The following is a 115,343-nucleotide window of genomic DNA, read 5'->3' on the forward strand; positions in this document are numbered from 1 at the left end:
TAATTGCGCTTTGCAACAGGCTGCTCATCCAAAGCCATTTGCGCTTTTTTCTCATCAAAACGAGTTTTAAAACGCGTTACTTGAGTGCTGGCAGTCTTTACAAGCGTATCACCAGATTTGATAGCGAAACGTAAGCCTTTAAGCGGTAAGCCAAGTGCTTTTTTTGCAATCATATAATATCCCTAACGGTATTAATTTAAGTCCCCATAGTACCTGAAAAAACAGATAAAGTGAACACTTATACACTATAAAAATATTGCTAAATAACAATAACTTGTATGAATTATAGACGGTATTGTCCAAAAATAAGAATGACTTATCAGGCATGAAGGAGAAGTGTAACTAACACGCAAGATATGTATTGGCTGTATAGATTATTAAAAACCACCGATGAAGGTTTAGAAATAATAAACAGATCGTTTAAGGCAGCAATAGATGACTAGGAAAGTCAGTGATAATAACATCGGTATCCCATTTTATGAGCTGCTCGATAGTATTGATGTCATTGACTGTCCAAGCGCTTACGGGCAGACCATAGCGATGGCTGTGCTTAATGATGGCGTGGGTCAAGAGCGGGTAGTAAACCCCCAGTTGAATACAGCCAAGTTGTAACGCGGTATTGGTCGCTCTTGCTAAGGCCTCTGGGGTGCGAATAAGGAGCCCCCGCGGCACATGAGACAATAACTTATGACGTTGCAACCGATTATGCAGCTCCATATCAAAGCTCGTTAGCACAATAGGTAAGTTTGCAAAGGTAGTGTTGATGAGCTCTCGCGCCAGTGCTTCAACCAATACTGCATAGTTGGTTCGGTTATGAGTTTTAATCTCAAGCTCAATCACACTAAACCCGCTAAGCACCGGTGCAATATTGGCCAAAGTCATGATGGGCTGACCAAACTGCAATCGGCATTGAATCTCTGTTAGACCCAATTGATCCACACGTGACTGTTGGCCACACATTCGCTCCAAATCATCATCATGAAACACAATTAAGTGACCATCAGCGTTCAGTTGTATATCAAACTCAACCCCTGCCAGGCCCTTTGTTTTCAGATTTTGAGAGTACTCAAAACCTGAAAACGTGTTTTCTAAACTTTCACCACGTGCGCCTCGATGGCCCAACAGACGCGTATTTTTAAAATTTACCATATCAAATGACTACTGATGGATCTTACGAGTCATCATATATCGTCATAGTAGCAGCGTCTAACAAAATCTTTGATATGACCAATACTGGTTGCATCTATTATCTGTAGCGAAAAACAACGTTGGCATTTGTTATGTTTTTGCAACAAAACACAGGTTTTACACACAATGAGGGGCGCTATTTGTATGTCCATGGGCTACACTAATGACCATTTCAACCAAACACCGTATAATGATGTGGTTTTCAACGCGACAACGTGATTGGTCTACATGATTGGTCTATAAAATCACGCTGTCGTTTGAGTGTTAAACACTGTCCATCAGTGGCGGTAAGAACCAGTAAATTGGGAGTAAAGTAACTATGAGCGTAGCAAATGTAAGTTTGAGCAAGTGGCATAAAGTAGCTGGAATTGGGTTGGTATGTAGTTTGGCGCTTGCCGGTTGTGATCGCTCAGAGGTGGAAGAGACTGACGATGCAGCAGAGATGACGGAACAAGAGCCAACGGCTACCAATGCTGCAGTTGCTCCTGCAGTCAGTTGTGATGACCCAATGGTACAAGATCGCCTCAAAACTGCGCTCAGAAATACGCTCAACCAACAGGCGCAAGCGTTGGCTACCAACTACGCAAATGATGCTGAGATCAGTTTAGCAAGCGGTGTTGTCAGTGATAAGACCAATGGTATCGTCATCGATGTGCAGAACGCAGCTATCTTGCAACAAGCCAACGATAATGGCATGACAACCTGTCAAGCAAGTGTCAGCATGACGCTGCCAAGCGAAGATTTGTACCAAGCCAGTCAGATACAAGCAGCCAATAATCAGCCAAGCCTACAGTCACGCTTAGCGCAAGATAATATTCGTATCAATAATAATATGCTCGTCGATGATGCCTTTACTTATGTTGTCGGTACACAAGGCGGGCAAGTCCGCACTCGTATTGCTGGACAGCCGGCGTTACTGACGGTCGTTGCAGATGTAATGGCAGGGTCTGTATTAAAAACCGCTATGGATGAACAACGTGCCCAGCGCGCCGCTGAACGTCCTGCACCTGCACAGAACACGCAGCCAGCGCCCGCTCGTCAGCAGCCAAGAACAGTAACACCCGTTGAGCCGATTCGCCCGACTCAGCCTGCCACGCCGCCGACCATCAACAAACCTGCTAGCAGCCAAAACAACTCAGCAGAGAATAATCAGCCTGCCGCTCCTACTGAGACGAGCAAACCAGTAACGCCAACGACGCCAAAAGTAGTGCCTAAAGATGAAACTATCGACATGGTCATTATTGAAGACGAGAGCGCTACGTATTAATCAGTCTGCTTTATGCTTAATTTTATCAGTAGCTTACAACAGGTAGTTAATAACTATCGTTGAGTAAAAAACCCCGCAACATTATTGTTGTGGGGTTTTTTGTGAGTATTCAAATACTAACCTGAGGGTCGGTCTAATCTATTAGTGATGGCTAATGATTTTTAGTGGTTTTCATTAATTTTCAGAAAAATGCTGCAACACTTTACTGTCCCACAGTACTTCAGAGACTTGTTCTGGGTCTGTACAGAAACGCGCCGCGACAAATAGCCAATCCGATAGGCGATTGATAAGGCTGATGGCAGTGTTGCGTATAGCAGACGGGCGCTGCTCTTTTAATAATACCGCTTGGCGCTCAGCTCGGCGACAGACACTACGTGCGACATGCAATTGGCTCACCAGTACAGAACCTGTCGGCAAAATAAAATCTTTTAGCGGTGGCAATGTGCTATTCATCGCATCGATTTTTTGCTCGAGCCATTCGATATGCATGGCATTGACCCCTTCGTACTCTGGCATAGCAAGCTCACCGCCGATATTGAACAACAAGTGCTGGATAATGACTAGGGACTGAGAGAAGTCCTCGCTAATAGACTGGTCTTTACTTTGTTGTAACTGTGCGCGTACCAGACCGATGTGTGAGTTGAGCTCATCGATATCACCCATAACGTTGAACAGATTGTCAGCTTTGCTGAGCCGACTGCCATCAGCCATACCAGTGCTGCCGTCATCTCCAGTACGTGTATATATTTTGCTTAAGCGATTGCCCATCTTTATATCCTTAGTGGTTTTTATCATTGAAGGGTGGTAGTTGCATGCTCATTGTAGTATTTTACGCCTGTTTTCGCTAAGATAATGGGTTACGTTTTATATTTCGGTATTAACCGTAGTTAATTTTTGACAATTATAATCATACTATCGCTATGGCTGGACTCGTTCGCTGTAGCTGATATCTTTAATTTTTCTATTTTATTTATGCTAAAAGGTTCTCTTACTATGACCACACCACTTACAGATGCGATGTCTCAGCTGTCCATTTATGACTCACTGACTGGCGGCAAACGCCAGTTTGAACCGCTCAAAGCAGGGCAGGTGGGCATGTATGTGTGTGGCATGACTGTCTATGACTATTGTCATATCGGACATGCTCGTGTGATGGTCGGGTTTGATATGGCGGTGCGTTGGTTGGCACAATTGGGTTATGACGTGAACTATGTGCGCAACATTACCGATATCGATGACAAGATCATCGCGCGCGCGGCTGAGAATGGTGAAGAGATTGGCGTATTAACGCAGCGTTTTATTACGGCAATGCATGAAGATGCGACGGCGCTCGGTTGCGAGATGCCAGATGCTGAGCCACGCGCAACTGATCATATCTATGACATGCAGCAAATGATTGAGACGCTCGTCACTAGCGACTATGCGTATGCAGGTGATAATGGCGATGTCTATTATGCGGTTGATAGTTTTGCAGACTATGGCAAACTATCGAAGCGTAATCTCGACGATATGCAGGCAGGATCGCGAGTAGATGTCGAAAACGATAAGCGCAACCCGTTTGATTTTGTACTGTGGAAAGCTGCCAAGCCTGACGAGCCGCAGTGGGCTTCACCTTGGGGACAGGGGCGCCCAGGGTGGCATATTGAATGCTCAGCGATGTCGACTAAATGCTTAGGTAATACTTTTGATATTCATGGTGGCGGTCATGATTTGCAATTCCCGCATCATGAAAACGAGATCGCGCAGTCTGAGGCAGCAACTGGCTGCGAATACGCACGCAATTGGATGCATGTTGGTTTTATCAATGTCGATGGCGAGAAGATGTCTAAATCATTAGGCAACTTTTTTACCATTCGTGATGTGATGGCAAAGTACCTACCAGAGACGGTAAGGTTCTTTTTGTTGTCTAGTCATTACCGTAGCCAAGTCAATTTCTCTGATAGTGCTTTGGATGAAGCACATAATAGCCTAAGTAGGCTATACAACGCATTAAAATTAGCTGAACAACGAAAAGAGCAGACAATCGTAGTAGATGCAGACTTGGTTGTTAGCGCATACGGTAGTGACGCAGGTCAGCATTTTATCAAAGCAATGAATGATGACTTCAATAGCTCGACGGCAATCAGCGTCTTGTTTGGTCTCGCCCGCGATATCAACAAAGCTATCAAAGCGGAAGACATAGACACAGCATGGCAGTTAGCACAGCAACTAAAAACCCTAGCGCAGGTGTTGAATATCCTGCAACAGCCAGTGCAGCAGTTTTTGCAAGCGGTGATTGGTGATCAGGCAGAAGGTGGTCTGAGTGATGCGGTTATTGATGGGCTAATCATCGAACGCGCAGAGGCCAAAGCGGCCAAAAATTTTGCACGTGCTGATGAGATTCGTGAGCAGTTAAAAGACGCTGGCATTGAGCTTGAAGACAGTCGCGCTGGTACGACGTGGCGCCGTGCCTAAATTGAGTAGTTACCATTTATAATTTAAATAGTGAACATATAGTTGTAAATTAAGTCAGCGCTATGCTGGCTTTTTTTTGTACACTACATTAGGTTAAAGCATATCAAATGCAACTTTTATACCCACTTCCATTTTAGACTACTGGCTTTGAAATATGACTACTCTAAAAAATACTACCGTTGATGCTCATGTTGCTGCACCGGCTGTAAGCCATCGGAGTGGACATATAGAGCATCACAATATAGAGCATCCTAGTGTTCGCCATCATGCACTAAAAACCATGTTAGGCTTTTTTATTATAGCCATCAGTGCCCTTCATACACCTGTCAATGCAGCAGATACTAATGCTGAAACAAGCGGCAGTGAACAGAACCATTCGCAAGAAATTAGTAAGCCGGACAATCTAGCGGAATATGCTGTCCAACAGGTAAACACGGTCAAAAGTACTAGCGTCAATCTCTCCGATATCAGCGAAGAGATATTTGACCCGACAGAGCGTAGCGCGGTAGAGCAAGCGGGAACACTACAAGGCGATACTGGACTGACGGGCGAATATAATGCAAATTATTATCTGCTCAGCACCATCAATGAAGGACTACCACCTCTAAACAAGCCGCCCAATCTGGCGACACCACTCGCAACCTTGGAGTTTTTCCAGTCGGCAGTAATGAAGCAGCAGTATGACTTGGCAGCTTACGCACTCAATATGAACTTGATTGATGAGCAAGATCAGCGCAGCCGTGCGCTTGATCTGACCAAGCAACTGGATTATCTGCTCACTCAAAAAGAGCTATATGTGTTCGATGATATGCCAGATCGCCCCGATGGTTTGATTGAGCCGCCGCTTGGCAATGGTAGCAGTGTCATGGGTATTCCTAGACGCTCGATCCAACTTGGCTATATTGAATATCGAGAGCGCCAAGTGCCCATTCATTTGGAGCGGGTACGAGTAGAGGATCAAGCGCCAACATGGGTGTTCTCTGCGCAAACCGTTGGCAATATCGAAAATCTGTATGAACAGTATCATCCGGCAGAGTTTGAGCGGTATCTACCGATTTGGTTAAAACTAAAGTTTTTTGGGATTGCGCTATGGGAGTTTTTATCGTTAGTGCTCTTTTTCTTATTGACCATGGGTTTAGGGTGGCTACTGAGTAAAGGTACAGAAAAGCTCATCAATCGATATGTCGATGAGGAGAAATATAACAAGTACACCAATAGTGCTAATGGTGTGACTGACTTGGTCAGTAAGCTGACGGTACCATTGACATTTACCATCAGTTTTTCACTCGTTTTTACCTTAGTATCTGGTGGATTTCCTTATCTAGATGCCGTCGCATCCTCCATCCGTCCTCTAATTTGGACTGGACTGGTACTGAGTGCCATGTGGCTTGGTATACGTGTTATCAATTTTTTTGCCAATCGCTATCAAGACCTACAGATCGAAAACTTGGCAGAGGAACACTTTGACAAAGTTCGTCGTCGTCGCACTTATGTATCGATATTTCGGCGCGTCTTTATATTTGTCATGGTATTAGGCAGTATTTGGATAGGTCTGAGTGAGTTTGCCAATATGGAAGGGCTTGGTAAGACATTACTGACCTCGGCTGGTATAGCAGGCGTGGTGCTTGGTATCGCTGCACAGCCCATACTGGGCAATATCATCGCTGGGGTACAGGTGGCGGTGACGCAGCCTGTACGTATTGGCGATAGTGTAATAATGGAAGGTAATTTTAGTACCGTTGAAGACTTGCGTTACACTTATGCAGTACTCAAAACCTGGGATGAACGTCGATTGATCGTGCCAATGCGTGAGCTAATCACCGAAAAAGTAGAGAATTGGTCTCATACCGAAGTGCATCAGACTTGTCCGGTATTCTTATACATCGATTATGGCGCAGATATTGATGCCATTCGTCAGCACTTTATATCAGTGACCAAAGAAAATGAGCTCTGGGATGGAGATACTGAGCCTGAAATATTTGTCGTTGATGTGACAGAGAATACCGTTCAGCTGCGCGGTGCAGTTGCAGGAGTAGGTCCCATAGAGGCGTGGACCCTTGCTTGTGAAATACGTGAGCAAATGCTTGGTTACTTATATGAGCAGCAAAACGCGTACCTACCGACAGAGCGTTTTACCTTAAAGACAGGCGAGTAACTTTAGAGTAAACTCATTAGAGGTATAAGGTGCTTATTGATAGACAAACGCTGCATAGTTTGTCTATCAATGTACAAAGACTCATTTATACAAAATAATCTGACAAATAGACTATGTCAGAGAGGCGCTTATTTGTTATAATGTGGCGTTATTTTTATAGGATAACTGAGTGGTTAGCAATAAGTCGACACTGCGCAGGCAGCTGCAACGACTGATATGTTAAGCCATGAATTCCTACCCATCAAAATAACCACCACTAGGGGTCTGTATGTTGCGAATTGTCGATGAAGCCTTAACCTTTGATGACGTTTTACTATTGCCAGCCTATTCGGAAGTTCTGCCAAAGACTGCTGATCTTTCTACTCGTTTGACCAAAAACATCACGCTTAACCTTCCGCTTATCTCTGCGGCGATGGATACTGTGACTGAGTCTGAAATGGCCATTACGATGGCACAGCTTGGTGGCATGGGTATCTTGCACAAAAGCATGGATATTGAAAAACAAGCCACCCAAGTACGCCGTGTTAAAAAATTTGAAGCGGGTACTGTTGTTGATCCTATCACTGTACATCCAGAGATGACAATTGGTGAGCTACTGCGTTTGACCCAAGATAACAATATCTCAGGTGTTCCTGTCGTCGAAAAAGGCACAGATAATGTTGTGGGTATCGTCACTCACAGAGACTGGCGCTTTGAAACCAACCTCTCACTACCAGTTAGTCAGATCATGACGCCAAAAGAGCAGCTGGTAACGGTGCAAGAAGGCGAGAGTAACGAAAATATTAAAAGATTGCTCCATGAACACCGCATCGAAAAAGTTATCGTGATTGATGATAACTTCCGTTTGCGTGGTTTGATTACGGTCAATGATTTTGCCAAAGCTGAAAACAACCCAAATGCTTGCAAGGATGACCAAGGTCGTCTGCGTGTTGGTGCCGCGGTTGGTACTGGTGCAGACACACAAGCACGTGTTGAAGCATTGATCGCTGCTGATGTCGACGTGATCGTTGTTGATACAGCGCATGGCCACTCAAAAGGCGTGATCGACAAAGTATCATGGATCAAGAAAAACTATCCGCACGTTCAAGTTATCGGTGGCAATATTGCAACTGGTGAAGCAGCAATAGCCCTACGTGATGCAGGCGCTGATGCCGTAAAAGTTGGTATCGGTCCTGGTTCTATTTGTACTACTCGTATCATTGCGGGTATTGGTGTACCGCAGATCTCTGCTATTGACAACGTCGCTAGTGCATTGAAAGACAGCATTCCACTGATTGCTGACGGTGGTATCCGCTATTCAGGTGATATGGCAAAAGCCATCGCTGCTGGTGCATCATGCATCATGGTTGGGTCGCTTATGGCAGGTACAGAAGAAGCACCAGGTGAAGTTGAGCTGTTCCAAGGTCGCTATTACAAAGCTTACCGCGGTATGGGTAGCTTGGGCGCGATGTCAGGCTCAAATGGTTCGTCAGACCGTTATTTCCAAGATGCCAAAGATGGCGTAGAAAAACTGGTACCAGAAGGTATCGAAGGCCGCGTCCCTTATAAAGGTCCAGTTGCCGGTATTGTCAATCAATTGGTGGGTGGTTTGCGTTCATCTATGGGTTATACAGGCTCAGCGACTATCGAAGATATGCGTACCAATCCGCAGTTCATCAAAGTGACTTCAGCAGGCATGAAAGAGTCACATGTTCATGATGTGCAGATTACTAAAGAAGCACCGAACTACCGAGTAAGCTAAACGGTACTTTGAAGTCCTGTACGGTCTCAAAGTCAGCCCAGTTTAAGGGCTACAGTGGTCTTGAGATACAAACAGCCAACAATGCTTTGTTATTGTTGGCTGTTTTTTTTGTAAAATACAAAACAGATTATTACAATAATGATTTTGCCTACATATGTGTTAGGCCTTTTATTTCGGACTTGAGGAAGAGACATAATGAGTTATTTTGGTACTGATGGTATCCGTGGAAAATTTGGCGAGTTGCCTATTACACCTGACTTTATCTTAAAACTGGGTTATGTCACGGGACTGGTTCTCATAGAAAATAATGAAAACCCTGCGCGCAAACCAAGTGTGGTCATTGGAAAAGATACTCGTCTCTCAGGTTATGTTATTGAAGGCGCATTGCAGGCAGGGTTCAATGCGGCTGGTGTTGACGTTCATATGCTCGGTCCACTACCGACGCCTGCTATTGCACATTTAACGCGCAGCTTCAACGCTTACGCTGGTGTTGTTATTTCAGCTTCACATAATCCTTATTATGACAACGGCATCAAGTTCTTTTCTGGCAACGGCAAAAAAATCAGTGATGAGATGCAAGCGTCTATCAATGATAAGCTGACAGCCATTATGGGTAGCACTGATAGCAATGATGTCACTATGCCTATCGTCGATCCTTCACAGCTGGGCAAAAATAATCGAATCAATGATGCAAAAGGTCGATACATCGAGTTTTGTAAAGGCAGCTTTCCCTATCAGTATGATCTTAGTCATTTAACCATCGTGGTTGATTGTGCCAATGGGGCAGGTTATAGCGTAGCACCTAGAGTAATGCGTGAGCTGGGCGCCACTGTTATCGCTATCAATAATACACCTGATGGTATCAATATCAATGCTGATTGTGGCTCTACACATCCTGAAGGTCTACAAAAAGCAGTACTCGAGCATGAAGCAGATGTCGGTATTGCATTAGATGGTGATGGTGACCGTATCGTAATGGTCGATGAGATGGGTAATTTAATCGATGGTGATGGTATTTTGTACGTGCTTGCGACCCAAGCGACAAACAAAGCCAAAGGTGTCGTTGGTACGCTTATGAGCAACATGGGCTTAGAGTTGGCACTAAAAGCGGTAGATATTGAGTTCACTCGTGCAAAAGTAGGCGATCGCTACGTGATGCAGGACTTAGAAGCCAATGGCTGGATATTGGGCGGTGAGCCATCCGGTCATATTTTATGTCTAGATAAGAGTAGAACAGGGGACGCCATCATTGCAGGCCTACAAGTATTGGCGGTGATGCAGGCAAGAGGACGTGCTCTGAGTGAGCTTGTGGAAGGTTTTGAGGTACTGCCACAAAAGCTAGTCAATGTGCGACTGTCTCAGATGCAAGACCCATTTCAGCATGAAGAACTGGTTGCTGCTTTTGATAAGGCTCAAGCAACCTTAGAAGGCCGTGGCCGTCTGCTCATTCGCCAATCAGGTACTGAACCTATGATTCGAGTCATGGTCGAGTCAGATGACGAAATAGAATGTGACGTAATGGCAAATGATTTGGCTGATCAGATCAAGTCAGTATTGGGTTAAAATCAATACTGAGCTAACAATCACTAAAATAATGACATCATAATTCTATAATAGGGAATGATCATGAGTATGGATTTTACCGACCAACGCCTTTCATACGAGAAAGGCGAGCTTGATCAACAGTCAGTACCAGCATCACCATTTGAGCTTTTCAAGGGGTGGATGGATGAGGCGCTTGCACAGAAGGTCCAAGAGCCTTATGCAATGAGCCTAGCGACATGCGGCGCAGATAATAAGCCTAGCGTACGTATCGTTTTATTGCGCGAGATTACCGATACCGGCATTGTCTTTTATACCAATTACGAAAGCGCTAAGGGACAGGATATTGCAGAGAATCCCAATGCAGAGGTGCTGTTTTTTTGGCATGAGCTCGAGCGTCAGATTCGTATCAGTGGTCCTATTGCTAAGATTGATGCTGATAAGTCTGCGAGCTACTTTCAAAAACGCCCGCACGATAGCCAAGTAGGTGCGTGGGTCAGTCAGCCGCAAAGTGGTGAAGTTGCAAATCGTGAGGTCATGGAGCAAACGTTTGAACAACTTCAAGCGGCACATCCAACCAATACTGCGGTACCGACGCCAGCGTTTTGGGGTGGGTATGAGATTACGGTTGAGAATATTGAGTTTTGGCAAGGTCGCGCCAATCGTATGCATGATCGAATTATGTATGCGAAAGAGAGCAGTCATGATGGACATGAGGTAAGCTGGACTACCAAGCGTTTACTACCATAGTTGCTAGGGTTTCACGCTATAGACTATACAAAAATAAAAAAGCCACTCTAGACCCAGTTTCTTTGGTATCTAGAGTGGCTTTTTTACATGAATTATTTAGCTTATTCGGTATTATATTTTATTTAACTTTCTATTTAGCATCGGCATCAGTATCGACATCAACGGAGACTGACATACCAGGACGCAAACGCGTAAGCTCAGGCTGATTTTGGTCTAAGTCTATCCGTACTGGGATACGCTGAGCCACTTTTATATAGTTGCCTGTTGCAGGATTGGCCGCACCTGCACTAAACTCACTGCCAGTCGCTGGTGAGATGTTACTTATGTGCCCCGTAAATTTGGCACCGCCAAGCGCATCGACATGAATGGTTGCAGGTTTACCGACTGCCATACTGGCAATCTGAGTTTCTTTGAAATTTGCAATAATCCAAATGCCTTTCGGTACGATATACATGAGCTGAGTACCTGCGCTAACGTACTGACCTTCTTTAACACTGACCTGGCTAAGCTGACCCGCTTCAGGTGCTGTAATAATAGTATTGTCTAGATTGATTCTTGCTTGCTTGACGCCTGCTTCCGCATTTTTGATGTTCGCATCCAATGAAGGTCGACTGCCACTGGTTTTTGCCCGGCTTTCTTGCGCAGATTGTAGGTTTGCTTCTGCTTGTTGCAAACTTGCCTGTGCTTGAGCGAGTTGTGCTTTGATATGAGCCACTTCTGCTTTTGATACAGCGCCAATAGCATCTAAACCTTGGTAGCGATTGACGTCTTCGCGAGCACTCTCTACATTGATTTTGGCACTGTATACATCCGCTCTGCGTGCTTCGATCTGTGCTTGACTCGATTGTGTATCTTGATCATTAGTAGCGCGGTTAGTGACAGCGACTTCAGTGTTGGCTTGGGCTTGTTCGAGCTGCTGCTGAAACGTTCGGTCATCTATTTTTATCAGTAAATCACCTGCCTTCACATTAGCAAAATCTTCCACTGCCACTTGAGTGACATAACCAGAAACTTGCGGGCTGATAATGGTTGTCTGACCTTTGACAAAAGCATTATTGGTCTGTTGCGTGGTAGGTGTAAATGGGGGGAGCTTCCACGCATACAATATCAATGCCACACCTATGACAATCAGCACGATCAAAAACGCTAAATTCAGATAGGGTTTTTTCTTAGGTGACCATCCAGTGGTGTCTGTAATGGGCTCTTTGGTTGGCATGGGTGTCTGAATGCTATCTGCTGGGTTTTCTGTAGCGTCTGCTGTCGTATTATTGCTATTTGGTATATCAGAATTTGCTGTTGTTTGTGTTGCATCTGTGGTCGTCTGTGCTTGAGTAGAAGACGATGCTATATGTGTATCTGTTGCTGGAGCACCAGTAGACGCCTGAGAGATTTGGTTAAGCTCATCTGGTTTTTTTTGGCTCATGACGTACTCCTAAGTTTTCAATAAAAATACCAAACAGGTTTAAAGGTGATTGTTGGGATAATAGACCCAGTTATTTGGTTTCACGCATTTTTGCAATGACAGCGAGCTCTGTAGCCAGCGGGTTGCGTTTGTGGTAACGGTTATAAATATAATTGAGCAGTAAAATAATCGTAACAGCTGTGGCAAGGACGGCCATCAAAAAGAACAGATCGCTATACGCTGCCACTGCTGCTTGGCGCTGAATATCTTGCAGCACTTGGCTTACTGCACCAGCATTTGCTTGGGCAGCGTCAGTGGTCTGACTTGATAGCATATTACGAGTACTCGCTATTTGAGCGCTAAAAGCAGGATCACCCAAATTAAGTGAGCTGACCATATCTGCATAGTGTGATTGTGTACGAACAGTCGTAAACGCTTGAATAGCTGCTGCACCTGCCAAGCCGCCAATCGTTTGGGAAATACCAAAAATAACGGAAAAACTAATAATATAGGCAGGACCACTGGCAATCGCACGCAAAAACCCTTCAAAAACCAAAGGCCCCATAAAATATACGGCGGCAAAGGCAATTAAAAACTGGCTAAGATAAAACATGTAAGGTGCTGAATTAATAGACACTCCAACATCCATCCAAGAACCCAACGCTATCAATGCTACTGCAAAAATGACAGGCCTGCGTAAATCCATTGGATTGGTGCTAAAAACACTAATGACCAAAGCCAATACACTGGCGGCCAATATGACGATATAAAAGGTAATCAGCTGATCACCGCCGTAGCCTAGCGTGGCAAGTAATCCTGCGGCGCCGACAGTCTGTTCAGAAAGCAAGATTCGCATCACAGCACCTGTCACCATAAAGGCGATAATATTACGACTACGCATCCAGCGGACTTGTAACATTGGGTTTTTGCGATGAGTCTCAATCCATAATGCAATGCTAATCCCAACGATAGCAATAATAAGCGGATAAATGAGCCAAGGCGTCGTCCACCATAATATTCGACCCTGTACCAGTACAACAGCCAACGCGGCCAAACCACTGGCAAAAAAAGCAAAGCTTAAAAAATCAAGTTTCTCAAATACTTTTTCGATATTACCTGGTGGTAGTTCCAAAAGATTAATCAGTCCAAAGCAAATCAATGCCAAACCAAGTTGGAATAAGAATAAGTTTTCAAGCTGACCATCGATGGCAAGGTAGGGCGAGATGATACGTGATAGAGGAATACCAAACTGCACCAAGCCAAATCCTAGTATCAAGCCACTAGTCCGTTTGACGGTTGGCATGCCTTGTAGGCAATAGAATAATCCCAATATGGTCATGCCACTGGCCACCATGCCGCTAAGTCCTCTTGCGACAATCTCTAGATAATAGGGCTCGATTCTAATACTAGGCGTATCTAGCAAGTGGCTACTAATCAGCCATTGCAGACTTGTGGCAGCCAGTAGGAAGAATAAAGTGATCTTACTAAAAAGTGACATGCCAAATTGCTGACGGATCTTGTACAGCAGGACAGTAATACAAGCGTTGGTCATGTTGTAACTCACAGATATCCAGCCTCCTTCAATAGGCGCTAATCCCATCTCGCCCTGTATTTGAGAGAGGTTTGCAACAAGTAGACCATTTTGGAAGCTGGCTGTGAGACCAATAAATATTCCAATCAGTAGATAAAATACTTTGCGGCGGGTAGGGTGATCAGGATTGGCTGGAGAGCCTACCATGAGTGGTTTTTCATGGGGCTTAAACTGGTATTCGTTAGTCATGGGCGGACCACAATCTGTATAAAGAAATGAAGCAACATAGGACAAATTCCAGACGGGGAGTCAGGACAGTGTCATTGGTGTTTTAAACGTCAAAGGTCAGTCGATTGACTGAGGGAGTATGAGGGGTAACTCAATAATCGCTAAAAAGATTTTATCACGAGTTCGGCGGAGCTTCTGTCATGTGCACGTAAATTATAAGCCACGTGGCAACGTGGTGTCGGTTGTGTACGCCTAACTCTCAATCTCTTACATACCAAAGCGAGTTTTACTTCCTTTATCACTGCACTGTCGTTATTCTTATACTGTCGCTACCACTACAAGCACAAAATAGAGTTCGCACAAAAAACAGCTCTATAAAGAGCTGCTTATGTACATCATACGATTGATATGCAGTAATTAAAACAAAAGTCTAGATAGACTCGTCATACTTTGCTTCTAACTGCATAGCGCGCTGATAGCTATCCAGACTGGCAAGCGCTTCAGCGTATTGTTTGATATGAGGATAAGCGTCAAGCTTTTGACGCTTGGCCAAAATAATCAAATCAAATGACAGCATAAAGTCAGCACCGCTGAGCTTATCACCGACGATAAAGGATTTGCCTTCAACCGATGTGTCCAAATATTTGAACAATCTTGTCTTTTCTGTCTCGATATAACCATTCAAAAACTCATTGTCATCGATGCCTGCTTTTTTGGTAAATAGCTCTAGCATCAATGGCAACATGAGTGAGCTCTCAGCAAAGTCGATCCACTGTAAATAGTAGCCATAATCAGAGCTACCAGTTTCAGGGCGTAGACGCTCTGGTGCAAACCTCTCAATCAGTAACTCAGTGATAGCGCCTGACTCAGCATAAACCTGTCCATCGATCTCGATAACCGGAGATTTACCAAGTGGATGCACAGCTTTTAGAGAGTCTGGTGCCAAATGAGTTTTGGCATCACGTTGGTGACTAACAACTTCGTAAGGCACGCCTAACTCTTCTAGGAGCCAAAGCGTACGCAACGAGCGTGATTGATTGAGATGGTGTAAGCGAATCATAATATCGACCTTAGTACATGATGTGATTTATTAGTTTCTGGGTCTTAACCTTTTAGCTTGGCCACAAGACGCGTAGCTGCTTCTTCTGATGAGGCTGGGTTTTGACCAGTGATTAATAGACCATCTTCGACGACAAACGATTCCCAATCCGCTGCTTTTTCGTAGTTGCCACCATTAGCTTTGAGTGCATCTTCTACCAAGAATGGCACAACGTCTGTTAGGCCAACGGCATCTTCTTCTGAATTAGTGAAACCAGTGACTGTTTTGCCTTTTACTAAGTACTCACCATCAACTTTTACGTTCTTGAGTGCTGCAGGAGAATGACAAACAAACGCGACAGGCTTATCTTGCTTGACAAAAGTCTCAATCAGATTGATAGAGTTCTTATCTACTGCCAAGTCCCATAGTGGGCCATGACCACCAGGATAAAAGACTGAATCAAAGTCTTCCGCTTTCATATCAGCAAGTTTTTTGGTATTGGCCAAATGCTCTTGAGCGTCTTTGTCGTCTTTGAAACGCTTAGTATCTTTGGTCTGCGTGTCTTCAGTATCACTACTAGGATCTAGTGGTGGCTGACCACCAGCAGGAGAGGCTAGGGTTACGTTGACGCCAGCATCTAAAAATGCATAGTAAGGGGCTGCAAATTCTTCTAACCAAAACCCTGTTTTTTTACCAGTATCGCCTAGACGGTCATGAGAAGTTAGTACCATTAAAATGTTCATAGTTTTCCTTATTTATTGTTTATTGTGAGTGAACAGTTGAGTCGCAGTCATTAAATGACTGTTAGTATTATTCCTGCTTCAAACGTAATTTTCAGTAGTGATCTTAGCTAGTTATGTTGTTAAGTAGTTATTAACAGCTACTGACAACTGTCAGTAGCTACTTAACGTCAGCTACTTTGACAACTGTTTTGCCAAAGTTGGCACCGTTTAACATATCGACGAAAGCATTGGGTGCATCGTCTAGACCATCAGCGATATATTCTTTGGTTTTGACATCGCCTGATTCTACCCATTTGCTCATGGTTTCTAAGAACTCTGGGAAGTGATCACCATACTCTTCAAAGATAATAAAGCCTCTGACCGTTAAACGCTGGCTTAAGATAAGACCCATCAGCATGCCTAAGCGGTCTTTACCATCAGGTAATTCGGTTGCGTTGTACTGTGATACAAGGCCACATACAGGGATACGCGCATGATCGTTTAACAGCGGTAGAACAGCATCTAACACTTGACCGCCGACGCTTTCGTAGTAGATGTCAATACCATCTGGGCATGCAGCTTTTAATTGCTCAGCAAAGTCGTCAGCTCTATGGTCGATACAGACATCGAAGCCAAGTTCGTTAACCGCAAAGTCGCATTTTTCTTTGCCGCCTGCCACACCGATAGTACGTAGACCATATTGATTACCAACTTGACCAACCGTTGCACCGACAGGGCCAGTAGCCGCTGCGACAACTAAGGTTTCGCCTTTTTGTGGTTTACCAATATCAGTCAGACCCATGTAACCCGTGAATCCAGGCATACCTAACACGCCCAAACCATAAGATGGGTTTGACATGTTTTTGTCCAGTTTAAGGACACCTTCGCCATCACTGACGCTATAGTCTTGCCAGCCTGAGTTTGATACCACCAAATCACCGACAGCAAATCCATCGACATTGGACTCGACGACCTGAGCGACCGTGCCGCCCATAATGACATCGCCGACTGCTAAAGGATCAGCGTAGCTTTTTGCATCACTCATGCGTCCACGCATATACGGATCTAATGATAGGTATACCGTGCGTAGTAGCATCTCATTTTCGTTTGGCGTTGGAATATCGCTGGTTGCCATATCAAAGTTATCAGCGGTTGGTTCACCATTAGGGCGGCTGGCAAGTTTGATTTGACGGTTTACTTCTTGATTTTGTTGTTTGTCGAAGCTCATGATAGGACTCCTTTATAGTTATTCATTGTGATTATAATAGTGGTGTTAAATGTAGTAGCTATTTAGCATGGAATAGCTACTACTATAGATAGCATAACGATATGTATTTTTTATTAATATGATAATGTTTCTGACTACGAGGCTTTGCTAGTTACAGCACGCTCCAAGATACGACGTGACACATCTAAGTCATTTTTGCCATGTTCACCAAGCTTAACCATGTTATGGGCTTCGAGCTGTTTGATGATTGGGTCAATTGCTGACTCAGTCAAATCAACATCTTCTAGGCTAACTGGCAAGCCAAGCTCGCGGAAGAAGTTTTCAGTATAGACAATAGCGGTCTCGATGATGGTGTCATCATCCTGATCGGTATCAGTGATGTTCCATACATTGCGTGCATACTGAAGCAGTTTTTCTTTTTTGCTTTCTTTTAGCTCACGCATTACTGATGGCAAGACGATGGTTAGCGTACGTGCATGATCGATAGCATGCAATGACGTCAGTTCATGACCAACCATATGCGTTGTCCAGTCTTGAGGTACGCCTGTACCGATTAGACCGTTCAGTGCCATAGTCGCTGTCCACATAATGTTTTTACGTGTTTCTAAGTTGTCTGAATCTTGCTTAACCACTAGACCTTCATCGATAAGGATCTTTAGTAAGCTTTCAGCAAAGGCATCTTGAACTTTTGCATTTACTGGATAAGTCAAATACTGTTCCATCACATGGACAAATGCATCAGCAACACCATTCATAACCTGACGCTCAGGTAGGGTAAGTGTTTTGATTGGATCTAAGATTGAGAATTTAGGAAAGGCAAGTGGGTTACCAAATGGTAGTTTTGCTTGACGCTCGCTATAGTTGATCACGCCGCCCGAGTTCATCTCAGAGCCCGTTGCTGGGATCGTCAATACTGCGCCTAAGTCCACAGCTGAGTCGATGTTTTTGCAATACCCAGTCAGCGCATCCCAAGCTTGGTCGCGTGAGACAGTACCGTCTTCCTCAGTGAGTGAGGAGACGAGTGCAACGAATTTGCTACCATCGATGACTGAACCACCGCCAACTGCTAATAGGAAGTCAATGTTGTGTTCATTGACCATATCAGCAGCTTTCAAGAGCGTTGTGAACTCTGGGTTAGCTTCGATACCACCGAATTCAAAAACAGTGCGGTTACCACTTACTGCCAAGGCGTCTTTTACTTCATCTAATGTACCAGTACGCTGCGCTGAACCGCCACCGTAAGTAATCAGAACGCGGGCATCAGTAGGTACTAGGTCTGATAACTGTTCGATTTGACCTTCGCCGAAGACGATACGTACTGGATTGTAATATTGAAAGTTGTTCATAAAATTCCTAATGTTAATGAAATGGTTCTGTTAAATGTTTGATATCAAACAATGAGTGGCGAGCAATGCTTATACGCATATACTCTGAATATTTATGCGCATTATACACCAATTAGACCAGTCGTCTAGGAATGTTTACAAAACTGTCGTATAAAATGTTTTGGTCTAAGACAGTAAGAGGGACAAAAGCGCTAGGGATAAATGGTTATATATAAGAGGGTAGGTAGCGGCGTATGGACAGTATTAAGGTTAAACGCTTATCCGGCATGCTGTTTATATTAAATGCAAATTAATTAAAGACGACTTATCTGAAAACTTACAACAAATAAAAGCTATCCGAAGATAGCTTATTAAAAAGGTGTATGAAAAATATATTAGCTTAAGAACCTATTGGCCTAAATATCTATCGACCCATCTGAGTCGTCGTCATTTGCCATATTTCAGCCAAAGGCGTATTCGTTTGGCTGATTTTGGCCATCAAGCTTGCTCCAAGCCAGGCAAAATACCAGCGCTTGGCCATACTCTCAGCTGAGATATTATCTAGACGAGGTACTGAGCCATCTATCCATCCAGCCTTGATCTGCTCAGTAAGCCAAAGGGTAGTTTGCTGATAGCCCGTGTCGAGTGCTTTGCGCATCGTCTCTGACATATCAGCGACTTCTGCACTTAGCTTGACCACCAAGCATCTCTCGTGGTCGCAGCCATTCTGCTGTGTGTCGTACCAATTTTGAAAGTAGTCATACAGTTTTTGCTGAGCGGTAACGTTCTGAGCATCGATAATATCTAAGCGCGCTTTGTATAGGCTAAAATAGTGACCAATAATAGCTTCACCAAACGCTTCTTTAGAAGCGAAATAATGATAGAAAGATCCTTTAGGAACACCTGCTGTGTCCAAAATTTGCTTTAAGCCAACAGCTGTAAAGCCTTTCTTAGCTACCAATTGGTAGCCAGTAGTCAGTAAGTGCGCCTTGGTATCTGGTGTTGTAGTCGTGTCTGTAACAGTAGACATAGATAGGATAGTCTCCCTTGATAGTGGTACAAATAGAGTAGTCAGGCTTCATTGAGCGTCATATTGTCGGCATATTCTAATAATATTTAGCTGTAGTGGTTACGTTTCATCAACAATATTTACTGACAAAGTTGTCTCGTTTTATTAAGAGCTATGGTAGCATTAGACCAGTCGTCTAGCAAGGTGGCTTTTATTCTTACCAGTCACAAAACAGATAGCCCATTGCTAATACACTATTTTAGATATTGAAGATAAATGTGTCACATAACAAAGTAAAATAAGGATTATTATGTCAACGAACGATACCAGTGCCTACAATGACTTTCATTTGCAATTCATCGCAGGTGAATGGCAAAAAGGCAAAGATGATAGCATTAATACCAATACAAATCCCTATAACGGCGATACGCTCGTAGAGATTCAGCAAGCGACCAAAGATCAGCTGAACGAAGCGTATGATGCTGCAACCCAAGTTCAAGAAGCGTGGGCCGCGCAGACGCCAGCAGAGCGTTCTGCTGTGTTGTATAAAGTGGTCAACATATTAGATCAGCGCCAAGAAGAAATCGTTGATTGGTTGATCAAAGAGTCAGGTAGTACTCGTATCAAAGCGATGGTTGAGTTCGGTGCGACACGCGCGATCACGCTTGAGGCAGCGACTTTCCCTAATCGTGTCCATGGCGAAATTCGTCCATCGAACACGCCTGGTAAAGAAAACTTCATTTACCGCGAGCCTATCGGTATCGTGGCAGTTATTAGCCCATGGAATTTTCCACTACATTTAACCCAGCGCTCGATTGCGCCAGCCTTGGCGTTGGGTAACGCTGTCGTATTAAAGCCTGCTAGTGACACGCCAGTGACAGGTGGTCTACTGCTTGCAAAAGTGTTTGAAGAAGCAGGTCTGCCAAAAGGTCTGTTAAACGTTGTGGTGGGTTCAGGTAGCGAGATAGGGGATGCCATCGTTGAGCACAAAGCGCCAAGCCTAGTGTCATTCACAGGGTCGACATCAGTAGGTAAACATATCGGTGAGCTGGCCAATGGCGGTGAGTACATCAAGCAAGTCGCGCTTGAACTGGGTGGTAACAGCCCGTTTGTTGTATTAAAAGATGCGGATATCGAGCAAGCTGTTAAAGCGGCTGCTTTTGGTAAATTCTTGCACCAAGGTCAAATCTGTATTGCGATTAATAGAGTGATTGTAGAAGACGAGATATATGATGACTTTGTAGAGCGGTTCTTGGCTCATGTTAAAACATTAAATGTAGGCGATCCAAACAAGCCAGACACTGCTGTCGGTCCAATCATCAATGAAAAACAACTCAAATCACTTAAGGATAAAATCGCTCAAGCACAAGAAGAAGGCGCTAAAATGGCATTGAGTGGCGAGATTGAAGGTCAAGTCGTACCGCCGCATGTCTTTACCGAAGTCACGCGAGAGATGGACTTGTCATGCAATGAAGTGTTTGGACCATTAGTAGGTATCATCCGTGCCAAGGATGAAGAAGATGCGTTGTCGATCGCCAACGACTCTATGTATGGGTTGTCTAGTGCGGTATTCACAGCCGATATGCAAAAGGGTCTGCGCTTCGCTCGCGGTATTCGAGCGGGTATGACTCATATCAACGATATCTCAGTCAATGATGAAAGCAATACACCATTCGGGGGTGAGAAAAACTCAGGTATCGGTCGCTTTAACGGCGAGTGGGTGCTTGAAGAGTTCACTAGAACGCATTGGATCTCAATGCAAAATGAACCACGTCAGTATCCATTCTAGTAGCCTTATACTAAAACGACTGGTAACAAAAAAGACCGCTTTGATAGCGGTCTTTTTTTATGGCTTTCAGCAATCAACTGAGAACAATACATGTGAGAGCCAGCTCGGGTATACCACGATTTTTAAAATGAGGATATGCCTTAGTCATTTATCTAGCATGAAAGCCCAATAATCCCTCAATCTCTTCGATAGTCATACGTCTCACCAGTGCTTGCTCTTCTACTGACAAACGATTGGTATGCTCCTTTATCATGGTATGAATACTCCGTGATATCTCAGAGGTTGTGGAGTAATACATTTGAGGCTGATCTTTCGTCAGTTTCATCAAAAACCGATTGATAAGTTTGCGTTTTTCGTCTGATTTATTCTCTTCAGCTGTATTTTCTTTAGTCATTATATTCTCCTAGAGGTAAGTTATTTAAGCAGCCAAGCTCTTGAGAGTCAATGGTTATAGTGATATTTAGGGTATGACATCTTGTCTAATCAACATCTGATATATGCTAAGTAGAGTTACTATCTTGCCTCACTGTTTGATGCTGATAAAAGATAGTGGATTTGTACCATTACTTCAAAAAATATGTCGCCTATTTGTTTCTACGTTTGCTTGCTTTCATATCCACTTGCTTCTCTGGTTTGACCATGTCTATAGCGTGCTCACTTGCCTTTTCTATACTCAAGTTACATTGAACTGCCTATGCAAGCTACTCTAAAATCTTAAACATCATAATTAAAATACATAGCACGAGGTTTAGGTATGTCACATCAGTCATCTGATAAAAATGTCACATTGGTCTTATTTCATAATGATTTGCGAGTAGCGGACAATGCGACATTGTCGACAGCAGCTAACCTATCTAGCAATGGAAAATTACTGCTTGTCTATGCATCGTCATTGGCGGAGGGGCTGAATGATATCAACAGTGACCCCGTTTATCATTATGACACTATGGGTAGTGCTCGCGAGCAGTTCTTGCAGGAAAGCTTGGCTGACTTAAATACATCACTGATGCAGCTTGGTAATAGACTGCTGTATCTAAAAAAAGACGCTGCATTGACAGATACGCTTACGCAGTTGCACGAGCTGATCGAGGTGCAACAAGTGACGGATATCTGTGTCAGTAAAACCTCTGATTATTATCAGAACCAGGTATATGCTTTACTACAGGATAAACACCCGCAAATACGTTGGCATACTGAAACAACGGCCACGTTATTTGATGCGTTACCGCTGGAGCATTTACCCAAGAGCTTCACCCAATTTCGTAAGAAAATTGAAAGCGATCATGATTTATTGCATGCAGAAGAAGACGCGACTATTTGTCCAATGCCAGAGTCACTGGCGCCAATACCTGAGAGTATGGCTGACAAAGATGAATATTTTTGTGACGCGCATCAATGCGACTTGCAAGAGGTCGATAGTTTTAGAGGCGGGGAGTCAAACGGTCTCAAACATTTGGAGCGTTATTTTGATTCTGAGGCACCAAGTACGTATAAGACCACGCGAAATGCGCTTGATAACTGGACACAGTCTACCAAACTCTCTGCGTGGCTTGCCAATGGTTCACTGTCTGTAAATACGGTATTAAATCGTCTGCGCCGTTATGAGCGTGACATTATTGCTAATGGCTCTACCTATTGGATATGGTTTGAGCTGCTGTGGCGCGAGTATTTCTATTGGTATGCAATGACGCATCAGCAAAAGCTATTTTGGTTCACAGGTATCGGTCAGCACATGCCATCAACTCAGCTAGATGAAGAACGTCTATCACAATGGACGCGGGGTCAAACGCCATATCCGATCGTTAATGCGTGCATGAATCAGTTGAACACAACGGGATATATGTCGAACCGCGGACGGCAACTGGTCGCAAGCTGTTTTGTCCATGAGCTGGGTCTTGACTGGCGTTACGGGGCAGCTTACTTTGAGCAACACCTCATTGATTATGATGTTGGCAGCAATTGGGGCAACTGGCAGTATTTGGCAGGTGTGGGTGCTGATCCAAGAGGATCTCGACAGTTCAACCTTAAAAAGCAAACCCAGCTATACGATCCAGAGGGTGCGTTTATTCGCCACTGGCAAGGCAATATTAAAAAGAGCGATGAATAATTGCTAAACATTGCGGATGTGCAGGCTACAGCTTTGAATAGACTAACCATACCATCAAAATAGGTTTAGACCATGAAAAAACCAAGTCCTTATCTCACTTTTGCAGGCGCTATACCCTTTATCGCCTGCGCGCTTTTACTGGCTATAGATAGTGATACGATACCTGTATTGGGAAAGACGACTGAGGTACTGAGTATATATGGCTTGGTGATTGCTTCGTTTATGGCAGGCGCGCATTGGGGTAATCATCTGAGTTTGGCTGATAATGATGGATGGGCTGTTAAATTGCCTTTTCTAAGCAATATGATAGCGCTTGTCTTATGGTTCGGGTTTTTAATACTATCTACGGTCAGCTTTATTTGGTTATTAGCAGCTAGTTTTGCCAGTATGTGGGTGATTGATTATGGTCTCAATCAAGCGCGTATCATTACTCAGAATTATTTTAAAGTGAGAACCTATGTCACAGGAATAGTAATAGTGTCTCTAATTGTAGCCGCTCTGCAGCTATAAGTTATGCAATATAGTACTAAAATATTCACTCTACGATTAAGTATATGGTTGTTCTAGCTTATGGTTGATTTAGCATATAGTTGTTCTAACATATGACTATCACTAGATATAATGGTTAGGTGCAACCAGTATTATTGAGCAAGATATTCAAAGGAGGCTACCAATATGGTAGCCTCCTTTGTATTGATAAAATCTATGTACACAGACTACGTTCGTCGATACACAAGTCTAGGCTGTTTCTAACTTGGGTCGAGCCTTTTTGATGGCTTTGACCAATGCTCTTTCAAATCCACCTTCTTTAAATTGTACAAGGTAGGAATGTGCCGCACAGAAATTACGAACGTCGCGCCATTCATGTGCCAGCGCTTCTGCCCAGTCACAATAATGCTTGCCAGCATTTGGCTCATTTTTCAGAGCTTTTTTGGTGGTGGGGTGTAGTATAAGCTCAGGTAAGACAGCCTCTAGTAGCTTCATTGGTGGACTCATAAATGTATCGTCAACATGCAAGCTTTGGCTAGCAGGGTGATAGGCCAGTAGCGATCCTGCATGAATCATCTCGTTTGACGATATATAAGCGATACTTTCTGACATTGAAAACTTGAGCTCTGGATAGCGTTCGGCGACCGCGTCACTTTCTACCAAATCATCCGCCCAACTCACTTCTGGCACTTTTTTGCGGTGACGGCTGCTGCCATAGAATGTTGCTTGCGGAAAGTCTTTTGCCATTTGGGCGCAATGCACCGTATGGAACGGGTGGACATTGAGAACGGCTTCGACATCTTGTCCATTGTTGGTCAGTGCCATGACTTCGTCTCGAACGTCACCTGTTAAGGCGTAGCTGTCTAAAAATATAAAGCGTCCTGAAGACAGTTTAACAAGTGAGCAATGGGTACCAATGTTCACCACACCGCCAATACGGAATGACCCGCGTATGTTCCAAAATCCTGCCCCTAAATCATGAATCTGTTCTGACATTTATAATTCTCCTTATTTAATATGTTGACTCAAAAAATCACAATGATTTTCAATTTTTGTTCTTTAGGTTTTACCGTAATCGTTTATAGACATAGCAGATTATAAAAATTCTAACTTCTAAAAATTATGCTTTTAGATATTGTACCTTTCAAACATAGACGTCTTTAGCATCATTGATTCTCAAGCTCATTGCGAGTGTTATCAATGACTGACAAGAGCGCTGCTTCAAATTGACCTTCCTCAAATACCATCAGTCCTGAGTGTGCACCGCAAAAATGACGAACATTACGCCACTCGTGTGCCAGACCTACTGCCCAATCGCAATAGTGCTTGCCCGCGTTTTGTTCCGTTTTGAGTGCTTTTTTGGTGGTTGGGTGCAAGCCAAGATTGGGCTGTACTGCATTGAATAGCTTTGACGGTGGTATCTCAAAAGTATCATCGACATAGATGCTCTGGCTAGCAGGATGATATACCAGCAATGAGCTTGCATGAACGTTTTCATCAGGCGCAATATAGTGAATACCTTTAGGTATGGAAAATTGAAGCTCAGGATAACGCTCAGCGACCGCGTCACTTTCTACCAAGTCATCAGCCCAGCTAACCTCAGGGACTTGTTGCGGATGTCTGCTACTGCCATAAAATGTCGCTTGCGGAAAATCTTGTGCCATTTGGGCACAGTGTACCGTATGAAATGGATGGACGTTGAGGACGGCTTCGACATCTCTACCTTCATTGGTCAGTGCCATGACTTGTTGACGTACATCGCCCGTTAACGTGTAACTATCTAAAAAAATAAATCGTCCTGATGGTCGCTTTATTAGAGCACATTGGACGCCAATATCGATAATGCCATTTTTTATAAATGATCCTCGAATACTCCAAAACCCTGCACCTAAATCATAAATTTCATCAGTCATCGATATGCTCCTTTACTGTTCATTTGTTCAATCATTTTACTTATTTATATATAACACTATGCGATTATTAATGGTTTGGTAAATAATGTCTGTACAAGAAAAGATATAAGCAATGTAGATGTGTAAAAATGAAATAGAGTTGTTATCCAAATGTCATCTCAGCAAACGAAAACTGCCCATCAGTCTACAATCAGCGATTATAGCTGTTGTCTGATAGCTAAAAGTTACTGTAGTTATTGAGCTTGTTGCAAAAACTACCGCTCACTTTAAATCAGAAAATAGTGTTTTGTCTGATAAAGGCAAGCGTCTCCATAATAATCTGAACCTGATTTTTTTAATCTAAGTCAAGAGTACTATCAATCGCCAATAACACATTTAAACCTGAGTATATTAATTGATGTGCTAACATGCCTTTCTTATCATTATGATAGCTATTTATCCCCTACGGCTTCATGTCTACGCTATAGCTATAAAAAGTCGATGTCATAAATTCGCGTTATATTTTCCTACCATTTAAGCTAATGACACGCTCGATCTACTGTCATAGCATAACCAATATAGTCAGCTCTCTTGTGAATAATTCTACAGATAAAACCCAAAGCACTACCACAAAACCATCGCCTTCATCCAGTCATTCAGTATCGTGGGTCTTGAAGCTTACGATTGGTCTGATAGGTATGTTCGCCTTTTTACAGATATATTCTATCCAAGCGGTACTCCCCGTCATGATGGTAGACTTTGCTGCGACTGAAGTACAAGCTGGCATGATCGTTGGCGCCACGGTCATGGCAATTGCCATCATGTCACCGTTTTTGGGTATGCTCTCAGATGCTGTCGGTCGCAAATCATTTGTGGTTGGTGCGTTGCTATTCTTAGCCATACCGACATTCTTGATCGCCCAAAGCTCCAGCATCGGCTGGGTAGGTTTATGGCGTTTTATGCAGGGGCTGTCCGTACCAGGTATTACAGTGGTGACGATTGCCTATATTGGTGAGGAGTTCGAGGGACGCGCAGTAACCGAGCTGATGTCGTTTTATGTCTCAGGGTCAGTGTTCGGCGGTTTTATGGGCCGGTTTTTGCTAGGGCATTTGCATGAGTTGATCGGTTGGCGTCATGGTTACTATGTCATGACAGCGATAACGCTACTGGGTGCGGTATGGGTCGGTAAGATGCTGCCGTCGTCTCGTCATTTTGTACCCAATCCCAATTTTCGCTCAGCGATACAAACACTAGGGGAGCACGTCACCAATCGCTACGTGGTCACCTCTTGTTTACTGGGTGCTTGCGTTTTATTTTCACTGGTCGGTTGTTTTACTTTTATTAATTTACATCTGACAGATGAGCCATATCAGCTGACGACTGGTGCACTTGCGAATATTTTTGCGGTGTACTTACTTGGGGTCATTATTACACCGTTGTCTACGTCACTATTACGTCGATTCGGTTCAGCGCGTACCGTACGAGTGGCGATTGTTATCTCGATGGTCGGGGTGTTGTTAACGTTGGTGACACCATTGTGGGGCGTGGTTATAGGACTTGCCATTATGTCATCTGGCGTGTTTATTACCCAGTCAGCGACCATCAGCTATATCGCTGTCAATGTTAAAAAAGGACGGTCACTGGCATCGGGTTTATATTATCTGGGTTACTACTCAGGTGGCACGCTTGGCGCGTGGTTGTGCGGTATGGCTTATGCACGCGGGCAGTGGTCTATGACCGTAGGGTTATTAGTCATCGTACAAATATTGGCATTGATAATAGCCAGCGTTGGGATGGTCAAAACCACGGTGCAGTCAAAGTAGCTGACTGATCTCTACATTATGTATTTGACCATTATGCTACTTAATGTAAGCCCGCTTTACATGGCGCTGCTTTTTTCTTACTATCTATAACGATGTTATTAACCTAATAAGGTTGTCGTTCATTATAAAAACTCACTAAGAAATGAGAATGATTGGGCAAAACATTCCACATGAGTATTTTTACGAATTATCATTACTGTGTATAGTCAAAGAAATCTAAAACAGGTACAAGGCAGCCGACTGCAGATTGTACAAATAGTACGTCTAGGGAGGATAACGTCGTAGCTGTTTAGCAGTTCTCTGACTATATAACCTATAAATACAACAAACAAGGAAGTCAGATCTATGTCAAATATTTATCACAGCGCGCCATCTGCCTATGATTATCCATTATTGGTCAAGCAGCTACTAAACCGTGCAAAAACAGTATCGCAAGACCAAGAAATTATTTACGCGGACAAGAAGCGCCTCACATATAAAGATCTGTTTGAACGTATCAATCGATTGGCTAATGTATTGGCAAACTTAAATCTCGATGCAGGTGATGTGGTTGCGGTTATGGATTGGGACAGTCATCGCTATCTTGAGTCTTATTTTGCGGTACCGATGTCAGAGTACATCCTACAAACGGTCAATATTCGTCTCTCTCCAGAAAAAGTTCTATATACCATCAACCATGCCAAGCCCAAAGTACTAATGCTCAACTCTGAGTTTGCGCCACTGGTCAAAGACTATCAATTTGAAAACTCTAGTATCGAGCACATCATTTGGCTTGATGATAATGGAGTAACGGCTGAAGGTGTCTTTGGTGACAACCAAAGCCGTGTGACAGGCGAGTATGAAGCCCTACTAGACGCTGCTAACAGCGAGTTTGATTTCCCAGATTTTGATGAAAATACTATCGCGACGACTTTTTATACTTCTGGTACGACAGGGGACCCAAAAGGGGTTTTCTTTAGTCATCGCCAATTGGTATTGCATAGCCTAGCAGAGGCCGCCACTCTAGGTATGCTACCCAACAAACAAGGTGTCAGCTACGGTGATGTCTATATGCCGATGACACCGATGTTCCACGTCCATGCATGGGGTTTCCCATTTACAGCGACGATGGTCGGTCTAAAGCAAGTCTATCCAGGGCGTTATGCGCCTGATACATTGATGGACTTAATCATCAACGAAAAAGTCAGCATCACTCACTGCGTCCCTACCATCCTGCAAATGGTACTCAAAGAAGCCCAAGATCGTGATGTTAGCTTCAATGGTCTAAAAATGATCATTGGTGGTTCAAGGTTGACTGAAGGGTTGGCAAAAACAGCAATGGCACAAGGTATCGAAGTCTATACAGGCTACGGCATGTCAGAAACCGCGCCACTTATCAGTTTGACTGAGTTTAGCCTTGATGAGCCTGAGATGAGTGAAGAAGAAGATATTGCTCGTCGCTGTATGACAGGTAAGCCTGTGCTTATGGTCGATGCTCAGGTCTGGGGTGAAGGCAATAAATCAGTTGGCAAAGGACAAGACAACACAGGTGAGCTGGTACTACGAGCGCCTTGGTTGACCCAAAGCTATCTTAAGAACGATGATGCTGGTAAAGAGTTGTGGGAAAGCGGCTATATGCACACTCAAGACATTGCCTACATACGTCCTGATGGTTATATCAAAATTACAGATCGCCTAAAAGATGTGATCAAGTCTGGCGGTGAATGGATATCATCGCTTGAGATTGAGACGATTCTATCACTGCACCCTTCAGTAGCTGACGTATCGGTGATAGGGGTGCGTGACGAGCAGTGGGGCGAGCGTCCATTAGCATTGGTTGTCCTAAAGCCTACTGCCCAAGATACGAGCGCTGATGATATCAAAGCCATCGCAGAGAAAGCAGTAGAGCGCGGTATCATTCCTAAATATGGCGTACCAAGTCAGTTTAAGTTTGTAGATGAGCTGCCAAAAACCTCAGTAGGTAAACATGACAAAAAGGTCATGCGTGAGATATATGCCAACCAAACTCAAATATAATCATATCTACCAGTTGCACATTCAACATTTGTATTTATCAAAATGTAGTGCATGTTACACGCTTAATAGTTGACCTTTGCAATAGGCTCTGCTACATTTTAAACCGATACGTAATGTATCGGTTTTTTAATTCTGGCAAGGATGACCAGTACTTATTCAGACATTGTCTACTATAATCGTAACCGTGTAAGCCTCGTAGATTCGGACGTGCAGATAGCGCTTCCAATGCGATGACGACTTGCTAGCGTTTCGATGATAAAATAACATTGCCTCATTTCTCGTTTATGCTAAGGACAGCTATTATGAGTGACCACGCCCAACACCCAGTCTCTACTCACACAGCAGACATGCCTACATTTGCTGATATCTATCACGACTCTATTATCGAACGAGAGGATTTCTGGGCGCAGCAAGCAAAGCGCATCTACTGGCACAAAGAGCCTGAGCAAATTCTCGATGACAGTAATCTACCGTTTGCAAAATGGTTTGTCGGCGGTGAGACCAATCTTTGTTATAACTGCGTAGATCGTCATCTGGCGGATCGTGCCGAGCAAGACGCGTTTGTCTGGGTATCATCAGAAATCAATCAAGAGTTGATAGAAACCTTTCCAGCAGTCGTTGATTCGTTTAAAGATCTGGGCAACAACGTCGAGTTTTATACAGACTATACCAAGCGCCGTCTGACGTATAACGACCTATATAAAGAAGTTAATTATTTTGCTGATGTCCTACAGCGCCATGGTATTGGTAAGGGTGATCGCGTCATCATTTATATGCCGATGATTCTAGAAGCGGCATATGCCATGCTGGCTTGTGCTCGTATTGGCGCAATACATTCAGTCGTTTTCGGTGGGTTTGCAGCCCATAACTTGGCTATCCGCATGGATGATGCTGAAGCAAAAATGGTCATTACGGTAGATGCAGGTCTGCGTGATGGCAAGGTTATTAATTATAAGAACCTTGTCAATCAGGGCGTCGAGCAAGCAACAACCAAGCCTGAGCATGTATTGGTGGTCAACCGCGGTATTTTACCGTTTGAGCCGAGAAATGTTGACGTCGATTATGCGACCGAACGACGTCACAGCTGCGAGGCGCATGCAGTTGTGGAGCCCGTCTGGCTTGAGTCAAATACGCCGTCTTATCTGCTCTATACCTCTGGTACGACAGGTACTCCCAAAGGCGTGCAGCGTGATACTGGCGGTCATGCGGTCGCACTGACTACTTCGATGGATTATGTCTATGATGGTAAGGCAGGTGAGACGTTTTGGGCAATATCGGATATTGGCTGGGCAGTTGGGCACTCTTATACGATTTATGCGCCACTGCTAGCAGGCATGACGAGTGTCATGTACGAGGGCCTACCACACTCACCGAATCCTGGTATTTGGTGGCGTATCGTTGAGGCCAACAAGGTCAATATTTTGTTTACAGCGCCCACGGGCGTGCGTATGCTTAAAAAACAAGACGAGAGCTGGATGACCCGCTATGATGTCTCTAGTGTCAAATCGTTCTTTTTAGCAGGTGAACCACTTGATGAGTCAACGGCCGGCTGGCTGACCCAGCATTTAGGCGTGCCAATCTTAGATCACTATTGGCAGACAGAGTCTGGTTGGCCCATCTTGAGTCACACACCAAAATTTGATCATAAACCGCATAAGCAAGGATCACCTGGCTATCCTATGTATGGTTACGAAGCGCAGGTGATCAATGAAGAGACTGGTGACCCCTGCAAAGCGGGAGAAAAAGGCTTGCTTGCAATCAAAGCGCCACTGCCGCCTGGTTGTCTGACTACGGTGTGGCGTAATGACGATCGCTTTATCAGTAGCTACTTTGGTTTGTTTGATGGGCAGCAGTATTCTACGTCAGACTATGCCGTGACAGATGAAGACGGTTACTTTTATATATTGGGGCGTACTGATGATGTGATCAACGTCGCAGGTCATCGGATAGGGACGCAAGAGATCGAAGAAGCCATCAGTATGCATCCAGATATGGCAGAGTGTGCTGTAGTAGGCATTCAAGATGAGTTAAAAGGAGAGCTGCCCATCGCATTCTGTGTGCTAAAAGATCAGACGCAAGTCGAAACGACCGAAAACCGCTTCCGTATTGAGCAGCAAGTCATCGGTGCGGTGGTCAAATCTTTGGGCGGTATTGCAAGGCCAGCGGCTATTTATTTCCCGCAAGCACTGCCAAAGACTCGCTCGGGAAAAATCCTGCGCCGATCTATTCGCGCATTGGCTGAAGATAAGCCTACAGGAGATATGTCGACCCTCGATAACCCAGCCGCTATCGATGCGATTAAGCAATCAATGAAAGACTATTAATCATCAAAGATGAACAAATAGCCTGCTGCTTTTCAAAATTAGACTAGGGCGTGTCCCTATTTTAAAAATGGTGATAAAAATGAGATAAATCGAAGGCAAATAAGGAAAATAGTGCATACAATATCGAGATATTGACCAGCTATTTGACGCCGTTTGTCAAAGGTTTAGCTATTTTTGGCACATTTAGTAATAAACGTTAGAATTAGGGACACGACCCAACCATTTAAAAGCTCATGAACCCTCATGGGCTTTTTTGTTTCTGCTGTTTTCTGATAGCAATCTGTTTACTCATCGCATTTTGATAAAACAAACTTAATGAAAATGTTGATAAAGCGCTTGACCCTAAAAATGATTTATTGCTATAGTCAATAACGATACAAAATAAATCATTTTAAAATTTAGAATTTTAATGATGTTTTATAGATAAACGCTCATCGCGTTTCATTCACCAGTGAATACTCAGGTGCCGTCACACGGTAGTCTCGCAAAAAAGATAAGGATATCTTATGCACCACGTTCAACAGCTCATCAACGGTCAGTTCACACAGTCAAATACCGATGAATGGATTGATATTACCGATCCTGCGACCCAAGAAGTCATCGCAAAAGTCCCGCAAACCACCAATGATGAGATCAATCAAGCCGTTGCAGCCGCCCAAACCGCGTTTGAGACATGGCGCAAAACACCAATCACCACACGCGCTCGTATTTTCTTGACCTATCAAGCACTCATTCGTGAGCATATGGATGAGCTAGCAGAAATATTGACCGCAGAGCAGGGTAAGACGATTGCTGATGCACGCGGCGATGTGTTCCGAGGCTTAGAAGTGGTCGAACATGCCGCTGGTATTGCCAATTTGCAAATCGGCGACTTTGTAGAAAACGTCGCATCAGGTGTTGATACTTATAGCATCTGGCAGCCGCTCGGCGTTTGCGCTGGTATCACGCCGTTTAACTTTCCTGCGATGATTCCGTTATGGATGTTCCCAATGGCGATTGCCACGGGTAATACGTTCATCCTCAAACCGTCTGAGCAAGATCCGATGGTGACTATGCGTTTGGTTGAGCTAGCAATTGAAGCAGGCGTACCAGAAGGTGTGCTGAACGTGGTACATGGCGGCAAAGCAACCGTCGACGCCATCTGTGACCACCCAGATATCAAAGCTGTCTCTTTCGTGGGATCTACTAGCGTTGGTAAACACGTCTATGAGCGTGCCAGCCAATCAGGTAAGCGTGCACAGTGTATGATGGGTGCAAAAAACCATGGCGTTATCCTGCCTGATGCTAATAAAGAGCAAACGCTCAATCAGCTAGCAGGCGCGGCATTTGGTGCCGCTGGTCAGCGCTGTATGGCACTCTCAGTTGTCGTGTTAGTAGGCGCTGCTGGAGAATGGATCAATGATATTAAAGCCAAGGCAGAAAACTTAATCGTTTCAGCTGGCAAAAATGACAAAGACCTAGGACCACTGATTTCGCCTGCCGCAAGAGCCCGTGTCGAGCATTTGATCGGGACTGGGGTAGAAGAGGGTGCAGACTTAATTCTGGATGGTCGCGGCATTAGCGTTGAAGGATTTGAGAACGGTAACTTTGTTGGGCCAACTATCTTTGACAATGTCACAAGTGATATGCAAATTTATCAACAAGAAATCTTTGGACCCGTACTTTGCATCATGCGCGCTGATAGCTTAGATGAAGCGATTGCACTACTGAACGCCAATCCGCATGGCAATGGCACGGCGATATTCACCCAGTCAGGCGCGGCTGCGCACAAATTCCAACAAGACATTCAAGTCGGTCAGATCGGTATCAACTTACCGATTCCTGTGCCACTACCCATGTTCTCCTTCTCGGGTTCGCGTGCCAGCAAACTGGGCGATTTAGGCCCTTATGGTAAGCAAGCGGTGCAGTTCTATACTCAGACCAAAACCGTCACTGCACGTTGGTTCGATGATGAAGCGAGCCGCGGTGTCAATACAACGATTTCAATATAATAACTAATTGACTATATTTGCGGTATAACGTTGATGCTACTTGCGGTACTATTGGTCGCAATTTTATTATCGTTATACCGCTATTGTGCGGCGTGCACACCTTATCAAATGTCTTACTCGCACTCTATCAAAGGGTGCATCAAACAGACTTTCTATTTGATCTATAAGAACAAGGATAACCCTATGGATTTTGCATTAACCGATGACCAGATTGCCTTTCGCCAAACGGCCCGTCAGTTTGCGCAAAAAGAGCTCAAGCCAAACGCTGCTGAATGGGACCGCAACTCGCACTTCCCAATAGATGTCATCAAAAAATCTGGTGAGCTTGGGTTTTTGGGGTTGTATACCAATCCAGAATACGACGGTTTGGGATTACCAAGACTCGACTCCGCAATGGTATTTGAAGAGCTGTCGTGGGGTGATACCTCTGTGGCAGCCTATATGAGTATCCATAATATGGCAGCATGGATGATTGGCGAGTATGGCAGCGATCCGCTATGCAAAAAATATTTGCCCAATATGGTCAGTGGCGAATGGCTTGGTAGTTACTGCTTAACAGAGCCAAATGCAGGATCTGATGCCGCCTCATTACGCACCAAGGCGGATAAACAAGGTGATCACTACGTACTGAATGGCGAAAAAACCTTTATTTCTGGCGCAGGCTCAACCGATGTATTGGTAGTCATGGCGCGTACTGGCGCGGCAGGTCCAAAAGGCGTTTCAGCGTTCGTAGTAGATGCCAACAGCGATGGTATCGAATATGGCAAAAACGAGCATAAAATGGGCTGGAAAGCCCAGCCAACGAGGACGATTAGTTTTAAAGACGTCAAAGTCCCAGTAGAAAACCTGATAGGTGAGGAAGGTCAAGGTTTTCGTATCGCGATGAAAGGACTAGATGGTGGTCGTATCAATATCGGTATCTGCGCCGTGGGTACGGCACAATCTGCATTAGAAACAGCAACCAGTTATGTACAAGAGCGCAGCCAGTTTGGCAGTCCAATTGCAAGCTTACAGTCCGTACAGTTTAAGCTTGCCGACATGCTGACCCAGACTATCGCTGCGCGTCAAATGCTCTATCTAGCGGCTGATAAAGTCGATAGTAATGATGGGCAAGCTTCTACCTACTGTGCAATGGCGAAGCGCCTCTCTACGGATCTATGTTTCGATGTTGCCAACACCGCCCTTCAATTACATGGCGGTTATGGCTATCTAAACGAGTACCCGCTTGAGCGTCATGTGCGAGATTTGCGTGTGCATCAAATTTTGGAAGGTACCAATGAAATCATGCGAGTAATCATTTCGCGTCAGGTTCTACAAGACGAAGGGCTAAATCAATTGCGCTAATATATAGTCGTCTTTACTGCAGTGACGACATCATACTTTTTCGCTTGACTAAAACAAGGATGTTTTATGACAGATTATACCAATCTAAACCTATCAATTGATGGTAATACTGCCACGTTGACATTGAACAACCCTCCTGCGCATACGTGGACAATGGACAGTTTGCATGCGCTCAAACAACTCATCACCGATCTCAATGCCAATGACGATATCTACGCGTTAATCGTGCATGGCGATGGTGAAAAGTTTTTTTCAGCCGGCGCAGATCTCAATAACTTCTCGGACGGTGATAAAGGCCGTGCGATAAGTATGGCGATTGCATTTGGTGAGGCGTTTGAAGCATTGTCTGCTTATCGCGGTGTCAGCATTGCAGTGATCAACGGCTATGCGATGGGCGGTGGGCTTGAATGTGCGCTCGCGTGCGACATTCGTATTGCAGAAGCGCATGCACAGATGGCACTACCGGAGACGGGCGTAGGTCTACTACCATGTGCAGGCGGCACACAAAACCTGCCTTGGCTCGTCGGAGAAGGGTGGGCAAAGCGCATGATACTGTGCGGCGAACGCGTTGATGCAGAGACGGCATTACGTATTGGCTTGGTTGAGGAGGTCACTGAAACAGGTGCAGGGCTACTAGCCGCTCAAGACTTGGCCAAAAAAGCCGCAAAGCAATCGCCTGTTGCTGTCAGTTATTCTAAAGGACTTATTCAAGCAGCCAGAGATACCCCGCCTGCCCAAAACCTTATTCATGAGCGCGAAGCTTTTGTGAAGTTGTTTGACACGATGGATCAGCGCGAAGGTGTACAAGCATTCTTAGAAAAACGCAAACCCAGTTGGCAAAATAAATAAGCATTGCTTAAAATGCTTGGGTCATAATGTTTATGACATTATTTAATTTTTTAACTTTGTAGGTCACTTTTATGACAGCAGCTACCGACGATACCCAAAAGCCTTCGAGCAATACCGAGCAAGAGGCCTCTGTATTATTCAATACTGAACCGACAGATTGTGGTCACCTCATTGGAGTGATGACGCTCAATACACCCAAATCGCTCAATGCGCTCAGCGTTGATATGTGCCAGCTGCTATCAGAGCAGTTAGTGCAGTGGCAAGCTGATAACCAGATAGTCGCGCTGGTATTGAGAGGTGCAGGGGACAAGGCGTTTTGTGCCGGCGGTGATATTCGTAAGCTGTATGACAGTATGTCTACCGATGCGCCAGTGCCCAATCCTTATGCCACTGAGTTTTTCAGTCATGAGTATCGTCTCTATCGTCAAATGCACTTTTATTCAAAGCCGCTAATACTTTGGGGCGACGGCATTATTATGGGTGGCGGCATGGGATTAATGGCAGGTTGTAGTCATCGTGTGGTGACTGAGCGTACCCGTTTTGCTATGCCTGAAGTGACAATTGGGTTGTTTCCTGATGCCTCTGGTAGTTGGTTTTTGCAGCGTATGCCTGCCAAGACAGGTTTGTTTTTAGGATTGACAGGCGCGATGTGCAATGGCAGTGATGCGTTATTAGCGAATCTAGCGGAGTATGCTGTTGCCAGTCATGACTATGACGCTATCATGCAGCGTCTAAAACGAAGTAATTGGCAAACATCAGACAGTACGAGCAATACGGACAAGTTCCATAATGACAGTGCTCATAGTATTGTTAGCCGTGCACTTGCAGCACTACCTGCAGCGGATCTACCCGATAGCAAGCTGGCGACGTACTGGCAGCCTATTCAGCAACTCATGAACAGCGGTGGCTTGGCTGATATCGACGCACTGCTACAAAACGATGAAGCGCTCGTACAGTTGAGCAAAGATTTTGCAGAAGACAGCTGGACACAGCGAGCAGTTGCCACCTATCGTCATGGTTGCCCAGTGACAGCAGCATTGACTCATGCGCTATATCATAAAGTCGCCGATTTATCGATAGAGCAGGTTTTGTATCTAGAGACCAACGTCGCGGTACATTGTGCGGCTAATCCTGATTTTAAGGAAGGTGTGCGGGCATTACTGATTGACAAGGATAAGAATCCACAGTGGTCACGCTCACTAGCAGACTGTCTCAGTGTAGAAGGGCAGGCATATATCGATCAGCACTTCGATAACCCTTATCCTAAAGGTCAGCATCCTTTAGAAGGCTGGTTGGATGCCACTGCTTTAGCCAGTCAGCTTGTGCGATAAGCTCAAACGTAGCTAGAAGGGTCATAAGGTCTAGATTACTTACCAACAGGGAGCGCCACCGACTCTCAATAACTATGTTATTTCAAACAATCTATGTCAGTTAAGACAATAGGGCTCGCTGGTTCATAATATACAGTGAGTCGCAAATAGTAATCATAACAACCATTATTAACGCAATATAAGTAGGTAGCAATGCCTACGCAATCATCAAGGAGTGATGAGATGAGTACAAAGGATACAAGTACAATAGATAATGACACCTCTAAACCAAACGTTGCTTTTATAGGACTTGGTAATATGGGTGCTCCCATGGCAGAGAACTTACTAAAGGCAGGTTATACACTTTCTGTGTTTGATTTGTCTGATGCTGCTACCAAGCGTCTGCAGCAGGCAGGTGCTAGCGTCGCGCAAAGTCCTAAAGAGGCTGTGAGTAATGCTCAAGTTGTCATTAGTATGTTGCCTGCAGGGCAGCACGTGCATTCGGTGTACTTAGGCGACAACGGTTCCAGTGGTCTACTTGCAGAGCTGAATAAAGGTACGCTAGTGATTGATAGTAGTACGATAGCAGCTGCTGATGCCAGAACCGTGGCAGACGCTGCGAGTAAACTGGGTGTTGAGTTTTTGGATGCGCCCGTGTCTGGTGGGACGGGCGGCGCGATTGCTGGTAGCCTAACCTTTATTGTTGGCGGTAGCGCTGAGGCATTCGCTCGTGCTGAGCCGATACTTGCCGTTATGGGTAAAAACATCTTTCATGCGGGTACGCATGGCGCAGGACAAGTTGCGAAAATTTGTAATAATATGCTGCTAGGTATTTTGATGGCAGGGACAGCAGAGACTATTAACCTAGGAGTGAAGAATGGTCTAGACCCTAAAGTGTTGTCAGATATTATGCTACAGAGCTCAGGTCGTAACTGGACATTAGAGGTTTATAACCCGTATCCACAGGTCATGGAAAATGTCCCATCTAGTAATGGTTACCAAGGCGGATTTATGAGTAAGCTCATGCAAAAAGATTTGAATCTTGCCATGCAAACCGCTCAAGACACTCATGTAGACACGCCGATGGGTGCAAAAGCAACGGAGTTGTATGCATCACACACTCTAGAGAATGGCGACAAAGACTTTTCCAGTATTATGGGGCGTCATGATATCTCGCTGTTGTCTTAAAGACTGCTATAGGGACTATTAGTAATGTTGCTAATAGCTGTTGCTTATTAATAGGTGGTGCTTATCAATAGACACTTGTGATGTGCCAATAGATACTTGTTAGATATCAGATAAAACAGAAAAGCGCCGCGCTAGGGACTATAGCGTGGCGCTTTTTGGTGCATGATAAGGGCGATATCAGCTCTGTAGGTCATACACGAGGGCTTGGATATCCTGCGCGGCTTGCTGTAGCCGAGGTACATAAATCAGTAATTCATCGAGGGACACGCGTATCGTCGGTGCATGCAGGTACAGTGAGGCCAGATAACGTGACTTCTTGTCTAATATAGGCACTGCTACTGCTACCATTTCAGAAATAAACTCCTCGTTATCGATACCGATGCCAGTATCAGCGATACGATCAAGCTCAGCGTTCAAGGCATCAATATCAGTAATGGTATTTTTGGTGAATTTATCTAGTGGTAATCCTTGTAGTATCTTCATACGGCTGGTAATAGATAATTGACTGAGGTATAGCTTACCTGTCGCTGTACACCACATAGGCGACTTGGCTCCTACAGGAAGGTATATCTGCAAGGGCAGGGTTGTTTGCGCGCGATTGGTATAGATCATGTCCATATGATATGGAACGCCAATACCACAAGTTTCTTTAATTTCGTCAACCAGTTTTTGCAAAATCATCTGGCGCTCATTGAAGAACAATCGCTGTTGCCAAAGCTCAACACTCAGATTGCGTACCCGCTTACCAGGGATAATCCCACCACCGATATCAACAGTCAAAAAACCGTCATCGACCAAGTTTTGAATCAGACGGTGTATGGTTGGTTTGGGGATATCCAGCTCTTGTGACAACTCGAGTGGAGACAGAGGCTTAGAAGCGTAAGAGACAGCTTCTATGATCTCTAGTACACGGGTAATTGACGATACTTTAGGCATATAAAAGGCTCAGTATTAATAAAAGATCAAAGTATAGAAGCGCACAACGCTTTCATAAGTAGAACAAAGGGTAATAAAAAAAGACGTCTTAGAACAAATTCCTTCTTACCTCTAATTTAGCACAATATAAAGCCTAGACAAGGTTTAGTGATACTAAATAATAGCATTCGTATCATTATTTCCTATATTTACAATTTATTTGTACAAGCAACATAAGATACGTCCAATCACAAGCTGCAACACTCTGTAGTAATAATCTATATAACTGATATTGAGCTGCATATTGTACTCAGTCATTATAGTGAAATATTTTGTAATACCTTTACATGAACATTAAGCTTGCTAACACTCATGTCTACACTGTTTGGTTACTTTGAGAGCGTTGTGTAACAGGAATTCAAAGTTTTGCAGGTTGGTGTAGCAATTATTACAGTATCTATGCAATCTTTACATAACGGCAAATAAAAAGCGCATTCCAAGGGGTGACTTTTACGGCCAAAATTGTTTTAATCTCCTCAACAAAATGATGGTTTAAAAAAAGCATAACTATCGTTTTTTATGGGCGAGTTATTTCACACTTTAGGAGAATAATTATGAAACTGATTAAACTAACGGCAATCTCTGCCGCTGTTCTAGCATCTACTGCGGCACTAGCTGCTGAGCCAGTAATTGTTGTTGACGATAATGATGCAGTTGTGTACGAAGCTCAGCCAGTTGCTTATCAAGCAGCAGAGCCTTCTTATGCATACAATTCTGATGCTGGTATTTTACGCAACACCACTGGTGCTGTTGTTGGTACTACCAAAACTTTATTTAACACTGTTACAAACCCAGCTTCTGTAAGCGCTGAGGTTGGTTCTTTGGGTTATGGTGCTAACGTTGGCTTTAGCATTAACGAAAAAGTTGAATTACAAGCTGGTTGGGCTGGTGGCGATGTTGCTGACTTGTTCGGTGGTGATTTTGATGTAGAAGATATCGAATATGATGTTGATTCTGACTTCAGCAATCCATACCTAGGTGTTCAAGTACGTCCAATGGCAAACTGGTTTACTATGGGTGCTGGCGTTATCGTACCTGATAATGAGATCGATATCAGATCTACTGGTGACAATGGTTCATTTGAAATTAACGACAGAGTTTATGATAATGTTGGCGAATTACGTGGTAGTATCAAGCATCGTAACGAACTTGCTCCGTATCTAACCGTTGGTTTCCGTCCTAACATTACTAACAATTTCGGTGTGTTTGGTGAATTAGGCGCTGCATACCTAGGTGATGTAAATGCTGAAGTGACTGCTACTGGCTCTGACCCTGAGGGTGCTGCCGCTGCTGCCAACGCTGAGCTTGAAAATGAAGACTACTTAGAGTGGTTGCCAATCGTTAAACTTGGTGCAACTTACCGTTTCTAATCCAATCGCAGCCTAGATGCTGTTATTAGAAGAATCGAAGTACAAAAAAACGACCCTTTTTAGGGTCGTTTTTTTGTTTCGAATAGGGTGCCATATTCTCAAAAAACTATGACGGTTTGCTGAGATTTTAATATTGTAATCTGGTAAATAGAATGACTGATACGAGTCTCATTAGTAGAGGTATCTTCCTCCATACCGTCAATTAAATCAGGTAAGAGCTCAGAGTAATCCATCCCTAAACCTTGTGCTAATGTGTACTGGTGAACTTTTATAAAGCTTTCCTTTATTTGCCATAGTAACTTAGCCATAGAGTCACATTTGTTTGTTGGTAATGTCTGTAAAACAGCAATCTCATTATCGGAATAGAAACGCTGTGCGACGTGCCAAGCCACATTATTGTGCTCTATGTCGATTCCAGCAGGACGATGGTGACTGATGACTAGAGCTATTTGACTCGGTGACGTCTTATTGCTATTGCTACGATTTTTATCATGGGCACCTGTATGACTAAAACATACGTAATATTTACTGTTTATAAGTCGATAAGGGAAGCTCGACTCGTCTAAAGTGTCTTCGATGTCTAGTTTCTTAAGTAGGTTTTGTAGAAGGTGCCTGACGCCTTGACGCTGCTGCTCACGCTGTCTACGAGCCATGCTGCGTTTCGATGTGGGCTTTTGTAGAGATACATAATGCCATTTACAATCACTCAGATTAGTAAGGTCTGTACATAATGACCCAGATGATAACGACCGAACTGACGCGTACAGCGTGCTGTTTATATTCAGATAAGCTAATGACTCGCTCACCTTGGCAGTCACGCACCATATGTCATGACCGAGCTGAGTATATTGAATGTGAGTTATGTTTGAGGCTGGTATTATCATAATTAATCGTTAAGGATTTCAGTCGAAATGTAAGGTTTTTCAGATATCAAATTACTTGACGCTAATTCAAGGTAGGCCGTTCTTTAAACAACTGTCGTGCCCATGAGTTGCAGGTACCCATAGCGCTTATAATAAAATATAAAAAAGCCCAGCAATAGTATATTACTGGGCTTTTTTAAGGATCTAATAGTTTAACTATTCTTAGTAAGACAGCTCAGCACGGCGATTTTGGGCATAGGCGTCTTCAGTATTGCCGGCAGCAGCAGGGCGTTCTTCACCATAGCTGATAACACGGATGTTGTTGGCAGTGACCCCTTGAGCAGCAAGATAGTTACGTGCTGCTTGTGCACGGCGCTCACCTAGGGCCATGTTGTATTCACGGCTACCGCGCTCATCGGTATGACCTGCGATCACAACACCAGCCGCTGGATTTGAGTTTAGTAGACTCACGTGCTGGTTAAGGACACTTGCTGCTTGTGCAGTGATTTCGCTACTATCAAAAGCGAAATAAACCACTGCTTGTAAGTTTTCTGCACCAGTAATCACGGCGTTTGAGTTATCAACAATAACGGCACCATTGTAGCCGACTTGACCACCTGGAATACCTAGCGGAGCTACCACAACTTCAGAGGTAGAGCGTTTGGTAGCACAACCTGTGGTTAGCGCCACAGCGCTTGATAACACAGCAAGAACAGCGATTTTAGAAAAACTGATTGACATGACGAGCTCCTGAAATTTTAATTGAATTTATTTTTTTAAACTGCTTACCATAAAGCTTGAGCAATCTCTCCTATCATATACTAACTGTTAATTTATGTAAGTATTTTTACTGTAAATAATCATAGATAGAATCTATATCACCAACGATGCTTGCCCCAATTCTCTGGATTTGCCCAGTAGTCAGCATTGAGCCAGTTTGGTAGTTTTTTATAATCATATAAATTGAACTGCCAAAGTGTCGCTGACACTGTGGATGAGGTGATTGATTCAACTTGATTAGCATCCAAGGATGGCTCGCTTAAAATATCAAACGGTGTAAATCCATAAGGTTTTAGATCTATCGAGCTATCAAGAGCAACCAGTAGATGTGCTGCATATAGATCACGATAGCGCATGAGCGCAGGAATATATTGTTGTAATGTCTCATGGGACAGGGAAGGTAGCCAAAAACAGGCAAGCTCATAACGCTTAGGTAGATGCTGTTTGGTAAGTTCTGATAAAGTCGATATATGCCACGATTGGACTGGCACATTGCTGTTATCTGGTAAAGTCTTTAGCTGTGTTTGCAGCGCTGATAATTCTGTTTTGTCATGTGCAACCCATAACAGCTCAGTGGTATCATCAGTCTGATTCCTCGTTGTTTGTGCCTGCTCATCCATTGAGGTGTCAAATGAGCTACCAAGTGATGGCATAAGGGCATCGACATAGTCTCTAAGCAAAGGTAGAGTGATCTTTGAGGTTTTGGCAGTATGTGTTGTCATATCATGGGCCGTTTATTGAAGGTGGGTCATTGGTGTGTTTATTAAATCATTTTAAGCGACATTATCCAATTGATAACTCGCGTCCATTTGTTTATTTGATTTTTAGAGCAACGCTCGCTATGAATTATGCGAGTAAGCATAGCTGCACAGAAAAGGCGCGTATTATCTGTAAATGATAACTCAGTTATCTCAAGGTCTACACTTGAAATTTAAGGGTTTAGGTCAATCTAGCTATCAGGCTAGTAAAAATAGTCAGACTAGCGATAATAGGGTGACAGTCCCTCGTGAATAAGCAATATTAAGCAATGCATGCCATCAACTTAAGTATAAGCCTAATATAAACAAGATTGTTTATAAATAACAGATCGTAAATGACTGTTTATAAACGTCAGGCAGCTACAACAGTGTGAGCTTGAATGCGATACGTATTTTAAAAAAAGCAATAACAACAGTATTAATATCAACCATCTATATCATTAATAATAGGAAATCATATGTCCACTGCTGAAACTGATGCTCAAATTATCAATCCTGATATGCCTGATGTACCACCGCATGCGCCTAGCAAAATTAACTTAAAAGATTATCAGAAGCCAAGTTTCGATGTTGAGACGGTTCATCTGGACATCAAGCTATTTGAAGACCATGCACTAGTAAACAGTACACTTGAAATGACGCGCCAAACCATAGGAGGTATTGTCTTATTTGGTGAGTCGTTAGAGCTATTAGCCCTTACTATGAATGGTAACGAGCTAACAACTGATCACTACAGCCAAGAAGACGGTAAGCTGATGATTCATAATGCCCCTGATCAGGTTACCTTAGATATTCAGGTGCGTATCTGCCCGCAGACCAATACCGCGCTAGAAGGTCTGTATATGGCGGGTAGCGGTGATGACACCATGTTCGTGACCCAATGCGAACCAGAAGGCTTTCGCAAGATTACTTTTTATCCTGATCGTCCTGACGTACTGGCGATATTTACCACTCGATTGGAGGCAGATAAGCGCTATCCAACCCTATTGGCCAATGGCAACTTAGTTGAAGCAGGCGAGGTCACTGATGCGCCAGATCGTCATTATGCAATCTGGCAGGATCCCACCAACAAGCCAAGTTATTTGTTTGCTTGTGTCATCGCTGATTTGGATGTACTGACAGATTCTTATACGACGAGTGAAGGTCGAGAAGTCTTACTAGAAGTGTATGCAAAATCTGCCGATATCGATAAATGTGATGTTGGTATGCAAGCGCTAAAAGATTCTATGAAGTGGGATGAGGTTAATTATGGACGCGCCTATGATTTAGACCGCTATATGATCGTTGCCGTCAGTCAGTTCAACATGGGTGCAATGGAGAATAAGGGACTTAATATCTTTAACACGGCTTGTGTGTTATCTAGTCCTGAAACCACCACCGACGCACGCAGCTTTAGTGTGAAAGCTATCATCGCCCATGAGTATTTTCATAACTGGACAGGTAACCGAATCACTTGCCGTGACTGGTTTCAGTTGTGTTTAAAGGAAGGCTTTACGGTCTACCGTGATCAGTCATTTTCAGCGGATCAGCAGTCAAGTGCTGTGCAGCGTATCGATGATGTAGCCACACTGCGCGCACATCAATTTGCTGAGGATGCAGGCCCATTAGCCCATCCGGTACGCCCAGAGAGCTTCGTTGAGATCAATAATTTTTATACAACGACTGTCTATGAAAAAGGTGCTGAAATCGTACGTATGATCGCGAACACATTAGGACCAGACGATTTCCGCACAGGAACAGACGAGTATTTCCGCCGTTATGATGGGCAGGCCGTGACCGTTGAAGACTTTTTGTCCGCACTTAGCATTACTAATCAAAAAGTCGAAGACTTCATCGATTGGTACCGCCAACCTGGTACGCCAGTATTATCAGGTCATCAAACCTATGATAGTACCGCGCAGACGCTAACAATTACTTTGAACCAGCAGACACGTCACGTTAGTGGCTTTGATGCGCCAAAACCATTGCCAATACCTGTAGCAACGGCATTGTTTGACAAAGATACTGGCAGTATTATTGCTGAGCGTATGCTGCTGCTTGACCAAGCAACGCAAACCTTTGTGTTTGATAATATGACAAGCGAGTCAGTGGTTTCTTTGTTGCGTGATTTTAGCGCACCAGTACAGCTCAATTATGATTATCAAGATGAAGACTTAGCATTTTTGCTCAAGCATGAAACCAATGGGTTCAATCGCTGGCAAGTGACTCAGATGCTAGTCAATCGTATTTTGCTGCAAGGAAAAGGCGAAAAGAGTAGCCCTGATGTGTATCTAGAGGCATTGGAGCAGTCGTTTCCTGTCTTGGCAGCTGATGATGAAATGTTGGCGGCAAGGCTACTTGATATTCCCTCAGCACAGGAGCTGGCTTCTGCTATCTCTAAGGATTACAATCCAGCGTTAGTCAAAGAGCAGCGTGATGGACTATATCAACAAGTAGCAGACAGACTCAAAGACCAGTGGGCAGTCTTGTATAATAATCTGCCAATGCAGTCTTATGAAGACAGTGCTAAATCTCGTGGTATCCGAGCTTTGCGTAACGTTGTACTTGATATGGCGTTGACTGCCAATGTAGATGATGCAGCAGACTGGGCACAGCAGCAGTATGACAATGCAAGCTGTATGACAGAGCGCTTTGGTGCACTGAAGGCCATGGTCAATCATCAATTGGCAGGTGCAGATAAGTACTTGGCAGACTTCTATGAGCGTTTCCAAGCAAATGATTTGGTTATCGATCTGTGGTTCAGTGTCCAAGCTGCGGCTGACGATGTGGCGCCTGATATGGTCAAGTCGCTACTGACGCACGCAGATTTTGATTGGAATACGCCTAATCGTGTCCGCTCAGTTATCAGCGCGTTTAGCTCGCAACCGACGGTACTCTGGACGTCAGAAGGTCTAGAGATGTATACAGGCGTGATTCAAAAATTAGATGATGCCAATCCTGTGTTAGCATCGCGCTTACTGCAAGTACTGGCCCGCTGGAACACATTGGCTGAGCCTCGCCGTCAAATGGCGCACGAGCAGCTGATAGATTTACAAAAGAATGTCTCATCTAAGCATGTGCTCGAAAGCTTAGAGAGTGTACTAGGTGCTGCAAATAGTTAATTGAGAGCAGTGCAATATGTATTGAAATGTAATATCAATTTTATAAAAATACTAATGTAAAAATAAGGTTAGCTCTGACCAATTAAAGAAACAGGTATCGTTGCTGGTCATTGCTAATCAAATTTTAGAATAGAGTGTTTCTTATAGAATGTTCATAAATAAAAAGCCCCTTTCGTACTAATACGAAAGGGGCTTTTTATTATTTGCTCGACGATAAATTATCGCAGACAGATGTTAGCGATTTGGTAGGACGTCTTTTACCATATCATGTAGGCTACGCAACGCGGTAACCGTGCTGTCCCAATCTAGGCAACCATCAGTGATAGATTTGCCATACTCAAGTTGACTCAAGTCAGCAGTTAGCTTTTGATTGCCGCCTTTTAAATGGCTTTCGATCATCATACCGATGATTGACTTATTGCCGTTTTGAATCTGCTCAGCAACGTTGTTGATGACCATCGGCTGTAAGTACGGATCTTTACCTGAGTTGGCATGGCTCGAGTCAATCATGATCTTACTGTTGGTTTTGCCTTTGGCCAGCTCGTTTTCAACTTGAGCAACTGCAGTTTCATCATAGTTAGGCTTACCGTTACCACCGCGTAGTACCACATGTGCGTAAGGGTTACCTTTCGATTTGATGATAGAAACTTTGCCATCTGAAGACAGACCTAAGAAACTATGTCCTTCTTTAACGGCTTGCATCGCGTTGACAGCAACCGTCATGCCACCATCAGTACCGTTTTTGAAGCCCACTGGACAAGATAGGCCCGAGCTCATCTCACGGTGTGTTTGGCTTTCGGTAGTACGAGCGCCAATTGCCGACCAGCTGATCAAATCCTGCATGTACTGCGGGGTGTTTGGATCAAGTGCTTCAGTGGCGCAAGGAAGCCCTTTTTCGTTGAGATCAAGCAGTAGCTTACGTGCAGTGCGCAATCCTTTTTCGATATCAAAGCTGTCGTTCATATCAGGGTCATTAATCATGCCTTTCCAGCCAACCGTAGTACGGGGCTTCTCAAAATAGACACGCATGACTACAAATACGCTGTCTTCGATCTCTTTTGCCAATACGGCTAAGCGATCAGCATATTCATGTGCCGCCTTGATATCATGGATAGAGCAAGGTCCAATGACCACAAACAATCGTTTGTCTTTGCCGTCCAAGATGTTTTGGATAGTGTTTCGACCGTTTAGGACGGTTTTATAGGCTTCATCTGATAGAGGTAGCTCAGTTTTTAGCTCAGCGGGCGTAATCAAAGGAATAAATTTTTCAATATTCACGTCGTCAATATCTGCATTATGGGTAACTGATGTTGTCATGGTTATATATCGTCTAGCTGATTTATAGGAATATTCATTATGCGGACAAAATGTTTGGTTGACAAGGGTAGTCAGGCAGTTAATTGACTGATAACTGGAATGAGGAATCTAAAACTTAGTTATACTTCCATGCATTTAGGGTGTGTTTTCCAAAATGAGATACGTCTTAGCATTGTATTTAAAACTGCAAATGCACGTTTGGGATTTATTTTTTCTATCTATTAATAACGACTAATCTAAATTTGTACGGTCGATACTCAGATTTTATAGCTTAGGTTTCAGAAATGGAGTCTCATAGCTTAGGTTCTATAAATTGGGTTTCACGTGCGAGTTTAGCTATTTTTATCATCGTCACGTATGATAGCGACATCAGCGGTAGGTGGCTAAAATGTTACTTTAGAGATATGGTAGACAGACCTGCACATCATCTGTGAATACTTATCACTGATTTGTGGCGTTATATTTTATAATAGCGGTTTATTTTTATTCTTTAACACTGAGAGCTTGTCATGACAGATTCTGCTACGTCTCATTCACATACTGATTTAGTCAGCCAGACAGAGGCGGACTCTCAAAGACCGAACAGACACCTCGCACCGCTAGTCATAGGTATCGTGGCAGGCGAAGTGTCTGGAGATAGCTTGGGTGCAGATTTTATGCAGCAGATGAACAATCTGCGTGATGATATCGTCTGGGTTGGTGTTGGTGGTCCCAAAATGCAAGCGCAAGGGCTGCAGAGTATTTTCCCATTAGAGCGTCTTGCGGTGATGGGACTGGTTGAAGTCATGTCACAGCTACCAGATTTGCTCAAAGCGCGTCGCGAGCTACTGAGTGCGTTTGGGGTGGCTAGTATTGATTGGTTTGTTGGTATCGACGCACCAGACTTCAATCTACGGGTATCCAAAAAGCTCAAGCCGCAAGGCGTATTCTGTGTACAGTATGTCAGCCCTTCTATTTGGGCGTGGCGTGAGTCACGTATCCACAATATCAAAGCAGCAACCAATCTGGTGTTGTGCTTGTTTCCATTTGAGCTACCGGTTTATGAGCGTCATAACCATCCGGCGATCTGCGTGGGTCATCCATTGTTACGAACTATCGATCAGACATTGATAGACACACCAATCAATCAGCGCCGCAGCGAGCTCGTTTGGCACAACGATGGATTACAGCAGTTTTTTATTGAACGGTTTGATGATGTGAGTCAGCTTGTTTGTGTGATGCCAGGTTCTCGGCGTGGTGAAATTACGGCTATTTTGCCCTTAATGCTTGATGGTATTCAAAAGTTAATACTGCTAGACCCTAAGCTGTGCTTTATCATTCCGACAGTGGATCAAAACCATCAGTATATTGTCCAAGAGGTTATAGATCAACGCTCAGAGCAGCTACGAGAAGCTATTGTGGTCGTTTATGACGACACCCAACCAGAATTTAGCCAGCAGGCCATGGCAGCTTCAGATATTGTGATGCTCGCCTCTGGGACAGCAACATTGGAGGCGATGCTGCTTGAACGACCGATGGTGGTGGTGTATCAATTAAATAAGCTGACCTATCAGATTGCCAAACGTTTGGTAAAGGTGCCTTATGTGGCATTGCCGAATATACTTGCTGGTGCGCCAATTGTGCCTGAGCTTATACAAGAGCAGGCAAGCGGTGACAATATTTGCCGTACCGTGATGCGTCTACTGCAGCCACGTGCCTATGCTGAACAACTAAAGGATTTACTAGCGACAAAGCAGTCATTACAGCAGCAAAGCAACCATGAACCAGCAAATAGTGTGATTGAGCAGTGGTTTATGCAAAATACTAAGATGATCAATCCTACCTAAACAAGAAAGACTTTTTAACATGATGCCTATTCAGCACAGTACAGATCAACATAGTACGGATCAACACAATATAGAAAACTCAATTCAGACAGTTGATATCAAGATCGAAAATATCGATGTCAAAGGTCAGTATATTCAACTGCTAGCACCCATACATTTATATGGGCAGATGAATACTTCGGAGCTCCTCACTCACTATTTCACCAATGATAAAGAAGCTAAGCAGACAGTACTGCAAATTGGTGTCGATGAAGCAGGGCGTGGACCATTACTGGGGAGCGTTAATGTTGCTGCTACAATACTGCCGCCGATGTGGTCAGGACTGATTGAGGAGCAACCACTCAAAGACACACCATTGTCAATACTGACAGACTCAAAAAAATTGAGTGAAAAAAAGCGAGATATCCTTTATCCGCTGGTCAAACAGCATGCCACAGGGTATGTCATCGCTGACATACCAGCAGCAGTCATCGATCAGGTAAATATATTGCAGGCAACCATGCTTGGTATGCGGCTGTGTACGGAGACGTTATTAAAAATAGTTTTTAAAAGTATTTTAGCGGCCACAGTCGCTGAAGACGCATTGCCTAATAACGTAAAGATTGAGGTGCTGTTCGATGGCAATCGTTGCCCTGATCTGAACCCCGCTATATTTGACGAATTAGATATGACGCTATCTGGCGTTGATTGCCAAGCGTGGGTGAAGGGCGATGCGCGCCATACGAGTATTGCCGCCGCCAGTATATTAGCAAAGGTGAGCCGTGATGAGGCCATGTACAGCCTTGATGCGCAATATCCAGAGTATGGTATTGCTAAACACAAGGGCTACCCGACGCGCGCTCACATGGAAGCAATTGACAGATACGGTGTGCTATCAGCACATAGACGTAGTTTTGCACCAGTACGAAAGTCGCTAGAAAGTAGATAAACGCAAAACAGCGAGCATTTTAATCATCACGAATGTACCGAAATCCCATAACAATCAAGCGACATATATTATGAATTAATAGACTGTTTTCTAGAAATAACGAGCAAAAGTCCATAAAGTATATTACAATATATTCATACCAATACAAAAACCTGTAAAATCAATAACTAAGCTTTGGTTTAATTTTTTATTTCCACTATGATTTATATACATAACTATTTTATAGGATAAAAGATGACAGCTCATATCCCTCAAAAAAACCTCGCTTCAGTACTATTTTTAACAGTGTTTTTAACGGCTTGTGGTGGTGGCGGTGGAGACTCCGATAGCAGCTCTGTACCTAATGACCCACCGAGTGAAACACAAGAAGATATCGTATCAGAACCAATTACTTCAGTACCTATCACAGCGTCGCCCGATGAAGAGGAAGAGTCAGCCGGAGATGTACCAGACAATACAAATAAGGAACCCGTAGACAACAACGCACGAGCAGCATTAAGTGCTAATAATCAATTCAGTCTGGCCAGAACCAGCTGTGGTCTAAGTGGTCTCTCTGGTGATACAAAACTGGACGATATTGCGATTCAGCATGCAAACTATATCAAATATGTATTTGCTAATAGCACACCAACCACCTTCAATGCCCATGTCGAAAATGAAATCAGTGATATTGCTAGCGTCACAGGCGACAACAATCCATTCTTTGGTGGCTTGGACTTCTCAGATAGATTGTTAAATGCAAACTACAGTAATGCACAATATGGTGCGACAGAAAATATCGCTCAATCTGTCTATTACAGCTCAGCAGGTAATTTCTTGAGTGTAGATATGGTGGCAACCTCAATGGCAAAATCATTGCTAGCCGCACCGTATCATCTGCGTTCTTTGATGCTGCCAACGTCGAGTCTGATCGGCACAGGGATGGTTACTTACAAACCTAATGCCAAAAATCCAACCCTTAATCAAGGCTATGTCTTAGTAAGCCATGCCTCAGCGACAAGAGCGACAAGAAATAGGTCCGTATCAGGTGTCTTTACTTATCCATGCGAAGGGGTGACTGGTACAGTAACTGCGCTATATAATGAGTCGCCAAACCCTGTTAGAGGAACTGGTCGCAATTTGCGTACTGATCCTATCGGACAGCCTGTTTATGTGAGTATGCCATCAGCAGATAAAATCAAAGTCAGTAACATCAAGTTCCGTGATACTCAGCGTAATACTGATGTACCGATTCAGTTGATTGATTTTGACAATGATCCGTACAGCAATACCAACTACGAGCTACCAGAGAACGAAGCTTTTATATTACCGTTGACCGATGCACTCAAAAGCTGTGAAGTTAAGCGTCGTGCGGACCAGAGTCAACAATGTGGTCTTTATGGTAATACAAAGTATCAAGTGAGCTTTGATATATTGGTTGACAATCAAGCTTCTGAAACCCAATCATTTACGTTTACCACAGGTCAAGTAAATTATTAGTAGGTAAACTAAAACACCAGTTCGGCTATTGAGACGATAGGGTAGAATAAGGGCTGAAACAGATAACTGGTTCAGCCCTTATTTTGTAAAACACCTTTGACTATCATTGAGCGTGTTATACAACTAATCATTAGCAGTTTTGACTTTAGAACGAGGAGTCTGGCTGTTGCAAAAAGGCTTTTTCATCATTGGTTGAGTCGCGTCCTAACGCCTCGTTGCGATGCGGATAGCGCCCAAATTGATCAATAATTTCTTTATGGCGATACTCAAAGTCCAATGTGGTTGGATCATTCAACTGCTGAAATAGCGGCAGATAACGGTCATGAATCAGTGCTGATTCAGAATGCATAAATGGAATGATGATGAATCTGCGCCACTGCATCGGCAGCGTATCAAAGTAGGGCTGCTGAACCGCTTCTTGTGCCAGTACTATTGCCATACCGTCTTGAGCAAAAGCGTTCGCTTGACCGCGGTATAGGTTGCGTGAAAACTGATCCAACACGATAATCTCTGCTAATCGTCCTGCCAGCGCCGTAACCGAGCTATTACCGTCCAGTGAAGACTCCGCAATACGCCAAGTGACGCATTCACCTTGCACGGCTGCCTGCCAAGTACTATAGAACTTATCCGCTATCTGCTTATCAAAATGATCATTTTGTTCAAACCAACAGGCTTCATTGTCTTCATTAAACCAAAAATCCAACACTGCACGTGCCTCAGGATCGAGATGAGTCAAATCTATGTCTTTTGGGTCTAGTTGAGAAGAATGAGATCGGCTGGCAGAGGTGGAATAATCGGTTGAGAGTGCCATAAGATATTCTAATTATGATGAATTTAGTCTACTATAGCGCAAATATTTATATCTGTCTGTCAAGATACCAACAGCAGAGTGTCTATTAGGTAATCTATTATGAATGCAAAAAATCTAGAAAATTCTACCAACACAACACTACCACCAACCCCATATTATGTGCTCGATGAAGCGGCCATCGTCGCCAATATGAAAATCATCGCGCGTTTGTGTGAGTTGTCTGGAGCCAAGGCATTACTAGCGTTGAAATGTTTTGCTACATGGGGCGTGTTCGATGTGATGCAGCCTTATCTGCATGGTACGACCTCATCGTCGCTCAATGAAGTTAGATTGGGATATGAAACCTTTGGTGATAATACCGAGGCGGGTAGCCAAGATAAAAAAGAAACACATGCCTATAGCGTTGCCTACAGTGCAGATGAACTGCCAGAAGTATTGAGATACGCTGACAAGATTATTTTTAACTCAATCTCTCAGCTCAATGCTTTTAAAGACCAAGCAGCGGCGCAAAATATTCCCGTCGGTTTACGACTAAATCCTAAGACCAGCAACTCATCGTTTTTGATTGCTGACCCTGCGCGTCCATTCAGCCGCCTTGGTGAGCATGACAAAGACAAAATTGCAGCGGTGCTTGGTGATATCACTGGCGTTATGATTCATAACAATTGCGAAAACGACAGCTTTGACGCTTTTAGTGAGAGTTTGGCTGATATTGAAAACAGATTCGGTGATGTATTAGCACAGCTTGAGTGGGTGAGCTTGGGCGGCGGTATTCACTTTATCGCGCCTGATTATCCACTAGAAAAGCTCGCTGACAGATTAAAAGCATTTAGCGAGACGTATGGCGTGCAAGTCTATCTTGAGCCGGGTGAAGCAAGTATCCATGGTGCGGGTACGCTGGTCACTACTGTCCTAGATACGATGCATAATCAAAAAAACTTAGCCGTCGTTGATGCCTCTATCGAAGCACATATGCTTGATTTACTGATTTACCGTGAGTCAGCACCGATTGCTGCGATCAATAATGCTGCTGTTGATATCGCACCTATTGGTAATCCAGCGGAAGCTGCACCGTCTGAAGCTAATGCTGAGTCAGCAGACCATACGATTATCTATGGTCGTTCTTGCTTGGCAGGCGATATCTTTGGTGAGTATGCATTACCAAGTAACTTACAGATAGGGGATGAGATTGCCTTTGGTAATGCCGCAGGCTATACGATGGTGAAGAAAAACTGGTTCAATGGGGTCAATATGCCTGCAATTGTGATTCGTCGTTTGGACGGTCGTATCGATATCCAGCGTGAGTTTGATTACCAAGACTACAAAGCCAGCCTGTCTTAAGGGTTGGTTTTTTAAACAATGCTATTGTCGGTTTGTGATATTTTTAAGTATTAAAAAACAAAGACTTAGTTTGTATTAGTGAGTATTTTAGTATCTCTGCTTTTTATGCATATTTTTTACCGATAAGGGAATAAAAATTGTTATAATCGCCTCGGGCAAATACTGGAGTGGTATTTGCCCGACGGGTGCGTGGGTTTTCCTCGGTCTTCCTTTTTAATTCACGCATATCATTCACTCGTTTCTGTTTTGCATAGCCGCTATCAATGGTATCGACAGGGACACAAAGGAGGATTGTTCATTGAACACAAACCAACAAGCTAAGCCCAACAAAAAAGACGTACTGATCATCGGAGCAGGCGGTGTCGCTCAAGTGGTCGCACATAAATGTGCGATGCACAATGATGTACTTGGCGAGATTCATATCGCCTCACGTACCAAAGACAAATGCGATGCTATCGCGCAGAGCGTAAAAGAAAAAGACAGCTTTAAGCAGGCTGCGGTCTTGCATACGCATCAGGTCGATGCGATGGACAGCCAAGCACTCGTGCAGCTGATACAAGACACAAAAATACAAATACTTATCAATGTTGGCTCGGCATTTATCAATATGACCGTTCTAGAAGCTTGTATTGAGACAAACACGGCATATATAGATACGGCTATTCATGAAGATCCACGTAAGATTTGTGAGACGCCACCTTGGTACAACAACTACGAGTGGCAACGTAAACAGCGCTGTGCAGACAATAATGTCACTGCTATTTTAGGCGCAGGGTTTGATCCTGGTATGGTCAATGCGTATGCGCGTCTTGGCTACGACATGATGGATGCAGGGTCTGTGACGGATATCGACATCATTGATATCAATGCGGGCAGCCATGGCAAATACTTTGCGACTAACTTTGACCCAGAGATCAACTTCCGTGAGTTCACCGGTACGGTTTATTCTTGGCAAGACAGCAAGTGGCAGTCTAATAAGATGTTTGAAGTCAAACGTACGGATGACCTACCAGTTGTAGGCGTGCAGAACAGCTATCTGAGTGGTCATGATGAAGTTCATTCATTGTCAGCCAATTTAGATGTACCAAACATCCGTTTTTGGATGGGTTTTGGTGAGCACTATATCAACGTATTCACCGTGCTACAGAGCCTAGGACTACTGTCTGAGCAGCCAGTAATGACGGCTGAAGGTCAAGAAGTAGTACCGTTAAAAGTTGTAAAAGCCGTACTACCAGATCCAAGCTCGCTGGCACCGAACTATACAGGCAAGACCTGCATTGGTGACAAAGTCAAAGGCAAAATCAATGGCGTTGAGACTGAAGTGTTTATTTATAACGTCTCAGATCATAAAGATGCTTACAACGAAGTGGGTAGCCAAGGTATCTCATATACCGCAGGCGTACCCCCTGTTGCGGCAGCCATGCTAGTTGCAACTGGCGAATGGGATGCAGGCAAGATGGTCAACGTCGAAGAGTTAGATGCCAAGCCATTTATCAATTTACTCAATAAGATTGGTCTGCCAACGCGTATCAAAGATAGCGAAGGTGATAGAGCACTTGAGTTTGATATTTAGTTAGCGAGTTTTATTTAGAAAAGCCTATCTATAAAAGATAGGCTTTTTTGTGTCTAGTTTTTACTATAATTCATTAGGATTATATTCTCTCAACGCCGCAATACGGTCATCTAGCGTTGGATGTGAGCGAAACAGATTGGCAATACTAAAGCCTTGAGATTGTCCAGACGAGATCGCAAACGCTTTCATACTCTCAGGCATTTGATCTGGTCGCTGTGCAGAAGGACGCAATGCGTCAAGCGCACTGATCATTTTTTCGCGGCTGGCAAGTTTGGCCCCCATTTGATCCGCACGGAATTCACGTAAGCGTGAGAACCACATCACGATGGCAGACTCCAAAAACCCAAGCAAAATATCTATCACAATACTGGTGATAAAGTAACCGATACCGGGTTGATCACTGGTGTTTTTGAATACAGTACGGTCCACGAAGCTACCGATAATGCGTGCAAAGAACATCACAAACGCATTGACCACACCTTGAATAAGGGCAAGAGTTACCATATCACCGTTAGCCACATGACCAATCTCATGCGCCAATACCGCTTCGACTTCATCTTGATTCATGTTTTGTAGTAGACCAGATGACACTGCTACTAGTGCTTTATTCTTATTCCAGCCAGTTGCAAACGCGTTTGGCTGCGAATTATTAAAAATACCAACCTCAGGCATACCGATATTTACGGCTTGCGCTTGTTTTGCTACTGTATCGACCAGCCACTGTTCAGTAGCGGTGCGTGGCGATTCTATGACTACTGTACCCGTGGATTTTTTAGCCATCCACTTTGATATAAAGAGTGACACCATCGAGCCAACCATACCGTAGATACCGCACATAACAGCAAGACTGACATAGTTTAGCCCACCTGCCGTGTATACACCGCCAATCCCAAAAAATCTGGACAGTATCCCAAACACAATGCTAAAAACTACGATCACGGCCAAGTTGGTTAATAAGAACAATCCAATGCGCATCATGAGGCTGATTTCCTATATGTAGTATCTGTATGACCTCGGTAGATAGTTATCTAAAAGGTTTGTTTGCTACGATAGAGTTTACTGTGGTTTTATCTGTCATACTATTTCAATATTGTCAAAGTGCTAAAATAATTATGTTGTCCCAACTATAGCGAGGTTTTTTGAGACAATTAGCGAGCTAGGTATATTAGCTCGTTGCCAAGACTGGTTAGCTACAGTACAACGTCACCGAAACTATTGCCTATCGATCTAAGTATTAAGTTTTGGTCAACTATTTCTTATTTTGATTTCTCCGAAGATAATGATGACCAAGATTAATCTCTAAAAAATTATAAAAATGAGAACATCCCATGCAACTAGAAATAAATATTATTGACGCCTTTACTGATACTTTGTTCAAAGGTAACTCCGCTGCGGTTATTGTGACAGATGAATGGTTAGATGATACTTTGATGCAGTCTATTGCGTCCGAAAATAATTTGTCTGAGACCGCTTTTATCGTTACTGATGATAACGATGTCTATCATATTCGTTGGTTTTCACCACTGACTGAAATTGACTTCTGTGGTCATGCGACCTTAGCTTCTGCTTACGTGCTGTTTAAGAAAAACCCGAACGTAAAGGTTATTCAATTTTCAGCCAAAGCAGTTGGTATACTTACCATTGTCCAAACAGAATCAGGCAAGATACAAATGGATTTTCCCAATACAATGCCTGAAAAAATTGATGAGATTCCTGATAGCTTATTGGCAGGGCTTTCTATTGTGCCTGCTAAAGTCTATCGCAATACTCAAGCGTATTTTGTTATCTATGACTCTGAATCCGACGTATTGAATGTTGTGCGTGATAATGACAAATTGAAGCAGCTAGCACCTTACGATGTGGTGGTAACTTGTGAGGCAACCTCAGAAAATTATCAGGATTATGATTTTGTCTCTAGATACTTTTGGCCAGCAAATGGCGGTGACGAAGACCCAGTGACTGGTTCGGCTCATACTGGGCTTGCACCTTTGTGGGCAGAGCGTTTGGGCAAAAGCGAATTGATTGCCTATCAAGCATCTAGCCGAGGCGGCGCGCTTGACTGTACTGTGGTAGGGGATAGAGTACTCATTTCTGGCAATGCCGTACCTTATCTGACTGGATTTATCACCGTTGAGGAGTAGATAGGTTTGACAGAATTAAAAACTGTTGGGCTGTTTGCGCTGACCGCATTGGCTGAGATTGCAGGGTGTTATTTGCCTTATCTGTGGCTGCGAGAAGGCAAGTCAATCTGGCTGCTAATACCTGGCGCGCTGAGTTTGGTCGCTTTTGTTTGGCTGCTGTCGTTACATCCGACCGCTGCAGGTAGGGTTTATGCAGCCTATGGCGGTGTATATATTTTTATGGCAATACTATGGTTATGGGCTGTCGATGGTATTCGTCCGACTTCATGGGACATAATAGGTGCTGTGGTCGCGCTACTTGGTATGGCGATCATTATGTTTGCGCCGCGTAGTGCCTAGGGTATGTCTTCAATTCAATCGATGGTCGTCTAAATGGACTAAAAATGACTAAATTTTGCCAAACCGCGTCAAATAGCTGGATATTATCGAGACTATTTTCCTTGTTTGATGGCAATGTGTCTCATTTTTATGACCATTTTTAAAATGAAGACACACCCTAGTTAGTAAATAGCCACTAATAAAAAACGGTTCGTCAAATGATTAGATTTGATGAACCGTTCTATATGATTAGTATCTATATATAAAATTAGTGCTTGCCTAGGATACTGCCATTATTGCCGTCTTTCTTAGCTTGTTTGGCGGCTTTTTTCTCTTTAGCTGTTAAAAGCGGCTTCTTTTTGACGTTCTTCTTACTGTCTTGACCCTTACTCATGGTAACTCCTTTGTAGATAACGCATACAACCCGTTAAGCCAATTGAGCTGACTCAAAGTAAGTATGGTGACGACTAACATAGTCGGTTACCCAATCGAGTATATGCCTAAGCGTTAGTAATAGATAGCACTCGCACAATTCGCCTACGATTCATTCCTTTTACTTTATTTAGTAAAATCATTGTGTTAGCTAAATCATATTACAGCTAATTTGTTCAATCAATCATGGTATTTATAAGTGCTTACTTACGGATACATAGCGATTTGCTATAATGGCTAAAAGCCGATGAATAAACGCGGCAAACTCTTATTTATTAACATTTAGCACCATCGTGCTCACTGTTTTGGTCACCCTATTATGCGTATACGTAAACTGTTTAAATTCGAAAATGCTCACATTGTTCGTAATTGTAGCTCTGAGCGTTGCAAACACTCAATCCATGGTCATAGCTATCAGATTGAGCTTATTTTAGAGGCTAATCGTTTAGATCATGGGCAAATGGTTTATGATTTTGGGCTGCTAAAATCTTCTATTAAAGACATTATCGACAGCTTTGACCATGCGATTTGTTTTTGGAACAAAGACGATCCTGAGTATGTTGCAGCGTGTAAAAAATTCAGCGCGCGCTGGATAAGTCTGCCAGTATCTCCATCGGCAGAACAGTTCTCACGTGTGATATTTTTCTGGGCGCAAGAAATACTGCGCCAGACGCAAATGCAAAATGGCGAAGCAGATGTTAGTGTTTATTCAGTGATTGCTCATGAGACGGCGACAGGGTACGCGCAGTGTTTCGCTGACGATGTGACAAACGAGCAAATGGGTAAGCTGGTTTTAGAGGACTTTGAATTTAGTGAGCAAGTTCGTACTGAATGGACCGACTCTGATCTGTATGCCAAGCTGATTCGCGGTGAAAGCTTTACTAATCCAACGGTGACGATGCAGGTTCAGACTAATGCATAACGACCAATCAATAAAAAATAGTTGCACTGTGCAAACGCTGATACTGAACTCTGAGCAAGATACACAGTTATTGGCCAAGCAACTGGCAGCATTGCCATTAACGGGTAGTGTGTGGCTGGCAGGGGATTTGGGTGCTGGTAAAACCACCTTAACGCGTTACTGGTTGCAGGCACTTGGTCATACTGGTGCCGTAAAGAGCCCGACATATACTTTGGTTGAGCCGTATAGTATCCAGCAAAATAATGGTACAACCAAGCCTGTCTATCATGCAGACTTATACCGTCTCCAAGATCCAGAAGAGCTTTCTTTTATTGGCTTTGATGAATATTTAGATGAGCCTGAAGCACTAGTTATCATCGAATGGGCAAGCCGCGCTGATGGCTATCTACCATTGCCAACCTTGTATATTGATATGACGCAAGATGAAAGCGATGGTACGGAAAATGACGCCCGCCAAGTGATACTACGGTTATCGAAGACAGGACAAGCACAAGGTGTAGATCTAACAAACTTGCAAATCTAAACAATGCTTACCAATGCGCTCCAAACTTTCCAAAACATGACAGTCAATAATGCCAGATAGCCATTCCTATATCCGTATCAAAAAACTATCACCGCTGCTGATCAATCAACTAGCAGCAGGTGAGGTCGTGACGCGTCCAGCCGCAGTAGTCAAAGAGCTGCTTGAAAATGCCATTGATGCAGGCGCGACCAATATTGACGTGCGCATCACACAAGGTGGTATGGGTACGATAGAAGTGGTAGATAATGGTACAGGTATATATCCTGACGATATGGTCATGGCTATCACGCGTCATGCTACCAGCAAAGTCGCTGATGTTGCCAACTTGCACGGTATCACGACGCTGGGTTTCCGCGGCGAAGCGTTAGCGGCGATGGCTGCTGTCTCTCGTTTAAGTTTGACGAGCAGCCATGATGATAGTGGCATTGGTCGTCAATTACAGGTCGCTGGTGTGCTGGATGATACGCCAAAACTGATGCCAATCGTGCATAATCGTGGTACAACCATTGTAGTAAAAGATCTATACTTTAATGTGCCTGCACGCCGTGGTAACCTGAAATCTATTGCGACTGAGTTTGGTCATATCGAGACGATTGTTCGCGAAGTTGCACTAGCACGAGCTGATGTTGCCTTAACACTATGTCATGATAATAAAAAACGGCTATCGCTCTCTGCAAGCACCCACAGTAGTAGTGACAATAAACGTTTGCCACTATCGCGTCTAGAGCAAGCCACTGGTATGGCGCTGACGGATGATGCACTCAACATATCGATAGATTTATCGAGCCTTATACAACAGCCCATAGCGTACGATAATATGGTGACAAGCCAAGCCTCGATTAGCGGTTGGCTGTGGCCGATGCATCATGAGCAAACGGCCTTACCGAAGCTGATCTATGTGAATGGGAGATTGGTAAAAGAGGCCTTGATTAGTAACCAGATGCGTCAACTGGCTCAGAGTGCCCAGCTGGCAGGTGTGGGTTACGCGCTTTATTTTGAATTACCAGCCCAGTGGTTAAATATCAATGTTCATCCATCGAAACAGCGTATCAAAATAAGCCCACTTAACAACATCATGGCGCATTTGAGCCATACGATCCGCACTCAGTTGAAAACGATTGAGACGGTCAAGACCACATCTACGCCGATGGTTGATACTGCTGAAGAGGTTTGCTCAGAGCTACCAGATGGTAATGCTTTGATGGGTGGCTCACTTACAGGTCGCTCGTCTGAAATGTTCACATCGAGTACGCAGCCTACAGATACTCACAGACGTCGCCCGCGAGTACAGTCTGTTAGGCAGTCCTATCAGTCAGATCCAACAAGATCAAACCCAATAGAAACATCCTCTCAAAAATCAACACATTCTCACATTAGTGATTCAACAGATCAAAATAATAGTGACGCTCCACATTATTCTGCTGAAATGAAACTGCGCGCATTTTCATTACCAGTTTGCTTAGATATCGTGACTGGTTTGGGTAACGTGGTAACCGCTACGTCTATTAACTCGAACATAGATGACAATACATTGCCTTGGTTGCTATTTTACAACCAAGGTCAATGTCTATTAGTAAGTGTCAAAGACTGGCAGTCCAAGGTGAATCAATTATTTGAATCGCAATTATTCGATAGCAAAGCATTTAATCAAAATCAAATGCCAAACAGTGCTAGCGATATCAATCAACAACTCAATGAGATCAACTCTCAAATGTCTGCACAGGACTCTATAATGTTTGAGACCGATCTCACTGAGATACTAAAAAATAGTTCGCTCAAAGTCATAGACAGCAGCCGTCTAGTAGCGTTGATGCTATCTTCAAAATCATAGCTGTTAAACTGAGCTTCACTTTTGCCATCCTCACTTGACTAAAGGCAACGCCATGTATTCCTCGTCTGATAACGTATCTCAAAACTTGCCGGATAACAGTGTAGTGTGTCTAATGGCACCAACCGCTAGCGGCAAAACAGCATTGGCATATGAGCTATACGATACGGGGCGTTATGAGCTGATTTCGGTAGACTCAGCACTCATATATCGTGACATGAACATTGGTACGGCCAAGCCAACAGCGGCTGAGCTGGCACGCTATCCTCATCATTTAGTTGACATCATTGACCCTACACAAAGCTATAGCGTTGCTGAATTCGTCACTGATGTGGCACGCCTTATTGATGAGTGTCATGAGCGCAAAAAGATACCGCTGTTGGTAGGTGGTACAATGATGTATTACATGGCATTACTCGATGGGTTATCTCCAGTGCCTGATAGTGATGATAGTGTACGTGCGCGCGTCGAACAATGGCGCCAGCAAGAGGGGATTTCGGCACTGTATGACTATCTGGGTAACATTGACCCGATAAGTTATGAGCGTTTGAACGCTACTGATACCCAGCGTATTACCCGCGCGATTGAAGTCTATTTGCAGACAAATAAGCCGATAAGTGAGTGGCAGCGTCAACCAAAACAAGCGCTGGCACATAATCCAGCTCAGCAGTGGTATGCGTTATCGGTTATGCCTGAGCGTCCATGGCTGCACGTACGTATTGAACAACGTCTAGATATTATGTGGAATGAGGGGCTAGTAACTGAGGTTATTGGCTTACTTGAGAAATATTCGTTGACACCTAACATGCCGTCGATGCGCTGCGTCGGCTATCGACAAGTATTAGAGTATTTGGTTCGCATTGATCATGAGATATTTGATAAACCGCACTTAGAGAAAGCTCAGTTTTATGACGCTTTTGAAGAGAATGATAGTCTAACCAGAGAAAACAAATCGCAATATGGCATGATGCAATCAACTGCTCAGTCAATGCCAACAACTCACGAGGCTGAGGCACTTGCTTGTCAGGAAATGCAAAATAAGGCATTATATGCTACGAGACAGCTGGCCAAGCGTCAGTACACATGGTTACGAAAAGTTATGCAGTTGCCTAATACTTCGTTAGATAACGCAGTAGGTTGTGACCCCACTACCGAACTTATTGATAGTAATATAGTGTTGCAAACATTTGCTACAATGGCGCAGGCAAGAGACTACTTATACAAATAGATATATAAATATAATTTTTGACTGTTAATTTATTGTGCGCATATCATGTGTACGATTCACTACTATAACGAATACCACGTATGTATAAGAAAGTAATCACAATTAGTTTCAAAAACTAGCATAGATAGCTGTTATACTTTGAATTGGCTGAAAATGGAGCAAGGCACAATGCTTCTTGCCAAATTTCTAAGCCACAAACCAGTAATAATTGACTTTTGTAGATAAAAATAATTAATGAAATAAGTAGTTACTTACTTATTTACAATAACAATGTATTCGCGATAAAGTGGAATCACTTAAGAGCAACCAATATTGATTTAGATACGTTTTACAAAGAAAAAATACCATTGTATCTACCTTTTAGCCATTATAATTAAATTGACACTTAGAATAATTGGCATCCAAAACATAACTATATAATATTTAGGAGAGATTTCATGTCAAAAGGACAAACTTTACAAGATCCATTCTTGAACTCACTGCGCAAAGATCGCATTCCTGTCTCTATTTTTTTGGTCAATGGCATTAAGTTGCAAGGTCAAATTGAATCATTCGATCAGTATGTTGTACTTCTAAAAAACACTGTCAGCCAAATGGTATACAAACACGCGATCTCAACAGTTGTACCTGCACGCAATCCACGTAGCAGTACAACGACAGGCTCTACTACACAACCTCAAAGTGCGGCACCAGCTGGCTACCAAGGCGGTGGGTTTGAACGTGGTAGCAATTCTGCTGGTGGGTTTGACGAACGCGGTTTTGCTTCTAACCGTAGTGGGTTCAACCGTGGTGGTTTTAGCCAAGGTCAAGAACGTGGATTTGAACGTGGTAGCTTTGGTCAAGGTCAGGATCGCGGTTTTGAGCGCGGCGGCTTTGGTCAGGATCGCGGCTTTGATGCATCAATAGACAATACAGGCTTTGAAAACAAGCCAGATGATGGATCAAATGACAGCAACAGCTAAATAGCTATATGATCTTAGTGTGCTGCATAAAATACACTATCAAGCTATGATGTATCCATTGAAGACCTGCTACGATAGTGGGTTTTTTTTATATCAACAGGTTCATGGCTGTTAGGAAAGCTATTAGACTGTGACAGTATTATAAATCTTGTAGACCATTATTAATATGAAGCAGAGTATAGTAAAATACTATACTGATTCACCATAAAAATAGAGCAGATTCATGAGTGATACTAAAAATAATTTGACCCATGAGCAATTCATTACTACTGCTATCGAAGCGATCAATACCGAGATATCCGCATTGGCGTTACTGACAGAGCAGATCGATGATCGGTTTGCACAAGCATGCGATATTATTTTGGCTTGTCAGGGTCGCGTTGTAGTCACTGGCATGGGTAAGTCAGGATTGATTGGACGTAAAATAGCAGCGACTTTTGCATCGACTGGTACGCCTTCTTTTTTCATGCATCCTGGTGAAGCGGGGCATGGCGATTTGGGCATGCTCGTAAAAGGTGATGTGCTGCTTGCTATTTCAAACTCTGGTGAGTCTGATGAGATCAAAATGCTTTTGCCAGTGGTCAAACACCTTAATATACCCCTAATCAGTATCAGTCGTGATAAGCGCGGTATGCTACCACGAGCCGCTGATATTGTGCTGACGCTTGGTCAGTCACAAGAAGCTTGCCCACTCAACCTTGCACCTACGTCGAGCACGACCGCTACCTTAGCACTTGGCGATGCTCTAGCGGTGGCTTTAGTACATGCGCGAAATTTCACGTCTGAGGACTTTGCACTATCGCATCCAGCTGGTGCCTTGGGTCGTCAGTTATTAACGCGTGTCGCAGACTTGATGCATACCAAATCAGAAGACCTACCGCTAATCGATCAGCAAGCACCATTACAGCAAGCGCTATTTACAATGTCTGCTGGACGCTTAGGCATGACAGTAGTGACTGATGATAGTGATAAAGTTGTTGGCGTATTCACTGATGGTGATTTACGCCGCGGCTTAGAAAAAGGCATTGATCTACAAACACCTATGCATAAAGTGATGGTCAGCAACCCACGCCGTGCTAACAAAAGCATGCGTGCATCGGATGCTTTGAGCGTCATGAATGAAAATGGTATCAGTCAATTACTGATTATCGATGATGAAGACCATCTAGAAGCAATTATTACCGTACATGATTTATTACAAGCTGGTGTTAAATAATACTATCGATCGTCGATGATGTGACAAGATAAAATACTCAGTAACACAGCCGTCAGGATGAGAAAAATAATGCAAGACTTAATAAAAAAAGCTGGACAAGTAAAGCTATTGGTTATGGATGTCGATGGGATTTTATCCAACGGTCAAATCATCTATGATGCTAATGGTATCGAGACCAAAGCATTTTCGGTGCATGATGGCGTAGGTGTTAAGTCTCTCGCGCGTTATGGTATTTTGACCGCTATTATTACTGGTCGTAGTAGTGCGATGGTAAATAAACGAGCTGCAGAGATGGGTGTTAACCATGTGGTACAAGGACGTGATGACAAGCTCATTGCATTAAACGAGCTGTTATCGTCTCTAGATCCTGAACTTAACATTACTGCTGACGACTGTGCTTATATGGGTGATGATTTACCAGATATCAAAGCGATGCAGACAGTGGGTTTTGCTGCGACAGTGCCAAACGCGCATGCAGAGGTCATTAAGCGTAGCGATATGGTGACCACTAGAGCGGGTGGTACTGGCGCAGTACGTGAGATATGTGACCTCATCTTAAAAGGACATGGACATTATCAAGACTTTATCGCGAGCTATACGCTTGATGAAGCTCAAACTCAGGATAAACAGTCGTGAATACACGTGTTTTAATTGTACTAGCATTAATCATTGCAGGCATTGCTGGTTGGTTTTTTCAGCAGCAGGGCGACGTAACGCCGCCAGTCAATATTGAAACGACAGATGTCGATTATGAAGCCACTGACATCAAAGCAGTCCAAACGAATGATGAAGGCGAAACTGAGTATGAGCTTACTGCTGAATCTTTAACTCATAATCCTGAAACCGATCAAGATGAGATGTCAGGTATCACGATGAATTGGGAGCCATCAACAGAACAGCGTTATCGTATTCAAGCGGGCACTGCCGCTATCAGTCAACAGACAGGGGAGTTAAGCCTGTCAGGTGGTTTTACATTGGTGAGCGAAGGGAATAAAGACGCATCCGATATCGAGCCGATAAAAGTGACGGGGACTACGCTAAAAGGCAATACAAAGTCAGGTCAAGTCTACAGTGAAGAACCCGTCCAAATCGAACAAGGCATGAACCGCTTTGAAGCGTCTAGTATGACAGCCAATCTTGAAACAGGTGAGTATGAATTTGGTCAAGTCGCGGTCGCTTTTATGCCAGCTGATCGTCAAGATAAAGCATTGTTTTAACCCATAACCTTTTTATCCATTATGTGAAAATAGCAGCTAGCATGACGTTTGCAATTTCTATCACGAATTATGAAATGAGCCATTATATGAAATCTAAATTTTTGCCTGCTTTACGTGCATCATCACGCTGCTTACACAACTTACGTACCGTGCCAGTAGTTATGCTATTAGCGCTACCGTTATATAGTCATGCATTGCCATCAGATGCCAATCAACAAATAAAATTGCTAGCGGATAAGGCTACTTATAGCGAGCGTACTGGTGTCACCAGTTATTCAGGTAATGTCATCATTACTCAGGGTACATTTAAGATGACTGCTGATAACATCACTGTCAATCTCTCTCAGCAACGTAGTATCAACTCAGCGGTAGCAACAGGTCGTCCAGCCACTATGCAGCAAGTGGTCACGCAAGAAAAAGGACTGGCTAAAGGTCAAGCCAATAAGATTGATTACAATGCAGTATCCGGCATCATCACGCTAACGGGAAATGCTAAGCTGGTACAGAATGGGGCAAGTTTTGCTGGTAATGTAATTCGTTATAGCTTAAAAGCTGGTGATGTGGAAGCAACTGCTGGTGGTAATCAACGAGTAGAGCTCGTGTTCCCGCCTAACAACAATACTAGCCAAAGCGGTGTACGCTAGTCTATGCCAGTATGGTCGTAAGATTAAAATATGAGCAGCTAAACAAGGCTTTGGCAGTGCTTGAATTTTGTGAAAGTAAGAGTGAGCTATGAGCGATAATAAAAATACAAACCCTTCAGCATTGAATACCAATACGGCACCTGTCGCTCGATTGACGATGCAAAACTTAGGCAAACGTTATGGTAAACGCTGGGTCGTCAAAGACGTCTCGTTTTCTGTTGGGCAGGGCCAAGTTGTCGGGCTATTAGGTCCCAATGGGGCAGGTAAAACCACCAGTTTTTATATGGTAGTCGGATTGGTCAATATGGATAAGGGCCGCGTCACTCTTGGGAAAATGGACTTATCCAAATATGCTATGCATGAGCGTGCTCGTGCTGGCATTGGATATTTGCCTCAAGAAGCATCGATATTTCGCAAGCTCTCTATCGAAGACAACATATTAGCCATCCTGCAAACTCGTACAGCGTTAAGTAAAGCTGAGCAGCAGCAGGAGCTTGAAAAACTGATTGGTGAGTTCCATTTAGAACATGTACGTACATCGCTGGGGATGAGCGTATCAGGCGGTGAGCGTCGCCGCTGTGAGATTGCTCGTGCACTGGCAGCTGATCCTAAGTTTATCTTATTGGATGAGCCGTTTGCAGGTGTAGATCCTATTTCTGTCGGTGACATCAAAGACGTTATCTTAACACTGAAAAACCGTGGTATCGGTGTTTTGATCACTGACCATAATGTTCGTGATACATTAGCCATCTGTGAAAAAGCTTATATCGTTTCAGAGGGTGCGATCATCGCTGAAGGAACGTCGTCTGAAGTATTGGATAATGATTTGGTAAAATCCGTCTATTTGGGTAAGGACTTTCAAGTATAGTCTAAGAACCTAATATTTTTTTCTCATACCTATATCTCTACAGACTGCTGGATCTAGTATTGTGAATTGACCCATAAGACCAGCAGTAAGCACATTTCCTATAGCTATAATAGCAACCATAATACTTATACGTTGAATATTAACCCATCTATAACACACAGCCTATAACGTTAATGGCTGAGTATTCTATCTCTTTAACGCTTACAAAAACATATCGATACTTCATTCATTATTCTCGACTAACCACCTGAATAAGGCTCATTATTTATGGCAAAAAATAAAAGCAGTTATGTCTGTCAAGAGTGCGGTGCGCATTTTGGCAAATGGGCAGGGCAGTGTACAGATTGCGGCGAATGGAATAGCTTGGTTGAAGCACCAAATGTCAGCATGCCGCATCATAATAAGAGTAGTGCAAAGTCTACACCGAATCGCCCCACACCTCGTAATACGGGTGCAGCAGCTGGTAACTACTCAGGTACTCATAGTGCGGTCATGCCACTTAATGCAGTAAGCGTCACGTTAGATACCCGCTTGCCAACAGGCATCAGTGAGTTTGATCGAGTGCTGGGCGGCGGGTTAGTAGCTGGTTCTGTCGTGCTAATCGGTGGCGATCCTGGTATTGGTAAGTCAACTATATTGTTGCAAACAGCGACCAATATGGCACGTGCTGAATCACTAGCAGGGAGTGCGCTATACGTCACAGGTGAGGAGTCACTTGCTCAGGTGGCCATGCGTGCTAAGCGCCTAGACCTACCTGCTGATAGGCTTCGTGTATTGGCAGAGACCAATGTGGAAACTATTTGTGCCGCCTTGACCCAAGAGCAGCCAGCCATCGCTATCATTGACTCTATTCAGACCATATATACCGATGCCATCAATTCAGCACCAGGTGGTGTCAGCCAGATTAGAGAGTCTGCTGCTATCTTGACACGCTATGCAAAACAAACAGGCACTGCGCTATTTTTAGTCGGTCACGTGACCAAAGAAGGTACATTAGCAGGTCCACGTGTGCTTGAACATATGGTTGATACGGTACTGTACTTTGAAGGTCAGTCTGACTCACGCTTTCGAATGATTCGCGCGGTCAAAAACCGCTTTGGCGCTGTAAATGAGCTAGGGATTTTTGGTATGACTGATATGGGGTTAAAAGAAGTTGCCAATCCATCAGCCATATTTTTGAGTCGTTATGATAAGCCTGTTGCCGGATCTGTGGTCATGGTTAGCCGTGAAGGTACAAGGCCTTTACTGGTAGAAGTACAGGCATTGGTTGATGACTCTCAAGGCTCACCGAGACGGATGGCATTGGGACTAGACTTTCAGCGTTTGTCGATGCTGCTCGCGGTTATGCATCGTCATGGCGGTATTCATACCAGTGGGCAAGATGTCTATGTCAATGTTGTAGGCGGTGTCAAAGTTATAGAGACGGGGTCTGACTTAGCGGTGTTGTTGGCATGCGCCTCAAGTATTAAAGAAAAACCGTTACCCTCGTCATTAGCAGTGTTCGGTGAAGTCGGTCTCTCTGGTGAAATTCGCCCAGTACCTAATGGGCAGGAACGTCTGAAAGAAGCGATGAAACATGGATTTAAGCATGCGATCATTCCAAAGGCCAATGCACCTGCTAAAGGTGCGCCACAGTTTAAAGGAATTAATGTAATCGCAGTTGAACGTCTTGATGATGCTATCGAAAGCGCGTTTGAATTATAGTTAATGTTAAGACGTATGATTGACTTTGTACAAAATAACATCCCACCATAAAAAAGCGCCTAACTCATCATGAGCTAGGCGCTTTTATCTATCTGATTTGTATGGCTCTGATTCAGCTAAGTGGCTAAATGCTTGGCTCGAAACTAAGGACCTGAAACACGCTCAATCGCGACATTGCCCACACCTTTACTCGTAATACCGAGTTTTTTGGCAGCGCCGTAAGATAAGTCTAATACACGGTTGCCATGGAATGGACCACGATCATTAACTTTTACGACAACGCTTTTGCCATTGGTTTTGTTAGTAACTTTGACATAGCAGTTCAATGGTAGTGAACGATGTGCTGCTGTTAGGGCATTCATATCGAAGGTTTCACCACTGGCTGTTTTGCGACCATGAAACTTACGACCATACCAAGAAGCTAGACCTGTTTGCTTAAACTTGCTCACTGAATTAGAGGCGACAGCTGTCAGACGTTCTAATACGTCTTCATCATTGGTGACCTGTGTCGTATCGCTAGCCAATAGAGAGCTGCTAAGCGCTAATGAGGTGGGCTGACGTGCTGATTTGACCAAACTTGATGCACCATCATGTTGACGGCTAAGCTCACCAAGTACACGATCGATATGGGAGGCGTTATCTTGCGTAATCATTGCAAGGGAGGTTTTGGCTTCCACAGCATTTACATTTGTAGCAACTGCAGATCCAGCAAATAAAACTGCTGACATAGTAAGTAAACCAGATAAACGCTTATTCATAAATACCTCTATAGCTTATACATCAAAACCTAGCTCTAAATTTTTTAGATGGAGAATGATAATGTTAGAGTGAGCTAACTGTAATTTATTCTCTGAAGTCTTTATTAACGTGTCAGTCTATTGACGATTAATGATAAGACCCTTATAGGTTTTTATGTATGGTAATTTTCATTTTATGATCATAAGTAACGGTAAAAATTATCGATGTTACCTAGGTCATGCTCAAATGATAGTTAGTGATATTTATTAAATACTTATGTCTAGCTTTAGAAGTAAATATCACTATACGTCGTATCTACAAAATGTCTGATATACCAACTTTCTAAAAGCGCTAAATTAATGAATGGTTTAAATAGGATTACGTGATGCTTTGTTGTTAAACCGTTAATTAAGTAGTGTATTTGAAAGCCTCAAATCGACAAGATGACAACTATACGGCCGGGCTACAACTAAAATATAATTAAATGCAAAGTTTGTTAGTAGCTATGTACTGGTTATGTATCGAAGTACAGTAAATGAGGTTAACGCAATTTTTTATAAAAAACAAGGAATAAAATATTTTAGCCTTGGTTCATAATCAAATAATGTTGGAAAAATACTTGCTTGCTAACCCATCTCATAAGCAACTAAATAACAACAGCTTATATAGAATACGGAGTCGAATATAGAATATTCTGAGCACAAATTATGTTCTATTTATTAAAAGTAACAAAATATTAACGACCGTGAAGCTATCAATATACTAGGGCTTTTTGTAGTAGAACACAAAGATGTAATGTACAGAATATAAAAGATTATATGGTATGCCTTTATGGATATTTCAAGAATTGAATGCTAGTTTATACCATATAAGTTATTGATTTATAGGTTATTAAATTGATAGCCACGACTGGTTAACCAGACTTGTGCGTATGAATGGACATAAGTAAACCAAATCCTGCCATCAAAGTCACAATAGCAGTACCACCATAACTAATAAAAGGTAGAGGGACACCAACGACAGGCAAAATACCGCCAACCATACCGACATTAACGAATATGTATACGAAAAAAGACATGGCGATAGCACCTGCCAATAGCCTGCTGTAGACATCAGGATGAGTAAGCGCAATATAAAGGGCGCGTGTTAGTAGGCAAGAGTAAATAAACATGAGTAGCATGACGCCCATCAGACCGAACTCTTCAGAGAATGCAGCGATAATAAAGTCAGTATGTCCCTCTGGTAAAAAATGCAAATGCGACTGTGTGCCTTCCAAGTAGCCTTTTCCCGTAAGACCACCTGAACCAATAGCGGTCTTTGACTGAATGATATTCCATCCGGCACCTTGTACGTCAGCCTCAGGATTGAGTAGGGTCAATACTCGCGTACGCTGATAATCATGTAATAAAAAATTCCATGCAAACGCAATAAAGGGTATCGCCAAAACAACCGCAGCAGAAATAAGGCGCCAAGATAGCCCCGCTAAGAACAGCACAAAGATACCGCTTGCTGCTACCAATAGTGATGTGCCAAGGTCCGGTTCTTTTGCAATCAATAGTACAGGAACGATAATGAGCGCCAAGGTAATGGCAATACTGGATGCTGAGGGTGGCAGATCACGTTTTGATAAAAACCAAGCACACATCATAGGCATACCAAGTTTCATGAATTCTGAGGGTTGCACACTGCCAAATCCAGGTATTCTAATCCATCGCTGGGCACCCATACGCACCTCACCGATGACATCTACTAGCACCAATAGTATAAGTCCTAGTACATAAAATACAGGCGTGAAGGTGCGATAGAGACTGGGCGGTATCTGAGCCATAATAAACATGACTATGAAAGCCACACCGTAACTCACCATCTGGCGTATGACCATACCCACATCCTGACTGGCCGCGCTATACAAAATCGTCAAGCCAATACAACAAACCGTTAGCAATAACAAGGTCAGCCACGGATCGATATGAATACGCTGCCACAGCGTCGGTGCATGACCCTGACCTAGGTGATGGCTTTGACGTGAAAAACGGTATTGAGGATTAGAAGACATAGGCAGAGTTTGACTAGCAATTAGGTAAGAGGGAGACGTCGTCTAAAATGTCTGATAAGACTGTGGTTTATCTATTCTAGTAGAAGCTATAGAAAAAACAGTGAGTCGATTTTTAACATCTAGGCAATAAAGTCACATAATTATAAAGATTATGAGGATAAGTGTTAATTACGAATAGCATGCCTCAGATTAGAGGCGATAGTTTAGCCTGCTTGCTGAAAATTTGATAGTATCGATAAAACGTTTTTAGCGGTAGATTCCTGCAATGATAAAATCAAACAACCATAACCGTAGGCAGTTTAGCCAGTCTATTATGGCACTAATTGTCTGTGCAAGCAGTGTCAGTGTACATGCCGCTATTATAAGTGATAATAGTGAGCGCCGTATCGTAGTGCGTCAGAGTAATAGTGACAGTAGTAATGCCTATATCACGCCCTCTAATAATGTTGCCAACCAGCGTCCCGGCGTGACTATGTTGAATGGGACTAAGTCGAATGGGGGAAACTCATCAGGTGGCGATAGTATGCAAAGCTTGATTGCACAAAAGCAGCGTGATTTCAATATTGATGCCAGCATATCTATCGAAGAAAGCAAACGCGTCAGTATCAACCGCCGCCAGCCCATCTACAATACAACCTACAGTAATAATAGCTACAGTACAGCAAGCAATACTTATAATAGCGCTTATAACGACTTTACCAGCATGGATTTCAATGCATGGCTCAATAGTAACAGTTACCGTGCTAGGCAGGTGGCAGAGTACCAAAGCTATCTGAGCTCGCGCGTAGGGGCGCGAAATGTACCGCCATTGTCTCAGCTACTGACCACAGCGCGTAGCTGGCAGAAATGCGGTTATGAGCCCTATCAATTGCCACCGCAAGAGCTGTGGTCGAATATCGTACCGACACTACATCTATATAGCGAATTAAAAAACCAAGGGATATTGCCACCGAGCACTGAGATACGTTCGGTATACCGCAGTCCTGGTCTCAATGACTGTGCAGGCGGTGCAGATGGTAGTAAACATATGAATGCTAGTGCGATAGATGTTTGGGTGCCAGAGTATGAAGATAATCTATGGCGTCTTAGTACTATGCAAGATGGATTATGTCAATTTTGGCAATATCAAGGTCAAGCCTATAACTTCGGTCTAGGGTTGTATTCTACAGGTGCCATCCATCTCGACACAGATGGTTATCGTAAATGGGGCTTCAACCATGCAAGTAGCAGCTCTTCTTGCCGTTACTAGCAAATAATTAGCAGATAAAAACCTAGATTTACATGGTAAAAGTAGATAGAGACGTTATAATATAGCGCTGATAAGTTCTAGGGTAAAAGTAGATATAGAACGATAAGCTAGACGCATAAGTTCACTGAAAATTTGTTTGGTATTTATGCTTTAATGATAGTACTTTTCTTACCTATCTTTGTATCCTTGTCGCTCTTCAAGGAAGAAGATTACGTTATCACAAGCAGGGTTTATGACAAAGCAGCGCGCGACACTTAAACAGTACAGTCAGTCAAATAATAAGAACCAAGGCTTTTTTCGTTCAAGATATATGTATGGCGCGTTAGTAGGTACGGTATTTTTATCCGCATTACTTGTTAGTGCCTGCAGCCCACAAACGCATTCTGACAGCCGCTCATCGGTCACAGATAAGAATACAATCAGCCGTAATAATATTGAAAAAAACTCTAAAAATATTGAAGACGGTATCAAAAACTCTTATGCACGTTTGGCATCAAAACGCTCTGATGTCTGTCCGAAGCTAATAGAAGAAGGGCATGGCAGTCAGGTCATTGAGCGCCTTGCAGAAGTCATGGTAAACGACTATTGCGACTATTTTCTATACCCGCGAGATGGTCAAAGTATTTCAGTAGCAACTAACAATCGTCAAATCGAAGCATTACTGATAGTTCCATCGGTACATAATTTCGCTAACGGAGGTTACCAAGTAACCTCTTATGACAAGCACATCATTCGATTGAGCTACAACGGTGCAACCCATAAGCCAAAAGACCTCAGTTATGATGTTGCAATGACCATTTCTGACAAAGCATATTTATAGTAACGTCTACCATGAGCTTTGTAGCACAGTGTTTTAAGTCTTAAAACGTAAGTTATGAGCGGTGTGTTTTGTGTTTCTCATCACTTACGTTATTAATTTGTCTTTATGTATTTTCAGAACAGCTACTTGTTCACTGGTTTATCTTTCCAAGGGTCATCTTGTCCCACAGTTACAATCAAAAAATCATCAGGCTTTAGCGTATCACGCATGGTTTTATTCACTTCTACAAGCGTGACCTGATCAATACGATTGGTATAATCAGCCAAGTAATTGTTCGGCAATTGATAAAAATTCATCATTCCTAACAAGCCGTTAATACCTGCGTTGCTTGCAAAGCCCATTGGAAAACTATTTTTTAAGTTGTCTGTTGTCAAGCGCATCTCATCCTGAGTGACACCTTTTTCTAGTGTCTTATTAATAACTCCTAAGCTTGCATCGATCGCTGCGCGCGCCTTATCGTTGCGCGTCGAAAACCCAATCTGATAAGGGCCTCGTGCTAGCATCGGACTCATTGAACCTGAAATACCATAGGTATAACCCAAGTTTTGTCTAACCTCAGTCATTAATCGCGCATTAAAATCACTACCTGCCATGATCTCATTACCAACTGCAAAATTGGTTTGCTGCTGCTGCGCCACAGCATCGGTTGCACGTTTACTACCCAGTTGACCCATTAGGACAGTGGTTTGGGTACTTGGGAATGGGATGTGTATATGCTGTGCTGTAGTAAGGGGTGTGGGTTCAGGTAATTCTGCTGCGGCCTGTCCTGTAGGCAGCTTCGTAGTGATCTCTTCAGCCAGACGTTTCGCTTGGACTAATGTCAAATTGCCCGTCATAGCGATAGAAGCATTTGCTGTCACTAAATACCGATTTTTGAAGTCTAATAACTGCTGCTTTTGGATGGTAGGCACGCTCTCGAGTGTACCGACCGAGGGGTGCGCATAAGGATGGTTGCCATACAATGCATTATTAAAAGCAATGCTTGCAAGGCTGTTAGGGTCTTGTTTTTGCTGCTGTAAACCAACCAGTAGTCGTGCCTTGTTGCGTGCTAGAACATCATCATTAAACGTAGGTTCACTCACCATCTGCGTCATCAAGTCAACAGCAGGTAGCAGATGCTCGTCATCAGATAAGCTGCGTAGTGAAACAATAAACATGTCTTTGTACGCGCTACTGCTCAAATTGATGCCTAAAGTTTCAACGGCTCGCGTGAATGCGTTTTCATCTAAACTCGTGGTACCTTGCTCAAGCATTGTCGCTGTCATGTTGGCGATGCCAAAACCATCTTTGTTGATGCTACCGTCACGCGCACTACCAGCGTTAAAGCGCAGGTCTATATCGACGATGGGCAAGGCGGTGGTTTTTACGAATTTTACAGGGACGCCAGCCTTAGTCTTGAATTGTTGGATTGTTGGTACGGTGACTTTTAGAGGTTCGGCGTTATCAATACTAGTCAGCTTAGACAGTGCCGCAATAGGCGCACTGGCATCGACGGCAGCAGGTGCGCGGTAATCTTCAGCACCTGTTGTCTCAGCTTGAGTGGTAGTAGTCAATATACCCAAAGCAAGTACGAGGCTGGTGCTAAGATATGACCATTTTTTCAATGAGCTAGCACTTGATATTTTCTGTCTTACTTGAGAGTCATATTTATTCTGAATCATGATGTTCTTCTTATTAAGAATACGTTTTTGTCGTCATTTTTATTAGACGCTTGATGATAGGCAGCCGTTACTTTGCTTAGTTTTGCTTCTCTTTGGGTGGTACGATATGCATCACCGTAAGGTTGTTCTTAACCAAGTATTTTTTACTGGCAGCCTGAATGTCATCGACACTGATACTATCGAGTTTGGTTGGCAGCTTGGCAAGCAATCTATCATCTAAACCAATAGACTGTAGCGAGCCTATCATACGTGCCTGTCCCTCCATACTATCTTGCGCATAAACCAAGCCTGTGACCGTATTGGTCTTAGCACGGCTGATTTCGTCGGCAGCAATGGGATCTGTTTTGAGCTTTTCTATTTCTGACGTTATGGCTTGCTGCGCTTGCTCTAAGCTGACACCTTCACGCGGTGTTGCCTGAATTAAGAATAGTCCATCGCCGCGATCGAGCAAGTCATAAGAAGTACCAACGGTAGTTAGCAGACCTTGCTCACGTATCAGTCGACTCTCTAAGCGTGCAGATAGACCACCGTCGAGTACGTCTTGAGCAAGGGAGAGGGCATAGGCCTGTTTTTCGTCATTTGCGCCTGCCGTCACCAAACTTGGCACGTTGTAACCCATTAAGAGAACAGGCACTTGGACGGCCTGCTCAGACTCTACTTTTTGATACCCTCGAAAGCCCTTTTGAGTGACCCCATTGCGTTTGGGTACGTCGCTTGGTGCAAGCGTGCCAAAATAGCGTTTGACTTGCGCGAGCACATCTTGTGGTTGTACGTCACCAACGATGACCAAAGTGGCATTGTTGGGTGCATACCATGTCTTGTACCAGTCTGTTAAATCAGAGAGCTTGATTGACTCAAGCTCACTCATCGGTCCAATGACAGACTCACCCTTCGGACTGTCAGGTAGTGCTAGCAGGCGAAATGACTCGTAAGCTTTGGCAAGTGGATTGTCATCAGTACGTTGACGGCGCTCCTCCATAACGACTTGATGCTCTTTGGCAAACTCTTTATCATCGAAAGTCAGGTTTTTCATGCGATCTGCTTCAAGCTCTAAAGCCAAAGGCATGCGGTTAGCAGGAAACAGCTCGTAGTACCCCGTATAGTCATAGCTGGTAAAGGCATTGTTGACACCGCCAAATTTGGCAATCAACCGTTCATAATCGTCACTTGATACATCAGTGGTTCCTTTGAACATCATATGCTCAAGCACGTGTGAGATACCTCCCTTATCAGTTGGCTCATCTGCCGAGCCTACTCGATACCAGATTTGTGTCATAGCGACTGGGGCACGGTGGTCCTCTTTTATAACTACTTTTAGACCGTTTTCTAACTGATACTCATGCCGACCTGACATGTCCATTGCCAATGCGGATGGCGCTGACTCTCTACTTGCGTCTGAATTAGGTTGCCCTGTACCGATTGCTGCGACTGAGTTAGTAGCAGTAGTTGTTGTAGAGCTAGCAGACATCGTACTGGTCTGACAGGCGGTCAGTGACGCTGCTATCGCCAAGGCACAAGCAATACGTAATGGGTTGATCGGTAGTGGTAAAGGCAATGGCATGGTATGGTCTACTTATATAAAATGATGACTAAAGAGAATGACGACAGTTATAGTAATAATGAATCGTAGTGCTAAGGAGTCATAGTAATAATGAACGTCATAAAGAGGTTTGAGTGCCTACCATGACACTAGCTGTGGGTCTGAACTCTTGCGTGGTGCTGCAGCCTGCCACAGACAATACCGTTGTCGTTAACAAAATAGCCGCACTGATATTGGTGATGCTTTTGTAGTGCTTAGAGAGTAGAGACATGAGCATTTCCTAATAAAGAGTCGTTGATAGTCTTGGTAGAGTAGGCGAAGTCTAGCCAGTTACAAGTCAGAATTTTGTGTCCAAACCTTAAGCAAAACTTTCTAAAATTTTTGAGTGACTTTTAGAGCCGATATATTTTAATGATAGTCTATTATGGTAAGGGCTGAGCACGACTTTAATTATGCTAAAATAGGCTGAAATTCATTGTCACGTCGCTCATAAGCGTATAAAGACATACAAATTTATCTACAATGAACAAATAATTGATAATGATAACTTTTAGGGCAAAATTATGAATAACCCAAACAATAACAACCGCGTAGTCATTAACTTAGATGATGGTCTTGATGACTTAGATGACGATGATATTACCTTACCCAGTCTACCGGTGCAATCGGTGCCCATCGTTGATGATTCTGAGCGCGCAGCTGTACTCGAGGACAGTACGACAATCCAAGACATCTCAAATAACGATGCAGAAGAAAATATTGCTTTGGCCACGCCAATCATTATGACTGAAGAGCATAACGTACCTAAAGGAGATTCTGAAAGCTTTTCGAGTGTCACAGAGACAGATGTTGCAAACAACTCTGATACCGTGTCAACCGTACCCACCATGCCATTGCAAGAACAGTTGGGAGACACGCCAAGCGTGAGTCCAACTAACAGCAGCAGTATACAAACTGATAGTCCAAAAGAGCCAGTAGAAGAACCAGTAGAGCCGCAAGAGAATAAGAAAAAAGGCAGCTGGTTTAACCGTATGAAAACGGGACTCAGTAAGTCACGTAAAAACTTGGCCGAAGGCATGGTCAGTATTCTTATCGGTGGTAAAGAGATCGATGATGAGCTGTTAGAAGAGGTCGAAGATCAGTTATTGGTTGCTGATATTGGGGTCAACGCGACCAACCGTATCATTAAGAGCCTCACCGAGCAGACTGCTCGCGGTGATCTGATCTATGCACACTCATTATATAAAGCCTTACAAAGTGAGCTGGTTGATATTTTGACGCCTAAAGTTGAGCCATTGGTCATTGATACCAGCAAAAAACCATTTGTTATTTTAGTGGTTGGCGTTAATGGTGTGGGCAAGACAACAACCATCGGTAAACTTGCCAAGCGCTTACAGGGTGAAGGTAAGTCAGTCATGCTAGCAGCAGGTGATACGTTCCGTGCAGCAGCCACCGAGCAGCTGCAAATTTGGGGTGAGCGTAATGATATCCCAGTCGTAGCGCAAGGGCATGGCTCTGATAGTGCTTCTGTCATCTTTGATGCCATGCAATCTGCCAAAGCCAAAAATATCGATGTCCTTATAGCCGATACAGCTGGTCGTCTACAGAATAAGACACATTTGATGGCAGAATTAGAGAAGGTCGTACGCGTGATGCGTAAGGCTGATCCCAGCGCACCGCATGAAGGTATGATCGTACTCGATGCTGGTACAGGTCAGAACGCCATCAATCAAGTTGAGTTATTCAACAAGGTTGTACCTCTGACGGGTATCACCATTACCAAACTGGACGGCACTGCTAAAGGGGGCGTGGTATTCAATATCGCTGAGACGACAGATGTGCCTATCCGCTACATTGGTGTGGGTGAGTCTATTGATGATTTGCGCGCCTTTAGTCCAAAACAATTTGTCGCCGCTTTGTTTGAGACCGACGATAAAGAATAAGAGAGCCAGTTAATTGGTAAATTATTTTTAAAAGAATAGGGAAGTAGACGCCATGATCGTTACTACTGCAACTGTTGGGTTACATCGATTCACACTGATTGCTCGTGTCAATGAGAATGGTAAGCCTGTGCTCGTTGAAGCCAACTGGCTGCTGGCAGGTAACTCATGGCATAGCTCAAAATCTGTCCCTAAAATCAAAAAGTATTACGGTATGTCAGATGACGATTTCACCTTTATAGATAGTAATAGCCTAAGCATGAGTGAACCTGCTCAAGCGTTGTTAATAGAAACGATATCCCAACTCAAAGATTACGCTGCTGGTAAGCGTAAGACACTGGATTTACCTTTGGATTTTTCTATGGGTACTGAGTTTCAGCAAAGAGTATGGCAGGCACTGCAGGGTATTGAGTATGGCAAAACCATTAGCTATGCCACACTCGCCCAGCGTGTCAACAGTCCAAAGGGATTCCGTGCGGTCGCGCAGGCTAACGGTAAGAATCCTTTTAGTATCATCGTTCCTTGTCATCGTGTCATTGCGAGCGATGGCAAGCTTGGTGGCTATACAGGCGGGCTGGATAAAAAGGAATATTTGCTAGCGCTTGAAAATGCATGGTATAAAAAGTAGTTTTATTTATTTTTTCCATAGAAAAAAGGGCCAAACACATCAGTATTTGGCCCTTTTTTTAGACTGCTAATCAGATTATGCCTCAAGCTGCGCCATGACATCAGCAGAGAAATTCACGTTAGTATAAACTTCTTGCACATCATCGGCATCTTCTAACATATCAATCATTTTTATGATCTTTTCAGCATCATCGACATTATCGATCTCAGCCGTGGTAGATGGCGACATAGTCACCTCAGCATTATCAGAAACAAGACCAGCCGCATTTAGAGCATCTTGGACTTTACCGAAACTTTCCCATTCAGTAATGACAAGCAAACTCTCGCCATCGTTTTCGATATCAACGGCGCCAGCATCTAGTGCTACTAACATCACCTCATCCTCTAAGCTTACATCATTGAAAGTGATCTCACCGCGTTTGGTAAACAGGTAAGCCACTGAGCCTGATGTACCAAGATTGCCATCACATTTGGTAAAAGCGTGACGGACTTCACTTACCGTACGATTGAGGTTGTCAGTCATGGTCTCGACAAGTACCGCCACACCGCCAACACCGTAGCCTTCGTAGCTGACTTCTTCCATATTTTCGTTATCGCCGCCGCCTGTACCACGGTCGACAGCACGGTTGATCGTGTCACGAGTCATGTTGACCGATAGGGCTTTTTCGATAACGGCACGCAAGCGTGGGTTTTTATCAGGATCAGGATCACCTTGTTTGGCTGCTGAGACGATTTCACGGATAACTTTGGTAAATATCTTGCCTCTTACTGCATCCTGACGGGCTTTGCGGTGTTTAATATTTGCCCATTTTGAATGGCCTGCCATATAACATCCTTAGATTCTACGTATTATTTTTTGTGGGTAAAAAGAATTATAGTTGCACTCTTTAGTATGTGATTGTCTGATTCCATACTATCATTACTTTGTCTGCTTGAGGTAGTAGCGCTACTAGCACGTTAACGATTTGTATGTTGTTAAAGGTGCTTTTTTGCTACACTGTGGCAACTTATAGATTGTACTCACTATGATAAGTGAGCGATATTATAAACCAGTTTTAGCCGTCTTGACCAACTTGCCCTTATCCATCACATTTTAAATCATTGAGTGCTATCAAGCCATTGATTTTATAAAGTACTGATTCTATGAAGCAACCCACTGCCGAAGCTCTGACACACTTGCGTAACCGCATACACATCATCATCGAAGGGACAGATACCCGCTCGGGTAAGCTTTTTGATATTGTTTTGCTGATTGCGATTTTGGCCAGTGTTGCTGTTGTCATGCTTGATAGTGTGCTGTATATGCGCTTGCAATATGGCACCTTGTTTTTTTATGCGGAGTGGTTTTTTACTATTCTGTTTACCATTGAGTATGTGCTAAGACTGTTCTCAGCACCCAACCGCTTACGCTATGCGTTTAGTTTCTTTGGTATAGTGGATTTACTGTCTGTATTGCCGAGTTATTTGAGTTTGATGTTTGTGGGCGTACAGTATCTACTGGTGATACGAGTATTGCGTATTTTACGTATATTCCGTGTACTCAAGCTCAAAGCATACATGCAACAGGCTGGTTTTTTGGCCTCTGCACTAAGGACCAGTCAACAGAAAATTACGGTATTTTTCTTATCACTTGTACTGCTTGTGACTATCTTTGGTTCCATTATTTACGTGGTAGAAGGGCCTGAGAATGGGTTCACCAGTATCCCACTGTCTATCTACTGGGCAGTCGTCACGATGACGACAGTTGGGTATGGTGATATGTCGCCCAAGACACCGCTAGGGCAGGCAATCGCAACCATGGTCATGATCACAGGTTATTCGATTATTGCGGTACCGACAGGTATCTTTACCTCTGAGCTTGCTCGTAATATGCGTCCACAGCTCAATCCAGTGACTTGCCCCAACTGCGGTAAATTTGGACATGCCGTAGGCGCAGACTTTTGCGATCGCTGTGGTCATGCGTTACATATTTAGTGAGCAATTTTGTAGCCAGTAACCAGTGTGGTAGCGCCCGTTAAGCTGATTCATTAGGCTTCAATGTATTCGTCAACGAGTGGTGATAGGTCGATTTCGACATCTAGATTGACCAAGTTCCAATACTGTCCTGATATGGTACGATCCAACATCATCGTTGTGGCGGAAGGCTGAAACTGTCCAAAGTATTTCAATGACGTGCGCATTTGGGCAATAGCATCATGATGTATCTGACTGCTGCCAAAATCAAAGGCACCTTCTTGATAAGGGCTAATGGATAAAGGTTTTAGGCCAATCGATAGCCATTTTTCATAGAACTCACCGGGGATGTTTTTGTCATCTTCACGGCGAATATCTAGAGCGACAAGGTCTTGCTCGAGTGCGGTCACATCGCCTTTGATAGCATGTCTTGCGAAACGACGGAACAGTTGGACTTCGCTATCGCTATAGCTACGAATACCGCCAAAATCATAGGCAACTACGCTACCGTCATGACGAAAGGCGAAGTTACCTGGATGTGGGTCACAATGCATGCGGTACAAGCCAAATAGCTGTCCTGCGGTAAAGTGAAACAAACGCTCGGCTATTTTTTGTTTTATATCATTGTCCCACGTTGCGGCAACCGTCAGTGTTTCTCCCATCTCTTCTGTCAAAGTCAAAATCCGTCTGGAAGAATGGCTACTGATAACCTTAGGAATGATAAGTCCTTCATCGTCTGCATGAAAAGCACCAAACACACGTAAGTTATGTGCTTCCTTAACGTAGTCAAGCTCATCGTGTAGGCTTTGGCGAATCTCATTAAAAAGCTGCTCTTGTAATTGCTTGCTCATATTGAGTACGCCGGCAATTTTTAGCGCCATGCGAACTTGTTTGAGATCACTATCACAGTTTTCATCAACATCAGGATACTGGACTTTGACCACCACTCTTTGACCAGAGCTCAAAACGGCCTTATGCACTTGTCCGATAGATGCTGCGGCAAATGGCGTCTCGTCAAACTCACTGAATAACTCTGGCATAGGCGCGTTGAGTTCACGTTCGACTTGCGCACGTATCTGCGCATAGGGCATTGGCGGGGCATCTTTTTGGAGCTTTTCTAGAGCAGTGGCAACCTCAGGTGGAAACACATCTTTGTATTGTGAGGCAATCTGTCCTACTTTCATCACCGCACCTTTCATCTCACCTAAAGTTTCGGCAATCTGAACACCCACATCTTGCATCAAGTCTGAACGAGCTTGCAGTCGCTTTTCTTCATCGCTTGAGAGGTGCTTAAATGAGTTTTTAGCGGCTTTACCGGCGATGCTTGCTGTCATACCAGCGAGTTTCATAAAGCGCTTTCCGGACGTTTTTGCCATTCATATCACCATATAGTGGGTTGTGTGCTCAGCTGTAATTCTATTATTTTCATCAGACAATTACTGTTTGACTACTGTGTGAAAGATAAGAAGAGATTGACAGTATACATAAAGAGATCGATAAACAACGAGCAGCACATTAAGTGTTTATCTGATCTGCATAAATAGTGCGTAGCCAATAGTCGAGTGCCATCTCATAGCCCATATGACCCAAACCACAAATCACACCCACAGCAACATCACTCAGATAAGAATGATGCCTAAAAGGCTCACGCGCATGCACGTTTGACAAATGCACTTCTATAAATGGTTTTTGTGTGGCCAATAGCGCATCACGTATGGCTACAGAAGTGTGGGTAAATGCAGCAGGATTGATAATCACTGCATCGACTTGGTCAGTTTTGTCTGTGAGTAAGCCATGATGTTGGATCTGATCCACCAGATCGCCTTCATGATTTGACTGTATGCACACCAGCGTAACACCATATTTGGCTGCCCGCTCAACCAGGCGTTGCTCGATATCTGCTAATGTCATATAACCATAAATCTCAGGTTCACGCTTGCCCAGTAAGTTTAAATTGACACCATTAACCAATAGCAGTCTACGGGTAAGTGTCTGGTTAGTATCTTGGTAAGCCGTTTTTTGAGATTTAAGAGATGAAGAGGAGGACGTCATAATACTCTCTGTCGCTATTGAAAAATGTGAATGATCTATTGCAATGGGAAAGTTTCTACGTAATAAGCTTGTATAAGCTGATTGACGCTATCCATTTATCATAACAGCTTGCTGAACGGGTTATAAAAAAATTATATAAAAAATTAAATTAGGTATTAAAAAGCGTGTTAAAAGTCTTTATGTTGCTAAAAACCCGTGCTATGATATTTTTTATGCAATAAACATTGCAAGTTTGTTACAGTCGTGAGTACAAAGGATAGGTTGTTCAAAAAAACTGTTTTTTGTACAAGCAATACAAAGATGACTGTAGTGAGAGCAGTACTCTTAAGTTTTTGATTTCATAATCTTAGACCCCGTTTATATGCAATGTTGCAAAGGAATTTGGGGCTAAGCGGACTTTTTTAGGAAGTAATATTATGTCAGCTCGTGAGCAAGGTATCGTTAAGTGGTTTAATGACTCAAAAGGCTTTGGTTTCATTCAACGTGACAGCGGAGAAGATATTTTTGTCCATTTCCGCGCGATTCAGGGTGATGGTTATCGTTCTTTGAAGGATGGCGAAAAAGTTGAGTTCAGTGTGGTAGAAGGTGATAAAGGCCTTCAAGCTGAAGAAGTCAGAAAGTTAGAAGAGTAATCTATTCAGACATTTAAACGGTTTAGTTATAAGGTCTGTACGAACTACTGATATACTACTGAGTCAAGCCCATCTTGTCTTACCATGTTGAGTTAACGGCAGCATATTTGGTAGGTCAGGTGTCGGGCTTGGCTTTTTTTGTGCCTATATGTCTGACAGTTATTTATAGAGACAACGTGGCTATCATTACTGGTCACGCTTGTAGCAGCATAGAGATTTATCGTGAGCTGACTTGTGATTGGTGAGATACAATCAATAAATTTAAAAGGATATTTTTTTGAGTAATTTTACAACGTTCACTGATTTGCCGCTTTCAACCGCGACTTTGCGTGCAGTAAGTGATTTGGGTTTTACGGAACTAACCCCTATCCAAGCAAAAATCCTACCGCATACACTAGCAAATCAAGACGCTATCGGACAGGCGCAGACGGGTACAGGTAAGACAGCAACATTTCTGCTGACCATTATGGAGGCGTTACTCAAGCGTCCCTTTACTACCGATGAAGAGCGCTATTTGGGTGAGCCACGTGCAGTGGTTATGGCGCCGACACGTGAGCTTGCTCAGCAAATATTTGATGACTGTATAGCATTGACCAAGTACACGTCACTGCATAGTGTTTGTATTATGGGCGGTACGAACTACGAAACTCAGCAGCATGAGCTTGAGCGTCAATACGTTGATATTTTGGTAGCAACGCCAGGTCGTCTGATTGATCTTGCCAATAAAGGCATGGTCTATCTTGACCGAGTAGAGGTGTTGGTACTAGATGAAGCAGACCGTATGCTAGATATGGGTTTTATTCCTGATATCAAACGCCTAGTAGGCCGTATGCCGGCTAATACTGATCGTCAAAGCTTACTGTTTTCTGCCACTTTTAACCAAGATGTCATGAACTTAGCCTATCGCTGGTTACATGAGCCACAGTTCGTTGAAATCGAACCAGAGCACAAGACCAGCGAGTTGGTTGATCAGCATTTTTACTTATTGACAGAAGATCAGAAGTTAGAAGCCCTAAAGCGTATTATCAGCGATAAAACTGTTGAAAAAGTCATTGTGTTTGCCAATCGTAAAGACCAAGTTAAGCGTCTTTATCACAAACTGCGTCAAGACCATAAGATTGTTATGTTGTCAGGTGATGTGATTCAGCAAAAACGTGAGAAATATTTGCAGCGTTTTAAGGATGGTCATGCTTCCATTCTAGTAGCAACGGATGTTGCAGGGCGCGGTATACATGTTGATGATGTCAGTCACGTGGTCAACTATACCTTACCTGATCAGCCAGATGATTACGTGCATCGTATTGGTCGTACTGGCCGTGCTGGACAAACTGGTATTAGTATCAGCTTTGTTAGCGAAGATGATGCGTTTAACATACCAGCACTAGAGAAGCATTTAGAGACTAAATTTTCGCTTGAACAGTGGCAAGAATAGTTGCTATGAGTTGAAAACTACTTAGATCATTAAAAATAAGTAGCGTTAGAAATAAACCTAATGAAAAATAAGCCTAATGCAAAATAAAAGCCCTCGATATCACGCAGATATCGAGGGCTTTTTATGCGATTGCTTTTACATAACGACTAATAGCTATTTATGCAAATAATGCAATCAAATATCATTCTGATACAGATGTAAAATCAATGGGCATGATGCATAGACGCAGTGTCATCATCCGTATTATGCCCCATGTCTGGATCGTGCTCCATATCCATATCATGCATACTATGATCCATATTGGACATATCGTGATCCATTTGACTCATGTCATGGATGTCTGTCTCAGACATCATAGTAGAGTGGCTACCATGATCCATTTGTGCATGACCACCTCCGTGTCCGCCATGCATACTTGTCATAGCGATAGGGACGACAGCCACCGCCAACCCTGAGAGCACCATTATCGCGCCGTTTAGCTGTCTTAGACGAAAACGACCAATCTTGTCACGTAACCAGCCGACGGTTTCATGCGTTGCCACCAGCATCGGTATGGTCCCTAAGCCGAACACGAACATTAATGCCGCTCCGCTTAGTGGATTGTGAGCGACCACAGCAATCAGTAGAGCACCATACACTAAGCCACAAGGCAAAAATCCCCATAGCAGACCAGCAGTGAGTGCTCGCGGAAATGTATTGAGTGGAAATACCTTTTGACGAAGCGGGCTTAAGTACTGCCAAAAACGCATACCAAAACGTTCAAGCTTGGTCAAAAATGGTGCGCCTAGCATGGTCGCACCGACAAAAACGAGTATCATGCCCAGTAAGATACGCGGCATGCTATTGCCTTTCATTAGCGGCTCTAACAAGGTAATACCAATAAAGCCTGCGACCAAACCCAGCAAAGCGTAACTGGTCAGACGCCCAAGATGATAGGTGGCAACCAAAGCGCGGCGTTTGGTGGGGCTAACGTCTTTCATAGACAGACCGAATGCTGTCACAAGGCCGCCACACATACCCAAACAATGCGGCGAGCCAAAAAACCCCATCAGCAACGCTGCAACAAGTAAAGCTATAGTCATGGACACCTCTCCTAAAAGTTATACATGCTGTGTCTACAGGCACGGTTATGGTCTAACGAAAGATCATCATAATGTATGAATGAAGTTTAGTTTTTTGGGCTTGTATCTCTATTAGAATGAACCCCGTCTGTGTCAACATTGTCATCTAACGCTATTGGCTCCTCAGATGTTTGAGGCTGCGTTGAGTGATCATGAGCATGCATGGTTTGCCTGCGCTCTTGACGGTCATCTAATATGATACGCTGTGATGCATTGTCCAAATCTTCAAACTGATTTGATTTTACCGCATAACGCACTGCCCAAATAGCAACCACAAACAGCATAAGACTTAGCGGAATTAATAAAAATATACTGAGCATGGCGAATCTCTTAAATAGCAGTGTCTTTTATTATTATACACCCATCTCAGAGGTATGGGATGATCCGTAGTGATTGGTGCAAGCTCTTAGACAGTAGCAAGCCAGCAATATGACCGTGTCGAGACTTATTCATCAGGCTTCATTTCATCAGACTCTTTTGTCGGACGACCTCTTGGCGTCATCAACTGCTGCGAAGTCACATCATCGGCGAGGCGACAGTCCATCTGTGGCCGTATCACATCACGCAGGTAGGCGGCGACTTCATAGACTGCGCGCCGTGAGTGAGTAAGGTTTTGTGCAGGTTTCATCCAGTCGCGCTTAACTGGCAATGGCGCGCTTAGCGGTGTGCTGTTGATGCCATTCAAAGCGAATTGCCTGCGGGCACGTGCCATATGATAGCTATCGGTAATAAGATAAACGTGATGTAGCGGAATCCGTTTGGCCGTAAAGCGTGCATTTTCACAAGTATTCATACTGGCGTTTTCACTTATTAGCCCATCGATACCATGCTCAATCAGCCACTGTCCGAGCCAAGGCGCTTCAGCACCACTGAGTACTATAGGTAAAGGAAGATCGTGATAAGCGCCTGCAGCAGTGCGTGCACGATTCAGGCTATAGCGATTGAGAATGATTTGATTGTTATTGTCATTGGTTAGGCCACCACCTAGCACCACGTAAGCAGTAGGCGGGGAGCTTGTAGCGATAGGCGGTATCTTGGGTAGGGGTAGCAGTGCAAAGACGTAAACAACCGCTTGCGAAAATAGGGGGGTGAACAAACTAATCAATACTAAAATAATAGACGTCGAGCCTAGTATAAAAGTAATATTAATGATGCGAAACAGCTTGAGCATTCGTTCAGCTGAACGTAAATAGTTTCGCCACAAGCGTTTAGACCATGATTGTTTAAACCACATGCTCAGCGTGTCCAATCGAGCCATCAGCATTTACCCAAACTGGCTCACGTGATAGCTGAATAGCAAACTTTTCATATACAAGCTTAGCGATGTAGTGCTGGGCGGTTGCCACATCTGCTTGCGTTGCCTGGTAAGGGGCATGATTGGTCAGTACAAGTGCTTGCTGCTTATGCGTAAAAATAGGCGTGATACCGCCACCTTTTAGACCTGCTTGCTCGATGAGCCAACCTGCAGCAACTTTGACCATAGCATCGGGCATTGGGTAACCAACGATAGCAGGATAGGTTGCTTGCAGTGCTATAAATTGAGATTGATCAATGATAGGGTTTTGAAAAAAACTACCACAATTTGGCAGCTGTTTGGGGTCTGGCAGTTTCTGCTGACGAATCTCTATAATCGCTTGCATCACATCAATAGGAGTAGGATGCTTGCGATCTTGCTGCTCAGCATAGCGCTGCGCCACGGTTTGGACATCGCCATAGCTGGCTAGAGTATTGGTTGGGTCGGTATGTAGTCTAAACCCCACACGGCTAATTAGCCACGTATTTGGCGCACGCTTAAAAATACTGTCACGGTAGCCAAAATCGCAGTCGGTAGTCGATAGATTGTGCCACGTTTTGCTGGGTAAATGATACGCACGTACATACTGTAAGCGGTCTTCTAGCTGCACCCCATAAGCACCGATATTCTGTACTGGTGCTGCACCAGTCAGACCTGGTATCAGTGCAAGGTTTTCTAGCCCATACCAGCCTTGATTGACTGTATATACAACTAGATCATGCCAGTTTTCACCAGCCATTACCTCAATATCTACATAATGCTTGGTTTGAGCAGTCACATGAATACCGCGCATATTTGGCTGCAAGACCACCGCATTTAACGATGCTGGTAATAAGACATTACTACCGCCAGACAACACAAATAGTGAAAGATCATCTGCCGTAGCCTCGGTACTAGATGCCATAAAGTCATCAAGCTGCGCCTCATCTGTCAACGTCACTGCAAAATCAGCCGCGCATGCCAGTGCCATTGTATTGCTATGGGACAAATCAACTGAACGATTGGACAGTACGCTCACTGCGCAATCAGTTGTGGTTGTGGTTTGAGCGTCGAGATCAAGGCGTAGAGCTTGGGTCATAACATAGCCTATATGGCAAATAAATAACAAATGACAAACTGTTCATTATAAAGGATAGCGCATGCAAAAGTCGTAGAAATACAGACTTTATGACTAGCAGGCTTTCCAACTCTCGATCCAAGCTTGTGCGCTTGATTCGATGCGCTCGATTACTTCTTCGAAGTCATCACTTTCCCCTTTATAAGGATCTGGCACATCGCTGCCACAATAGGTAGGATCTTCTTCGCTGAATAGTGCTAATTTGCCCAAGTCGTCCGTTGTCTCTGTGATACCGTCTTTAATAGCTTGCAAGTCAGCCAAATTCTGTGAGTCCATTGCCAAAATTAACTCAAAATCTCGAAAGTCAGTGGCACTAACTTGGCGAGCCACTAATTTATTGATTTTATAGCCATGAGATTTGGCATGGCGCTGTGAACGTGCATCGGGCGTATCACCGACATGTGAGTCACTGGTGCCTGCTGAGTCTATTTTTATCGATAACCCAGCAATGGCCGCTTGCTGACGAAAAACTTCCTCAGCGGTGGGTGAACGACAAATATTTCCCAAACAAACCAGTAGTATGGAAGAGGGAGTACAGGCTTTCATCAGCATAATATGACCTTCTATAACAAAAAAACATGCTATAAGAGTCTAGCATTATTAATGCGACTTTTATTAGCATGTCATTGATTAAATCAGCTACTAGCGTAACGCTTAATACCTTGAATGGCAAGGGTAGAGACTAGACAATAGCGTCATTAAAGAATGGCTGTATGTCTATGTTTATGGAAGCAGCTAATATGGGTGTGACCGTATATCAATCCTGATTATTTTTAAAGCGTTGTAAATCACGGCGTTCTTTTTTATTGGGTTTGTTATCAGGGCGAGCGAGGTTGGCAAGTTTACGCTGCTCAGCATAATAGGCGCGCCGCGTCTCGCTCTCCTTGGTCTCCGAATAGAGTACCTCAGCTGCGCTAGCGTTACCGCGCTGTGCAGATAGCGCCTCGACGACGACGGTCTTTTCGGTCATAGCGGTCGCTGAACCTTGGCGAATGGTTAGCTCATCGCCCACCGAAATCTCCTTGCTGGTTTTTACGCGACTACCACCGTAGTGTACGCGTCCGCTTTCAATCGCTTGCTTGGCGAGCGTGCGGGTACGATAAAATCTTGCGGCCCACAGCCATTTATCTAGACGAATTTTGACCAGAGCTTGACTATTAGTATCGGTGTTTTTCTTCATAATCATCCTTTTGCATTTGTTTTTATATTAAATAATATTAGGGCAACTTTGATATTTGCAAATGGGCATTTATGACTTTGGTTTTATAAAATTGATTTTTATGGTTATGGTTATAACTATGATTACGATACTCAGGATTAAATATCACAATGCAAAAAGCGACCAATCATATGAAAGGTCGCTTTTTGTAAATCATTTGAGGAAAGTAATCTTAGAGGGTCACTTCATGAACGCATTATCTCAAGAATAGTTGATAGCCAATGTTGTCATTGACCGTCGTACAGTCGTAACCAATATCCAAGAGAGCATCTTGTAGCTGGCGTGAGTTACCCTCGGATGCTTGCAGTCCGACCAATACACGACCTTCAGCAGCACCATGATTGCGATAATGGAAAAGCGTGATATTGAAGTCATCACCCAGTTTTTCTAAGAAAGTAAGCAGTGCACCCGGTCGTTCTGGAAATATTACTTGTAGTAATTGTTCGTTTTCGACCTTGGCATGACCACCAATCAAGTGACGAATATGTGACTTGGCAATATCATCATCGGTCAGATCATGAGCGATATAACCATCGTCTGCCAGCTGGCCACTGATGGTTTGACGCTCTTTTTCGCCCTCTTTTAGCGCAATACCAACAAATATAGAGGCAGGTTCCATAGAGTCTGGTGATTTTTTGCTGTCAGCACGGTAGTTAAACTCAGTGATATTGCGACCATGTAGGCTGCGGCAGAAGTTTAAGAAAGCACCCGTTGTTTCAGGAATAGTGACCCCAAAGATAGCTTCCTTTTTCTCACCAATCTCAGTACGTTCAGCGATATAACGTAGACGGTCAAAATTCATATTGGCGCCGCAGATGATACCGACGCAGTTTTTGTCTTGGATGTTATTGGCTTCGATATATTTTTTCATACCAGCGACTGACAGTGCGCCAGCAGGTTCAACGATGCTGCGATTTTCTTCAAAGATGTCTTTGACAGCGGCGCAGACTTCATCATTGGTACAAGTGATGACTTCAGGTTCAACGATGGGACCTGAGTTATCGCTCTTTTGCGTACGCACAACGTCAAAAGGCAACTCACCAATCTGTGCGACTGCCACACCATCAACGAACAGTCCGACTTGCTCAAGTTTGACGCGCTCACCTGTTTCCAGTGCTGCTTTTAGGCACGCTGACTGTTCAGCCTCTACTGCGATGACTTTGACGTGTGGCGCCACTTCTCCCAAAAATGCGGCAACACCTGAGATCAGACCGCCGCCACCGACGGCAACAAATACATAATCCATATTGCGCCACTGCTGGGTCAGCTCAAGACCGATAGTGCCTTGTCCTGCGATTACCAACTCATCATCATAAGGCGGTATAAAGGTGAGTCCTTCACGCTCAGCGCGATCAATCGCATAACGGTTTGCCTGATCGAAGCTATCACCATGCAGGTCCACATTGCCGCCCAGTGCTCTGACGGCATCTACTTTGATATCAGGGGTAGTGGTTGGCATAACAATGATATTGTTTAGCGACAGTTTACGTGCAGAGTAAGCCACGCCTTGTGCATGGTTGCCTGCTGAAGCACAGATGACGCCGCGCGCTTTTTGCTCGTCGCTTAATTGACTAATACGGTTGTAAGCACCGCGTAATTTGAATGATTTAACGGGCTGCAAATCTTCACGTTTGAAACGAATGTCGTTGGTAAAACGTTGGGTCAGCTTGGGCGCCGTTTCAAGTGGTGTTTGAATAGCAACGTCATAGACGGTGGCTTGTAGTATGGCTCGTACCCAGTGTGACAGCATAGTAATCCCTAAACAGAATGAATATAAAAATGAAATAGATTAGCCTATGCTGATTTTGAGTATCTTGCAAGACTCAATTGCAGTTTTCTTAGGGTTTCATGCCCGAATAGGTATGACGTAGAGCTGTGTGATCAACACCTGTAAGCTATGATCAAACCACATGACTAAAATGCACGACAATACATTAGAATTAGGATTGCGCTAACATCCGTTAATAGCATCGGTTATAATAGCCGCGCATTTTACTTCTTTTAAGACCATACGTTTATTTTCCAAGGATTTATGATGAGTGATCAGCAAGCACAAAAGCAAGCCGCGGCCCGCGCTGCCCTAAGCTATATCGAAGACGATATGATACTTGGGGTAGGGACAGGGAGTACGGTCAACTGTTTGATTGAGTTATTGCCGCAACTAAAGCTTGCTGGCGCGGTTGCCAGCTCACAGGTAACAGAAGATAAGCTGCGTGCGCTTGGTATCGAAATCGTCGATTTAAATTTTTCTGGTACGTTAGACATTTATATCGATGGCGCTGATGAGGTTAATGAACATTTGCAACTTATCAAAGGCGGCGGCGGTGCGCTGACTCGCGAAAAGATCGTCGCGGCAGCTTCTAACAAGTTTGTGTGTATGGTCGATGAGAGCAAAAGCGTTGAGATCTTGGGTCGCGCGTTTCCAGTACCGATTGAAGTACTGCCACAAGCTCGCTCTTATGTCGCACGTCAATTAGCCAAATTGGGCGGTGAGCCTGTATACCGTGAAGACTTTGTCACCGATTATGGTAACGTTATCTTAGACACGTATGACTTGGATGTCAGTAATCCAATCGCGCTAGAAAAAGAGCTGAATAATATCGTAGGTGTGGTTTGTAATGGTATCTTTGCGGCCAATCAAGCGGATGTGCTATTAAAAGCTGGGGCAAATGGCGTGACGACACTTACACGCTAATACAGTCTTAAGAATATAATCTCAAGCTTTTATTCAAATAGAAAAGCCGTCCAAATCTGGACGGCTTTTTTATTTTTGAACGTATTAATAACTTATCTTATTATTTACCTTACTAGCTTTTTACAGGCTGGCCTAGGCTAGGCAGTTAGTTTGATTTTGTCTTTTAACAAGAATTCCATCAATGCTTTTTGCGCGTGTAGACGGTTTTCGGCCTCATCCCAGACGACAGAGCGCGGATCGTTTAGCATGTCATGTGAAATCTCTTCGCCGCGATGGGCGGGCAAGCAATGCATAAACACCACTTCAGGGTCGGCTTTGTCCAGTAGAGACGGCGTCACTTGATAAGGGGCGAAACGACGTGCACGGGTGTTTTGTTCTGACTCTTGCCCCATACTTGCCCATACATCGGTGACAATGAGGTTAGAGTCTTTTGCCGCATCTTGGACGTTTTCTACCAAGCTCACACAGTGTGAGAAACGCTCCATAAGCTTTGGATCAGGCTCAAATCCATAAGGCGCTGCCACGCGCAGCTCAAAACCAAACTGATTAGCCGCTTGCATGAATGATGAGCACATATTGTTGCCATCACCGACCCAAGTGACGATTTTGTTTTCGATACTGCCGCGATGTTCATAATACGTCTGCATATCAGCGAGCAATTGACAAGGATGGTAGTCATCGGTCAATGCATTGATAATAGGTACGCTTGAATATTCAGCAAAGGTTTCTACTTTTTCGTGACCAAAGGTACGAATCATAATGATATCAACCATGCTAGAAATCACGCGAGCGGAGTCTTCTAGTGGCTCGCCGCGACCGAGCTGAGTATCATTGGGTGACAAAAATATAGCGTTACCGCCAAATTGCCCCATACCCGTTTCAAAAGAAATACGGGTGCGGGTAGAAGATTTTTCAAAGATCATACCAAGCGTACGACCAACAAAAGGCTGATATATCTCGCCTGCATGTTGCATCTTACGCAATTCGCTTGCACGTTTGATCAGGTTTTCTAGTTCTTGTTTGGTTAAATCAGATAAAGTTAAAAAATGGCGCAAACTCATAGTAATCCTAGCAGTCGATCGCAGTCAGTGAAACGTCATCAGGGTTCAATAGTATCGCATCAGGGCGTATACTGGGTTGACAACAAACTTTTAGTATAGCGTATTTACTTTCAATGTAAACGTGCAATTTTACCAAGATTAAATAGCCTGCAAGCTAGACTAAAAATGATTCGGTAAGCCAAAAAATTATCAAACTCAAACATGTTCTGATCATTATGCCTGTATACGATTCGGGCGTATGCTCAGGCGGCATAGCAGCTCATAGCTAATCGTACCAGCATGTCCCGCGACCTCATCGACACGTGGCGTATCGCCCCAGAGGGTAACGATACTGTCCAGAGCCAGACTTTCTGGTGCTTTGCTGACGTCTACGACAATCATATCCATTGCTACACGCCCAACTACAGGACAGCGGTAGCTCTGATTGCTATTAGCATCGATGACTGTGACATAAGCGCCGTCATTGACCACACGTGGATAGCCGTCCCCGTAACCGACGCTAACGAGTGCCGTTCGGGTATCTTGCTGTGCTTGCCAGCGGCTGCCATAGCCGATAGCGTCATTAGCATAGACCGTCTGTAGTGCCATGATTTGCGCACTGAAATCCATTGCTGGCTGTAAATCTAAAGTCTGCGCACTCTTATCTGTCACAGGCGAGCTACCATATAGGATAATACCGGGACGGACCCAGTCATAGTGGTGCTCTGAGAAGTTAACGATGCCAGCAGAATTGCACAATGAGCCTTGGATTTCTGGACTAATGGTGTCTTTTAGAGTCGCCAGCATACTTGAGAAACGCTCGATTTGCATGGCATTTAATGGATGGTCATGGTCATCAGCATTGGCAAAATGCGTGGCCAGTATCAGCTGATATCCCGCCTCATGTAGACGCTTTGCTGCAGACAGTACGCCCTCGGCATTAAAACCTAGGCGATTCATACCCGTATTGTATTTGAGCCAAACCACGTTGGTTGCACTATTGGCTGGCGGGACATTTCGTAGTGCCCATTCTAACTGTGGTCCATGATGAATCACGCAGCTAATATCATGCTCAATCGCTTGCTGCCATTCATCAGCGCTAAAGGCACCTTCTACGAGACCGATTGTTTTGTTCCAGCCTAGCTGTCTGACTTCTAGTGCTTCAGTCAAAGTTGCAACCCCAACGCCATCCGCTTGCTGTAGTGCTGGTAAAACAGCCGCCACACCATGACCATACGCGTTGGATTTGACCATGGCCAATACTTTGGACTGCGGTGCTCGCTTTTTTACTTCGTTAAGGTTATGAGTGATGGCTTTTGGTTTTATCGTGATGGTGCGCATAATCGCCTTCTTTATGAGTAGAATTATGAAGTGATAAAGCCAGTGCTGCATCAATTGGGCTGATGCGGCACTGGCCATGTTGTTGAACACTAAATATTAAACACTATTTGTTAGACTGCAACTGAGCTTTAATCTTCACAAGGCTTAGTATTATCAATCCGATATTTGTAAGACTGGTTACTCGTCATTCTCAAAGCTAACGCCTTGATAGTACTCTGGCGTTAGATTAATAAAGCGCGTAAATTGCCCTTCAAAGCCCAAGCGAATAGTACCAATAGGGCCGTTACGCTGTTTACCAATGATGATTTCAGCCACACCTTTGTGGTCTGAATTTTCATTATAAACCTCATCACGGTAGATGAACATAATCAAATCGGCATCCTGCTCAATCGCCCCAGATTCACGTAGATCCGACATAATAGGGCGTTTATTCGGACGATTCTCTAGACTACGGTTGAGCTGCGATAGCGCAATCACTGGGCACTCAAGCTCACGTGCCAATGCTTTTAGACTACGAGAAATCTCAGAAATCTCGCCCACACGGTTGCCATCTAGACTAGGAACTTTCATGAGCTGGAGATAATCGACCACGATAGCACCCAAACGACCATCATGATTTTTGGCGATACGTCGGCAACGTGAGCGCATCTCAGATGGTGGTAGGGCGGTACTGTCATCGATGTATAAGTGCTTTGATTGCAAATGCTGAATGGCGTTCATCATTTTTGCCCATTCATCTTCATTCATTTGCCCAGAACGCAAGTGCGTCTGGTTGATCGCGCCCCATGAAGACAGCAGACGCATGACGATAGATTCTGCTGGCATTTCCATCGAAAACACCACAACGGGCAAGTCTTCATTAAACAAAATCCCTTCGGCTAAGTTCATCGCAAAAGTAGTTTTACCCATCGAAGGACGCGCAGCGACAATAATCAAATCGCCCGCTTGCAAACCTTGCGTTTTGTTATTCAGCTCGGCAAATGGCGTCTGCAAACCAATCATGCCGTCAGGGTTGGATTTTAATTCCTGAATCTTGTCAATGACATTAGTAAGTACAGACGTAATGCCGACAGGGCCACGTTGTTCAGCGCGCTTATTATGCTGCTCATTGATACTAAATATTTTACCTTCGACATTGTCCAAAATATCACTGACGCTCTGGTCTTTTGGATTATAGGCAAGGGTCAGCATGTCATTGCCCGTAGTAATCAGCTGACGCAGGGTTGATAGTTCACGCACACGCTGAGCGTAGGCAGTCAGGTTAAATAAGGTCGCCGGACTTTGGCTCAAGATATCTGCCAGATAGCTATCCCCACCTGCGCCTTTAAGCAGCTTTTGCGCCTCAAGCCAGTCGTGTACCATGACGGTATCGTAAGGCTCATTCACGGCTGCCAAATGAGCAACCGCATCAAAGATATATTGATGGCGTCCCGCATAAAAGTCATCTTTGGTGACGATATCGGCAATCTTGTCATATGCCTCTTCAATACTCATCAAAGACGCGAGCAATGCCTTTTCAATATCGATATTGTGCGGCGGTGTCTGATTCAGTAAGTCGTCGGTTTTATCGTTTTCTGCCATGAGTACCTAATGAGTCAAAATGGGTATAAGAAAAGTGTCGGTGATAGTGCAAAACAGATATGGCACACCTCTACGATAGACGTACCAAAACATAGTTTGAGATTTGCCTGCAAATGCTACAATCAGAAGCGAAAGTTTAACACATAATGTGATTTTTTAGGCTGGATAAGCAACTAAATCTACCGTGGTTGTTATGCATAAAATAAGAGATCGCATCCAGTGTCTAAACGTAAAAACTCAAAATATTGACGATAAATATAATAAAATCAAAAATTTAGATAAAATAAGGCGATTGCTATGACAAAAGAGAAACGTCCATTATTAATCACGACAGGTGAGCCTGCAGGTATTGGAATGGATGTCGTATTGAGTTTGGCGGCAGAAGGCAAGCTACAAGATTTTAATCGCCCTATTTGGGTGACCGCCGATGCAAGCGCGATGCAAGTACGAGCAGATGAGCTTATTGCTGCTGGCGTACTGATAAAAGCACCTACTTGGCAAACCATTGATGTCAATGCAAATGATGTTGATATGAACGCGCTCAAGCAAATACCACAGCTGAATATAGATGCTGATAGTGCTTTTATCATTCTTAATATTCCTTGTGCCGCATCAGTTGTGGGCGGACAAATCAATATTGCCAATTCAGCAATGGTGGCTAGGCAGTTAGATATTGCTCATCAGCTAGCAGTAAATGAAACAGTCGCCGCTATCATCACAGGTCCCTTGCAAAAATCAGCGCTCATAGATGCAGATATCAAGCTATTGGATGGCACTATGTTTAGCGGTCATACCGAGTTTTTTATGCAGCAAAGTGGTTGTGACAAAGTGGTCATGATGCTTGCCAATCAAGCCATGAAAGTGGCGCTTGTCACGACCCATCTGGCACTAAAAGATATACCCGCTGCCATCACGGCAGATAATGTGCGCCAAACGGTACAAATCGTCATCGATGATATGAGAGAGAAATTCGGTCTTGCGCAGCCTCGTATATTGGTATGCGGTCTTAATCCACATGCAGGCGAGGGTGGACATTTGGGAAGTGAAGAGATTGATATTATCAATCCAGTCTTGCAAGCGTTCATTGATGCGGGGGTGAATATTTCAGAGGCAATGCCCGCGGATACGCTATTCACGTCTAGGCATCTCGCCAATTGCGATGCGGTCATCGCTATGTATCATGACCAAGGACTACCTGTACTCAAATCGCACGGTTTTGGCGATACGGTCAATCTAACCTTGGGCTTGCCTTATATCCGCACCTCTGTCGATCATGGTACGGCGCTAGATTTGGCAGGACGGGGCGGGGCGAGTGCGACAAGTTTATACCAAGCATTAAATATGGCTAATGAGATGGCGGATAAGTCGCTTACTAGCTGATACCTTCTTTATGATGCATTGCCTTATAGGTATTGTTCACGTCGTACTTGATGATTTTGGTGCGAACAATGCCTATTTATGAATAATCAGATACAACCTAATATAAGTGGTTCCATTATGGCGGTTTATTTTGAGTGGTCTATTAATGGGTTTACAAGGATAAATAGCTGGTTTCCTTTGGGATATACCCGATATCAGCAAGAGAGCATATCGTCACGGTTAGCTATCGAATAGGTGGACATTATGCTTTCTCTGCTAAGATAACCTTCGATGCTAAACCTGATAAAAACTATCAATTAAATTTCGTCACTGACGTTGGTACAGCATTTTCTAGCAAAATAGCTATATAGACTTTTGGGTAATGGATAAAGCAACGCACCAGCCTTTATCGGATGTAGTGAGATCACAACCACTTGCTGTGCCACGGACTATTTCTTATCCGATTATCATTAGTGATTGATCGAATCTATATAAATAACTCTGGCATATGACCAGAGTTATTGGAGATATGTTTGCGCTTTTAAACATATAGTTGCAGCCAACTTATTCTTTAAGAGTCCTAAACTCGATCTAACCTACTTGCTATAGATTATCTATTATATTTCAATGGAAAATAATCGCCAACTTTATCAGGGTAATTTATTTCCAAAAATAACTTAAATGTATTATCAATATCTTCCATCAAGGCTTTGCTTTCCATAGGTTTATAGGTATTCGTGATTAACTCGGTTTGAATCCATAATTCACCCCCTTGCCACATATGTTCCCTAATGTGAGGATCATAATCGATACCTATGTAGAGTTTAATAAACTCAATGACAATATCATCTTTAAAAAAGCTCGTACAAAGCTTAAAGTCCAATTGTTTTGATAAAAAATCAAAGCAATCTATTTCCTTATTTCTTACTTGCTTTATATTATCAATAAAAAGCTCATAAGTTTCTAACTCATCTGAGAGCAGCTTTCTTGAATAAGCCCACTCAATTAAGTAAAAAAAGTAAATTGCATAATATTCTACTTCAATACCAGAAATATCTGAGTGTATTTCAAAATCGTCAAGTTCCATAATTTTGCTCATGAGCTTATCCTAAGGTAAATAGTTAACTATCAATTTTGTTTTTAGTTTTGGAGATAATATAGGGGTAGGACTCCCAATTCTAGTACCAGACTTGTCGGTTCTGTTCGTAAATTTCCAAACAGACCAATATATTGTTTGAGAGCCTGGTTTAATTTTCTGACCAGTGCTATGGATAGTTGCACCATTCTCATTTAAATAGTAATCATTTATCGTCTGGTTAGATGCTTGTGTGATCCTGGAGGCTTCACTAACCACATCCCCTACCTTTTTTAGATGTTTTCGCTTGGGCTATCTTGACGAAAGAAATTAACCACCTAAAATTTGACCTATGCTGTCAAATCCGTACTAACAGAATGGGGTTAGTTTAATCATGCAGCTTGACAGCTTGACAGCTTGACAGCTTGACAGCTTGACAGCTTGACAGCTTGACAGCTTGACGGTAATACCCCATTGTCCTCATAACAGGTCTTATGTTAGATAGTTCGAGAACAAAAAGATGCCATGTTAGTTGTGCTACATTTTAGATGGCTTATAGATAAAATATCTCAAAAACACGCCCTAATTATGAGCTGTGGTATAATTCGCCATTATAATACCAGCACATTGCTGCCATAGCCCATTTCTCTTTTATACACTAAGACTCTTTTATGTCCAACTCTACATTTGATGCGCAATCTATCTCTAACAGCTTAAAGGCTGCCAAACACCAACCGCGTAAGCGCTTTGGTCAAAACTTCTTGCATGATACCAGCGTGATTCGCGAAATCGTTGAAAGCATTCGTCTAGAGCGTGATGACAATTTGATCGAAATTGGACCAGGTATGGGCGCACTGACTGAGCCTTTGCTAGCAGAAGTGGATGCGATGACAGTGGTAGAGCTGGATCGCGACTTGGCAGACAGCTTGCGTATTCGGATTGGGGCTAACAGTCACCCAAACTTTGAGATCATCAAAGACAATGCCATGCATGTGGATTACCGTGAGCTGTACAGCGAGGTGCGCGGCAAGCTGCGCGTAGTAGGTAACTTGCCCTATAACATCTCGACACCTATCTTATTTCACTTACTCAGCTACGCCGATGTGATTCAAGACATGCATTTTATGCTACAAAAAGAAGTGGTCGAGCGTATCACAGCAGACGTGGGTAGCAAAACCTATGGTCGTTTGTCTGTCATCATGCAGTATCATTGTGATACCGATTATTTGTTAACAGTACCGCGTGGTGCCTTTAACCCACCGCCAAAAGTCACCAGTGCAGTATTTCGACTAACGCCGCATATTAACAAACCCGTAGTAGCAGAGGACGAAGAGCATTTTGCTATTGTGGTACGTGAGACCTTTAACCATCGCCGCAAAACCCTACGGGCTATATTTAAAAAATCAACCTTGCTGCCAACACTGAGTGAAGGCGATTTTGACGCTTGTGGTATTGATCCGCAGGCGCGTCCTGAGACCTTGAGCGTTACAGATTTTGTGAACCTAAGCAATCAGGCACGCAACTTAGAGGTTTAAGTGGTAGAGGGTTGAGTCTTAAAGATTTGAGTTAATAGACTGCTAATTATCATCACATAAAGATCATAGAGGTATTATGAGTTTTCGCCATCAGTATGTCATCGGTGATTTGCAAGGTTGCTATGCGGCTTATCTACAGTTGCTTGAGACGCTAGATTTTGATCCTGACCAAGATAAGCTTTGGTTTGCGGGTGATTTGGTGGCGCGCGGCGAGGACTCATTAAATACATTACGCGATGTCAAAGCGTTATGTGAGCAAGGCGCCGCAGCCACTGTGTTAGGCAATCACGATCTCAATTTGATTGCTGTTTGGCGCGGTGCGGCGAAGCTCAAAAGCAAGGACAAAACAGCACCGATCTTTGCCGCTGATGACTGTGATGAATTGCTTGAATGGTTACGTCGGCAGCCGCTGTTGGCTTATCCAGATAAGCATACTGTGCTCGTACATGCCGGTATTCCGCCGCATTGGACTATCGAGGCAGCGGCAGGATATGCCAAACAGCTAGAAGCACAACTACAAGGTAGCCTAAAGCAACTTGATCGACTACTACCCAATCTTTATAGCAAACAAGCAGATGAGTGGCATGCAGGTATTAATGGTTTTACCAAGATGCGTGCAATCGCCAATTACCTTACTCGTATGAGACTGTGTAAGCAAGGTGGGATGCTTGAGTTTGAGTTTAACGCTGGACTAGATGAGCCGATGCCAAAAGACTTTTTGCCGTGGTTTGAGTGGCAAGTGCCGCGCACGCGTAAAATACTGTTTGGTCATTGGGCGGCGCTAAAAGGTGAGATTGATTTGCCACATGCACGCGCGCTTGATGGCGGCTGCGTTTGGGGTAATTATCTATTAGCTTATAGACTGGGTGATGGACAGGTTCTTACTTCAGGTGCAGGGTGCTAAAGATCATACCGAGGGCTATAAACATCTTGATATATAGGGCTAGGCAAGTGATTTGTTTTAAGCGGTCCATTAATACGTTTAAAGGGCTAAATAACTGGCTCTTTTGGTGTGTGCCCTAAAGGCATTCATTTTGAAATTCGTGATATTTAGAAGAAAATTTATGCAACTCACTTTTGGATTCTTCGTTTAAAAAATCATACAAGTCATTATTCAAGACATCGTATGCGCACATAAAAGCACTTCTGTTTTTTTGAGTATAGTCTTGCATCATGTCTATACAAGAAAATGAATTGAGTACATTAAATAGAATACTAGTGTTGTGAGGGGCATATTCCAAAGCTTTTTGGAAATAAATAAGTCCAGAGTAGTTTTCTTTATCTTCAGAAAGATATGGAGCAAGCTCTATGGTTATTCCTTTGAGGTTTAAAGCCTCAGCTATTTCGCTATCTGTTGAATTACTATCAGTAATTACTTCATTTAAGATCTCAAGAGCCAGCTCTGGTTCATCGTTTTGGTAAAAAATATCTGCTTGGGTCAGTCTTTTTTCTATACTAGTCATTAGTTTTTTATCCATTCATCTTTGGTTATACGGTCAGCAACTCAACACCTATATCCACACTGATTAGATACCGATAGCTCTTTGAATAAATATACGACTTTGAAAATGGGTTTAGAGAAAGAATAGGGATGAGTCCCAAAAAGACAGCAGCCTAAGATACTTTAGTGAAGTCTCTATCGTACATGAGTAATGGCATTGGTCTTGAAACAAACAATACACCGATGCCATTACTCGCTTATAGCAGATTTTACTTATTCTTGAACACGCCACATGGCATGCCTAGGGTCAGGCCCCTAAGCTTGTCTGGTCACAGATACTGATTGGTTGACAAAATCCATGGATCCGAACGCCGTTAGGAACGCGACGCTAGACGCGTCGGAACCAACACCGATGCGGGCCATCGTGTCGGCTTCTGCCATACCAGTCGAATCAATAAGATGCCAGCTCCCTCCGAGATAGACCTCCGCCACGGCATGAAAGTCCTGTGGCGTCACATCGGGCGCATAAACGCTCGCGAACCTAGCTGGTATCGACGACGCGCGCGCTAGTGTCACAAGAACATGCGCAAAGTCACGGCACACGCCCTGACGCTGAACAAAGCTGTCAAGTGCGGTGGTCTGAGCGTGGCTTGATCCTGGCACATAGCTAAACGCCGACTCGATCCAATCGCGCATCGCCGCAATCCGTGCACCGCCAGCGAGATTGCCAAACTCAGCATCCACAAAGGCTTGGAACTGATCTGATGGGCAATATCGAGATGGCATCAAATGTCTGATCGTCTCTCCGGGCAAAAGATGGAGAGGCACTTGGGGCAGTACCGATATGTCCAAGGCAGGACGATCAACGGCAATTTCTGCGAGGTAAGTACAGCTAAAATCTCCTTCTGCGCGAATCCAGATCCGCTCTCCTATGCCATCATCGGCGGAGACCCGTGAAAAATGAGCAACGTCTGATGTCCAAATCTCAGTCGAACGAACCTGTTGATCGACAAGATCGGCAGCTTCGATCTGAAGTAAAAGGTCCATCGGCTCGGATAGACGATAATGAAGTTTGACGTCAAGTTTCAGGATCATGTTTGAACTCACTAAGGATGTTGGTTTGGTGGACTAAGGACAGTGTGGGATTTCTAATAGATACGAGGCGACACCTAAGCTGCGCAGGTCTATTGAAACCAAAATATTTTGCGATGAACTGTTTTGTATATCAGAGATTGGCGTACTTAAGTTATGCAGCAATGCCTCACAGAGTTGAATTATCATAGTACCGTTTTTCAATCTCAAAAGGTAAGATATGACTATAGCACTATGCAGACGGGCTTTATTAAACCTGAAACGCATCAAAAATTGATTAGTTATGGACTTAGCGTTGCAAAGCGAGCGCTATGCTCGAAGTATCAACCGTACAAGGGTTGCCAGGTCAATATCCTACATCCTATGCACTGCTATTTTTTGGCTTGTTTGTGTCTACTAGTGCTTGACTCAATACTGCCATAGTGCTCATAACGAACGTTATGAACACTATGGCTTTAAAACCAGTTATTTACCAAGTATCTAGCCATCGAAACTGCCACTCTAATTGGGTAGTTTCGGTGGTTTTTTCGGTTTTGGCAAAGGGGTTTTGGCATCGCCAGTCGGCTTATCATCAGGATCAGCATGATATTCTTCATCGAGGTTATCGCTATCGATGGCGCTTATTGTTTTAGTCGTCTTATCATACTGAATATCATCGGTATAAGGAGCATTGTTCAGCTCTTCATCAGTCAAACCATCATCTAGATCCACGACTTTTTTTGGAGAGTTGTGAGGCTGAGTATGATCACCTTCTGGTTGGCTTTCATAATATATGTCTGTACTTGTCTTTGAGTTTTGAGCTTCATTTTGCTTAGACTCAGGTAGTATTCTGACATCAGATAATCGGCGAACCACATAATTGCTTGGTATTGCCTTTCCGTTCTTTTGTGCTGAGGTATCGTCAAATATCATGTGCCCTTGGCTATCGATACGTGCATAGTCCATCGGCTTATCACGAGGCCAAAAGAAGTCAGAAGGGTGGCTAATGATGTGACCGAACACCAGTTTTGTGAGGCGACTCCACTCAAAAAACCGCACTTCTTTAGAGCGTAGGGCAACAAACAGAGCCAGTGAAAAGCTGACTATGAGGTTGACCATACCGATAAGTGCTACGCCAAGTATAGAAATTAGAATGAGGCTCCAGTTTATTTCATCAGCAGATATATTGAAAAGTCCATGTGCCAAGTTGGCCGAGGCAAAAGCAATATGGCGAATATCAATAGGTAAGCCGAAGATATAGCCAATAGTTGCCGTACTACCCAAGAACACCCCGAATAAAAAGTTGCCCATAATAGCGCCCAGATTGGCTTCTATAAAGCCGCCCAAACGTTTAAGCCATGATTGAGGCAATATATATTTTAAGAACCTATGACGCTGTATACGTGCACCTACATGGTTATACACTGCTAGATTGTCATAGTAGCCTGCAATGAGACCAGATAAGAACAGATATACACCAGCGATGGCAGCGTGGGGGAGCGCTAGCGAGCGAAACGGGTCTAGATCGTGTAGTAAGTGACCAGCTTTTTCTGAATCAATCATTGGCGCGCCTGTGTACTGTAACCAGGCGAAGGAAATAATAAGTGCCACAGGCACAGCCAACATCACGTTACCCATGATAGCAACAAACTGAGTCCGCAAAATATCAACAACCAATTCTGATAGCTTGGTTAGCTGATGAGATTTTTTTCCAGAGCCTTCAGATATCGTAGAGGCGATAGCAGCAGCCGTCATAGCGGGCTGTTTTGTCGCTACTGTGCCACGAATGATATGAATAAATACAAAACCCAAACCATAAATCATACTGTTGATAAACGCCCGTCCCATAGGGGCGAGTGCCAAATGGTAAGCCAATATCTTGATGGTGGCCATAAATGCAATGAAAAAGCCACCAATAGAGGCTTTTTTGAACATTTTTTGATAACCAGATTTATCGGTACTGATGTAATGCTCACCCACGCGGCTGGCGTTCTCGGTGACCTTGCGTGAGAGTAGCTTGGTATTATTATCAATCAAATAGCCAATACTATAGCGCTGTCTGGCAGTAGTAATTAGCGTCTGTATCAACTCGATGACGGCGCGATCTCGTCTTTGGTGATCGTCTGTGACGAGCTCTGTCAAAATACGCATGCGCTGTAAGCTTTGGTCCAAACGCAGCATCATATTGGTCAGGCGAATGGAGATACCTGTCTTGTAGATACGTTTGCGGATAGTGGCAACAATATCTTCACATTGCTCAATCATGACTAACAATGGCGCCGGATCAACTGCATGTTCAGGGGTTATGTCGGTTAAAGTGTCGAGCTCATGTGCTTGTCTGTATTGATTGACAAAGAGTACGGCTTCTTGGTTTTGAGCCACAAAAGAAGCAGAGTAGTTGAGCATTTGCGGGTAGGAGTCCATCAAATCAGGATGCAAGCCAAGTCCACTAATACGATAAGACAAAATAATGATCGCGTTTAAAATACTGTTTTTTGCCGTGGCGACCAAATCTAAGTGCTTTTCTTCTACTCTGATAAGCTCTACCAGTTCATCCCATTTATCTGCCTCAATATTGGCAAGCCAGCGCTCATCAGTACGCTTGTCGAATAGATAACCAATCAATTCGACGACAGAGTCATCTTGAGGTAGTATTGGCAAAAAACGATGACCAACCAATCGTCTTAAGCTATTAAAGAATCCTTGATCTGACATGATGCCAGTATCGGTATACAGTGCGATTTGACGGTATTGGATAATCAGTTTTAGCACAAAGCTAGAGAGACCATCGCCGTATTCTGGATGCTGATGCAAGATATCAATAAGGGCTTGGATATTTTCGTTCGCTAAAGCCGGTTCTTTATCACTGACTCGCAGTTCATCGATTAAGCGTTTGAGCACCGTAGCATCAGGTACATCACTTAGGGCAGTAATCTGTTGTAAAATGCGTTTTAATTCTGACACGTCGCACCCTTTATTGTAGTTGTTTCTATCACTTTTATTATTTAATACTTTGACACTATGCATCACATAATGAGTAGCAATGACTTTATTAGATTTAGGAGATTTTAATTTTGCGTAGCGACACCTTGTCTTGCGTTATTTTAATCGTAACGGCGCATCGATAGTGAATTATTTTGTTAGGATTTATTTTGACAAAAAAAAGGACAGTAACGAGACTGTCCTTTTTATCAAAGAATTATAAAGTATTCAAGGTGACTATTTAGCTCGCAGGAACATCAAAATAGCCAAGATCAAAGTTCATCATTGGATCACTGCCAGCTTTGACCATCTGTGCGTGAGCACTGATACGTGGTAGGACACGACCAACGAAATAGTCAGCAAGCTTAGCTTTGTTGGTATAGAACTCGCCTTCTTGACCATTGGCAGCTTCGACCATCAGTGCAAACATGTAAGAGTAGGCTAGGTAGCCAAAAGCATGCATGTAGTCAACAGCACAGCCGTTGATTTCATTTTTGCGTTCGCCAATATTGCTAAGAACCGTTTTGGTTAGCTCTTCAATAGTATCTGCTGCATCTAGCGTAGCTTGCTTGATAGCGTGATCTGCTTGCATGTTATTCACAAAGTCACGAATTTCTTCTAAGAAGTTTGTGACGTACTTACCATTGTTACGAGCAACTTTACGACCCAATAGGTCAAGTGCCTGAATACCGTTAGTCCCTTCATAAATCTGAGCAATACGCGTATCACGAACGATCTGCTCCATACCCCATTCGCGAATATAGCCATGACCACCAAAGACTTGCTGACAATCAACGGTTGCTTCTAACGCCTTATCAGTTAAGAACGCTTTGGCAACAGGGGTTAATAGAGCGACACGAGCAGAAGCCGCTTTTGCTGATTCAGGGTCAGTACTAAATTTCTCTTCATCAAGATTTTTGGCAACGTACATAGCAAAACAACGTGAAGCTTCATTGTTTACTTTGGCATTCAAGAGCATGCGGCGCACGTCTGCATGATGGATAATAGCATCGGCTGGTTTTTCTGGGCTTTGTAGCTGCGTATCACTACGGCCTTGACCGCGATCGTTAGCATATAAAGCAGCATTCTGATAAGCAAGCTCAGAACCACCAAGGCCTTGTAGGCCCATCGTGACGCGCTCGTAGTTCATCATGATAAACATAGAAGACAGACCAGTGTTTTCTGCACCAACCATCCAGCCTTTAGCATTATCAAAGTTCATAACACAAGTCGCAGAAGCCTTGATACCCATTTTGTGCTCGATAGAACCTACAGCTAGCGTGTTGCGCTCGCCCAAGCTACCATCGGTATTAACCAAAAACTTTGGTACGACAAATAGTGAGATACCTTTTGAGCCTTCTGGCGCATTTGGTGTCTTTGCTAATACTAGGTGAATAATGTTATCAGTAAGATCATGCTCACCACCAGTGATGAAGATTTTGGTACCAGAGATGCCAAAGCTACCATCATCGTTAGGAACGGCTTTGGTTTTGATAATACCCAAATCTGTACCGGCATGTGGCTCAGTCAAGCACATAGTACCTGACCACTCACCGTTGTACATTTTTTCTAGATAAGTCTGTTTTTGTTCTTCAGAACCAGCAGCGTTCAAGCAAAGCGTCGCACCAACGGTCAGATTTGGATACAGTGCAAACGATTGGTTTGCCGTGAAAACCATTTCTTCAGTAAGCATGGTTACCATTTTTGGGAAGCCTTGACCGCCGTATTCAGCGTTACCACTTAACCCAACCCAACCTGACTCAGCATACTGTTTATAGGCATCTTTGAAACCTGTTGGGGTCGTAACAACGCCGTCACCCTCAAAGGTTGCGCCTTCTTCATCACCGCTACGGTTGATAGGCAGTAGAATATTCTTTGACAGTTTTCCCATTTCTTCTAAAATCATATCGACAGTTTCCATATCGACATGAGCTAGGTTTTCGTTATTTTGCCAAAATTGTGGCGCTTTAAATACATCATTTAAAATAAAACGCATGTCATTAAGAGGGGCATTATAAACAGCCATAAACATTCCTTTGGTTCAAATGAATAAAATTGGAGGTGTTAAGATTATCAACTGTTCTCTTGATATAACCTTAGCGATTCATACTCAAAGTTTAACAAATAAGCTTGTATGCTAGTGTATTTCTTCGTGAATAGTGCGTGCACCAAAAGTTAGTGGCAGCTATTGTAGTGTTTAAATAAGCCTTAAAAACCATCAGTACGTATCAAGAGTATCTAATTAACAAGTATAGATTATAGTCATAATTATAATTACGCTGACTACCATTTTTTTGATGGCTATCTTTTATATAGTTATAAGCATATGCACAAAATAAATCGGCAACATACCGTGGTATGTTGCCGATAAAATACAGTGTCAGTAGTGCTTAATGTCTAATTAAAAAGCAAACTGTTCAACATCCATGCTCATGAACGGCTCAACACCAGTACCGATACGTTGTACATGGGTCGTAGTACGCGGTAATAATTTAGCGAAGTAGAACTGAGCTGTTTTGATCTTCGCGTCATAGAACGCTTTTTCGCCAGTGCCATTTGCAATAGCGGTTTGAGCAACCAGTGCCATACGCGCCCATAGGTAAGCTAGGGTCACATAACCACTAAAGTACATATAATCAACAGCCGCGCCGCCGACAGCATCTGGGTTTTCAGTAGCTTGCATACCAACACGTGCTGTCAAATCACCCCATTCTTTAATGTGCTTGGCAAGAGGGCGGATGAACTGACCCATCTCGTCATTTTCTTTGTTGTCTTCACAGAATGTTTGAATGACTTTTACAAAGTTTGCAAGTAGCTTGCCTTGTGAGCCTAGAACTTTACGGCCAATCAAATCAAGTGACTGGATCTGAGTTGTCCCTTCATAAATACAAGCAATCGTCGTATCACGTACGTTTTGCTCTAGACCATATTCGGTACAGAAGCCACTACCACCCATGACCTGTACACCATGACCTGCTGCTTCTAGACCTGTTTCAGTCAAGAACGCTTTACCGATAGGCGTTAGGAAAGATAGCATCTGATTGGCATACTTTTGCTCATCGCCATTACCTTTGGCAACGATATCAGCAAACTGAGACATATAACCGATAAGTGCACGGCCACCTTCAGCAAATGCTTTGGTAGTCAATAACATATCGCGAACTGCAGGATGAACAATAATAGGATCTGCTGGCTTTTCAGGAGCCTTAGCACCCTTCAAAGAGCGAAACGCCAAACGATCATTGGCAAACGCAAGGCCACCTTGGAAAGCGAACTGAGCTGCGGTAACCCCCTGAATGGCAGTACCGATACGCGCCACATTCATAAACGTGAACATCGCGTTCAAACCACGGTTTTCTTCACCAATTAAGTAACCAGTTGCACCATCATAGTTCATGACACAAGTCGCAGAGGCTTTGATACCCATCTTGTGCTCGATAGAACCACATGATACTTCGTTACGCTCACCTAAGCTCTCATCATCATTAACGTGGAATTTTGAGACCACAAACAAAGACAAGCCTTTAGTGCCTTCTGGTGCATTTGGCAGACGAGCTAGAACGATATGAATGATATTCTCAGACATGTCGTGCTCACCAGCTGAGATCCAGATCTTGCTACCTTTGATGTTATAAGTACCATCATCGTTAGGCTCAGCTTTTGTACGTACTTGGTTCAAATCTGAACCACACTGAGGCTCAGTCAAGCACATGACGCCAGTCCATTCGCCTGAGATTAACTTTGGTAAGTATTTTTGCTTTTGCTCATCAGTACCATGATGCTCTAGAGTCGCCATACAGCCTTCAGACAGACCAGGATACATGCCAAAAGACCAGTTAGCAGTACCCATAAACTCAGAGATTGCTGAGTTTAGTGACATTGGCATATTTTGCCCACCAAACTCTTCTTCAGCTGTCAATGAGGTAAAGCCAAGCTCACAATACTGCTTATAAGCTTCTTTGAAGCCTTTTGGTGTGGTCACGACGCCATTTTCGAAATGACAGCCTTCAGCATCGCCGCTTTGGTTCAATGGCGATAGCTCGTTTTCAGCAAAGCTTGCAGCTGTTTCTAGATAGCTATCTACAATGTCTGCTTCAATATGAGCATAATCATCAATATTTTGATAATGAGTTGTACTATCTAGAAGCTCATGCATGACAAATTTCATATCACGAATAGGGGCTTTATATTGCATGGTATCCTGTCCTTTTTGTAATGTAGTCGATGATCATTCATAGCAAGCATACGGTTGTGCTATTTTCTAGCACGTTGTTCTTACCTAGCCAATCTGAAAATCTAAATAAGTGACAGACAGCAAAGCAGGTCAATCAGGCTGTCGATCACATAAAATAGTGTTGAAAAGAGTAGTGATTGTTAGGGGCAATAAGAGATTAAATGCGCTCCAACAAATTCACTATAAAAGATAGGCTTTCATAGATGATTATACAAGTTTGGTCACAGCACTGATAAGTCATGAACCCGCCTTGCATCAGTTATGCAATCGACGTTAGGTACCAATGCTCATCAATAACAACCGTATAGGAGTCTAATGTTACTGACAGGATTAACACCATGATAATAGGGCATAAAATAAAAAAGCAGTGTTTAATAAACACTGCTAATTAAAAGGGTCTTAAGACACGAACATTTATATGATTATTCGGTAGTATATTGTTTGAGCAGCATCTCAGTGGCAACATCAGCAGGGATGGGTTTGCTGAACCAATAACCTTGCCCCTGTTTGCAGCCCATGTCTAGGAGCACATCGCGTTGCTGCTCAGTTTCGATACCTTCCGCCACTACTTGCATATCTAAAGCAACGGCTAGATCTAGAATAGCTTTTACAATCGCATGCTGGGTACGATCCGTTTCGATATTGGATATAAAGCTCTTATCGACTTTGATAAAATCAAATGGATACTCTTGTAAATAACTCAAAGACGCATAGCCCGTGCCAAAGTCATCTAGAGCAAGACACACTCCCAGCTCTTTAAGTGAGTTGAGCTGCTGCCTGACGTTATCATGGCGCTGAATTAGGGAGGATTCGGTCACTTCAATATGCAGCTGACAGGCATCAATGTTGTGCTGTACCAGTAGACCACTGACCATATCAAAAAAGTCAGGATGGCTAAATTCAGCCGCGTCGGCATTGATACAGATATGTTGGCAAAAACCTTGCTGCTGCCACTCAGATAACTGTTTGGCGATTTGATTTGCCATCTGTGAAAACAGCTCAAATGATAGCTTGTGCGTGAGAATAGCGTCAATAAAATGTATGGGCTTTAGCAGACCACGTGTAGGATGTTGCCAGCGTACCAAGGCTTCAAAACCCGTAATGGCACCCGTATCTAACGAGAATTTTGGCTGATAGTAGGGAACGAACTGACCGTCAGTAGTCGCCACTCTAAGCTCGGCCTCTAACTGCAGACTGCCTGCCGTTGCCTCTTCAATGCTCTTGTCATACCAGCGAATATCGTCACCGCCATGCTGTTTGACGTATTGTAAGGCTTTTTCTGCCTTCGTCAGTAATCCTGTTACTTGACCATCGTTTTTAGGAAAATAACTGACGCCCACTGAAACATGGCAATAAATATTTGCGTCCGTTGTGGCGCTGTCATTCATAGGGAAAGGGAGTTCGCACATTTGCATCAGTGTATCTAGCTGATGGCGTACCATATTGCCGTCTTTGCATTCGAACAATAATGCAAAATCATCACCACCAAAGTGAGATAAACACCGTAAATGTGCCAATTCGAGTTGCTTAATGCGTTCTACAAAGCTGGTTGTTAAGGAGTTGATACCATCAGGTCCTAATAAGTTTGCCAGATTGCGATAACGGTCGATATTGAGACGTACGATGACCACTTCTTGATAAGTATCTAATAAAATATCGCTGGTCTGACTCAAAAACACCTTACGGTTAGGTAATCCGGTAAGTTGATCGTAGTTGAGCAAGTGCGCAACTTGTTTTTGATCTTTAACAACCGAAGACATGTCGCGTAGCATGCCAACATGATATACCACACCCTCGACAGAGATTTTTCGATAGGTCACATGACAGTCAATCATCTGTCCATAGCGATTAGCCATTGAAAAATCAAGCTCATGAAATCCTGTCTCGCTTAGATTGCTTTTGATGTCTTTTAAAATAAGCTGCTCTTCTTCTGACAAAAATTCAGCAGCGTAAATACCAAGTGGACGACCAACCAAAAATGATTCTTTGTAACCAATCAGGAGCTCATAACTAGCATTAACCGTGAGATAACGCAAATTGCCATCCAATATAAATATGGCATCGTCTATCTGCTCACACAGTTCGGTCATTAATTGCTGTTTAATCGATACTGGGATAGGGTCAAAATTGCTCATAATAATGTCTCACAAAAGATAATGACTCATAGAAACAAATAAAGACTGTGATTCAACTGACTAAAATTGAGCTAAGATCACTTTTAATTCTACACAATATAAAACAAAAGTTGTACTTTAATCATGAATTAAAAGATAATGACTATCATTATTGATTATTTATTATAACTATACAAGGCGAGTAAGGTCGTCAAAGCGACGACAGGTACGGTCTCGGTACGCAACACTCGAGTACCGATTTGCCAAGGGGCAAAACCTACTGACTCCGCTTTTTGGCACTCATCATCGCTAAGCCCACCTTCAGGACCAATCAATAGTTCAATATAGGGTGTCTCTTGTTTAAGTACAGTTTCCAGTATCTCTGGTTTGGCAGGTTGACCTGCTGCCGGTACACTCATTTGCAACCGTAAATCTGCTGTGCTCTCAAGTACTTGATAGTACTTGTCTTTACTGAGTGTAGAGACAATAGGGCTGACTGCTGTCTTGTTGTTTGAGGATTCAGTAGGGGCTAGCCAGTCACGAATAGACAATGGAGCCAGGATAAGTGGCGGGCGGTTGAGACCGCACTGCTCACAGGCTGCTATGGCCACTTGTTGCCAATGTGCCAGCTTTTTTTCAACTTGTGCAGGCTTTAAATTAACTTCACCATGATGGCTGCTGAGCAGTTGTATGGCAGTTACACCAAGCTCTGTTGCTTTTTGAATGGCGTAATCCATACGTTCGCCGCGACTCATCACCAACCCAATCTTGCTGATGATAGGTGCCGTGCGATCTTCGTTAAAGTGAGAGAGTAAGGTAGCAGTTGCTTTCTTCTTACTGATTGTCTGTAGCTGTACCTGATACTCACCACCAAATCCGTCAAACAAGATGCCCTGATCACCGACATTGGCACGCAGAACTCGGCACCAGTGATGAATGATACTGTCTGGTAATTCAATATCGCTACCCTGAGACAGTTCACTCAGTTTAGGCAGTAGCGGGGCATCGGCGTTGTCACTATCAATGGTATAAAAAAAACGTCGCACGAGGTCTTATTCCTATTGTTTGATTGGGAGCGTTTATTATCGGGTCCATAGAATATCACTTGAGACACCTAAAGGCATGGCTTTTATGATAATTATTGTTTAATGCAGCCACTCGGTATATAGACAATACTATCGCACAGTGAAGGAAAAATAAAAAAATAATTAAGATAAAGTGTATCCTATAAAATATAAAAGGTAATAGTCCAAAATTTTTCCAATAAAAAACTGGCACTCCTAAGAGCGCCAGTTAACGATCAATCAATTAGATTTGTACTTAAATATCAACAACTAAGCAGTTGATTTTACTCAGCAGTTAGGCCTAGTGCTTCAACCAAGCGTTTGTTTGGCTCAACTTTGTTCATGCTATAAAAATGCATGGCTGGCACACCCTCGCTAATCAAGCGCTCACATAAGCGATATACCACATCAAACCCAAACTCACGGATGGCTTTGTTGTCGTCGCCGAAGTCAGCCAAGCGTTTACGTACATAGCGTGGAATATCAGCACCACAGCTATCAGCAAAGCGTATCAGATTGCTAGAGTTGGTGA

The 115,343-nt window shown here is 43.6% G+C and carries 95 protein-coding genes (1 of these 95 only partly in view); 48 read left to right on the forward strand and 47 right to left on the reverse strand.

The window, feature by feature from the left end:
* Nucleotides 1-420: 420 nt before the first annotated feature.
* Entirely contained in the window at nt 421-1,149 is a 729-nt protein-coding gene (locus AC5JP1_RS02570; RefSeq protein ID WP_319051509.1) for a glycerophosphodiester phosphodiesterase, read from the reverse strand.
* 358 nt (nt 1,150-1,507) lie between these two features.
* Between AC5JP1_RS02570 and AC5JP1_RS02575 the strand changes: the two genes are divergently transcribed.
* Complete coding sequence (locus AC5JP1_RS02575; protein ID WP_493843005.1) at nt 1,508-2,455, forward strand: hypothetical protein; 948 nt, start codon at nt 1,508-1,510, stop codon at nt 2,453-2,455.
* A gap of 174 nt (nt 2,456-2,629) precedes the next feature.
* Here AC5JP1_RS02575 and AC5JP1_RS02580 read toward each other — a convergent pair whose 3' ends face one another.
* Nucleotides 2,630-3,223 carry a cob(I)yrinic acid a,c-diamide adenosyltransferase gene (locus tag AC5JP1_RS02580; protein WP_493843006.1) on the reverse strand — a complete coding sequence of 198 codons (594 nt, stop codon included), beginning with the start codon at nt 3,221-3,223 and terminating at the stop codon, nt 2,630-2,632.
* 225 nt (nt 3,224-3,448) lie between these two features.
* On the opposite strand from AC5JP1_RS02580, the gene cysS reads away from it, so the two are divergent.
* The 5 genes from cysS to pdxH all read left to right on the forward strand — a co-directional run bounded on the left by cysS (nt 3,449) and on the right by pdxH (nt 11,097).
* On the forward strand, nt 3,449-4,909 hold the full coding sequence (cysS, locus tag AC5JP1_RS02585; protein ID WP_493843007.1) for a cysteine--tRNA ligase: 1,461 nt from the start codon (nt 3,449-3,451) through the stop codon (nt 4,907-4,909).
* Nucleotides 4,910-5,063: 154 nt separating this feature from the next.
* Nucleotides 5,064-7,064, forward strand: a complete 2,001-nt coding sequence (locus AC5JP1_RS02590) for a mechanosensitive ion channel family protein (protein ID WP_493843008.1) — start codon at nt 5,064-5,066, stop codon at nt 7,062-7,064.
* Between the two features lie 268 nt (nt 7,065-7,332).
* Nucleotides 7,333-8,805, forward strand: coding sequence for an IMP dehydrogenase (gene guaB, locus AC5JP1_RS02595; RefSeq protein WP_319051514.1), 1,473 nt, complete (start codon nt 7,333-7,335; stop codon nt 8,803-8,805).
* Between the two features lie 195 nt (nt 8,806-9,000).
* A complete protein-coding gene (glmM, locus tag AC5JP1_RS02600) occupies nt 9,001-10,368 on the forward strand; it encodes a phosphoglucosamine mutase (protein ID WP_493843009.1) in 1,368 nt (455 codons plus the stop codon).
* 69 nt (nt 10,369-10,437) lie between these two features.
* Nucleotides 10,438-11,097, forward strand: a complete 660-nt coding sequence (pdxH, locus tag AC5JP1_RS02605) for a pyridoxamine 5'-phosphate oxidase (RefSeq protein WP_493844419.1) — start codon at nt 10,438-10,440, stop codon at nt 11,095-11,097.
* Between the two features lie 130 nt (nt 11,098-11,227).
* Here the strand turns inward: pdxH and AC5JP1_RS02610 are convergent, their stop codons facing one another.
* From AC5JP1_RS02610 to AC5JP1_RS02640, 7 genes are all read right to left on the reverse strand, one after another.
* Nucleotides 11,228-12,520, reverse strand: a complete 1,293-nt coding sequence (locus tag AC5JP1_RS02610) for an HlyD family secretion protein (protein WP_493843010.1) — start codon at nt 12,518-12,520, stop codon at nt 11,228-11,230.
* Nucleotides 12,521-12,590: 70 nt separating this feature from the next.
* The gene (locus tag AC5JP1_RS02615) at nt 12,591-14,279 is read right to left on the reverse strand and encodes an MFS transporter (protein ID WP_493843011.1); all 1,689 of its coding nucleotides are present in this window, start codon (nt 14,277-14,279) and stop codon (nt 12,591-12,593) included.
* 409 nt (nt 14,280-14,688) lie between these two features.
* Complete coding sequence (locus AC5JP1_RS02620; protein WP_319051518.1) at nt 14,689-15,318, reverse strand: glutathione S-transferase family protein; 630 nt, start codon at nt 15,316-15,318, stop codon at nt 14,689-14,691.
* Nucleotides 15,319-15,362: 44 nt separating this feature from the next.
* Nucleotides 15,363-16,040 carry a type 1 glutamine amidotransferase domain-containing protein gene (locus AC5JP1_RS02625; RefSeq protein ID WP_319051519.1) on the reverse strand — a complete coding sequence of 226 codons (678 nt, stop codon included), beginning with the start codon at nt 16,038-16,040 and terminating at the stop codon, nt 15,363-15,365.
* A 157-nt stretch (nt 16,041-16,197) separates the two neighbouring features.
* The gene (curA, locus tag AC5JP1_RS02630; protein ID WP_493843012.1) at nt 16,198-17,247 is read right to left on the reverse strand and encodes an NADPH-dependent curcumin/dihydrocurcumin reductase; all 1,050 of its coding nucleotides are present in this window, start codon (nt 17,245-17,247) and stop codon (nt 16,198-16,200) included.
* A gap of 134 nt (nt 17,248-17,381) precedes the next feature.
* Complete coding sequence (locus tag AC5JP1_RS02635; protein WP_443526952.1) at nt 17,382-18,593, reverse strand: iron-containing alcohol dehydrogenase; 1,212 nt, start codon at nt 18,591-18,593, stop codon at nt 17,382-17,384.
* A gap of 403 nt (nt 18,594-18,996) precedes the next feature.
* Nucleotides 18,997-19,602, reverse strand: a complete 606-nt coding sequence (locus tag AC5JP1_RS02640; RefSeq protein ID WP_493843013.1) for a TetR/AcrR family transcriptional regulator — start codon at nt 19,600-19,602, stop codon at nt 18,997-18,999.
* A 289-nt stretch (nt 19,603-19,891) separates the two neighbouring features.
* On the opposite strand from AC5JP1_RS02640, the gene AC5JP1_RS02645 reads away from it, so the two are divergent.
* The gene (locus AC5JP1_RS02645; RefSeq protein ID WP_493843014.1) at nt 19,892-21,370 is read left to right on the forward strand and encodes an aldehyde dehydrogenase family protein; all 1,479 of its coding nucleotides are present in this window, start codon (nt 19,892-19,894) and stop codon (nt 21,368-21,370) included.
* A 148-nt stretch (nt 21,371-21,518) separates the two neighbouring features.
* Here AC5JP1_RS02645 and AC5JP1_RS02650 read toward each other — a convergent pair whose 3' ends face one another.
* Complete coding sequence (locus tag AC5JP1_RS02650) at nt 21,519-21,764, reverse strand: hypothetical protein (RefSeq protein ID WP_493843015.1); 246 nt, start codon at nt 21,762-21,764, stop codon at nt 21,519-21,521.
* A gap of 360 nt (nt 21,765-22,124) precedes the next feature.
* On the opposite strand from AC5JP1_RS02650, the gene AC5JP1_RS02655 reads away from it, so the two are divergent.
* Both AC5JP1_RS02655 and AC5JP1_RS02660 read left to right on the forward strand, forming a co-directional pair.
* On the forward strand, nt 22,125-23,477 hold the full coding sequence (locus AC5JP1_RS02655; RefSeq protein ID WP_493843016.1) for a DASH family cryptochrome: 1,353 nt from the start codon (nt 22,125-22,127) through the stop codon (nt 23,475-23,477).
* A gap of 72 nt (nt 23,478-23,549) precedes the next feature.
* Nucleotides 23,550-23,987 (forward strand): DUF3429 domain-containing protein, encoded by a 438-nt coding sequence (locus tag AC5JP1_RS02660; protein WP_493843017.1) that lies wholly within the window; start codon nt 23,550-23,552, stop codon nt 23,985-23,987.
* A 228-nt stretch (nt 23,988-24,215) separates the two neighbouring features.
* Here the strand turns inward: AC5JP1_RS02660 and AC5JP1_RS02665 are convergent, their stop codons facing one another.
* On the reverse strand, nt 24,216-24,962 hold the full coding sequence (locus AC5JP1_RS02665; protein WP_493843018.1) for a hypothetical protein: 747 nt from the start codon (nt 24,960-24,962) through the stop codon (nt 24,216-24,218).
* Nucleotides 24,963-25,132: 170 nt separating this feature from the next.
* Nucleotides 25,133-25,879 carry a hypothetical protein gene (locus AC5JP1_RS02670; RefSeq protein ID WP_493843019.1) on the reverse strand — a complete coding sequence of 249 codons (747 nt, stop codon included), beginning with the start codon at nt 25,877-25,879 and terminating at the stop codon, nt 25,133-25,135.
* Nucleotides 25,880-26,451: 572 nt separating this feature from the next.
* Between AC5JP1_RS02670 and AC5JP1_RS02675 the strand changes: the two genes are divergently transcribed.
* From AC5JP1_RS02675 to mmsB, 8 genes are all read left to right on the forward strand, one after another.
* Nucleotides 26,452-27,681: an MFS transporter gene (locus AC5JP1_RS02675; RefSeq protein ID WP_493843020.1), complete on the forward strand. Its 1,230-nt coding sequence runs from the start codon at nt 26,452-26,454 to the stop codon at nt 27,679-27,681.
* A gap of 345 nt (nt 27,682-28,026) precedes the next feature.
* Nucleotides 28,027-29,697: a fatty acid--CoA ligase gene (locus tag AC5JP1_RS02680; RefSeq protein ID WP_493843021.1), complete on the forward strand. Its 1,671-nt coding sequence runs from the start codon at nt 28,027-28,029 to the stop codon at nt 29,695-29,697.
* A gap of 302 nt (nt 29,698-29,999) precedes the next feature.
* Nucleotides 30,000-32,021 (forward strand): propionate--CoA ligase, encoded by a 2,022-nt coding sequence (locus AC5JP1_RS02685; protein ID WP_493843022.1) that lies wholly within the window; start codon nt 30,000-30,002, stop codon nt 32,019-32,021.
* A 506-nt stretch (nt 32,022-32,527) separates the two neighbouring features.
* Nucleotides 32,528-34,012 carry a CoA-acylating methylmalonate-semialdehyde dehydrogenase gene (locus AC5JP1_RS02690; protein ID WP_493843023.1) on the forward strand — a complete coding sequence of 495 codons (1,485 nt, stop codon included), beginning with the start codon at nt 32,528-32,530 and terminating at the stop codon, nt 34,010-34,012.
* A 183-nt stretch (nt 34,013-34,195) separates the two neighbouring features.
* The gene (locus AC5JP1_RS02695; RefSeq protein WP_493843024.1) at nt 34,196-35,356 is read left to right on the forward strand and encodes an acyl-CoA dehydrogenase family protein; all 1,161 of its coding nucleotides are present in this window, start codon (nt 34,196-34,198) and stop codon (nt 35,354-35,356) included.
* Nucleotides 35,357-35,422: 66 nt separating this feature from the next.
* Nucleotides 35,423-36,205 carry an enoyl-CoA hydratase gene (locus AC5JP1_RS02700; RefSeq protein ID WP_493843025.1) on the forward strand — a complete coding sequence of 261 codons (783 nt, stop codon included), beginning with the start codon at nt 35,423-35,425 and terminating at the stop codon, nt 36,203-36,205.
* Between the two features lie 71 nt (nt 36,206-36,276).
* Nucleotides 36,277-37,536: an enoyl-CoA hydratase/isomerase family protein gene (locus tag AC5JP1_RS02705; RefSeq protein ID WP_493843026.1), complete on the forward strand. Its 1,260-nt coding sequence runs from the start codon at nt 36,277-36,279 to the stop codon at nt 37,534-37,536.
* Between the two features lie 222 nt (nt 37,537-37,758).
* Complete coding sequence (gene mmsB, locus AC5JP1_RS02710; RefSeq protein WP_493843027.1) at nt 37,759-38,703, forward strand: 3-hydroxyisobutyrate dehydrogenase; 945 nt, start codon at nt 37,759-37,761, stop codon at nt 38,701-38,703.
* 177 nt (nt 38,704-38,880) lie between these two features.
* On the opposite strand, the gene AC5JP1_RS02715 is transcribed toward mmsB, so the two are convergent.
* The gene (locus AC5JP1_RS02715) at nt 38,881-39,639 is read right to left on the reverse strand and encodes an IclR family transcriptional regulator (RefSeq protein ID WP_319051537.1); all 759 of its coding nucleotides are present in this window, start codon (nt 39,637-39,639) and stop codon (nt 38,881-38,883) included.
* Nucleotides 39,640-40,232: 593 nt separating this feature from the next.
* Here AC5JP1_RS02715 and AC5JP1_RS02720 point away from each other — a divergent pair.
* Nucleotides 40,233-41,048, forward strand: coding sequence for a hypothetical protein (locus AC5JP1_RS02720; protein ID WP_493843028.1), 816 nt, complete (start codon nt 40,233-40,235; stop codon nt 41,046-41,048).
* A gap of 98 nt (nt 41,049-41,146) precedes the next feature.
* Here the strand turns inward: AC5JP1_RS02720 and AC5JP1_RS02725 are convergent, their stop codons facing one another.
* The 3 genes from AC5JP1_RS02725 to AC5JP1_RS02735 form a co-directional block, all read right to left on the reverse strand.
* Nucleotides 41,147-41,701, reverse strand: coding sequence for a 4'-phosphopantetheinyl transferase family protein (locus AC5JP1_RS02725; protein WP_493843029.1), 555 nt, complete (start codon nt 41,699-41,701; stop codon nt 41,147-41,149).
* Between the two features lie 432 nt (nt 41,702-42,133).
* Nucleotides 42,134-42,652 (reverse strand): peptidoglycan-associated lipoprotein Pal, encoded by a 519-nt coding sequence (pal, locus tag AC5JP1_RS02730; RefSeq protein ID WP_319051540.1) that lies wholly within the window; start codon nt 42,650-42,652, stop codon nt 42,134-42,136.
* Between the two features lie 137 nt (nt 42,653-42,789).
* Nucleotides 42,790-43,413 (reverse strand): DUF6231 family protein, encoded by a 624-nt coding sequence (locus tag AC5JP1_RS02735; RefSeq protein ID WP_493843030.1) that lies wholly within the window; start codon nt 43,411-43,413, stop codon nt 42,790-42,792.
* Nucleotides 43,414-43,907: 494 nt separating this feature from the next.
* On the opposite strand from AC5JP1_RS02735, the gene pepN reads away from it, so the two are divergent.
* Complete coding sequence (gene pepN / locus AC5JP1_RS02740; protein WP_493843031.1) at nt 43,908-46,550, forward strand: aminopeptidase N; 2,643 nt, start codon at nt 43,908-43,910, stop codon at nt 46,548-46,550.
* Nucleotides 46,551-46,784: 234 nt separating this feature from the next.
* Here pepN and AC5JP1_RS02745 read toward each other — a convergent pair whose 3' ends face one another.
* Complete coding sequence (locus AC5JP1_RS02745; protein WP_319051542.1) at nt 46,785-47,867, reverse strand: 3-deoxy-7-phosphoheptulonate synthase; 1,083 nt, start codon at nt 47,865-47,867, stop codon at nt 46,785-46,787.
* Between the two features lie 509 nt (nt 47,868-48,376).
* On the opposite strand from AC5JP1_RS02745, the gene lpxB reads away from it, so the two are divergent.
* From lpxB to AC5JP1_RS02760, 3 genes are all read left to right on the forward strand, one after another.
* The gene (lpxB, locus tag AC5JP1_RS02750) at nt 48,377-49,693 is read left to right on the forward strand and encodes a lipid-A-disaccharide synthase (RefSeq protein ID WP_493843032.1); all 1,317 of its coding nucleotides are present in this window, start codon (nt 48,377-48,379) and stop codon (nt 49,691-49,693) included.
* Nucleotides 49,694-49,712: 19 nt separating this feature from the next.
* Entirely contained in the window at nt 49,713-50,621 is a 909-nt protein-coding gene (gene rnhB, locus AC5JP1_RS02755; RefSeq protein ID WP_493843033.1) for a ribonuclease HII, read from the forward strand.
* Between the two features lie 234 nt (nt 50,622-50,855).
* Nucleotides 50,856-52,100: a CAP domain-containing protein gene (locus AC5JP1_RS02760; protein ID WP_493843034.1), complete on the forward strand. Its 1,245-nt coding sequence runs from the start codon at nt 50,856-50,858 to the stop codon at nt 52,098-52,100.
* Nucleotides 52,101-52,245: 145 nt separating this feature from the next.
* Here the strand turns inward: AC5JP1_RS02760 and AC5JP1_RS02765 are convergent, their stop codons facing one another.
* Nucleotides 52,246-52,911, reverse strand: coding sequence for a DUF924 family protein (locus AC5JP1_RS02765; protein WP_493843035.1), 666 nt, complete (start codon nt 52,909-52,911; stop codon nt 52,246-52,248).
* 99 nt (nt 52,912-53,010) lie between these two features.
* On the opposite strand from AC5JP1_RS02765, the gene AC5JP1_RS02770 reads away from it, so the two are divergent.
* A complete protein-coding gene (locus AC5JP1_RS02770; protein WP_493843036.1) occupies nt 53,011-54,252 on the forward strand; it encodes a carboxynorspermidine decarboxylase in 1,242 nt (413 codons plus the stop codon).
* 298 nt (nt 54,253-54,550) lie between these two features.
* Nucleotides 54,551-55,825: a saccharopine dehydrogenase family protein gene (locus AC5JP1_RS02775; protein ID WP_493843037.1), complete on the forward strand. Its 1,275-nt coding sequence runs from the start codon at nt 54,551-54,553 to the stop codon at nt 55,823-55,825.
* Nucleotides 55,826-55,888: 63 nt separating this feature from the next.
* Here the strand turns inward: AC5JP1_RS02775 and htpX are convergent, their stop codons facing one another.
* The gene (gene htpX / locus AC5JP1_RS02780; protein WP_493843038.1) at nt 55,889-56,803 is read right to left on the reverse strand and encodes a protease HtpX; all 915 of its coding nucleotides are present in this window, start codon (nt 56,801-56,803) and stop codon (nt 55,889-55,891) included.
* 350 nt (nt 56,804-57,153) lie between these two features.
* On the opposite strand from htpX, the gene AC5JP1_RS02785 reads away from it, so the two are divergent.
* Both AC5JP1_RS02785 and AC5JP1_RS02790 read left to right on the forward strand, forming a co-directional pair.
* The gene (locus tag AC5JP1_RS02785) at nt 57,154-57,966 is read left to right on the forward strand and encodes a PhzF family phenazine biosynthesis protein (RefSeq protein ID WP_493843039.1); all 813 of its coding nucleotides are present in this window, start codon (nt 57,154-57,156) and stop codon (nt 57,964-57,966) included.
* A gap of 6 nt (nt 57,967-57,972) precedes the next feature.
* Nucleotides 57,973-58,305 carry a YnfA family protein gene (locus tag AC5JP1_RS02790; RefSeq protein ID WP_443527170.1) on the forward strand — a complete coding sequence of 111 codons (333 nt, stop codon included), beginning with the start codon at nt 57,973-57,975 and terminating at the stop codon, nt 58,303-58,305.
* A gap of 247 nt (nt 58,306-58,552) precedes the next feature.
* On the opposite strand, the gene AC5JP1_RS02795 is transcribed toward AC5JP1_RS02790, so the two are convergent.
* Nucleotides 58,553-58,678, reverse strand: a complete 126-nt coding sequence (locus AC5JP1_RS02795) for a hypothetical protein (protein WP_319051553.1) — start codon at nt 58,676-58,678, stop codon at nt 58,553-58,555.
* A 357-nt stretch (nt 58,679-59,035) separates the two neighbouring features.
* Between AC5JP1_RS02795 and AC5JP1_RS02800 the strand changes: the two genes are divergently transcribed.
* From AC5JP1_RS02800 to radA, 11 genes are all read left to right on the forward strand, one after another.
* A complete protein-coding gene (locus tag AC5JP1_RS02800) occupies nt 59,036-59,638 on the forward strand; it encodes a 6-pyruvoyl trahydropterin synthase family protein (RefSeq protein WP_493843040.1) in 603 nt (200 codons plus the stop codon).
* Nucleotides 59,631-60,161: a tRNA (adenosine(37)-N6)-threonylcarbamoyltransferase complex ATPase subunit type 1 TsaE gene (tsaE, locus tag AC5JP1_RS02805; RefSeq protein ID WP_493843041.1), complete on the forward strand. Its 531-nt coding sequence runs from the start codon at nt 59,631-59,633 to the stop codon at nt 60,159-60,161. Before AC5JP1_RS02800 ends, tsaE begins: the two co-directional genes overlap by 8 nt.
* 49 nt (nt 60,162-60,210) lie before the next feature.
* The gene (gene mutL, locus AC5JP1_RS02810; RefSeq protein ID WP_493843042.1) at nt 60,211-61,992 is read left to right on the forward strand and encodes a DNA mismatch repair endonuclease MutL; all 1,782 of its coding nucleotides are present in this window, start codon (nt 60,211-60,213) and stop codon (nt 61,990-61,992) included.
* A 52-nt stretch (nt 61,993-62,044) separates the two neighbouring features.
* Nucleotides 62,045-63,217 (forward strand): tRNA (adenosine(37)-N6)-dimethylallyltransferase MiaA, encoded by a 1,173-nt coding sequence (gene miaA / locus AC5JP1_RS02815; protein ID WP_493843043.1) that lies wholly within the window; start codon nt 62,045-62,047, stop codon nt 63,215-63,217.
* A gap of 437 nt (nt 63,218-63,654) precedes the next feature.
* Complete coding sequence (gene hfq, locus AC5JP1_RS02820) at nt 63,655-64,179, forward strand: RNA chaperone Hfq (RefSeq protein ID WP_493843044.1); 525 nt, start codon at nt 63,655-63,657, stop codon at nt 64,177-64,179.
* 223 nt (nt 64,180-64,402) lie between these two features.
* On the forward strand, nt 64,403-65,395 hold the full coding sequence (locus tag AC5JP1_RS02825) for a KpsF/GutQ family sugar-phosphate isomerase (RefSeq protein WP_493843045.1): 993 nt from the start codon (nt 64,403-64,405) through the stop codon (nt 65,393-65,395).
* Between the two features lie 69 nt (nt 65,396-65,464).
* Entirely contained in the window at nt 65,465-66,031 is a 567-nt protein-coding gene (locus tag AC5JP1_RS02830; RefSeq protein ID WP_319051560.1) for a KdsC family phosphatase, read from the forward strand.
* Nucleotides 66,028-66,612, forward strand: a complete 585-nt coding sequence (gene lptC / locus AC5JP1_RS02835; RefSeq protein ID WP_443527163.1) for an LPS export ABC transporter periplasmic protein LptC — start codon at nt 66,028-66,030, stop codon at nt 66,610-66,612. Before AC5JP1_RS02830 ends, lptC begins: the two co-directional genes overlap by 4 nt.
* A gap of 161 nt (nt 66,613-66,773) precedes the next feature.
* Nucleotides 66,774-67,256 carry a lipopolysaccharide transport periplasmic protein LptA gene (gene lptA / locus AC5JP1_RS02840; protein WP_319051574.1) on the forward strand — a complete coding sequence of 161 codons (483 nt, stop codon included), beginning with the start codon at nt 66,774-66,776 and terminating at the stop codon, nt 67,254-67,256.
* A gap of 88 nt (nt 67,257-67,344) precedes the next feature.
* Nucleotides 67,345-68,124, forward strand: a complete 780-nt coding sequence (gene lptB / locus AC5JP1_RS02845) for an LPS export ABC transporter ATP-binding protein (protein ID WP_493843046.1) — start codon at nt 67,345-67,347, stop codon at nt 68,122-68,124.
* A 267-nt stretch (nt 68,125-68,391) separates the two neighbouring features.
* The gene (gene radA, locus AC5JP1_RS02850; protein ID WP_493843047.1) at nt 68,392-69,828 is read left to right on the forward strand and encodes a DNA repair protein RadA; all 1,437 of its coding nucleotides are present in this window, start codon (nt 68,392-68,394) and stop codon (nt 69,826-69,828) included.
* 143 nt (nt 69,829-69,971) lie between these two features.
* On the opposite strand, the gene AC5JP1_RS02855 is transcribed toward radA, so the two are convergent.
* Together AC5JP1_RS02855 and rodA are read right to left on the reverse strand one after the other, a co-directional pair.
* Nucleotides 69,972-70,586 carry a septal ring lytic transglycosylase RlpA family protein gene (locus AC5JP1_RS02855; RefSeq protein WP_319051564.1) on the reverse strand — a complete coding sequence of 205 codons (615 nt, stop codon included), beginning with the start codon at nt 70,584-70,586 and terminating at the stop codon, nt 69,972-69,974.
* A gap of 893 nt (nt 70,587-71,479) precedes the next feature.
* A complete protein-coding gene (rodA, locus tag AC5JP1_RS02860) occupies nt 71,480-72,622 on the reverse strand; it encodes a rod shape-determining protein RodA (RefSeq protein WP_493843048.1) in 1,143 nt (380 codons plus the stop codon).
* A gap of 265 nt (nt 72,623-72,887) precedes the next feature.
* Here rodA and AC5JP1_RS02865 point away from each other — a divergent pair, with 265 nt between their 5' ends.
* A complete protein-coding gene (locus tag AC5JP1_RS02865) occupies nt 72,888-73,871 on the forward strand; it encodes a D-Ala-D-Ala carboxypeptidase family metallohydrolase (protein WP_493843049.1) in 984 nt (327 codons plus the stop codon).
* Between the two features lie 232 nt (nt 73,872-74,103).
* Nucleotides 74,104-74,691: a hypothetical protein gene (locus AC5JP1_RS02870; RefSeq protein WP_493843050.1), complete on the forward strand. Its 588-nt coding sequence runs from the start codon at nt 74,104-74,106 to the stop codon at nt 74,689-74,691.
* 122 nt (nt 74,692-74,813) lie between these two features.
* Here AC5JP1_RS02870 and AC5JP1_RS02875 read toward each other — a convergent pair whose 3' ends face one another.
* The 3 genes from AC5JP1_RS02875 to AC5JP1_RS02885 form a co-directional block, all read right to left on the reverse strand.
* Nucleotides 74,814-76,352, reverse strand: a complete 1,539-nt coding sequence (locus tag AC5JP1_RS02875) for a M16 family metallopeptidase (protein ID WP_493843051.1) — start codon at nt 76,350-76,352, stop codon at nt 74,814-74,816.
* A gap of 76 nt (nt 76,353-76,428) precedes the next feature.
* Nucleotides 76,429-77,913 carry a M16 family metallopeptidase gene (locus AC5JP1_RS02880; protein WP_493843052.1) on the reverse strand — a complete coding sequence of 495 codons (1,485 nt, stop codon included), beginning with the start codon at nt 77,911-77,913 and terminating at the stop codon, nt 76,429-76,431.
* Between the two features lie 97 nt (nt 77,914-78,010).
* Nucleotides 78,011-78,163, reverse strand: a complete 153-nt coding sequence (locus tag AC5JP1_RS02885; RefSeq protein WP_443527155.1) for a hypothetical protein — start codon at nt 78,161-78,163, stop codon at nt 78,011-78,013.
* Nucleotides 78,164-78,923: 760 nt separating this feature from the next.
* Here AC5JP1_RS02885 and ftsY point away from each other — a divergent pair.
* Both ftsY and AC5JP1_RS02895 read left to right on the forward strand, forming a co-directional pair.
* A complete protein-coding gene (gene ftsY / locus AC5JP1_RS02890) occupies nt 78,924-79,835 on the forward strand; it encodes a signal recognition particle-docking protein FtsY (RefSeq protein WP_319051979.1) in 912 nt (303 codons plus the stop codon).
* A gap of 52 nt (nt 79,836-79,887) precedes the next feature.
* Nucleotides 79,888-80,460: a methylated-DNA--[protein]-cysteine S-methyltransferase gene (locus AC5JP1_RS02895; RefSeq protein ID WP_493843053.1), complete on the forward strand. Its 573-nt coding sequence runs from the start codon at nt 79,888-79,890 to the stop codon at nt 80,458-80,460.
* A gap of 75 nt (nt 80,461-80,535) precedes the next feature.
* On the opposite strand, the gene AC5JP1_RS02900 is transcribed toward AC5JP1_RS02895, so the two are convergent.
* Nucleotides 80,536-81,285, reverse strand: coding sequence for a YebC/PmpR family DNA-binding transcriptional regulator (locus AC5JP1_RS02900; protein ID WP_493843054.1), 750 nt, complete (start codon nt 81,283-81,285; stop codon nt 80,536-80,538).
* A 317-nt stretch (nt 81,286-81,602) separates the two neighbouring features.
* On the opposite strand from AC5JP1_RS02900, the gene AC5JP1_RS02905 reads away from it, so the two are divergent.
* On the forward strand, nt 81,603-82,433 hold the full coding sequence (locus tag AC5JP1_RS02905; RefSeq protein ID WP_319051928.1) for an ion transporter: 831 nt from the start codon (nt 81,603-81,605) through the stop codon (nt 82,431-82,433).
* Between the two features lie 53 nt (nt 82,434-82,486).
* Here AC5JP1_RS02905 and AC5JP1_RS02910 read toward each other — a convergent pair whose 3' ends face one another.
* On the reverse strand, nt 82,487-83,788 hold the full coding sequence (locus AC5JP1_RS02910; protein WP_493843055.1) for an ABC1 kinase family protein: 1,302 nt from the start codon (nt 83,786-83,788) through the stop codon (nt 82,487-82,489).
* A 139-nt stretch (nt 83,789-83,927) separates the two neighbouring features.
* The gene (gene aroQ, locus AC5JP1_RS02915) at nt 83,928-84,464 is read right to left on the reverse strand and encodes a type II 3-dehydroquinate dehydratase (protein WP_493843056.1); all 537 of its coding nucleotides are present in this window, start codon (nt 84,462-84,464) and stop codon (nt 83,928-83,930) included.
* Nucleotides 84,465-84,880: 416 nt separating this feature from the next.
* Here aroQ and AC5JP1_RS02920 point away from each other — a divergent pair, with 416 nt between their 5' ends.
* Complete coding sequence (locus tag AC5JP1_RS02920; protein WP_319051931.1) at nt 84,881-85,096, forward strand: cold-shock protein; 216 nt, start codon at nt 84,881-84,883, stop codon at nt 85,094-85,096.
* Between the two features lie 277 nt (nt 85,097-85,373).
* On the forward strand, nt 85,374-86,528 hold the full coding sequence (locus AC5JP1_RS02925) for a DEAD/DEAH box helicase (RefSeq protein WP_443527150.1): 1,155 nt from the start codon (nt 85,374-85,376) through the stop codon (nt 86,526-86,528).
* 203 nt (nt 86,529-86,731) lie between these two features.
* Here AC5JP1_RS02925 and AC5JP1_RS02930 read toward each other — a convergent pair whose 3' ends face one another.
* The 7 genes from AC5JP1_RS02930 to ilvA all read right to left on the reverse strand — a co-directional run bounded on the left by AC5JP1_RS02930 (nt 86,732) and on the right by ilvA (nt 93,029).
* The gene (locus tag AC5JP1_RS02930) at nt 86,732-87,610 is read right to left on the reverse strand and encodes a sulfite exporter TauE/SafE family protein (protein ID WP_493843057.1); all 879 of its coding nucleotides are present in this window, start codon (nt 87,608-87,610) and stop codon (nt 86,732-86,734) included.
* 86 nt (nt 87,611-87,696) lie between these two features.
* Nucleotides 87,697-87,969: a cbb3-type cytochrome oxidase assembly protein CcoS gene (ccoS, locus tag AC5JP1_RS02935; RefSeq protein ID WP_319051934.1), complete on the reverse strand. Its 273-nt coding sequence runs from the start codon at nt 87,967-87,969 to the stop codon at nt 87,697-87,699.
* Between the two features lie 125 nt (nt 87,970-88,094).
* The gene (locus tag AC5JP1_RS02940; protein WP_493843058.1) at nt 88,095-88,745 is read right to left on the reverse strand and encodes a YdcF family protein; all 651 of its coding nucleotides are present in this window, start codon (nt 88,743-88,745) and stop codon (nt 88,095-88,097) included.
* A 127-nt stretch (nt 88,746-88,872) separates the two neighbouring features.
* Complete coding sequence (gene murB / locus AC5JP1_RS02945) at nt 88,873-89,913, reverse strand: UDP-N-acetylmuramate dehydrogenase (protein WP_493844420.1); 1,041 nt, start codon at nt 89,911-89,913, stop codon at nt 88,873-88,875.
* Between the two features lie 201 nt (nt 89,914-90,114).
* A complete protein-coding gene (locus AC5JP1_RS02950; RefSeq protein ID WP_493843059.1) occupies nt 90,115-90,612 on the reverse strand; it encodes a low molecular weight protein-tyrosine-phosphatase in 498 nt (165 codons plus the stop codon).
* A gap of 205 nt (nt 90,613-90,817) precedes the next feature.
* Nucleotides 90,818-91,246 (reverse strand): RNA-binding S4 domain-containing protein, encoded by a 429-nt coding sequence (locus AC5JP1_RS02955; protein WP_493843060.1) that lies wholly within the window; start codon nt 91,244-91,246, stop codon nt 90,818-90,820.
* A 229-nt stretch (nt 91,247-91,475) separates the two neighbouring features.
* Nucleotides 91,476-93,029, reverse strand: a complete 1,554-nt coding sequence (gene ilvA / locus AC5JP1_RS02960) for a threonine ammonia-lyase, biosynthetic (protein WP_493843061.1) — start codon at nt 93,027-93,029, stop codon at nt 91,476-91,478.
* A 285-nt stretch (nt 93,030-93,314) separates the two neighbouring features.
* On the opposite strand from ilvA, the gene rpiA reads away from it, so the two are divergent.
* Nucleotides 93,315-93,974, forward strand: coding sequence for a ribose-5-phosphate isomerase RpiA (gene rpiA / locus AC5JP1_RS02965; RefSeq protein ID WP_493843062.1), 660 nt, complete (start codon nt 93,315-93,317; stop codon nt 93,972-93,974).
* Between the two features lie 137 nt (nt 93,975-94,111).
* Here the strand turns inward: rpiA and argF are convergent, their stop codons facing one another.
* The 3 genes from argF to dnaB form a co-directional block, all read right to left on the reverse strand.
* Nucleotides 94,112-95,035 carry an ornithine carbamoyltransferase gene (argF, locus tag AC5JP1_RS02970; protein WP_493843063.1) on the reverse strand — a complete coding sequence of 308 codons (924 nt, stop codon included), beginning with the start codon at nt 95,033-95,035 and terminating at the stop codon, nt 94,112-94,114.
* Between the two features lie 213 nt (nt 95,036-95,248).
* Nucleotides 95,249-96,355 carry an alanine racemase gene (gene alr / locus AC5JP1_RS02975; RefSeq protein ID WP_493843064.1) on the reverse strand — a complete coding sequence of 369 codons (1,107 nt, stop codon included), beginning with the start codon at nt 96,353-96,355 and terminating at the stop codon, nt 95,249-95,251.
* A 177-nt stretch (nt 96,356-96,532) separates the two neighbouring features.
* Entirely contained in the window at nt 96,533-97,936 is a 1,404-nt protein-coding gene (gene dnaB / locus AC5JP1_RS02980; protein ID WP_319051943.1) for a replicative DNA helicase, read from the reverse strand.
* A gap of 297 nt (nt 97,937-98,233) precedes the next feature.
* Here dnaB and pdxA point away from each other — a divergent pair, with 297 nt between their 5' ends.
* Entirely contained in the window at nt 98,234-99,316 is a 1,083-nt protein-coding gene (gene pdxA / locus AC5JP1_RS02985; protein ID WP_493843065.1) for a 4-hydroxythreonine-4-phosphate dehydrogenase PdxA, read from the forward strand.
* 589 nt (nt 99,317-99,905) lie between these two features.
* On the opposite strand, the gene AC5JP1_RS02990 is transcribed toward pdxA, so the two are convergent.
* A complete protein-coding gene (locus AC5JP1_RS02990) occupies nt 99,906-100,394 on the reverse strand; it encodes a hypothetical protein (RefSeq protein ID WP_493843066.1) in 489 nt (162 codons plus the stop codon).
* 647 nt (nt 100,395-101,041) lie between these two features.
* On the opposite strand from AC5JP1_RS02990, the gene rsmA reads away from it, so the two are divergent.
* Entirely contained in the window at nt 101,042-101,905 is an 864-nt protein-coding gene (gene rsmA / locus AC5JP1_RS02995) for a 16S rRNA (adenine(1518)-N(6)/adenine(1519)-N(6))-dimethyltransferase RsmA (protein ID WP_319051945.1), read from the forward strand.
* 76 nt (nt 101,906-101,981) lie between these two features.
* Nucleotides 101,982-102,809 (forward strand): symmetrical bis(5'-nucleosyl)-tetraphosphatase, encoded by an 828-nt coding sequence (locus tag AC5JP1_RS03000; protein ID WP_493843067.1) that lies wholly within the window; start codon nt 101,982-101,984, stop codon nt 102,807-102,809.
* A gap of 115 nt (nt 102,810-102,924) precedes the next feature.
* On the opposite strand, the gene AC5JP1_RS03005 is transcribed toward AC5JP1_RS03000, so the two are convergent.
* The 8 genes from AC5JP1_RS03005 to AC5JP1_RS03040 form a co-directional block, all read right to left on the reverse strand.
* Entirely contained in the window at nt 102,925-103,383 is a 459-nt protein-coding gene (locus tag AC5JP1_RS03005) for a hypothetical protein (RefSeq protein ID WP_493843068.1), read from the reverse strand.
* Between the two features lie 278 nt (nt 103,384-103,661).
* On the reverse strand, nt 103,662-104,441 hold the full coding sequence (locus tag AC5JP1_RS03010) for a transglutaminase-like domain-containing protein (protein WP_493843069.1): 780 nt from the start codon (nt 104,439-104,441) through the stop codon (nt 103,662-103,664).
* Between the two features lie 498 nt (nt 104,442-104,939).
* Nucleotides 104,940-107,381, reverse strand: a complete 2,442-nt coding sequence (locus AC5JP1_RS03015; RefSeq protein ID WP_493843070.1) for a site-specific recombinase — start codon at nt 107,379-107,381, stop codon at nt 104,940-104,942.
* 259 nt (nt 107,382-107,640) lie between these two features.
* Nucleotides 107,641-109,425 carry an acyl-CoA dehydrogenase C-terminal domain-containing protein gene (locus tag AC5JP1_RS03020; protein WP_493843071.1) on the reverse strand — a complete coding sequence of 595 codons (1,785 nt, stop codon included), beginning with the start codon at nt 109,423-109,425 and terminating at the stop codon, nt 107,641-107,643.
* Nucleotides 109,426-109,800: 375 nt separating this feature from the next.
* Entirely contained in the window at nt 109,801-111,594 is a 1,794-nt protein-coding gene (locus AC5JP1_RS03025) for an acyl-CoA dehydrogenase C-terminal domain-containing protein (RefSeq protein WP_493843072.1), read from the reverse strand.
* A gap of 461 nt (nt 111,595-112,055) precedes the next feature.
* Entirely contained in the window at nt 112,056-113,768 is a 1,713-nt protein-coding gene (locus tag AC5JP1_RS03030; protein ID WP_493843073.1) for a putative bifunctional diguanylate cyclase/phosphodiesterase, read from the reverse strand.
* Nucleotides 113,769-113,923: 155 nt separating this feature from the next.
* The gene (locus AC5JP1_RS03035) at nt 113,924-114,793 is read right to left on the reverse strand and encodes a 16S rRNA (uracil(1498)-N(3))-methyltransferase (RefSeq protein ID WP_493843074.1); all 870 of its coding nucleotides are present in this window, start codon (nt 114,791-114,793) and stop codon (nt 113,924-113,926) included.
* A gap of 302 nt (nt 114,794-115,095) precedes the next feature.
* On the reverse strand, nt 115,096-115,343 hold the 3' portion of the coding sequence (locus AC5JP1_RS03040; RefSeq protein ID WP_493843075.1) for a methylenetetrahydrofolate reductase. It continues 634 nt past the right edge of the window; the window shows 248 of its 882 coding nt (coding positions 635-882); its start codon lies off the right edge, out of view — the gene reads right to left on this strand; the stop codon is at nt 115,096-115,098.

Source organism: Psychrobacter sp. H29 (assembly GCF_059073055.1).

Bases quoted from the DNA above. Each gene is read 5' to 3' on its own strand.
- AC5JP1_RS02570 (WP_319051509.1), bottom strand. From the start codon at position 1,149: ATGGTAAATTTTAAAAATACGCGTCTGTTGGGCCATCGAGGCGCACGT.
- AC5JP1_RS02575 (WP_493843005.1), top strand. From the start codon at position 1,508: ATGAGCGTAGCAAATGTAAGTTTGAGCAAGTGGCATAAAGTAGCTGGA.
- AC5JP1_RS02580 (WP_493843006.1), bottom strand. From the start codon at position 3,223: ATGGGCAATCGCTTAAGCAAAATATATACACGTACTGGAGATGACGGC.
- cysS (WP_493843007.1), top strand. From the start codon at position 3,449: ATGACCACACCACTTACAGATGCGATGTCTCAGCTGTCCATTTATGAC.
- AC5JP1_RS02590 (WP_493843008.1), top strand. From the start codon at position 5,064: ATGACTACTCTAAAAAATACTACCGTTGATGCTCATGTTGCTGCACCG.
- guaB (WP_319051514.1), top strand. From the start codon at position 7,333: ATGTTGCGAATTGTCGATGAAGCCTTAACCTTTGATGACGTTTTACTA.
- glmM (WP_493843009.1), top strand. From the start codon at position 9,001: ATGAGTTATTTTGGTACTGATGGTATCCGTGGAAAATTTGGCGAGTTG.
- pdxH (WP_493844419.1), top strand. From the start codon at position 10,438: ATGGATTTTACCGACCAACGCCTTTCATACGAGAAAGGCGAGCTTGAT.
- AC5JP1_RS02610 (WP_493843010.1), bottom strand. From the start codon at position 12,520: ATGAGCCAAAAAAAACCAGATGAGCTTAACCAAATCTCTCAGGCGTCT.
- AC5JP1_RS02615 (WP_493843011.1), bottom strand. From the start codon at position 14,279: ATGACTAACGAATACCAGTTTAAGCCCCATGAAAAACCACTCATGGTA.
- AC5JP1_RS02620 (WP_319051518.1), bottom strand. From the start codon at position 15,318: ATGATTCGCTTACACCATCTCAATCAATCACGCTCGTTGCGTACGCTT.
- AC5JP1_RS02625 (WP_319051519.1), bottom strand. From the start codon at position 16,040: ATGAACATTTTAATGGTACTAACTTCTCATGACCGTCTAGGCGATACT.
- curA (WP_493843012.1), bottom strand. From the start codon at position 17,247: ATGAGCTTCGACAAACAACAAAATCAAGAAGTAAACCGTCAAATCAAA.
- AC5JP1_RS02635 (WP_443526952.1), bottom strand. From the start codon at position 18,593: ATGAACAACTTTCAATATTACAATCCAGTACGTATCGTCTTCGGCGAA.
- AC5JP1_RS02640 (WP_493843013.1), bottom strand. From the start codon at position 19,602: ATGTCTACTGTTACAGACACGACTACAACACCAGATACCAAGGCGCAC.
- AC5JP1_RS02645 (WP_493843014.1), top strand. From the start codon at position 19,892: ATGTCAACGAACGATACCAGTGCCTACAATGACTTTCATTTGCAATTC.
- AC5JP1_RS02650 (WP_493843015.1), bottom strand. From the start codon at position 21,764: ATGACTAAAGAAAATACAGCTGAAGAGAATAAATCAGACGAAAAACGC.
- AC5JP1_RS02655 (WP_493843016.1), top strand. From the start codon at position 22,125: ATGTCACATCAGTCATCTGATAAAAATGTCACATTGGTCTTATTTCAT.
- AC5JP1_RS02660 (WP_493843017.1), top strand. From the start codon at position 23,550: ATGAAAAAACCAAGTCCTTATCTCACTTTTGCAGGCGCTATACCCTTT.
- AC5JP1_RS02665 (WP_493843018.1), bottom strand. From the start codon at position 24,962: ATGTCAGAACAGATTCATGATTTAGGGGCAGGATTTTGGAACATACGC.
- AC5JP1_RS02670 (WP_493843019.1), bottom strand. From the start codon at position 25,879: ATGACTGATGAAATTTATGATTTAGGTGCAGGGTTTTGGAGTATTCGA.
- AC5JP1_RS02680 (WP_493843021.1), top strand. From the start codon at position 28,027: ATGTCAAATATTTATCACAGCGCGCCATCTGCCTATGATTATCCATTA.
- AC5JP1_RS02685 (WP_493843022.1), top strand. From the start codon at position 30,000: ATGAGTGACCACGCCCAACACCCAGTCTCTACTCACACAGCAGACATG.
- AC5JP1_RS02690 (WP_493843023.1), top strand. From the start codon at position 32,528: ATGCACCACGTTCAACAGCTCATCAACGGTCAGTTCACACAGTCAAAT.
- AC5JP1_RS02695 (WP_493843024.1), top strand. From the start codon at position 34,196: ATGGATTTTGCATTAACCGATGACCAGATTGCCTTTCGCCAAACGGCC.
- AC5JP1_RS02700 (WP_493843025.1), top strand. From the start codon at position 35,423: ATGACAGATTATACCAATCTAAACCTATCAATTGATGGTAATACTGCC.
- AC5JP1_RS02705 (WP_493843026.1), top strand. From the start codon at position 36,277: ATGACAGCAGCTACCGACGATACCCAAAAGCCTTCGAGCAATACCGAG.
- mmsB (WP_493843027.1), top strand. From the start codon at position 37,759: ATGAGTACAAAGGATACAAGTACAATAGATAATGACACCTCTAAACCA.
- AC5JP1_RS02715 (WP_319051537.1), bottom strand. From the start codon at position 39,639: ATGCCTAAAGTATCGTCAATTACCCGTGTACTAGAGATCATAGAAGCT.
- AC5JP1_RS02720 (WP_493843028.1), top strand. From the start codon at position 40,233: ATGAAACTGATTAAACTAACGGCAATCTCTGCCGCTGTTCTAGCATCT.
- AC5JP1_RS02725 (WP_493843029.1), bottom strand. From the start codon at position 41,701: ATGGCTCGTAGACAGCGTGAGCAGCAGCGTCAAGGCGTCAGGCACCTT.
- pal (WP_319051540.1), bottom strand. From the start codon at position 42,652: ATGTCAATCAGTTTTTCTAAAATCGCTGTTCTTGCTGTGTTATCAAGC.
- AC5JP1_RS02735 (WP_493843030.1), bottom strand. From the start codon at position 43,413: ATGACAACACATACTGCCAAAACCTCAAAGATCACTCTACCTTTGCTT.
- pepN (WP_493843031.1), top strand. From the start codon at position 43,908: ATGTCCACTGCTGAAACTGATGCTCAAATTATCAATCCTGATATGCCT.
- AC5JP1_RS02745 (WP_319051542.1), bottom strand. From the start codon at position 47,867: ATGACAACATCAGTTACCCATAATGCAGATATTGACGACGTGAATATT.
- lpxB (WP_493843032.1), top strand. From the start codon at position 48,377: ATGACAGATTCTGCTACGTCTCATTCACATACTGATTTAGTCAGCCAG.
- rnhB (WP_493843033.1), top strand. From the start codon at position 49,713: ATGATGCCTATTCAGCACAGTACAGATCAACATAGTACGGATCAACAC.
- AC5JP1_RS02760 (WP_493843034.1), top strand. From the start codon at position 50,856: ATGACAGCTCATATCCCTCAAAAAAACCTCGCTTCAGTACTATTTTTA.
- AC5JP1_RS02765 (WP_493843035.1), bottom strand. From the start codon at position 52,911: ATGGCACTCTCAACCGATTATTCCACCTCTGCCAGCCGATCTCATTCT.
- AC5JP1_RS02770 (WP_493843036.1), top strand. From the start codon at position 53,011: ATGAATGCAAAAAATCTAGAAAATTCTACCAACACAACACTACCACCA.
- htpX (WP_493843038.1), bottom strand. From the start codon at position 56,803: ATGATGCGCATTGGATTGTTCTTATTAACCAACTTGGCCGTGATCGTA.
- AC5JP1_RS02785 (WP_493843039.1), top strand. From the start codon at position 57,154: ATGCAACTAGAAATAAATATTATTGACGCCTTTACTGATACTTTGTTC.
- AC5JP1_RS02795 (WP_319051553.1), bottom strand. From the start codon at position 58,678: ATGAGTAAGGGTCAAGACAGTAAGAAGAACGTCAAAAAGAAGCCGCTT.
- AC5JP1_RS02800 (WP_493843040.1), top strand. From the start codon at position 59,036: ATGCGTATACGTAAACTGTTTAAATTCGAAAATGCTCACATTGTTCGT.
- tsaE (WP_493843041.1), top strand. From the start codon at position 59,631: ATGCATAACGACCAATCAATAAAAAATAGTTGCACTGTGCAAACGCTG.
- mutL (WP_493843042.1), top strand. From the start codon at position 60,211: ATGCCAGATAGCCATTCCTATATCCGTATCAAAAAACTATCACCGCTG.
- miaA (WP_493843043.1), top strand. From the start codon at position 62,045: ATGTATTCCTCGTCTGATAACGTATCTCAAAACTTGCCGGATAACAGT.
- hfq (WP_493843044.1), top strand. From the start codon at position 63,655: ATGTCAAAAGGACAAACTTTACAAGATCCATTCTTGAACTCACTGCGC.
- AC5JP1_RS02825 (WP_493843045.1), top strand. From the start codon at position 64,403: ATGAGTGATACTAAAAATAATTTGACCCATGAGCAATTCATTACTACT.
- AC5JP1_RS02830 (WP_319051560.1), top strand. From the start codon at position 65,465: ATGCAAGACTTAATAAAAAAAGCTGGACAAGTAAAGCTATTGGTTATG.
- lptA (WP_319051574.1), top strand. From the start codon at position 66,774: ATGCTATTAGCGCTACCGTTATATAGTCATGCATTGCCATCAGATGCC.
- lptB (WP_493843046.1), top strand. From the start codon at position 67,345: ATGAGCGATAATAAAAATACAAACCCTTCAGCATTGAATACCAATACG.
- radA (WP_493843047.1), top strand. From the start codon at position 68,392: ATGGCAAAAAATAAAAGCAGTTATGTCTGTCAAGAGTGCGGTGCGCAT.
- AC5JP1_RS02855 (WP_319051564.1), bottom strand. From the start codon at position 70,586: ATGAATAAGCGTTTATCTGGTTTACTTACTATGTCAGCAGTTTTATTT.
- rodA (WP_493843048.1), bottom strand. From the start codon at position 72,622: ATGTCTTCTAATCCTCAATACCGTTTTTCACGTCAAAGCCATCACCTA.
- AC5JP1_RS02865 (WP_493843049.1), top strand. From the start codon at position 72,888: ATGATAAAATCAAACAACCATAACCGTAGGCAGTTTAGCCAGTCTATT.
- AC5JP1_RS02870 (WP_493843050.1), top strand. From the start codon at position 74,104: ATGACAAAGCAGCGCGCGACACTTAAACAGTACAGTCAGTCAAATAAT.
- AC5JP1_RS02875 (WP_493843051.1), bottom strand. From the start codon at position 76,352: ATGATTCAGAATAAATATGACTCTCAAGTAAGACAGAAAATATCAAGT.
- AC5JP1_RS02880 (WP_493843052.1), bottom strand. From the start codon at position 77,913: ATGCCATTGCCTTTACCACTACCGATCAACCCATTACGTATTGCTTGT.
- AC5JP1_RS02885 (WP_443527155.1), bottom strand. From the start codon at position 78,163: ATGTCTCTACTCTCTAAGCACTACAAAAGCATCACCAATATCAGTGCG.
- ftsY (WP_319051979.1), top strand. From the start codon at position 78,924: ATGAAAACGGGACTCAGTAAGTCACGTAAAAACTTGGCCGAAGGCATG.
- AC5JP1_RS02895 (WP_493843053.1), top strand. From the start codon at position 79,888: ATGATCGTTACTACTGCAACTGTTGGGTTACATCGATTCACACTGATT.
- AC5JP1_RS02900 (WP_493843054.1), bottom strand. From the start codon at position 81,285: ATGGCAGGCCATTCAAAATGGGCAAATATTAAACACCGCAAAGCCCGT.
- AC5JP1_RS02905 (WP_319051928.1), top strand. From the start codon at position 81,603: ATGAAGCAACCCACTGCCGAAGCTCTGACACACTTGCGTAACCGCATA.
- AC5JP1_RS02910 (WP_493843055.1), bottom strand. From the start codon at position 83,788: ATGGCAAAAACGTCCGGAAAGCGCTTTATGAAACTCGCTGGTATGACA.
- aroQ (WP_493843056.1), bottom strand. From the start codon at position 84,464: ATGACGTCCTCCTCTTCATCTCTTAAATCTCAAAAAACGGCTTACCAA.
- AC5JP1_RS02920 (WP_319051931.1), top strand. From the start codon at position 84,881: ATGTCAGCTCGTGAGCAAGGTATCGTTAAGTGGTTTAATGACTCAAAA.
- AC5JP1_RS02930 (WP_493843057.1), bottom strand. From the start codon at position 87,610: ATGACTATAGCTTTACTTGTTGCAGCGTTGCTGATGGGGTTTTTTGGC.
- ccoS (WP_319051934.1), bottom strand. From the start codon at position 87,969: ATGCTCAGTATATTTTTATTAATTCCGCTAAGTCTTATGCTGTTTGTG.
- murB (WP_493844420.1), bottom strand. From the start codon at position 89,913: ATGGCACTGGCATGCGCGGCTGATTTTGCAGTGACGTTGACAGATGAG.
- AC5JP1_RS02950 (WP_493843059.1), bottom strand. From the start codon at position 90,612: ATGCTGATGAAAGCCTGTACTCCCTCTTCCATACTACTGGTTTGTTTG.
- AC5JP1_RS02955 (WP_493843060.1), bottom strand. From the start codon at position 91,246: ATGATTATGAAGAAAAACACCGATACTAATAGTCAAGCTCTGGTCAAA.
- ilvA (WP_493843061.1), bottom strand. From the start codon at position 93,029: ATGCTGTCACACTGGGTACGAGCCATACTACAAGCCACCGTCTATGAC.
- rpiA (WP_493843062.1), top strand. From the start codon at position 93,315: ATGAGTGATCAGCAAGCACAAAAGCAAGCCGCGGCCCGCGCTGCCCTA.
- argF (WP_493843063.1), bottom strand. From the start codon at position 95,035: ATGAGTTTGCGCCATTTTTTAACTTTATCTGATTTAACCAAACAAGAA.
- alr (WP_493843064.1), bottom strand. From the start codon at position 96,355: ATGCGCACCATCACGATAAAACCAAAAGCCATCACTCATAACCTTAAC.
- dnaB (WP_319051943.1), bottom strand. From the start codon at position 97,936: ATGGCAGAAAACGATAAAACCGACGACTTACTGAATCAGACACCGCCG.
- pdxA (WP_493843065.1), top strand. From the start codon at position 98,234: ATGACAAAAGAGAAACGTCCATTATTAATCACGACAGGTGAGCCTGCA.
- AC5JP1_RS02990 (WP_493843066.1), bottom strand. From the start codon at position 100,394: ATGAGCAAAATTATGGAACTTGACGATTTTGAAATACACTCAGATATT.
- rsmA (WP_319051945.1), top strand. From the start codon at position 101,042: ATGTCCAACTCTACATTTGATGCGCAATCTATCTCTAACAGCTTAAAG.
- AC5JP1_RS03000 (WP_493843067.1), top strand. From the start codon at position 101,982: ATGAGTTTTCGCCATCAGTATGTCATCGGTGATTTGCAAGGTTGCTAT.
- AC5JP1_RS03005 (WP_493843068.1), bottom strand. From the start codon at position 103,383: ATGGATAAAAAACTAATGACTAGTATAGAAAAAAGACTGACCCAAGCA.
- AC5JP1_RS03010 (WP_493843069.1), bottom strand. From the start codon at position 104,441: ATGATCCTGAAACTTGACGTCAAACTTCATTATCGTCTATCCGAGCCG.
- AC5JP1_RS03020 (WP_493843071.1), bottom strand. From the start codon at position 109,425: ATGGCTGTTTATAATGCCCCTCTTAATGACATGCGTTTTATTTTAAAT.
- AC5JP1_RS03025 (WP_493843072.1), bottom strand. From the start codon at position 111,594: ATGCAATATAAAGCCCCTATTCGTGATATGAAATTTGTCATGCATGAG.
- AC5JP1_RS03030 (WP_493843073.1), bottom strand. From the start codon at position 113,768: ATGAGCAATTTTGACCCTATCCCAGTATCGATTAAACAGCAATTAATG.